We start from the raw sequence: 115,343 nt of genomic DNA, 5'->3' as shown, positions 1-115,343 counted from the left end.
AACACAGACAAAGAAGTAAAACCAGAACTCATCAAAGGAATAAATGACCTTAAAAAAAGAGTGGGTCTTGATAAAAGCCTTAAAGATTTTGGTGTTGATGAATCTGACCTGGATGAACTTGCAGATGTAGCTATGCTTGATCCATGTATCGTTACAAACCCACGGAAACCATATAAGGATGAAGTTGTGGAGGTATTTAGAGATGCCCTTTAACGATGCTGAATTGAAAACCCTGCGTGAGAAGATCATTGGCCTTGGAGAATCATCCATAAGGAAGAGTTACTATCCCGAGCTTCGAAAAAGACTTGATGAGCTTGAAAGGTTTAAATCATTGTTAGATGAGAGTAACGATGCCATTTTTCTCATTGAAATCCCTTCAGGACGTTTTGTAGATATCAACAAAGCTGCTTCCAGGCACCTTGGATACTCAACAAAACATCTTCTAAACATGTCAATGGGGGATCTGGTGGTTTCATGTGACAGAAATCGTCTCAAACAATTGTTTAAGGACCTGGTGGATGGTGGAACATCTAAGGGAAAACAGAACATAGTCACACACCTGAGGGATGTTTCAGGTTGGGAGATACCCTTTGAAATAAGCGTCACTGTGGTTAAGTTCAGTTATGAAGTTTACATGGTAATGGTTGCCCGTGACATAACCGAACGTAAGGAAGCAGAGGATAAAATAAAAGCGTCCCTTGAAGAAAAGAACATCCTCCTCATGGAAATTCATCACCGTGTTAAAAACAACATGCAGATAATTTCAAGCCTTCTAAGTCTTCAATCAAGGTACATAACCGATGAAGATGCCCTTGACGTGTTCAAGGACAGTCAGAACCGTGTGAAATCCATGGCAATGATACATGAAAAGCTTTACATGTCAAGAAACTTCACCAAGATAAACTTCGGTGAGTACATCAAGAACCTGACAACCTACCTCTTCCATTCTTACGTTGTGGATCCAGATACTGTAAAACTGGTTGTGGATGTTGAGGATGTTAATCTAGGAATAGACACAGCAATACCCTGCGGGCTCATAATCAACGAAGTTGTGACCAATTCCATTAAGTATGCCTTCCCAGGGGATAGATGTGGTGAGATAAGTATCAAACTCTGGGCTGAAGATGAAAACATTATTCTTGAGATTTCAGATGATGGAGTTGGAGTTCCGAATGATTTCAACATCCTTGAAACCAAAACACTGGGATTACAACTCATATATACTCTCGTAAAACAGCTTGACGGAACCATAGAACTCATACCTCATGATGGAGCCAAATTCATAATATCCTTTAAGGAACTTAAATATAAACAAAGGATATAGGTTTAAATGAGTATGGGCTTTAAGAGGGTGTGACTTTAGAAGGATTATAGAACTTTATAAGAAGTATGGGACTTAGAAGGACCATAAGACTTTAAAAGGACCATAAAGCTTTAGAAGGAATATACAAATTTAAAAGAAAATTAACTTGAAAATAAACCTTTAAAATAAATATTTTACACTTCAAGAAAATATTTTTTATTAAGAACTCATTAAGAACCTAATTTTTTTATTAAAACTCATTTAAAACCTATTTTTTTAAGAAAAAATCATTAAGATATTATTTTTTTTTACTAAGAACTCATTAATGATACTGAATGAATTTTGTCATATGATCGGGGAAATCATTATAAGTGATAAGTTACGTCTTCTATAAGTATGGTAAAATTCACAGCCCATGAAGTCAGGGATATAATCATTTCAATGACGGTTATTGCAGCAATATTCGCCTACCTCTTCAGCATGGGAAGCAGTAACATTCTTGAAAGTGTGATGTACCTCATTCCGGCCACTTTCATTGCAGTAGGGCTTGGATTCGTACTCCATGAACTCGCACATAAGTTCGTTGCAATTCACTACGGATTTCAGGCAGAGTTCAGGATGTGGATCCAGGGACTGCTGCTTGCAATTATAACAGCTGCATTCGGATTTGTTTTTGCAGCTCCAGGAGCTGTTTACATTCAGGGAGAATACATCTCAAAGGAAGAAAACGGTAAAATATCCATTGCAGGTCCCCTCACAAACATCTGCCTTGCAATCCTATTCATGACACTCCTGCCAATGGTTTCAACATCACCAACGGATATTTTAAGTTACGAGATCTCAACCATCATCATTCTGGGATTTGCAATCAACAGTTTCCTGGCATTCTTCAACCTCGTACCAGTAGCTATACTGGACGGTGCGAAGGTGATAAAATGGAATCCTGTCATATGGGGAATAGTGACTGTTGTTGCCCTAATTTTAACTGTAAAAGCATTTTTAACCCTTCAAGGTATGGGAATTTAATGGAGATTAATTTCAACCTTAGAATACCCTTAAATTTCCTTTAATATTTCCAAAGAAATGATGGGGTAATTCATGTCCATAGGGAAGGTATCCCTTTGGGAAGGTATCCTTGAATTTTGTCCTATCCTCTGCTTCCCAATGAAGGATCGGTGCGCTACCAAAAAACCTACCAAAAAATTTTAAGACATGAATACTAAAGCTAATCCAAAGGATAGATCCCATAAACGATATTTGCTTTAGAGAATTTATTAAAGATAAACAGGTTTTACGTGATTAAATGTTTCAAGAGGTTCCAATAAAATATTTTGGATGCACACACAGGTCCGTCGCCCCTGAAGACACTATAAAAAATGTTGAAGGAAAATTGAAGACTGCAGGTGTTAAAAGAGTTGCAGATATAACTCACCTGGACCGTTTGGGGGTGCCTGTCTACTCTGCAATACGGCCAATGGCTGCAGATGGTGCTGTGAGCATATATGCCGGTAAAGGCGCTACAAAAACACAGGCAAAGGCATCTGCAATGATGGAATCATTTGAAAGGTACTCTGCTGAGATTCAGGACTCAGACAGGGATAAGATGGTTTCAGGACTTTTTGAAGAGATTGACGCTGCAGTGGATCCAAGGTCCCTCATACTCCCAAACCAACAGTTCAACCCGGAATCCAGGATAGAATGGGTTAAAGCTATGGATTTAAAGGATGAGACTGAGCACATGGTCCCTGCAAATGCTGTTTATCACCCCTACAATCTCAAAGACAGTTTGAAGCTCTTCAAATCCAACACCAATGGTCTGGCATCTGGAAACAGGATTGAGGAAGCAGTTTTCCACGGCATGATGGAGGTTGTTGAAAGGGATGCATGGAGCATATTCGAGGCCCACCGTAGTTTGAAACCTGAAATAGATTGCAGTGAAGCTGAAAATCCACTTATAAATGGTTTGATCCAGAAGTTCAGTGATGCAGGCATCAACGTGAAACTCATGGATCTGACTGCAGATATAAAGATATCCACCATAGCTGCGGTTTCAGATGATCCTGTTCTCAAAGACCCTGCACTCTTAACGTTAGGTGTTGGAACCCATCTAGACCCTGAAATAGCAGCTATTAGGGCTTTAACTGAAGTTGCACAGAGCAGGGCAACCCAGATACACGGAACAAGGGAAGATACCGTCAGAGCGGTTTTCATGAGAAAGGCAGGATACGAACGCATGAAACGTATCAACAAGCACTGGTTTGGGGATTCAAAGGAGATCATAGGTCTTTCTGAAATTAAAAACAGGTCAGGATCTTCCTTCAGGGAAGATATAAACACGGCTTTGAAGATGCTTGGAAACTGCGGATTCAAAAATGTTCTTTATTCTAATTTAACCCGTTCCAACATAGGAATACCTGTTGTAAGGGTTATAATTCCAGGCTTAGAGGTTTACTCCGTTGATACTGAACGGGCAGGAAAAAGACTGGTTTAAGAAGAAAGAGGGGTTTAACAATCTATTCAATCTTGGGTCAGTTCTGGATAAAAGATTCCCTTTAAGCTTCACATCTCCAATTCTAATTCAATTCAAAATTTATTCAAACTTACACGTAGTATTAACAGTGTCTGCAAGGAGGATATGAAATGAAATGGTATACAGTCTTATTCCTAATTGTTTTGGTCGTTTTATCAAGTTTATCAGTTTACAAGGCATTAACACCCCAAACTTACAGTGATAATGGGGTTTCCTTCAATTATCCAGGTACATGGAACCAGCTTTCTGCAAAGGACTGGAACATAAACTCCACTTCATCAAGTCCAACCATAGCAGTTGTTGGAGATTCCAACAACGCCCAGAACAGCAGTTACGTAACTATGGTAACGGTACAGAAGACCAATCAGTCTGGGACACTGGACGAGATAGTTGCAGCAAGCAAGGCGGATCTTCAGAAGGATAAGAAAGCCGTAATGATCTCGGATAAAAACATCACAGTCAACGGAGTGAAGGCCCATGATGTGCTTTACAACGTTACAATGGGTGGTGTTAAGAAAGAGGTACGTTTAGTTGTTTTAGCTAAAAACAACACAGTTTACTCGTTAACGTTAAGTGCACCTGATTCAGAATTTGCCAACCAGAAGGAAAACTTTGACATGGTAGTTAAAAGCTTCAATGTCACTGGAAAACAGGAAAATAATTCTTTAAATGATCTGTTCAATAATCTAATTTGAAATTCTTCTACAATTTATTGAAATACCCTTTTTATCAACTTTTTTTTAATTTTGAATCATCAAAGGTTTTTGAATCATCAAATGGGAACTACTTTGTGATCTAACCACCTGTTATTATGGTTATTTTTTGTTTTAGTTAATTGTAAATCCTTACGTGGCCTTTAATATTTAAAAAGGATTTAACTTGTTGCGTGAAGTGCTATCAATAACTATTTTCCCAGATTGTCTAACATTAATCATTGAACAGCTAAACAACTGAATTATTTAACATTTTTTAATCAATGCTTAATATTATGAAATAATTACAGCTTAAATCCATTTTATCTTCAATTCTTTTAATAACTTTTAGATAAATTTATTAATTCTGATTTTCAGAAATAATAATGACATTAGGGATTACTATGGGGAGGATCAGCATGAAGCGATATATTTTTTTAGTTTTGGCAATTTTAGCAGTTGTGGTTTTTGCATCGGGATGTACAACATCAACCAATCAAACCTACAATGAAAGTGGTGTTTCCTTTGATTATCCAATGGGCTGGACCAAGTTATCTGCAAGTCAGATGAGCACAGAGGTTGAGGGAGCTGCACCAATGGTTGCAGCAGTGGCAGATGAGGACAGCATTTCAAACAACACCTACCAGACACTTGTAGCCGTCCAAAAAACCAACAGCACAGGAACTTTAGACGAAGGAGTTTCAGCAAGTAAATCTGCACTTCTAGGTGCTGGTGCTGTGGTGGTATCAGAATCAAACCTCACGGTTGACGGATCCACTGCCAGGGAATTCACGTACACCATGAAAATAGGTTCAGTGGACAAGAAGGAGAGCATAATCATCTTTGAGAAAAATAACTACATCTATGCAATAACACTGAGTGCAAAGGCTTCAGACTTTGACGGTCAGAAGGAAAACTTCGACATGATAGTTAAAAGCTTCAAGGTAACCTAGACGGGGGTGGACGTTCAGAATTCATTCAAGGAGAAAATTAACCTTTCTCCTATTTTTTTTACTTTTTTTAAGGGCTTTACATGTTTTTGTATTGGATTGCACAGTTAAAAATTCAAGATAAATTCAACAGTGGATTTAAAATAAATTTAAATAAATTCAAAATAAATTCAAAACTTAAATTTATAAAGGATACACAGGGATAGTAAAATAAAAGGTTTTTTATAATTCATCATTGAAAGAGATTGAATCATGAGAATTTAAATAATATCTCTTTTAAAAAATATCCACGAGATTTAATGATACTATTTGATTTTGGATATGCTTATCTGGATTCAAATTTTAAAACTTAATTCTGATTTTTATACGCGGTGTAATAAAATGAAACAGGTAATAGTTATGAGGGCTGATCTCAAGATGAGCCGGGGTAAAATCGCTGCACAGGCATGTCATGGCAGTTTAGGGGCCTACAAAAGGGCCAGTGAAAATTCCATAAAGAAATGGGAAAGGGAAGGCGAAAAAAAGGTTGTTGTAAAGGTCGAAAGCTTGGAGGAGCTTTTCGAGGTTCATGAGCTTGTTAAAGCAGCAGGAATAGCAAGCTGTCTTGTAAGGGATGCAGGGCACACTGAAATACCCGAATCAACCATAACTTGCCTTGGAATAGGTCCTGATGAGGATGAAAAGATAGACAAGATAACCCAGGAGCTGAAACTCCTGAAATAATAATGATATTATTGAGAGTTGAAACTTTAGGGAGTTGAAACTCCTTACAAATGATGATCCATTATAAATTGTGTTAAAAAGACTAAATTTAAGGGTTTATATTAAAAGAATTATATTAAAAGAATCTAACGAAGGTATTCATCATGGACTGGCTTGTGAAGGTTGGAGGCAGTTTGTTTCCTGAGGATGCTGCAGAGCTCTGCAGGGCCCTTGTTGGCACGTCTTCAATGGTTGTGTGTGGTGGAGGTGTTCTTGCAAACACGCTCCGAAACTACGATGCTAAGTTTCACTTCTCAGACACTGCAAACCATAAGAGTGCCATAATGTGTATGGACATCCTGGGAACCCTTGTTGCAGACAGGGTTGAGGGTGCAGAGGCAGTTCAATCCCTCGAAGATGCTAAAAAACTGGTTGATGTGGGTAAACTCCCTGTTTTGTTGCCTTCAAAGCTTCTTGAGTATCTGGACCCCCTTGAGCACTCCTGGAGGGTTACATCAGATTCCATATCATTTTATATATCAGATCTTCTAAAAGCCAAACTATTAATAGCAACAGATGTAGATGGTATATACACGCGTGAACCATCCATGGATGGTGCGAAACTTATAAAAAATATAAGTGCTAAAAAACTACTGAATTTTGGTGAAACATCAGTTGATGAATTTTTACCCGAGCTTTTACTTCAACACAAATCACAGTGCTATATTGTAAATGGTAAACACCCTGAGAGGGTTCTATCTTTAATTGAAGGTAAAAGCGTTTTACATACACTCATTGGAGGTTATTAAATGGAGAAAATAGAATGTACATCTTGTAAACAGGAAATATCCCCTGTGGAAAACTACGTGAAATTCCAGTGCCCTGAATGCGACAGGATACTGTACAGGTGCCAGAAATGTAGGACATTCGGACACTTATACAAATGTGAATGCGGTTTCAAAGGCCCATAAGTTTGTACATATTACAAATTTAATTTTTACTGGAGGAATCTAAGATGGGAGAAGTTGTAGCAACAATAAAATTAATGCCTGAAAGTCCTGATGTTGATCTTGAAAGTATCAAAGCAGAGATAGGAAAATCAATACCAGAAAACACCGAACTTCACAAGATCGAGGAAGAACCAATAGCTTTCGGTCTTGTAGCCCTCAACGTAATGGTTGTAGTGGAAGATGAAGAAGGCGGTACAGAACAAGCTGAGGAAAACTTTTCCAAGCTCCCAGGTATAGCAAGCATAGAAGTTGTTGACGTAAGAAGGTTGATGTAAAACCTTTTTGGGGTATTCATCTGAATATCCACAACAAAACTTTTTTTTGAAGATATAAACGATTTTTAACATTTATTTTAGCATAGAATCCTCTTTTTCCTGATATTTAAATTTAAAAACTAGTTTTTAAAACTTATTTTAATTAAAACTTATTTTAACATCAAATCACCCCAATCCTAAAAATCAATTTTTAGTGAAACCCCAGGTTCTAACTGCAACAAATAAATAATACTATTTTAAATATTAATATTATATATAATATTACTAATTAAGTGAATAATTAATATAACTTCTCCAGCGCCACGATTCAAAACTTCAAGCTGGACTCTTGTTGAATGATTTGGGTGTTAAAATTGTGGGAAATCATACTTGTATGTTTTTTAGGGGTGATTTGTGGAACTGTCACAGGTTTAATCCCTGGAATCCATGTAAACACAGTAGGTGCATTTCTCTTCACGTCCTCTGCATTTTTATTAACCTTCATGTCCCCAGAAGTTCTTGCAGTGTTCTTGCTTTCCATGTCCATATCCCATGCCCTTCTTGAGTTCATCCCCTCCATGTTCCTTGGTGTACCTGATGAGGGAACTGTGCTGTCCATCATGCCCGGTCACTACTTCCTGCTCCAGGGAAAGGGTAAAGAAGCTATAAGGCTTGTTGCAGTTGGAGGATTCGGATCCATACTGGTCACCATCCTCCTTCTGCCCCTTTTCATGATTATACTGCCTCCCCTTTACACCTGGCTTAAGCCCTACATCTGGATCATCCTTTCAGGGGTTGTGATCTACATGTTCATACGCCTCAGCAGTGACATGATATCACTTCTATGGGCTGTGCTTCTTTTTTTGTTATCTGGTGTTATGGGATGGGTTATGTTCAGCACACCCATTTCTTCAAACGTTTCACTTCTCTGTATGTTCACGGGCCTTTTCGGTGTGAGCACCCTCCTCTACAGCATGTCCCAGAGTTCGGTTGTTCCAGAACAGAACAGTTTCCACAACTTCCAGTTCAATGGAACGGTTCTCAGGGGAGTTTTTGCAGGGGGAATTGCAGGAACCATCCTTGGATTTTTACCGGGAATGGGGCCGGCCCAGGGAAGCATACTCGCCCAGGAACTCAGTGGAGGAGGGGATTCAGGTGAAAATAGGGATGGATTTCTCGTTGCAATGAGCGGGGTCAATGTTTCAGATGCACTCTTCTCACTCATAGCCATCTACCTCATTGGAAATCCAAGAAGTGGTATTGCAGTTTACATAGACAAACTCATCCAGGTATTCGACTTCAACCATCTTCTGCTCTTCATATTCGCATCACTCACTGCAGTTTCCCTCTCCCTGATCCTATGCCTGAAGTGCGGAGATCTTGCAGCAGAATCCATAGAACGCATAGACTACACAAGGCTTTCCTGGGCAGTGATCGTACTTATGACATTCATTGTGGTTCTTTTTGCAGTTATGGAACATTCCAACGTTCCCTTCATACTCATGGTCTATGCTACTGCAGTTGCACTGGGGCTGCTTCCCCACTACATTGGTGTGAACAAATCAAATCTGATGGGGGTTTTAATAGTTCCTGCAATCATCATCTACATGGGAATGGGCTAGAACCCTTTGGAGCTTGGTAACTTAAAAAAACTAATGAATAAATTTAATTTAAACTGATTAAAGTAATTCAATTTTTCATAAAATTTAGGTATAACAAAAGATTTAACTGGAATTGTTTTAAAGATGATTTTTCAAATAAAATTCTAAATGACCACGATATCACTGCACATGTCCCTCACTGCATCCTCAAGATCGGCGGTTTCCACACCTGGAAATGCATCGATGATGCAGATATCAAATCTTTCATCCAGAATGTTTTTAAGCTCCCTGAGATCTGCAGAGTAAACCTCGAAGTTATCACCAAGTGCAACCGGGGTTTCAGGGGAACTCCAACTTATTCCCTCCAGTTCCTCCAGGTTCTCAGGGATTTTCACTGGGAATCCATTGACCTCCAGGTTCATGGCTGCTGTTCTTGCTGCAGGGTACCAGAGATCGTTGAAAACAACTTTACTTGCCCCTGCCTTTAAACATGCAATACCAAGGGTTCCAGGGCCACAGGTGCAGTCGAGAACACTTGCATTAGGGTATCTGTCAAGGTACTTCATGAGAATGCTCACCTTAGGAGATGTAGGTCTTGGAAATTCCACATGTATCTCGCCCTGGGCCTTGTAGATAGTCAAGGCCCCGTAAGGTGTTTGAACCACGTCGCATCGCATGTCACAGCCTGCAATGAGCTGGTAAATTTGGGGATCTGAACTGGAATCCTTCAAACCCACAGTTTGAGTTATACTACCTTTTAAAACTCCTTTAACTTCTGGAACTTCCTTCAGAATCTTCTCTGCAACTTCTTGAGGAATATCGTCCACCAGTATCACCAGAGAATCCTCAGGGAGGTGAGGTGCTGTTACTGTGGGATATGCTGGGGTTATCAGGGGAACACATGCATTTCTGAGGGTTGTTTTGCTGTCCCTAACATCTGCTTCCATCATGATCTTGAGGACGTGGGCCATGACCACGTCAAGATGTCTCCTACCGCATATGCAGCTTCCAAAATCAGCATCAAGGTTGTCCAGATCCACCTGCTCTGCCAGTGGTTTGAACTTCTTCAGGTTCCAGTTTTGGCAAGTATCACATGGACTGTAAAGTGTTCCAATGGCTTCCAGAACATGCTTTGAAGGTGTTATACAGTCAGCTCTGCAGCGACAGCCAATGTACATATGCTTAAATATTGGATACTTTATATAAATAGATGAGTCTTATGAAAGATAAACGTAAAGAGATACTCAGGGATCTTCTCGGGGAATTTGCTGCAGATGATGATGAGCCTAGAGAAGAAAAAGAGGAGATTCCTAAGAGAGTAAAGGAAAAAGAGGAATCAGCGGATGACAATCTTGAAGAAAAACTTTTAAACCTGACTAAAGTCTCTAAATCGGCTAAGAAGCCGAAGAAGATCAAGAAGGTTTCCAATGTCTTCAAGGCAGAGATAGTTGAGGAAGGTTTGATACCCACCTACAACGTCAGTGTTCCTAAGTTCTCAGAAAAAGAAAAAGCACTCTTCAACGAGGTCAGGGAAAAACTCGTTGAGGTTGCAGTTTCACAGGGTGAGGAGTTCAGGCTGGATGAGGATTCATTCACAGGGGAAGTGAAGGAATTCCTCAGAATGAAGGGAGCAAGGGATGTTGACAGACTTGCTGCTCAAATATCCCAGGAAATGCTTGGTTATGGTAAGCTGGACCCCATGATAAAGGACGATGACCTTGAGGAGATCATGGTCATAGGATCAGGGAAAAACGTCTTTGTTTATCACAGAAAATTGGGAATGATGATGACCAACGTCGTCTTTGAGGATGATGACGAGATAAAGGGCATAATCGATGTTATAGCCAGGCAGGTCAGCAGAAGAATAGACCAGCAGACACCAATCATGGATGCAAGGCTCCAGGATGGTTCAAGGGTGAACGCAACCATACCTCCTGTGTCTGCTGACGGTTCAACCCTCACCATAAGGAAGTTCAGAAAGGATCCATTAACCGTCATCGATCTCATAAACTTCAAAACCATGTCCTCACACCTTGCAGCGTTCCTTTGGGTGTGCACAGATGGAATGGGTGTAAAGCCATGCAACGCAATAATAGCTGGAGGTACAGGTTCAGGTAAAACAACCACCCTGAACACTGTGGCTGCATTCGTACCTCCCCGTGAAAGGATAATAACCATAGAGGATACACTGGAGATTCAGATTCCACACAGCCACGTTCTCCGTATGGAAACCCGCCCACCAAACATTGAGGGTAAGGGAGAACTCACAATGGACACACTGGTTAAGAACTCCCTGCGTCAGAGGCCTGACAGGGTGATCGTTGGAGAGGTCAGGGGTAGCGAAGCAGTAACCCTCTTCACAGCTTTGAACACAGGACACTCTGGTATGGGTACACTTCACTCAAACACGGCCAGGGAAACTATAACAAGGCTTGTTAACCCTCCAATGAACGTTCCAAACATTATGATACCTGCCCTTGACTTCATAATAATGCAGAACAGGATGTACAGGCCTGAAGGTGGTTCAATAAGGAGGATCACCGAGGTTGCAGAGATTGTTGGTATGGAAGAAGGAAACGTACAGCTCAACCGTGTTTTCGAATGGAACAACGTTGCTGATAAAGTTGAATACGTTGGAATTGCAAGTCAAACCCTCAGGGACATAGCTGAACTCCGTGGAATAGGAATAACAGAGATTGAGGAAGAAATAGAGAAGAGAAGACTTGTACTTGAGTACATGGCAGACAACGATGTTCGTTCAATAGAGGATGTTGGATCCTTCATAAACAACTACTACAAGGATCCAGATGGAGTACTGGACATGGTGCTTTAGGATATCCCATTGAAGGTATCCTACCCTATTATGGCTACATTAATATTGAATGAGCCATAATATATTATGGAAGAAGTTGAGGGAATAATAAATTCAAAGCCTTGAGATTTATAAGTGACTGGTGATAAGATGGTTTTTGATGGGTTCAAAAAATTTTTCAACAGAATTGGTGGAGTAACTGTAGATTCAAGTAGGAAAGTTGGTGAAGGAGTTTCTGCACCAGTGGACAGGTTGAACAGCAGACGATCTGAGGGAAGGATTCCCCATGATGAAAGCTCCTCTGAAAGATCTTCTGAGGCTGAATCCCCAAAGAAACTATCCATGAAAACCTCAAGTATTACTGAGGGCTTGAGAAGAAGTTCAAAACCAAGACGTTCTCAAAGAACCATAGAACGCAGGCGAATGGACAAGGATGAGATAGAAATATTCAAGGAACTCGTTGATAAGAAGTACCAGCGTGGAACTAAGGAGAAGGAAGTCCAGGAAGACCAGGCTAAAAAAGCAGCTTACACCAAAGCTTCACTGGAAGAACTTCTCAAGGATGAGGAAAAGGAGGGAGTGGATCCCAAACTGATAATGGTTATGGGTGGAGTTTCCTTTGCACTTGTAGTTGTTATAATGGTTGTACTGGGCTTTGGAATAGAGATCGGCCTAGTGTTCGGTCTTGCAATCTTCATGATGTCCGTGGTGATCATCTTCCTTCCAAACCTGCAGAAGGGTAAACGGTCCAACGAGGCTTCAAGGGAACTTCCATATGCATTGAGGCAGATGGCAACGGAGTTAAAGGCAGGGCTGGGTCTTCACGACAGTATGAGGTCAGTTGCAATGTCCGGCTATGGTGCACTTTCTGAGGAATTTGCAAGGACACTCGAGGAAATAAAATACGGTGAAACAACAGAAAAAGCTCTGGTTGACATGAGTGAAAGGATACAGTCTGAAGGACTTAGTAGGGCAGTTCATCAGATAACAAGAACCCTTTCAAGCGGTGGAGATCTATCAAAAACCCTTAACGTTATAGCTGAGGACACATCCTACGAAATGAGGATGAAACTTAAGGACTACGCTCAGAAACTCAACTCATTCACCATGATATACATGTTCATAGCCATATTAGGGCCTGTTGTATGTTTGATCATGATAATTGCAGCTTCAACAGTCATGGGACCGTTCATACCACCTATACTTCTCCTGATCATGTACCTCTTCATGTTCCCAATGGTGGTGGCATTCATGGCCTTCATGATAAAGAGGCTGGAACCGCAGATTTAAACGGTTCCTGAAGTATTTTAATTCTTATTTAGTTATTTTAATTCTTATTTCTATTTAATTCTTATTTCTATTTAATTCTTATTTCTATTTAATTCATATTTCTATTTAATTCATATTTCTGCTGTTATTTTTAATTGGTTTAATCTTAAACTCTTTTTTATCTTCAAACTCTTTATCTTCAAACTTCCTATTTTTAGGAAGTTCTTATCCGGATTTTATTCATAGGTCTGATAATAAAAACATAAAAAATCTTTCTAAAACTTTTCTAAAACTTTTCTAAAAGTTTCTAAAATCTTTTATTCTAAAATCTTTTAAATAATTCAACAATTCCCTTTTAATCTTCACTATGCCTCAATAATTAAAATAAAGATCTTAGTTAAAATCATATCCTGTAGGGGCTTTATCCATGGTGGGTTTATCCTATGAGATCTGGACTTTATGTTATGGTGTGTGTTGTGTCAATTGGTGCCCATTTGGTCTGTACTGTGTACTGCCCTAGAACTGAAACAGTGATGGACTGAGGAACAGGGAGGGGGTGTGGTTGTGGATAAATCTTTAAAAATTAGTGGCCAGATTGAATATTAAAAGAAGGATTAATTTAATGGAAGATCAGATTACTCCAATGTATTTAATGAACTCAAGGCAGATGATAAGTGCAAGTGTTGTTGATACGAAGGTGAAGTCCGTCATTCCAACTTTATTCTTTGCAGTGTAAATATCTGATTCCTCGCTGTAACCACGGCTCAGCATGCTGAAGTAAACAGTTTCGCCCTTTTCAAAGGCTCTGAGGAACATCATGGCTATTGTGTAGGCAACCTGCTTCAGCCTCCACATGTAGGCTGTTTTTTTGCTGAAGATGTCGAAGTTCCTGCTTGCCTGGGCATGTCTTATCCTCTGAAGCTCATCGTAGAACATGAAGAGGTACCTTATGAAGAGGCTGAATATCATCGCCAGGTCCCTGGGCATTCCAAGCTTCTTGAATGAGTCAACAACCTCTTGCATAGGGCTCAGGGATGATAAAAGAACGATGCTGGTTAAACATACAATCAGTCTGGATATAAGGAGTAATCCGAAGGCCAGTCCCTGGGCTGTTACGTGTATGCCCAGTGGCAGTGTGTAGATAACTGTACCTGCATGTACGAAGGGTTGGAATATGGCTATGGCCCCACCAAATGGGAGAATTAAGAGTATCTTTATGAATGAATCCTTGAAGGAGAGTTTTGAAACGTAGATAAGGACCATGAGGTAAATCTCCATGAGCACCAGTATGAAGATGTCTGTGGTGTAAACTGCGTAGACTATTATGGCCAGTAACATCACCAGTTTGACCCTGCCGTCCAGATTGTGGAGGGGGCTGTTTTGCATTGTTATACGTTCGAGTTCACTGATGGATTCAAGGCCGCTCATGTTTTTTCATCTCGTACATCTTCTTTTTTGTTGGTTTTCTCTTAGTGGAGGATTTTTGTATATTTTATACCTTTTTAAAAAAATTTTAAAAAATTTAAGGTATCCCAAAAAGGGATACGTAGATTTATTCAGATGCTTCTGGAGGGTTTCTTCTCTTAAGAATTTCGGCTATAACGTAACCAAGTCCAAGGGTGATGAGAACACCCACGATCAAAGCAACTATTCCCGAGAATTGATTTTCACCGAATGCAGGAATTATGTAATCTGGAAATGGGGACTCATATATTCCTGATTCATCTGCTGTGCCAACTTGTTCCGCGGATTTTTCAAGCCCATCTGGGTTGGATGAAGCTATGAATGGTGCAAGAATAGCTATGATAACACAGATAACCAAACCCACCATCACGAGTTTTTTGTCGTTAGGATTCATTTTGATTCCACCTCGCTTGACTCTGCCTTGAGATCTCCTGTTTTTTTCCTGTTCCAGGCAAGGAGATCAGGTCTGAGTTTTTCAAGGGCTAGTATAACAACCACGGTTAAAATGGCTTCTATAACACCTATTACAGAGTGGTATAATCCCATGAACATGAGTCCTGCTCCCAGTGGGAATGTTCCTGCAAGCCACATCTCCACTGCAACTGCTTCAGCTGCTATGAATATGGACAGCCATGATGCTACTGCTATTGCTGCTATTTTGGCTTTGTTTTCTGAAAGCACTTTGCCCAAAGGTTTTCTCAGGGCTTTGAATGAGTAAAGGCCCACGCATCCTCCTATGATCCCCATGTTTAAGACGTTTGCACCCAGTGCCGTCAGTCCTCCGTCTCCAAAGAACAGTCCCTGTACAATCAATACAAGGGTGAATACTATGACCGCTGCCTCAGGGGCCATGAATATAAGGGCAACAAGGGCTCCACCCACCATGTGTCCGCTGGTTCCCCATGGTATAGGGACGTTCATGGACATTATGGCGAATATACCTGCTGCTAAGACTGCCAGTAATGGTACCCTCTTCTCGTCAAGGTCTCTTCTGGCCCATCGAAGTGAGATAATCAATGCTACTGCTAATATGACAAAGTAAATAGCGCATTGCCATAAAGGTATAAATCCGTCAGGTATGTGCATTTTTTTGATCCTCCTTTCAATTTTCTATACAAGTTTCGTATTTATATAGTTTCATATGGTATTACTAAACCCTTTTTTTGAAGGTAAATCGTAATACTGGCTTCAAATCTGTTTTAAAGCTCTATTTCTTAGTGAAACTGAAACTATCATATAAATGTTTTTGTCAGTATTACTAATTCTGCGCTTTAAAGATTAAAATTAATACATAATGTATTACTAAACTCGATTTTTTCCGCCGAGAAGTAGTAACCCTTCACCTAAAATACCTAAAATAGTGACTTTTTAAGTTTAAACCCTTTTATAATGTGTTGATTTCTCTCTTCTGAGATTAAATTTGCCTTTGGAGTTAAAAATTTGCATTTTTTCATAAAATTAAAGGGGAATATGGATCCCCCTTATTTTCCTATCTCTGCAACTTGGAATTCATCCATGTCCACGCGGCCTATGGTCCACATGCACCCTTCAACATCAAGCTTTTTGAAGTTCTCTGAATTTATGGCGTGGATCTTTTTAAGGCCCCTTATGTAGTACCTGAAGTCCGGACCGAGTTCCTCCTTTATATGGGCTCCACGACCTATGTAGATGAGATCCTTCAGATCCTCTGGATTGAATTGTTCTGTTAGGTTGTGGATCCTCTTTTTCAGAGCAGGGCTGGGATGTTTGTGGGATCCAAGTTCCAGTGCAGTCACGATTTCTTTGGGCACATGGAGTTCCTCTGCAAGTTCTTTTTGGGTTTTGTTTCCATGTTTCCTGTACTTCAGTTCATCATCCACATCAACACATCCTACTTATATAAATAGAAGTAGTACAAACCTTTATAAATAATTTTCTAATAAAAAGTATTACTAATTGCCCTCTGAGACAGATAAAATAATAGGGGGATTTGTTTTGTTATTCGTATCCTGGGATGAACGATTTCAAACTAAAGGAAGCGGTTATTACTTTTAACCCTTGAAAATTCGCAATTTATATTAAAAAATCATTAATTTTTAGGATAAAAATATTATTATTCTTATAAGTATTACTATGTCCTTGTTTTCCTACCCATAATTAATAACACAAATACTATATATAGTATTACTCTTACCTACATTTGCACATTAAAAAATAAAAAGGAGGTGAAATGTATTAATCAAAAACTCAGTTCATTGCTGATATGCTTCATACTCATGATGAGCTCCATGGGACCGGTTACAGCAGCAGGGATGGATGATTCTGGAGTCGAACCGGTGGAAACAGAGAATTGTACTGTTCAAAATCTTAATTTTACAGGATCCGCCCCTTCAAACTCCTCAAACTCTCCAGTTAACTCAGAGATTTCAAATGATTCAAGGACATCAACCTTTCCGGATCTAAAGACCAAAGGTTCCAAGGAGGGACTGGTTGACCCAAAGGTCTTCGTTATAAGTTCAGATGCCAACATAAAATCCATAAACGATGCTGCATACAAGGTCATGGAACTCTTCAATCCAGTGGGAAACTACGATGCACCAGTTTCATTTGAGGTGCGTTCCTACAAGCAGATAGAAGCAATGAACGACAGTGATTTGAAGGCCCTGATCGAGAGCTCCCAGATAGTGATAGGTGAATGGATATCCGAAACAGTGAACAAAAAACTCTGGAACCTCGTATCAACCAACAAAGGACTCCTGAATGATAAGGACTTCCTCATGGTGGATGATCAGGGCACAACCAGCAACCTGACCCGAATGAACCAGGTTAACGGTAAAAAAATATTCAGTGGATTATCAGACTCAGAACTGAGTTCCCTGCGATTGGCAGTTAAAAACAGCAACACAACAGCACTTGAAACCTACAGATCAACGTGGTCTAACTCTTCAAGCCCCCAGTACAACCCCGGGGGTGTGGAGTGGATAGACGTGGCACTCTGTTACACCCAGAAGGGAACCCAGAACTTTGAAAACCAGTTTAAATACTCCATAAAAGGTTATGAAATTTCACATGGAGGTTCATGGGACTCCTCATGGGATCCAGAGCCCTGTATTTTAACCAAAAAGGAGATGCTTTACAGGGATGGTAAAACCTTCAACAGCCTTGAGGACTACCTGAAAATCTACTCAAAAAACAGCAGCGCACCCACAGTTGGAATCGTGGATGATGTGAGCTACGTTACAAACGGAAACATGGACCACTACCAGAGCCTCATAGATACCCTGGTTGCCAGGGGATTCAACGTGATACCCATCGTTGGATCATCAGGTGCCAGTGTACAGACTGCAATGGCCACGTTCTTCACAGACCCCCAGAACAAGGTGAACGCAGTTGTGAGCTTCTTTGACTTCACACTGGGAAACAACAACACCAGTACCCTGCTTGAAAGCCTCAACGTACCTGTTTTCAAGGCCATGAGAACCGATAAAAGAACAGAGGGGGACTGGCTTGTTTCACAGGAGGGTCTGCCCTGGAACGAGGTTTACTACAAGATAGCCAATGCAGAGACTCAGGGAATAATAGAACCAACCTTTGTTGCAGCAAGCGAAACAACGATAGATCCAGTAACTGGAGCACAGATATCCAGGTTCAAACCAGTAACAGAGAGGATCAACACTCTTTCAGACAGGATAGCCAACTGGGTGAACCTTCAGACCATGGGTAACAGTGACAAAAAGATCGCAATGATCTACTACAACTACCCACCAGGCAAACAGAACATCGGTGCAAGTTACCTCAACGTCCCTGAAAGCATAATGAACATACTACAGACACTCAAAGCCCAAAATTACACCGTGGAAAACATTCCAAACAATTCAACCCAACTTGTGGATGAGATGATCAAGAGGGGAATCAACGTTGCAAACTGGGCACCAGGAGAACTTGAGAAACTTGCAGAAAACCCAAACACCATACTGTGGGAGGCAGACAAGTACAAAGCATGGCTTGCCAAACAGGACCCACTAGTCCAGAAGGAGGTGGTTGAGGGACCCACAGGTTACATAGAGGAACTCACCAAAATCGGAATCAGCAATGGATCAACCGACGCAACCTTAACAGCAATAGACAAATGGACCAACCAAACAAAAAGCCTGGCAGACACCTACACAAATAAATCAGCAAAGGCAGACGCACTCCTTGAAAGGATGAACACAGCATTAAAATCAATTGTAAATGGTGATTCCACCAAATGGAACGATTTCTACGCTGCAAAGGCAGAGTTCAGGGCACTGAACATGTCAGGCCTTTCAGGATGGGGTGAGGCACCGGGAAACATAATGACAGTGAAGAAAAACGGCACTGAATATGTCGTCATCCCTGGAATGTTCTTTGGAAACGTTTACATAGGTCCCGAACCCCAGAGGGGATGGGAGGCAGATGTGGAGAAACTCTACCACAACACAGCAGTTTCACCACCCCACCAGTACCTTGCATGGTACGCATGGGTGAATGAGGTGTTTGGAGCAGATGCACAGGTCCACCTTGGAAGACACGCAACCTACGAATGGCTGCCAAGGAAGGAAGTTGCACTGACAAGCTTTGATTATTCAGATTTGGTCTCTGGGAATGTTCCGTCCATATACATCTACAGTATGGACGGAGTTGCAGAGGGACTGCAGTCCAAGAGACGGGGAAACGCAGTGATAATAGACCATATGATTCCACCAATGAACTCAACAGCCCTCTATGGAAATTACACCGTCCTGAAAACATCCATGGACAACTACAAACTCCACAGTACAGATCCAGATGGAAGCCAGCTTAAGGAGCAGTACAAAACCGAGATAGGTAACAACGTGGTGAAACTCAACCTTGCAGGGGAACTTGGCATAACAAACCCTAAAAACCTCACAGATGCAGACATAACTAAGATCGATGACTTTCTGGATGAGATGGAGGGCACATTAACTCCATGTGGTCTTCACACCTTTGGAGGAAATTGGAGTAGTGAGGAAATTGATATGATGGCCAAAGCCATGGCAGAGGCCAACGGTGGAAACATGGAGGATTACAGGAAGCTTCTGAGTGAAAGTCCCACCTGTGAAATGAACTCACTTCTGGGTGCACTCAGTGGAAGCTACGTGTCCCCGGCAACAGGGAATGACCCAATAAACAACGTGAACGCCCTGCCAACTGGTAAGAACTTCTACTCAACCAACGACAACCAGCTTCCTAAGAAATCAGCATGGGAGCTTGGTAAGAAACTTGCAGACATGGCACTGGCACAGTTCGACCAGAAAGACCTTCCTGAGAAGATAGCAGCAGTTGTATGGTGCGTTGAAACCTCCCGTGATGACGGAACCATGGCATCCTTTGTACTCAGGATGCTTGGAGTGGAACCTGAAAAAACAGAGAAATGGCTCAACCAGGGAGGTACCGTGGGCAAAATGGTTGCAACACCAAGCTCAGAACTCACAGCCGACCTCAACAAAACCCGTGTTGAAATGGGACTCTCACCACTACCTGCAAACTACACACGCCCACGGATCGATGTTATAACAACCACCAGCGGACTCTTCAGGGACCTGTTCCCGAAACTACTGGTGAACATGGACAGATCCTACCGCGTTGCACTTGCAGCATCCTACAAAACCATATGCACCGATCCCAAGTACAGCAGCCTCAAGGACAGCCTTGACTATGCACTCCAGCCCCTTATAACAGCAGGTTATTCAACCAAAGCAACCTTCCCAACAGGCATCTATGGAAATGAATCACTTGAAACCAACTACGTTGCCAAACACTGGCTGCAAACAGTTCAAGACCTCAAAACAAAGGGTGTATCATCCAACGATGCAGGTGAACTTGCAATAACCAGGATCTTCTCCGCTGCTGTGGGTGAGTACGGTGCAGGTGTCAGCAAGGCAGTGGAACAGTCATGGACATGGAACAGCACAGACACCATAGCAGACATGTACCTTGAGAGAATGGGCCACTCCTACACCGAGAGGAACTGGGGCACACCCAACACCGAGCTCTTCAAGGACCTTCTCAAGGGGGTTGGCACAGCATACCACAGCAGAAGCTCCAATGTCTACGGTGTACTGGACAACGACGACTTCTTCGACTACTTCGGAGGACTTTCACTTGCCATAAAACGCACCAACGATGGAAGGGCACCTGATCTCAACGTTCTCTCATATGCAAACCGCAACAACGCAAAGGTAATGTCCCTTGAAAGTTACATGGGGATGGAACTACGAACCCGCTACCTGAACCCCCAGTGGATACAGGGAATGATGGGTGAAGGCTACAGCGGTGCAAGGGAGATGTCCAACAAGTTCATCTCCAATCTCTGGGGATGGCAGGTCACCAATCCGGAGCTTGTCAAGGGCTGGATGTGGGACGAGGCAGTGAACACATACCTGAAGGACCAGTACAACACAGGCGTTACCAAGTGGCTCTCCACTGGAAACAACGCCTACTCCATGATCAGCATGACAGGAACCATGCTCACAGCAGCCTACAAGGGCTACTGGAAACCTGACACTGCAACCATGAAACTGGTTGCAAACACATGGGCACAGATGGTTATCCAGAATGGCGTTGCATGCTGCGACTGCAGCTGCGGTAACATAGCCATGATGAAATGGGCAACCCAGTACATAAACCCTGATATGCTTGCACAGCTTAAGAGCAAACTTTACACTGCAACAGGAAGTGCTGCATTTGCAGCAAGTACGGGTACATCTAACCCTTCAAGCCCCCAGGGTTCTCAGGGATCCACTGCCAATGCAGGATCCCCAGCTGTGGGAACATCAAGTTCAGCTTCAACCGGTGCAGGGAAGAGCAGTTCCCAGTCAAACAGTCAGGGAAGCTCCTCTTCACAGGCAGGAGACAACGGACAGAAGTCCTACGAGATCACCAAGAACAACGGTTCAAGTTCCTCCCAGACAGGCATGCCAGTAGCTGCAATACTGGGTATAATAGTTCTTGTGGGTCTTGTTGGTGTGGGGTACTTCAAAGGAAGGAGGTGAAGCTTAAATTTTTCAGATGGGATAGTTTCAGTTAAAAGCAATGAATAAAATGACTTTGGGGGATATGAATCCCCATTTTCCTATTTTTTTTAAGACCCCATTTTTGCCTTTGGATTTGGAACCCTTTTTTTGTTGATCCCCCCTTATTCTGAAGCTAAAATAGGCTGAAGGCATACAAAACCTTTATTAATCAAATAATAAGAATTAATATATGATGAGTAACAAGGATAAGGAGGAATCTAGATGATGCGAATAAGCATGTCACTGCCTAAGAAACTAATGAATGAATTTGATGATGTTCTGAAGGACAGGGGATACAATTCCAGATCGAAGGGTATCCGTGATGCCCTCAAGGATTACATACTGCGCTACCAGTGGATGAATGAAATTGAAGGTGAACGCATAGGTGTTATAACCGTGATCTACGACCACCATGCAACAGGGGTCATGGAGGACATCACCGATGCCCAGCACGAGTACGGTGAATACGTGAATGCAGTCATGCACATCCACATGAACGAGAAGTACTGTCTTGAGGTTATAGTGATCCACGGGGATGTTAAATTCATCCGCAACCTGACTGAAAAGCTCATGAGGCTTAAGGGTGTTGAACACGTTAAGTTAACAAGCACAGCAGTCAAGGAATGATTAAACCACTATTAATCTTTAAGAGACATTATTAATCTTTAAGAGAATTGAAAAAGTTGTACTTCATTTTTTTTAAATCTTTTTTTATTTTCTCCTGAATAATAAAAGCTAGAATTTCCAATCTCAGGTTTTCAATCGAGTTTTTGGAGATTTTACACTATTTCTTCATTGTATCCATATCTGTACCTGGGAAAACATGTTGTTTCTTCAGGAACTCTTCCATTGAGGTTTATCAGTTCACTGTAGACCTTTTCATTAAATATCAACTTACCAATATAAGATTCCCGTGTTAACTTGGAAAAACGTCTTTTAAATTCAAAGAGGTTATCATTTTTTTTCTTACCTCCCCCCAGATTTAAATATTTAAAGTTTCGTTCCTTAGCCCATTTCATTGTCTCAAATAATGTTAGATGAGATGGGTGTACCTTTTTAGTATCTCTAACTGCTCCTGTAAGGTGGTAATGGATTGAATTATTCCCATAAATGAACATGGTCATTCCAATAATGTTGTTTCCATCTTCTACCGCTACAAACAGGGTGTTTAATAATTTGAAGTGGTCTTCAATGAACTCTGTAGAAAAATAATATTTTTGATTCGCATGGTTCCTGTCCATGGTACCGCAGTAAAGCTTTATAAAATCAGAAAAATCTTTGTCTGAAGGGTTTTCTATAAATCTTACTTTACATCCTTCCTTAATTGAAGTTTTTATATGACGTTTATGTCCCCTTCGAATATCACACCAAATATTGTCCAGTTCTTGTGATAGATCAACCAGTACAACATCGTTCACGTGTTCAATGTTGAAAATTCCTTCAAAAGGTTCCCAGTTCATTAAAATAGGGTCAAATCTTATTAATTCAGATATGTAATGATTTTTTAAAGCATACTCCCTGTAATCTTCAAAGAAGGCTCTGGTTGATTGGGATGCCCTTCTGGTGTTGGGGGTGTTCATGGTTATGAGGGGTCCACCGTAACCGTAGGGACTAGTTAGGTCGTAGCATGAAAAATCTTCACACCTCGTTAATTTGGACACGTCCCTGATGAGATGGGGCCAGAAAACCTTCATGTGTTCATCTTCCCAGAAGATACACTCTGGTTTCACGCCGTAATGATTCTCGTACAGGTTGTAGTACTCATACTTGAAGTACACATCAGGGTTATGGAAGTTTTCCTCCAGGGCTTTGTTCCAAATCTTTCCTTCAGTTATAACTTTCATTTAACTCCCTAAACATCTGTCAATACATTTACAGGGTAAATAACTTGCAGGTTTGACTGCCACGTTCTTCGATCCCCAAATTAGTTTTTGAATTCTATGTTAAACTAAAATCAAACCATCTCAGCCGAGTTCAATATATCCCTAACCTTCGACATTTCTCCAGGCCCATACCGCTGATCTATGGGCACCATCAAAATCCTTTTGCTTAAATGTCTCTCGTAACTGAACTCTTCAGGTATGTATGCCTTTAAATCCCATAGGACTGGTGGATACACATCATTTTCAATGAGCCTTTTTCTCGTAGAATCCCTTTCATTTTCATTTTTAAATTTTAAGGTTAATATGAATGGGCTTTTAATTTTATCCTGGTTAAAAAGAAGTAAATCCCTTTTGAGTATTTCTTTATGCATAAAATTAAGATTTTGCCATCTTCTGTCCGTGATATCTGTCATGGATATATTCTTCAGGATGTAACACGAAGTCAATGGGATGCTCTGGGGTTCAACAGTAGAATCATACTTGTAAGATTCGTATTCCTGATTGAGGTTTAAAAAATGTTCTTTAACCCATTTTGATTTCTCAGCCATATCTGTATCCGTCCCATGTGTATCAGTTTCATTGAGATACAGTTTCCTCAGTAGCATGGCTTCTAACTTTTTTTCATACTTTATTGGAGGAATGTCGCTTGATTTAAAGTTGGGATCGCTGTGATAAACTATCCCTCCATCTGGGATGGGAAATGTCTTCCTGAGGCTGGATATTAAATAAAAATTTTCATGGGTTAGGGAGAATCTTTTTTCATCAAGTATTGAATGGCTCACGTCCAGGATCACCATGTTGTTCCCATCCAATATCTCTCCAATCTCTTTTTCAGAGACTGGTTCTGTACCAAAGTAATCAATTAGATATACCAGAGAATCTTTGATTTTTCCATCCAAAACAGGTTTTAACAGTTCCCTGTGGGGGTAAAATTTAACATCCAGTTCCAGTTCCCTGAATGATTGTAAAATGGAGTCACATAGATAAGCAGGTAAATAACATGTTTTATTCAGGATATCTCCGGTATTTAACAGCACGGCTTTTATGGCCTGTCTGCCGTCTGCAAAGAAATTATAATTATCATAAAGATGAGTTAAGTAATAATAGGCCGATTCTTTTCTTTCAGTATCCTTTAACTCTGGAAATTCAAGAAAACCACCAATTTCCATATTGATCACCAACTTTTATTGAACCTACCTCAAAAACTCACTTCAAAAAATTTCCCTAACCTTCTGTTTCACTTTCTTTCCTTGTTTGATACGTCCATTGGATCTCAACAATCTCTACTGCAGTCCTCCCCTAGATCTTCCCTCACCAATTCAGACATCATAAATTCCATAGTATTTATGTTACACCCAAGTAATAAATTATGTGGAAGGGTATTGTTATGCCGGTCGGTGGCCGTGCACCCAGGAAGCCAGTGGTTGAATGTTCAATTTTTTTTTAATGATTCCAAGTGGATGAATCCCCTTTTCTAACCTTTTTTTCTAACAAACCTTTTTTCTCGTAAATTTCATTCCTTTTCCTGGTTTTTTTCGAGGTAATGGTTTCCAACGATCCTGTTTATGAATCCAATTCTTGCACCTGCTTCCTTCATCTGCCTCCACATCTTAAGGTCAACAGGTTCGATGTACTTCCAGCAGTTGATGTCGTATTTCATGAATTTTAACCTGGAACTGTAGAGCACGGCCATGTGGGAGATGCAGCTGCCTTCAAGTGGGTATGAACCCAGTTCATCCCATTTATCAGGTTCAGTTTCCATGCGGACCTTTCCATAGACCATATCGTAATCGTTGTCCGTGGCAAATTTCAGAAGGGTTTCAATGTGGTCATCAGAAAATTCATCATCGTCATCCAGGGGCGCCAGCCACTCACCAGAGGACAGTTCAATGGCTTTGTTTGCAGGGGCAGTGCCTGCAACCAGCCATCGTTTATGGGGATCCTCGGGATATTTACCCCTTTCAGGAAGGTTGAAGAACTTTATCCTTTCATCCTTGAACTTTTTCAACCTCTCCTCGGTGTCGTTGGTACAGTGGTCGCCAATGATTATCAGTTCGAAGTTCTGGTAAGTTTGTCTCAGTACTGAAGGCACTGCACGTTCTGTTAAAAGCTCAGGGCGATTATATGTTGCTATTAAAACTGAAACAAGAGGATTCTCTGTATTTTTATATTTCAACCGATTTTCTTCCAGAATCTTTTTATTTCTTCTACTCTCCAGATGATTCTTGATTGGATACATGTACCTGATTCTTCGAGCGTACATCTCGGAGTAGAACTTAACATCATCCCAGCTCATCATTTTAATTCTCCATTTACCATCTTTTAAGCATCTCAGTGAATTTTAAACAAAACTGTGGTGTTAAACAAGTAATTATGGTGGTTAAACAAAGTACCGTGGGAATTTGCATTCAAACCTTCTTTTAAGGGGGTTTTGCAGTTCACAGCTAAGCTCATCATGAATATTTTTGTTCTTCGTCAGATAAATGGGTTGTTAAATATCATTTCTGATCATTTATCACATCTTCTAAGATTTTTATTCGCGGAGCTATCTGGTTTTCATAGCTGTAAATCTCTTTTATTCTTAAACATCCTGCTTCACCAATTTCCTGCAGTTTCCCAGGATGTTGATAGTAGTTTTCGATGATCTTCACGATCTCCTGGGCATCGTGGGGGATGATCACCATCTCCTTCCCATCTTCATATTTTCCTGGATGCTCATGCATCTCATCGGTGCAGAAGATTGAAACCTTATGCAAACCTGCATCTGTACAACAACCCGTTGGAAATCCATCAAACGCTCCATCCATCAATTTAAAAGGGATATTTGGGGATAGGATAATGTCCTTGTCCTGGTAAAACTCATGGAACCAGTCAGATAACTGGGGCCCATAAAAATGGATCCTGTCCCTTATCCTGGTAACATCAATCTCTTCTTCATCAAAACCACCAACAACATGGAAATTGATATTAGGGTACTTCGCTGCCAGTTCATGGGCAACCTCTATAAAAACATCGTATCCCTTATCCACACCCCTTTTGGTGTACTTGTGGGACACGAAACATATGTCCAGAACAGTTTTGTCCCTACCAAAGTACTTCTTGTCACGGTATTCCTTCTCCAGCATCTTTAAAGGGGTTACAACACCAAAGATATGCTGGATCTGCTCTGCCTCACATAGGTTGTTGTCCACAAGGTAGTCGTAGGTGACCTGTTGATTCACGATGACCTTCCTGAAGTAAGGTGAAGAAAGGACTTTTTTTAGCTTGTTATCTGAAATTTTGTCATTCAAATAAAAACCTCCGCCTGGATACAGTGTGAACACGAAGGGTATTTTGTACCTCTCTATGATGTCTATGTATGCGTAGATGTTGTTTAAAAACAGTGTGTAAGCTGCCTTTGATTGTGAAATCCTTTCAGGACCTAACATAGTTTTTGGATGTAAAATCGTTTTTGGAACGTAGCTTTCAACTTTACCTTTGAATTGAGGAAATTCTTCCTCGTAGTCTTTGATCACAGTTTCAAGGGGTTTTCCTTCTTTTATATATTCGAGGGCGGATCCTGTGGAGTAAATCTTTATCCTCTCGAAGTGTTCAAGGTAGGAACTGTACTCCTGAAACCTGAAGGCAGATACTGGGTGGGGAAAGAGATCGTCGAAGATGATGATGTCCTGCAAAGTGTTCTCATCATGTTCATTGTTTTCTGATAATTTCCGTACCCTCGACGCCATCTTTTCGATGGTGTTGATGATGATCCTGTCACCATCTTCTATTGCTTTGTAAATTGCTTCGTGGGCTAATTTAATTCTTCCAATTTCCTTAACATACATGTCCGTACCTCAATTCGCACTATTTATTGATAATATTTTTAACGATGGCAATATCTTCCTTGTCGAATCCGTTGACGAGGCACACTACTATGAAATATATCACTGTTCCCAGTAGAATGAGAACGAATAAATTCAGGTCCCTGAAGTAAACAAGGAATACTCCCATGATCATGCTTGCAAAAACTGTTTTAGCCAGATAAGATCTCTCTTTTCTGGTTAATCCATATCCCCTCTCAGAAACCGCCTTCAGGGATAATAAAAAGGCAGAAAGCTGTGTTGCAACGGTAACAACACTAGACCCCACGTAACTGAAGTAGGGTATCAAAATTAAGTTGAGAACAACGTTTAAAACCACGTTGATGGAGGTTATCTTTGTTATAACCATCTGTTTATTGGATGTTTGCAGTAGAAGTGTGAATGCACCGCTCAAGAAACTGATTACAAGTGCCCAGATGAGTATCTGCAGGGCAATTATGGATGGTGCGTAGGCGCCTCCAAAGATGAGGAGGATGATCTTATCTGCCAGCAGGGTTGTCCCAACACCTATTGGAATCCCGATCATCACCATGTACTTGAAATACTTTTCATAAACCAGCCGGAAGTAGTCTTTGGATGTTACGTAGAACTGGGACATCACTGGAAAGAGCACAGTATTGAGAAGGATTGGAATGAATAACATAACTGCTATTATTCTGTAGGACGCGTTGTACCAGCCCACCACTTCTGTGCTGACCATAACAGACAGTATCACTGAATCTGCGAAGTAGTAAATGTTAGAAAGGGCTGTGCTCACTCCAAAGGGCCAGGCTTCATTGAGCGTAGGCTTCCAGAAACTTAAATCAATCTCCAGTTTGGGTAGGGAAAACTTCCAGAGGTAGATGATGATGGCAAGGATCAGAACCAGAAGAGTTGAAACAACGTAAACTGAAGCGAAGTAAACCACATCTAAAGCGTAATATATGCCAACGGCAGTACCAACGGCCATTAAAGCACTGTTTAAAACGTAGTTAACTGATATGTACTCCATTTTTTCGTTTGCCTGAAAAACAGAATTTAAAACCAGGGTAAAGGCGTTAAGCACAGTTGATAATGTGATGAGGTAGATAACCGTGCTCACGAGTTCTGAATATCCTATAATCGTAACTGTTGCAGCAACAAGTCCGAAGGTCAGGATACTCAGAAGAACCTTCAGAATTGAAAGGTTCACCACGTATTTATCTGTAAGGAACTTTTCCCGTGCAACTTCCCTTACCATGAGGGTGCTCAGACCAAGGTCACTGAAAACACCGAATATACCAGTTATGGAAAGTGCAAGGGATATTATACCGAACCCTCCAGCTCCCAGGTACCGGGCAGTGTACATGGTTATGAAGAAGCCCAGTGTGTACGTTATGATCTGGGCTATGAACAAAACACCTACGTTCTTCGCTATCCTCTGAATCGCGGCCATTTCACCCTCCATTATTGGACTTAAGATACAGTATTATTAATGAGTAATATTTATTTATCATTCAAACTTTATATCTTTAACCTAAACCGGTACGTGTCATGGTTTGAACTCCCGGTTAAACTGAAGCACCGGTACTACTGCGCACTGGGAATGGTCCAACTGTGGGTTATTTTACTGTAGGTGGTCTTTACCCATGAACTGCAGAAAATGCTAAACTAATTATAATATTAAATAAATACTATCCTTTAACACCAGTGTCTTTCAGGGAAAACATGGCTGCCTCTGGTTAAAAAATTACAACTTTCATGGATTGTACAGGTTTTCAATGTTTGTATGGATGTCCAAGGTTGTGTAGATTTTCTATGGATTGTGTGGATTTTTAATGGTTGTGTAGGGTTTCCATGGATTGTGTGGAGTTCCAATGATTTGTGCAGGGTGGAAATATGAATCATCCCAGGGTTTCAATAATAATTCTTAACTGGAACGGTTGGAAGGATACTGTTGAAGCTTTGGAATCACTGTATCAGATAGAATATCCAAATTACCAGGTGGTGGTCGTTGACAACCACTCTGAAGATGATTCAATTGAAAGGATACTGGAGTACTGTGATGGCAGTTTAAAGGTTGAATCACCATTTTTTGGGTATGATCCCAATAACAAACCAGTAAATGTACTGGAAATAGAAGAGGAAGAACTTAAAAATTCTGATAAGGGTGAAACGAGTTTTTCGTCCAGTTTAGAGTCTGAAAACAATTTTGGACATGTAAAAAACCATCTCGTGCTGATAAAAAATCGTGAAAATCATGGATTTGCAGGGGGAAACAACGTAGGGATGAGATACGCTTTAAAAAATTTAAACCCTGATTTTTTACTACTTCTGAACAACGACACCGTTGTTGACCCCTCTTTTTTAGATGAACTTTTGAATCAGGTGGGGAATGCAGGTATTGCAGGTTCCAAGATTTACTTCTACCATGACAGGGATTTGATACAGTCTCTGGGCTTTAAAATTAAATGGTCACGTGGAGAAATGGTTTCAGTGGGTTATATGGGCCGGGACGAATCTAAAAGCAGAGACGGATCTAAAGATTATGGTAATGATCTGGATGCTGTTTCAGGATGTTCCATGCTTATCAGAAGGGAGGTTCTGGATGAAATCGGGCTCTTCAATGAAAAATGTTTTCTCTACTATGAAGACACGGATATCTGTCTCAGAGCAAAGAGGGCTGGTTTTAAAATCGTCTGTGCAGATAGATCAAAGCTCTGGCACAAGGATTCAGCAAGCTCCAAAAAAATAAGTGGAACCCGTGAGTACTACTCAGCACGGAACCTATTCCTCTTCATGAGAAAATACGCAGGGAAAAAAGAGTTCTACACATTTTTAATCTACTTCTTCTTCCTCAAATTCTGGTTTACAGCTGCACTTATCCTACTGTACCACAGGGAAACATCTGCCTTTGGTTCTTATGTTAAAGGGATTTCAGATGGTTTAAATGGAAGGTACTGAGGGATGGAAGTCGCTTAATTTTTAATTACTTAACCTTCTAATCAATTATTTTTAACCAATTATACCCAGTCACACATTTTCCAATCCGATTATTTTAAGTAATTAAATCAGCAACGTTTTTCCAGTCACTTGTAGATGGTGGCCTTTCCATTGTCGTAGATCCTGTTCTTGCTGCCGATCCATGGATTCAAGCTCACATACTCTCCGCCTGAAAATCGTCCGCCGTTGATGAGTGCAGTTCCTGTGTCAGTGTTCACGGTACCAAGGTAAATGTAGTTTCCACCGATCCAGGTCACGTTCTTTGGGAAATCATCAACCTTGTCCCAGTCAAAGGCACCCATTATAGGCATGCGGTACATGTCCCCAAAGCTCTGTAAACCAGCCAGCTTGTGGGAAGCCAGCCACCTGGCACCTACAAGTTCCCCCTGATTTGCCCGTGGGAAATCAGCCACACTGCTGTCCAGGCCCATGGATGTTTCCTCACCGATGATGGATCCAACCATACCCACGTTGAACACGTAAAAAACAACAAGACACACTGATAAAAGTTTCAGGGCCTTGGTTTTTCCTATCCTGAAGAGGCCGAAGAATTTAACACCTCCAATAATCACGAAGGGAGATAGTATCAGGAGTGTTATATGGTACAGACGATTCGCGGTTAAAATGGAGCTGAAGTAGGGGACAACAATTGCCAGTATCCACAGAACAAAGTTTATTATTGATAGAATTAGATATTCTGGAATAAAATGTACTGATTTTCCTTTTTTGCCCATGTACAATGAGTAGAATAAACCCAGGGAAATGAAAAAGGTTGCAAGGAGGTTAAAGGCAGTGACGATTTTGAGTGTGATGTAGGTTTGTGAGCCTGTCAGTGCAATGTTCATTGCCTCTGAACCGCCAATATCCAAAAATTCAGAGACGAGGTTGTTGTATATGCTGGCAGCTACAGCAACCAGGTCGATGTAGGTTGTTCCCCTGGAAACGAAGATGTACCATGAGAGTATGAAAACCACAACCAGCACAACGTATGAAATGTTTATGGACACATGGGATGGAGTTTCCAGTTTTGGCAGGGCTAGAACACTGCCCACTTTTTTAAGTCCCACATCTTTAAGTTTTTGATGGAAAGCCCTTATTTTACCGGTTTTAATCAGTTTGTGGAAGATGGCTGTACAGAGAATAATAAATGCAAAGTAGTAAGCCATTGAATAATGGGAAAAGGTTATTCCAACCAGGAAAAGTACTAAAAGGAAATATTTTCGTGTTTCATCTAATTTAGAGTCCATTAGTAACAGTATGGATAGTACAAAAAAGATCTCCCCGATTTCCTGTCTCAGGAGCTGGGGCATTTCAGCGTAGAAGGATATTATGGATACCATGAAGAAACATGCAAGAAATGAATTCTTTGAACACACGTATTTCCTGAAGAGCTCGTAGAGGGTCAGGGGTACCAGTGCAAAGAGGAATGGGTAAATGGCCTTGAAAACGTAGGCCAGGCTCACGTTACAGAACTTCTGATAGATGGTTGGCAGGATGGTGATGCTCATTAAAGCGTTGAGTTCGTAGCTCAGATTGGGGGTCCAGTACAGGTTTTTCAGGGTTATGGTTGAAACGTAGTACTCGTAAAAAGCATCCCTACCATAGATGAAGTTTGAAATCAGGGATATGTGGAAGAGTAGAGACAGTGAAACAACGAAAACTGCCAGGGGGTAAGATTTTTCCGACATCTTATCAAAGGCTGCCAGGAGTGGCACAACTGCAATGAGGGAAAGGGTTAGAAATATCAGGGTGTTGTTCCCGTAAACGTTGATCATGTAGGTTCCCAGGATCGTGAGAAATGGGAGGGCAACCAGAATGATGTTGGTCAGGTTGAGGTACTCCTTCAGATCCACAGAGTAAAAATTATCAGGGTCCCCCCTAACGTAGGCCAGTGCCGATAAGATCGCAACCAGGATGGTCATGACCGTGAGGATGTATATCACTGAAAGGGGCTTTGAAATTCCAATTAAAAGAAGGAAATAATTGGTTACCAGACCAACGCTCATAACAACGACTAAACTGCTTCCAACGGAGTAGATCAGCCTTTCAACCCCATTCAAATTATCGAATCTCAGTACCCTCAGTAGAAGAACGCCCGGTACAAAGGTCAGGTAGATGAAGGGTAAGATTTGGCTTAAAAATGGCACGTTAAATCCGGATAATGATTGAATGCCGTAGAGTCCCCAGATGGAAACTTGCAGGCACATTATAATAAAGAGCAACCTTCTGATGTTCCAGGAGATGACCAGGGACTCGCCTGTGGTCTTAGATCCATCTGCCACAGGATCTCTGCTCAGGTTCATTGGGACTCACCCACAGTAGAGTTACTCATATTCATTGTTACTCACCCACCCTAGAATCAATCAGGTTCATTGGGACTCACCACAACTCTGTATTCTCTTTCATACTTTTTAACTATTTCGTCCCAAGTCTGTATCTTCTGGGTCAGTGGGCCAACCTCAACACCATCCTCATGGATCTGCAGTACAAGGTCTGCAACTTCTCCAGGGTTCGGCGGGTAGTTAACTCCAAAACATCCAGGTTCATCCAAAAATTCATTCAAAGCTGTTCTTTTAGTTACTATAACCGGGGTTTTACTGGCAAGAGCTTCTGAAACAACGATTCCATAGTTTTCAGATTGTGAGAGCAGTAAAAGTACGTCTGAACTTTGGTAGATTTCTCTCAACCTTTCAGACTGTGAAGCTGGAACGAATCCCTCCCAACGGATGAACTGGCTCACCTTCAAGGTTTGTGCAAGCTTTTTAAGCTCACCCTCGTAGGGCCCTTCACCAACGATGGTCAGGAAGGCGTCAACCTTCTTCATGTAAACCAGATCATGGAGGGCTTCAATGATCCACTGGATCCCCTTCAACTCAAGGAGGTAACCAACGTAGAGCAGGTTTATATTTCCATTTTTTTCCTTAACCTTCTCAGTGTTTATGTAATCAACACCGTGGGGAATGACCTTTATATTCTTTTCAGCTACCTTGAAGAGCTTCATCAAGTTATCGGACTCGAATCTGGAAGCTGTGATGATAATTTCACTGTTTTCCACCACGTTCTTACCAAGGGATCTGTTGTAGATTCCCCAGAGGTGTTTGCCTGCAAAACTGCTTCTGCTGAACACTCCAAAATGAGGTGAAAAAACTATTGGAACTTGAGGGTTCAGCTTCTTAATAAGGTAAGCTACCTCTGGGGAAAATAAGGTATGGTATCCATGAACATGAATCACATCAGGGTTCAATTCACTGAAATGCTTCTTGAGGTAGGAGTAGATCTCCGGGCTGAATCCGTAGAGGTGATCAGCCACCCTGGACTTGATGCGTATTATACGAAATCCTTCATAGGTTTCTTTATGAGAAAGTCCATTGGGATTCCCCTGGAGCACTGTTACATCATGGTCCATCTTAGAAAGGTTTTTGGCCATTTCCACTACTGTCCTGTGGACTCCTCCAGGGGAGGTTATCTCTGAGTAATGGATCATTAAAATCTTCATAGTTGATTCCCTTTAGTCTAAGCCAATTCCTTTCAATCTAAGTAAGCCAATTCATTTTAATCTAAGTAATCCAATTCCTTTCAATCTAAGTAATCTTCTTTAGTTGAGTAAATTCCTTTTGCCTAGTCAATCCTTCAGTCGTACCAATCCATTTCTAATCCAATCCAGTTAACTCCCTTCAATCTACGCCACGTTCTTGGTCTTGGTTGTGAACTTGTAGTAAACAACTCCAGTGGCTGTAGATGTGTAAACTGCAAACAGGTAAACCATCAAACCAAAAAATAGTGCTAAATTATCTTTAAAAGCAGTTTCAAAGGCTTTTATCAGGTAGGTTCTGCCTGCAGGTGAGAACTGGTTTTTTTTCTCCTTCTGATTCTCTAAAAACTGCATGAGGGCCGTGCCGTACCTGAAGTTCTTCCGGATTATGTCTTTAATCCTTTTTGGTTCTCCAAGATGTTTTTCCCTGGATTTTATGAGGGCGAAGTGGAAATCACTCTCTGCGAGTTTGTTGTAGAGGGCGTAGTCTTCCCCTGCAGTGGATATGTCTTCATCAAATCCTCCAACAGTGTCAAGAACGTCCTTCCTCAGGAATCGGGCCCCCAGAACATTTTTATCGTACTTGATGGATCCAACACAGTTGGGGTTTTCCACGTAGCTCTCCTTTTCGATTCTCCTGACCTTGGCCCAGAAGCTTATGGATTCATCTGGAAGCCAAAAAACACATGCACCGTCGTATCCTTCAAATTCACACTTTTCAACGCACTCCCCAACTATGTCCTGTGGGAGTATGACATCTGAATCTATTCTGTAGATGTACTTGCCCCTAGAATTTGAAATGCCCACGTTGGTCTGCTTGGTCATACTTGCAACATTTGCATCAATGACCTTCGCCCCCATATCCTCGGATATTTCAACGGTTTTATCATGAGACCCACCATCCACAACTGTTACTTCGATGTTCCCATAGTTCTGATTCATGACACTCTTCAAACATTTTTTCAAGGTTTTTTCAGAGTTCAGCACAGGTACAACAATTGAAACCAGGGGTTTTTCCATTTTAAGCACTCCTTTTCATTCCAGCAATTCCCATGAAGTTCATTCCAACGGGGTTCATTCTAACGGGGTTCATTTTAACACTCCTAAGATGTCCATTTCAGCACACAAAATCTATTTCAAACAAATCCTTACAGGGTTCATTTAATCACTTTCCAGTTCATACGCTTCTTATGAGGGTTTCGTAGTCTTCAACAATACCTTCCCAGGAGTAATCATTCAGAATTCTTTCACGGGCCTTATCCCTCAGGTCGAAGAAGTCTTCACGGTCTGCATCAACCATCTCCATTTTACTGGCCAGATCCTCTGAATCGTTGAAGTAGAGTGCAGAGTCCCTGCAGACCTCCCTGTTGAATTCGTTGTTGTGGGCTATGATCACGGTTTTCATCTTCATTATCTCCACCAGTGAGGGGTTGGTTCCTCCCACACTGTGTCCGTGGAGGTAAGCAAAGCAGTTGCACCTTAACATGTTCAGAAGTTCCCTGTTGTAGATTCCACCAGTGAATATCACCTTCTTATCAGGGCCTTCATCTAGGATCCTCTTGACGTATGCCTCGTACACAGGGGATGCGAAGTTTCCAACAACAACCAGGGGCATATCAATGCTGCTCTGGAGGTAGCCCCGGATTATGGTGTGTATGTTGTTTTCAGGTTCCAGCCGTGCAACCATAAGCCAGTAATGGGGATTGAGGGTTATCTTACCCCTCAGGTCTCCTGTGAATTTGTCATCGTCCCAGGCTATTGGTTTAACATCAAGAGCTCCGTAGGGGATGAATTCAGATTCAATTCCGTACTTGGAGTCCAGGTACTTCTTGATCTCGTTTGAATCCACCACCATCCTGTCGGCCCAGAACACAGCCAGTTTCTCGGACACCTTGAGAAGCCCCCTTATTGCAGGGTTGAATTTTGGTCGTTTCCATTCCATGCCGTCAGGATTGACCCACAACTGTTTTCTGAAGAGTTTTGGTATAAAAAAGAACATCGCAGCGCTGTAGCCCAGCATGTAAACTATGTCCGCAGATCTTGCGGCCTTGAAAAGAGAGTAAATATCGTACAAAAATTCATAAACTATGCGTGCAAGAAAAAAATTTGGAGGTCTCAACGGACAGTAGAATAGTTCAACACCCTTGAAGGACGGTGGAAAATTGTCATCGCATGGTCTTTCACAGCTCACACAAACTTCATACCCCTTGGAAACAAGAAAAGTGCTCAGAATCTCTGCAAATTTCTCAAACCCGCCATAGTTATTTGGAATTCCTCTACTACCAATTATAGCTATCTTTTTGCCTACCATACCAATCACCAAACCATGCTTATTGAAAGGATCATTCTCATCGTTACTCCACACAAATCGATACTTCCTGGTTCAGTGTTCCAATTATCACAGATCATATAAAGTAACGACAAAGTGTGGTGACTCTTGTCACATCACAATTATATTTTAGTACATCATCCCATATAAATAATATCATGAAGGTTTTAAAACCAGGAAATGGAACAAATTCTCGTTGATTCTTGGGGGTAGATAATGATGGTTAGAAAGGAGGCGGTTAAATGGACAATAAACAGTACTTGGATATAATATTCATGGGATTATTAACGATTTTAACGGTTGTATTCATTGAAATGCCCGTTTTCATAATTCATAACATTCTGGGATTTATCCTCGTGACATTCATACCTGGGTACTGTCTGTTGTCTGCCCTCTTCCCTGGGAAAAATAAGCTTGGAGGTGTTGAACGCGCATCTTTGAGCATTGCTTTGAGCCTGATTGTCGCAGCCCTCACAGTCCTTGCACTGAAGTACACATCAGGGGTCAGCTGGACGTCCACGCTCCTGGCACTTTCAGGGATTTCAATGGTCCTGGTTGTGCTGGCATTCCTGAGGCGATGGGAAACAGATGAAAGCGAGATCTTCTACCCAAAATTCTCCATTAAGCCTTTTTCAGACTATTTGAAGGGCAGGTCCTCCGAATACAAAACCTTGGTGGCTGTCACGGCTGCCGTTCTGGTTATCGTAGTTTCAGCAACGGTTTACGTTGCCCTGGTTCCCCAGGATGAAGAGGGGTTCACGGAGTTCTACATCACCGGACCCCAGGCCATGGCAGCAGACTACCCGAGCAACCTGACGGTTGGTGAAAATGGTAACGTTACTTTGGGTATCGTGAACCACGAGCATGGGAGTGTGAACTACGAGGTGGTTGTTAAGTCCAACAACAGAACCCTGGACCAGTGGAACGTGACCGTGGCCAAGGGTGCCAAACTGGAGATACCCTACCAGTTCACAGGGACATCTGCAGGTAAAAAAGAGATAAGGTTCCTCCTCTACAGGCTGCCTGATGAGGAGAAGGTTTACAGGTCACTGTACCTCAACGTGGGCTTTGAATGAAGGTAATTTCTTGGCTTGCAGATGGAAAAGCCCACTTAAACTTGGAAGGTTCGATTGAAAACCTTAATGTAAGCATGTGGAGATGTAATGGGAAGGAGGGTGATCTTTAAGGGTTGGAACTACCTTCGAGTAAATCCCATGATCCCTGCAGATTTCATTGTGTGCAAGGTGTCACATACCATTATATAATGGCAACAATAGAAGATATTGTATGATAAATCCAGTGACTGTGTTCCCAAAGGGGATCAGCACGGTCCAGGTCATGGACTTCACAACCTTCTGCATGGGACTTTTGATAGTCCTGCTCATGTTCGTTGTGGTGTGCTCAAAGATTGAAAACCAGCATGTTCAGTACATGGTTAAGGGGTCCTACATTGCCATACTCCCGTTCCTGCTCATGTTCCTGGTTCTGGCGGCTTACCAGGCGATGATAGCACCTGTTTAATGAGATCATGAAAAAATGAGTTTTATTTAATTGATTAAACTTTATTTAATTGATATAATCTTCTTTTAATTTATATAAGCTTTTTTAAGTTATATAAACCAGTTTTAAGTGTAAAAATACTTTTTAAGTTATATAATCAACTTTTTAATTGTCTGATCAGTTTTTTAACTATACCATCATCTTTTTTTTGAGATATAATCAGTTTTTTCATGATAGTTGGTTTTTTTAAAATAGGATCAACAAGAATAGATCAACTTTAAGGGCAGGTCAACCTTTTTTTGGATCAGCCATTCATCCCAGAAGGAACGGCAGTATCAGGAGCAGGAAGGTGTTTGCAATTCCGTGGGAGAAGATCACACCGTATATACTCCGGGTTTTCTGGAATGCGTAACCGTAGAACAGGGCAACTGCGAAGATAAATATCATGTCTGGGATGGATTTCCAGATAAGGTGCATGGCGGTGAATACAATGGATGCAAAGAGCAGCCCGTAGGCATTTCCAAAGACTTTCTCAGCATTTCCCTGGATTATTCCCCTGAAGAGAAGTTCCTCTGCAATTCCTGTGGATATGATGAGTATTGAACCTCCTATGAGAACCCATTTCAGTGTGAAGTGGGGTATGAGAGGGTCTGGTTTGAGTATCATGTACTCCAACCCTCCCAGGAGAACCCCGCTCAGGGCTATCAGGATCTGGACCTTGGGGTCTCCCAGCTTTAGCCCAATGTCTTCAGGTTTCAGTTCCTGAACCTTTATTATGGCGTAGGATGCCCCGAGGATGAAAACAGCCACTGCCAGGAACCACGTAAGGGACCCCACAACTTTGATGGGCATGGAGAGTCCCACCATCCCCAGTATGGGCAGTGCCATCATGGACATGAGGAGGTATGCGAACTTCTCATCCTGGAGGGATGCCGAGTGGAAGAGCATTACCAGGAATATGCCTGTGTACATGACGAATCCAAGTTCCAGGTTGTGGCTGGCAGTTACCACCTGTGCAACCACCAGTGCCAAGAGGTAGATCAGCACAATGACCATGTTGTCACCGAAGGAGGGGAAACTGGATCTTTCCATTTGGATGGTCTGAATGTGCTTACCAGCTCTAGATTCAGTTTTAAATCTTTGAAAAATAGTTTCTGCTTTTTTGTATGAAGTTTTTTTTGTTTCAAGCAGTTTGGATGCTTCAGGTTCTTCCATGGATTCACCTTGAAGTTTTTATTAATACCAATTATTATGTAGTTATATCTTGGGAGGAAATAATAAATCTTGCTATTTGTGTTCTACTGGTGATGAATGATAGGATCATGATCCAATCTACTTGGAAGTTTGTTATCATGAACTTAGAATGAATAATTTAAGTTTCGTTTTTTGGATTTTAAGGATTAATCTTTCAAATTCCTTAAAACTGGATTTATAGCATATAAGATTATTTTCATGGTCATGGATCATTCCCTTAATCTTAATTATTCTCTCACATCAAAATAGCAAATGCAACTCTAAATGCTGCGCTATGAACAAAACCTGAACCAATAAAATACATTGGGTACAAATATGAATATTTGCTCAATGTGGCAATAATGATATATAAAGACGATTTTGTTCATGAAGAACAATTTTGAGGGATGAAGGTAGAATTTTCAGCTGGAGTTAATGTTGTAAACTGATTTTTAAGTTTATTTTATTTCTGAAATCGGAGTATCATTCAAAATGTTTATATGGCGATAAAATAAAGTTTTGATGTAGATAAATAAATAACAACTATTTAAACATCGCGCTTTTGTGTTATTACTTTGTTTTAAAAGCTTTTTGCACTGATTACTATGAGTAAGCTAAAGATTCCCTTCAAGAGTTTGATAAGAAACGCTGCAGGCGATGACAGGGAAAGTTTGAAGGGAAAGCTTATTTATGGTATTTTCTGGAACTTGATCAGTGCCTTGGCTTCTCAGGGTTTTCCAATGATCGCAGCCATAATAGCTGCTCGCCTTTTGGGTAAATTTGGCTACGGTCAACTGGGAATGATAAACAGTACTGTGATCTTATTTTCAACGTTTGCAGGTTTGGGTCTGGGAATAACAGCCACGAAGTACATAGCACAGCTACACCAGACAGACCCAGAACGAACTGGACGCATCATGGGCCTCACAAATCTCTTCGGGCTAGCATCTGGAGTTGTGATGTGCATCATACTTTTCGTTATGGCACCCTGGCTTGCAGCAAACACGCTAGCCGCACCAGATCTGGCACCTGCACTAAGAATTGCATCCTTACTTCTTATCTTCAACACGTTGGTGGGAATCCAGTCTGGGTCCATTGCGGGTTTTGGGGCCTTCAAGGACCTTGCAAGGATAGCCATATTCCAGGGAATAATATCTGCATCACTAACAATCACGGGAGTTTATTTCTTCGGATTAACAGGTGCAGTAACTGCAATGGTCATAAACAGCATAATAAATTTCATTCTTTACAAAAGAACCATCAACAACCTTGTTAAAAGGTTTAAAATCAGTATTAATTACATGAAATCATGGAGAGAAAGAGATGTTATCTGGAAGTTATCATTGCCTTCCATGCTATCTAGTGTGATGGTGGGGCCAGTTGTATGGATTGCAAATGTAATCATAATAAACACTCCTGGTGGTTATGGGCAGTTAGGGTTGTTCAATGCTGCAGACCAATGGAGAACTGCACTCGCATTTTTACCTGGAGTAATCGGAACAGTTTTACTTCCGATGCTGGCTGCAAATAACGAAGAAAATGAGAACATTGAAAAACTTAATGTCTTAATCAGTTGGATTGTAGTAATTATTATAGCTTTACCTTTAATATCATTTCCAGAAATAATAAGTGTATTATATGGTAATAATTACTATTCAACAGGTTTTATTGAAGTTCTTGCACTTATGATATTTGTAAGTTGTATAACTTCTTATAGGGAAGGCATATCACGTAAATTAGTTGTTAAAAACTTGATGTGGTGGGGCGTTTTAGATAACGTATTATGGGCATTTTTTTTAATAGGATCTGTGATGTTACTTAAAAATTTAGGGGCTTTAGGCTTATCTTTAAGTTATATAATAGCTTACGCCCTTAACACCTTGCTTTTCGTACCGTTTTACCTTTGGAAAGAAGTTGTACCTAGAGATATGATAATTTCAAAAGAAATTTTTTTATTGTGGGCAATTTTAGTAGTTCAAACCATTTTAACACTATTAAACATATCTAATCTTATTAAATTTATTTCATTGACAGTTTCATTTATTGTTATTATATTAATTTTCCAATACAAATGGAATTTTGGAAATTTTAATTAAAGAAAACTTGATATGGTTTATATTACAGGATTGAAAGTTTATAAGAAAATACTGAAAAAAAGAGTTATTATGTTGTCAAACTAAAAATAATAATTATGTGAGAGATATGGTTGAAAAAATATTATATTTAATGCATGTGGACTGGGACTGGATCAAACAACGCCCACATTTTATAGCGGAGAGTTTATCCCATTTTTATGAATTAGAAGTGGTATGTCAAAGGTCATTGCGCAGATCTAAAGATTTAACTAAAAAGGACAATGTTGTGCATGTAACGCCTATGTTTAATATACCTTTCTACAACACAAAACTTCTTTATCCAGTGAATAAATTCTACGGAAAAATTTATATTAATTATTTGTTGAAAAAATATGATCCTGATTATATATGGATTACATTTCCGTTATTATATGATTATGTACCTTCAAATAGTAAGTATAAAATAATTTATGATTGTATGGATAATGCTGCAGCTTTTGATTTAAATGAAAATTTAAAATTAAAAGTTTTAGAACTTGAAAAAAGTTTAATAAAAGAAGCATATCTGATTTTTGTATCTGCTAACAACTTGGCTACAAATTTGAATAAAATTCATGAGTGTAAAAATAAAATGTTCTTAATTAGAAACGCCTTTGGAGGTCAAATATTAGAAACAAAAGAGTATGATGGTATTGTAAATAAAAAAACTTATAAAATAGGTTATATTGGAGGAGTACATTCTTGGTTTGACTTTGAAACAGTGGAATATACATTAAAAAAAATCAAAAATATAGAATACCACATAATTGGGCCGGTTAGTGAAGATATAATAAAATCCCATCATCATAAAAGAATAAAATTCTATGGATCAATTAAGCATTGTGATTTGTATTCCTATGTCCATGATTTTGATTGTATGATTATGCCTTTTAAGATAACTGATTTGATTTTATCTGTAGATCCCGTAAAAATTTATGAATACATAAATTACAACAAACCTATAATTTCAGTATTTTACGATGAACTTAATCGTTTTTCACCGTACGTCTACTTTTATTCAACAAAAGAAGAAGTAACACAAATTTTACAGACAATGGTTAAAAATGGATTTGAAAAAAAATATTCAAACACTCAAAGGATTAAATTTCTAAAAGATAACTCCTGGAATACGAGAATATCAGAAATCAATGAGCATTTAAATATTATGCGCTCGAAATAATCGTTTTTTAATAATATCATTAATTTAAACATTTTAGTTAAAATATGAGTGTAATAAAAAATTTATTTGTATTAACTTTTTAATCCAAACGAAGATTTCAAAGTAAATTTATGATTGGTAATATACTCCTAGAAACTTCCAACAATTGCCTGATAATTAAAGAAGTGTTATCGGAAAATTTGCTCAAAATATTCCTTAGAGGATACAGTGTTACAAAATATCCTTTTGGAGAATTTATTAAACGTATTCTTAAATTTTGGGCATAAGGAGACATACTCATGGAAATGATGTTGGATAAGTGTTAATATAATTATTTTGCCACGAGTTCAAATTGGGACGGAGCAGTAATTGGCCATGTTGGTTGTTAAAAGAATGTCAGTGATTATTAGATAGTATGTAGGAAATCATGCAAACACATTAAATATTTACTGAAGACCAAATCATGTCCTTGAAAGAATAAGGTGGTGGAATTGTCCATTGAAAAGTAAGTTTGTAAAACATTTACAGTCCCCTAATATTGAATAATTTGTAAATTTTTGATACACAAAGGAGGCAACCTATGATTAAAATTAGATTAGATCAATATGTAAAAGAAAATCAGGATACTAATGTTTCAAATTTCATCATTTTTAGTTATACTCTTTTAAATGGATTATTCTTATTTTTAGCGACTTTAAATGGTTACATTCCTTCTCATGTAATAAGACATGTGTTTTATCGTCGTTTATTTAAGGTTAAAATACCTTCTGATTCTATAATCTACTGGAGATGTAGGTTTTTTAGCCCTCAAAGAGTTAAAATAGGTCATAACTCCATTATAGGAAATGATGCTTTTTTAGATGGTCGAGAATCTATTTATATTGGAGATAATGTTAATATTGGGGGAGATGTGCGAATTTATACTCAGCAACATGATATAGAAAGTTCGAATTTTGGAATAAAAGGTGCCCCCGTGCATATTGGACATTGGGCTTATATTGGTGCTAGGGTAATTATATTACCTGGAGTTAAAATAGGTGAAGGAGCAGTTGTTGCTTCTGGTGCAGTTGTTACTAAAGATGTTGAACCTTGGACTATGGTTGGAGGCGTACCTGCTAAATTCATAAGAAATAGGCCTTTGGTAAAATATAACTTAGATACGAATCATAGACTTTTTTTTCAGTGATATAACTCATTGTTAAAAACTTTATCTAAAATTAGGAAAATATAGTGAATTAAAATGAAACCCCATGTAACAATCATAATTCTCAACTGGAACGGCTGGGAAGATACAATAGAATGCTTAGACTCTTTGAATAAGATAAATTATCCAAATTATGATGTAATAATTGTGGATAACCACTCTGAAGATGATTCAGTTAGAAAGATAAGAGAATACTGTAATGGAAAATTAAAAGTCAAATCTTCTTTTTTTGATCATGATTCTGTCTCTAAACCCCTAAGGATGTTTGAAATAAACGAAGAAAAATTAAAAAAGTTAAATGGAAATAAAATAGATTATTTACACCATTCAAAATCTAAAAATAATCTTATATTAATAAAAAATAATGAAAATCGTGGCTTTGCAGAAGGAAACAATATAGGGATCAATTATGCCTTAAACAACTTGAATTCTGATTGTATTTTGCTATTGAATAATGATACAGTAGTTGAGCCTTATTTTTTAAATAAACTTGTAAATCACGCAGAAAGTGCAAGTATTGTTGGTTCTAAACTTTATTTTTATGATGATAAAGATTTAATTCAATCTACAGGAGTTAAAATTAAATGGTCCTATGGAGAGATGATTTCATTAGGATATGGGCATAAAAATAACTTTGAAGAGTATGAAATGGATTTAGATGCTGTTTCTGGATGTTCTATGCTTATTAAGAAAGAAGTTATAGATAAAATTGGATTTTTAAACACTAAATGTTTTTTATATTACGAAGACACGGATTTCTGTGTTAGAGCAAAAAGAGCTGGTTTTAAAATAATATGTGCAAATGACTCAAAAGTATGGCACAAAACTTCGGTTAGTTCAAAAAGAGTCAGTGGAACTCGTGAATATTACTCTGCAAGGAATTTATTCTTATTCATGCGAAAATATGCTAACAAAAAACAATTTTATACGTTTTTAATGTATTTTATTGGTTTTAAATTCTGGTTTAATAGTGGACTCATCATTTTTTATCATAGAGAACCTCGTGCTTTCGTTCCTTTTGTTAAAGGTGTTTTAGATGGTTTTAAAACGATTTACTGATAAAGAATCCAACCACTTCCGCTATCTTGAATTTTAGACATATTCCTCATTAAATTTGGATTTCTAAAATAAGAAATTTTGTTACTTTTCTCAATGATAAAAAGTTTATCATTCTTTATATTAAAATCGCTCAAAAATATATAAGATCTCTGTAACGTTCGCGTATTGTTAAAGTTTTGGAAAGATAAAGTTTCGCCCTGCCCTATTATACTGAGTATAATTGCAGATTTGTAAAAATCTCCGTAAATTCTGTATTTAGGATCATTATATTCATTTAACCAGTTTATAGAATATAACTCTGGGTTGTTCACCCAATAAAAATCTGCATTTTTATCCACTGCGAATTTTCCAGTTTTATCTTGATTAGTAATTTCATATAAAAAAGCAGAACTTAATAATGAAAATACCAACAAGAATAAAGCTATTAAATATAATGCTCTTTTCATTTGTTTTTTATTAAACTTTCTTCCAATTAAATTCATCAAAAATTGTGTTGAACAAATAAATCCTAAAACAAAGAAAGGAGCTAAGAAAAATAAAGTTATGTGATAAATTCTATCAGTGTTTAAAGTACTTGCAAAGTTAGGAACTACAATGCATGCTCCTAACATTAAAAAGCTTGCAATAGAAAATGATTTGTACTCTTTGTTAATATTTTCAAACTTATTCCTCAAAAGGAAAAAGATACCAATCATTATAAAAAATTGGGCGCATAAATGGAAATAACGTTCAATAGATTGTAAAAGGGGTAACGTGCCACTTATTATAACTAAACTCTGAGATTTTGAAGGATCTAACATATCAGTCATGGAACTCAAAATATTGTTTCCAATATTTACTCCGATGTTGAAAATAGACGAATCAGAAACATACATGAACCACACTAAAGTGAAAACTATGAATAAAACTGCATAATTCTTGTTAATAACTTTGTAAATTGATTTTTCATTGTTTAATTTATCTAAAATATAACTTATCAGCCCTGCTAAAATAATTAAAAATATGAATATGTATGTTATACCGTAGTGGGACACTACCATTGAGCTACCAAAGATCAAAAGCAGAATTGCTCTATTTATAGGTTTTATTTCTTTGTTTAAAATCAGAAGTATTATTAAAACAAAGAATAATTCTGCAATTTCTTGTCTTGCTAAAGCGGGCATTATCGTGTAAAATATGTGCATTGAAATAAAGAAAAATGATGCTAAAAATGCTATTTCTGTGTTAGTTTGTTTATAAAACACTTTGTACAATCCAACAGGTACCAAAGCAAAAATCATTGGATAAATTATTTTGAATATCCATATAACCTTCATTTTTAGCATAATAGCCATTATAGGAGCTAATACAACTAAACTTAACATTGCATTGCAGTTATCTTGGATACTCATATTCCAATATGAATTTGTCAAAACAAAATTGGACAGGTACAACTCATGCTGAATATCAGCACCCCAAATATAATTAGATATCAAAGAAGTGTGTAATAACAAACATAAGGATGTTATAAATATTACAAATGGATAAAATTCTTTAGAACCAAATTTTAACATTAATAATGGTACTAAAGCAATTATAAAAAGAATGAACATTTGCAAAATATTTGATCCATTTAAATTGAAAATGTATGTGGCAAAAACTGTTAAAAAAGGGAGGATACAAAAAAATAATACTGTAGGGTTTGTTAGGTATCCTGAATCTATTGATACATTTGAAGAAAAGTCACGATCCCTTAAATAAGCGATAAATGAAAGAAACAATACTAAAACGCTTATTGTTACTATCAAGTATTTCATGGATATTGGTTTTAAAAATCCTATAACTGGATACAAGTAGTTTATAAAAAATCCAATAAACATTAAGCTTGCAATACTTAAACCAACTGCATATACGGTTGTTTCAATATTTCCTAGATCATGCTGCTTTAAAATCCTTAAGATTAACATTCCTGGAACAAAAGTTAGATATAGGAAACATATTAACTGCCTTAATATAGGTATATGAATATTGATAGAATCCAATCCAATTAAACCCCAAATAGCAAATTGAATGGATAAAATTACCATTAAAAACTTCTTAATGTTCCAATCATTCATTTGGAGGGGATTACTTATTTGCATTTTGTTTCCTTTTATAAACTTGAATAAACTCTTTCATAATCTTCAGCGACTTTATCCCAAGTCCTTATCTTTTTACTAAAAGAACCTACGTGTATATCGCTTTCATAAATTTTTATAATTAAATCAGCAACTTCTTTTGGATTTGGAGGATAATTAACTCCAAAACATCCAGGTTCATTTAAAAATTCAGTTAGAGCAGTCCTTTTTGTTACTATGCATGGAGTTCCTAAGGCTAAAGATTCTGCGACAGTTATACCATATGCTTCAGATCTAGAAAGCAACATAAAAATATCTGCTTTTTTTATTTCATTTATTAAATCTTCTCTAGATAAAAAAGGTTTCCAAATAATATATTCTTCTAAGTTTAATTCCTTAGACAAATTTAATAATTTTTTTCTTTCAGGACCTTCCCCTATTATTGTTAAAGAAACATCTTTAACATTAAAATCATATATAAGGCTATTAAGAGATTTTAATATGAAATCTACACCTTTTCTGTTTATTAAATATCCTGAGTAAACTAAATTAATCCCATCTTGTGTTTTATTTTTATTTATATTAATTAAGTCCACTCCATGTGGAATTAGTGATAGTTTGGAGTTATCCATAAAAAATGTGCTAATTATTTTGGATGTTTCGAACTTTGAAAAAGAAATTATTTTAGAACTCTTTTTAAAAGCGTATTTTCCAATTAGATTATAAAACTTCCATAAATGTTTACCTGCAAAAGTACTGTTTACTACATCTAAATGGGGTGAAAAGACTATTGGAAAATTCAAATTAAGTTTTGACTTAAGATTTTTGATAATTGTTATAACTTCAACGGATAATAATGTGTGGTAACCATGAACATGAACAACATCTGGATTTATGTCTTTTAAATGTTTTTTCAAATAGCTGTACATTGCAGGACTTAACCCGTAAAAATGTTTTTCAAATTTTGAGGATACACGGATAATTTTGAATCCTTCATAAAATTCTTCTTCAGGAAGATCTAAGGGATTAGCTTGGAGTACAGTCACTTCATGGTTACATTTTGAGAGATTTTTAGCTATTTCTCGGACAGTTTTGTTAATACCTCCCGGAGCTGATGTTTCCATATAATTTATAAAAAGAATTTTCATACTCTTTATCTCCCCTGTTCTAAAATTAAAGATTCATACTTCTCAACAACCAAAGCCCAAGAATAATTCTTTAAAGCTCGCTCATAGGCATGATCCCTCATTTCAAAGAAGTTTTCACGTCCATTATTAATCATTTCCATTTTACGGCTCAGATCTTCCGCATTGTTGAAGTAGAGTGCGGAGTTTCTGCAGACTTCCCTGTTGAATTCGTTGTTGTGGGCAAGGATCACTGTTTTCATTTTCATTATCTCTAGAAGGGATGGATTGGTTCCTCCAACAGTGTGGCCGTGGATATAGGCAAAGCAGTTCTGCCTTAACATGTTCAGGCTTTCTTTATCATAGATTCCGCCCGCAAATACAATCTTTTTATCCCGGTTTTTATCTGCAATCGCCTTCACGTCCTCCTCATAAGCAGGGGATCCAAAGTTTCCAACAACTACCAAAGGCATATCAACGCTGCTCTGGCTGTATCCCTCAACAATCGTGTGGATGTTGTTTTCAGGTTCCAACCTAGCAACCATAAGCCAGTAGTGGGGGTTAAGGGTAACTTTACCCCTTAAATCTTCAGGGAGTTTGTTATCTTCCCAGGGGATTGGTTGCACATCAAGAGCCCCATAGGGGATGAATTCAGATTCAATTCCGTACTTGGAGTCTAAGTACTTTTTGATCTCCATTGAATCTGCGATCATTTTGTCAGCCCAGAATACGGCAAGTTTCTCACATACCTTTAGAAGCCATCTGATCACAGGAGGGAATTTGGTTCTCTTCCATTCCATACCATCAGGATTAACCCAAAGCTTTTTTCCAAAGAGTTTTGGTATGAAAAAGAACATCGCTGCGCTGTATCCTAACATGTAAACAATATCTGCATTTCGAGCTGCTTTAAACAGTGAATAAACATCGTATAAAAATTCATAGACTATACGTGCAGCAGGAAACTCTGGGGCTTTTAATGGAAAATAAAATAGTTCAACACCTTTATATGGTGATTGAAAACGGTTATTAGATGGCCTTTCGCAACTGACAATAACTTCATGGCCTTTAGAGACGAGTAAAGTGCTTAAAATTTCAGTGAATTTTTCAAAACCACCGTAATTGTTTGGAATTCCTCTGCTACCAATTATAGCTATTTTTCTCTTTAACATTAACGTCAATACTCCGTCCCATGAGAGTATTATGATTTCACATAAAAGTGATACTTATGCAACAAAATCATTCAATTTTTAAGCTTTGCTTAAATAAAATCAAATACTAATACCCCAATTGTATTAGGATTTAAGTTTTATATAAACTTATCTAATAATTTATGTACTGATCCAATTACAACATATACAAAAGAAATAATTTAATTAAGAGTTAATACGTAATATTGAATAATGTGACTATTGTCACTTATTAAAGTACATTATGATATCATCCCTTATAAACAATATCATTTTTAAATGAAAATAACAGATCACATAGGTTTACTTATTTAAGTGAAGAGTGCAAATGAGTCTTATAGAAGGAGTAAGTTAAATGGCCAAGCGACAGTATTCAGATATATTACTTATCATATTTTTAACAATTCTGGCGATTGTATTCATTAAAACGCCGGGTCTCAGGAAGACATTTGTCTGGAACATTCTGGGAATTCTTCTCATAGTTATCATTCCAGGTTACAGTTTGATAGCTGCACTTTTTCCCAAAAAGACGAGTTTAGATGGCATCGAACGTGCAGCACTGAGCTTCGGTTTGAGCGTGGCAATTGCACCTCTTTTCTTCTTTGTCATGAAATACGCTCATTGGAATGTACGTTTAACACACTTATTCTGGGTACCTCCAAGCTTCACACTTTACATGGCACTCTCAGCCTTCACCCTCATCATGGTATTCATAGCCCTCATCCGAAGGTGGAGAACAGATGAAGAAAACAGGTTCTCAGTCAACTTCTCCCTCAAACCAGTAAGGGAACACTTCAGGGGAGAATCCAGAACCAGCAAGATCCTCTCAATCATATTGATCATCTCCATCATCCTGGCAGTTGGAACAACGGTCTACATCATAGTCAAGCCCCACCAGGGAGAGAAGTTCACAGAGTTCTACATACTAGGTGAAAACGGCAAGGCATCTGACTACCCAACCAACATGACTGTTGGGGAAACAGGAAACGTTACAATAGGGATCGTGAACCACGAGTACAGGACAGTGGACTACACCCTGGTTGTGGAGTCAAACAACACAACCCTGATGCAACAAAACGTAACCCTCGACAGTGGTGCCAAGGTTGAGATCCCCTACAACTTCACAGTTGGATCTGCAGGTCAGAAGGAGATACGGTTCCTACTCTACAAGCTACCCGATAACGAGACCTCCTACAGGGATCTGCACCTCTGGGTGACGGTTTCATAAAAAAAGGTTTAAATTCTAAGGGAATTGATATTTGTACAAACTTTGATATTAATGTACATAAATTGTTCATTTCTCCAGAATGGATTTATTTTTTTAAGTGATCTAAATCCTGAAAAATTGGATTTATTCCTAAAACTACCTCAATAATTTAAAAAAAATGGATCATACATTATTGAAGTGTTTATTAAAAATTAACGCACAGATTTAGGTGATACTGCTCTTTTATAGAACAATAAAGCTGTAGAAATAACTGATAAAGAAATATTTAATGACTCTTTTTAGATTAGAAAAGAAAAATGAGTTTATAATGGTTCCGGAAAATTATGGCCTAATTTGTATTTTACAACATCTGCTGATTTTAAAATCCCAAATGCCCATTTAGCCCACCAATGGGATTATATTTCCAAAGATTATTCGGAATATTATTCCAATTATCACAGCTGTGGTTAAACTTAAAAATGTTCCCAAGAGATAATACTCGGCAATACTCCTATTATCCAGCTCTTTAAATCTTGCAATAGATTTAGCGGCAAATACAATGGATATTGCAGCATATTGGTCAACTAAAACAAGAGAAAAAATAAGTATTCGTTCTAACATGCCTATTAATGCACCAACACCTTCTATTCCCTGCCTCATATCATTTTTATCTTCTGATGAACCAATAGAACGTTTTAGTATTATTTTGATAAAATATCCTGCTAATACCATTATAAGATATCCCAAAATTAAGATGAGTAACTTATACAACATTTAATGACTCCTATTGAACTAAATATGGTTCATTTTATATATTGAACTAAATATGGTTCATTTTATATATTGAACTAAATATGGTTCATTTTATATATTGAACTAAATGCAGTTCATCTGTCTGTCAAATTCTTCTTTTAAGATTTCTTCAGCATATTTTATTAAATTGTAGTTACTTACTTCTAAAATCTTATAAATGTTCCTAATCCCAGTTTCAAATTTGATCGAAGTTTTTTCTATAATATGATGTGTTTCCTTATTTTTTCTGTAAAATATGAGGATTTCTTTTCTTCTAGGAGTCCAGCTCCACATGGTTTCAAATACGAAGTTTAAAATACATTCAATTAAATGATAATTTTCAAGATTACCCTTAATTATAATCCATTTTTTCTTTTTTTTAGCTAATTCCAATGATTCTGAAGAATAATGAAATGAAGGTCCATCAATTTCTTGAACATCGTAACTTAAATTAGTTGAAATATCCCCAATGCCCATACCTAAATAAAAGGGATGATCAATTTTTTCAAAAAGTATGAAGTAAATATCCATAAGAATGTCCATTCTCTTGATCATTCCTTGAAAACCATCGCCACCAACGATCTTAAAATCTGCAATTATATTATCATAAAAAGTTTCATTTATTTCAACCAATGCATTTTTTAAGTTTTCCTGGCAATTAAGCCTATCTTCCATTTTTCTTGAGGATTTCAAATCACCAGTTACAACAATTCTCATGTATTCACCTAGCATATTGTAATAACATAATATGTTATACAAAGAAAGCAATTAAACGTTTTTGTTCATTAAACAAAACTACCTTTAAAAAGGTCTTAAACCTCAATACGATTTAAACAAACAATCTCCTTGAATTTAATGATGAACTTAAAACTCCAATAGTTTAAGTTGGTAAGTTCCCAGTTCATGTGACTATATTCACCCAGGGCATATGGATCCACGAAACATGTCAAGGGACAGCCTTCACTGTCCACCTTGATCGCATACTTTATATATTGGTAGTACTAAACTATGTTTCATGATAACCACAGCAACGACAGTCACCACTGCAGCAGCAACAACGGTGACTACCGCGGATGTCATGACCTACAGTATGGTAGCTGTGGTCGCCCTGATACTATTCTTAGCACTCAAGGAGATCATGAGCTCAGAGACTGAGAACAGAAGCGTTAGAAACTTCATGAAAGGAGTTAACGTTGCAATTGTTCCTCTTCTCCTAGTATTCGTAGCGATAGTGGCTTACAAGGTAGTTACAGTTATTTAAGGGAGTCTTATTTATGAAAAAATGGACGGTAACATTATTAGCAGTGGTAATAGTAGCAGTTTTGGGTATCGCAGCATTTTCACTCACAGGCAACAACAGTCAGACCAGTGCCTCCAATGGACAGGGAACCAACATGGCCTTTTACAACCAGGCAAACTGTTGGGTACACGCAGTAGTTGTCATATCAAACGTGACGGTTGAAAACCAGACCAAACCCGACACATACTTCGCAGACGTCTGGATGAAACCTTCTTCAGGTACAACCCAGATAAGCCTAAGCAACATGCTTGGATACGGAGACAAAGCTCTTCCTGCAGGTACAACAATGCGTGTTAAGGTTTTAAGGGACCTTGCAAGCAACGATTACGCAGGACAGAACCAGACATCCAATTCAACCATAAAAGTATGGTCCAACGCACAGACAGCACCAGATAACAGTGCAGTTCTTCAGAACATTCAGTTATCCCAGCTGGTTTACGCAATGTCATCAAATGTGACTGACAACTCAATAAACGTTACAAGTGACGCAACACAGGGAGCAACATTCCTTCAGGGAGTTCACTGTGCCCAGTACGAGTTCCTCTTAACAGTTAACGCCGATGGAAGTGCAAGTTTAACTCTCACTCAGCCGGTTGTTTTCTGCGACCACATGGCAACAAGTGCATAAGCGATACATTTAATACATCTCTTTTTTTCTTTTTATTTTAGAACAAGATCAAGACGTTTTTATTTTACAGGAGCAAAATCAATATGGACAAACGCATCATTCTAATCTTTGCAGTCGTAGTCCTGGGATTGATAGCAGCAGGAACAGCATCAGGGGTCTTAATAAACCTTGTTTTCCCGGAAATACCCTACAACTACACATCATACGTAACCCTACCAGCACACTCCCAGAACGAAGAATCATTCGTAGGTTACTACAAGATAAACGGTACCGGCAATGACTTCAAGTTCAAGATAGTTCTCCCTGGAGCTGAGAACAATGAGGATCCACTCTGCTACACTGCAAGCGGACTCAACGGAACAGGCAAACTGGACTACATAAACATAAACTACAACACTGTAGCAGCAGTTGCAAACAAGAACCTCACACGTGCAGTGTTTGCAACACCTATGAACGGAACCTTCAACATCCAGTGCGCTGCATGGACAGGCTACGGAAACTTCTCAAACAACGGAACCTACTTCGCAGGGAAGTTCAAGATAGACGGACCTGTGACAGACTTCAAGGGCAGTTTCCAGTTCGTACCAGACGGTAAGAGGATAAAGATACTCACAGACTACGTTTACTACCCTCACCTGCAGGACCAGCTTGCAAAGAATGTTACGAACACGTTTTACATGTAGTACAAGCGAAAATAGATTTATTTTCATTTTTTAGCGCCAACATAACCTGGAAAAACTTTTTTATTTTATAAAATAATAAATAAAACTATTTAAGTATGATCACTTTAAAAATAAGTTTGACCAAGATGAGTAGGGGATGAATTTTTTTGAGTGAAGACGGGGATATATACGAAATTTTAAGTTTTCTAAAAGATATCCCAGAAAATAAAATTGTTTTCACAGGCCATGTCAAAGAAAAAATAAAAGATCGTGAGATACCCTATGATCTTATAGTTAACTCTATTCTAAATGAAACTCCTTTAGCTATTTCAAAACAAGATTTCAGCAAATTCAAAGTTAAATATCCTTTTAAATACGATAAATCAAGGTATGATTTGGTTATTATTATATTGGTAGAACCTGTAACCAAAACATTAAAGGTAATCACAACATATAAGGAAAATGTTAAAAAAAGGGTGCGAGAAGATGGTAGTTAAAGAATTTGAGATTAAAGAACATTACGATCCAATTGCAGATTCTCTTTACATTCGAATCATCGATGATTATGAATACCTAGAATCAATAGACCTCGGAGAGAATGTGATACTGGATTTTGATAAGAATCATGTTCCAGTGGCCCTGGAGATAGTTGATGCTTCCAGAAAACTTAACGTAAACCCATTTTCTTTGAAAAGAATAGTTGAGGTTACCATGCAGATAAGGATCAAGGAAGAGACCATTAAACTGCACGCTAACTTATCAGTACCGGTACACAACAAACAACTGAAAAAACCTGTTGATATCACTGCAGTAAACGATGTGGACATTCCTCAGATACAGACCAACTTCGCAACGGCATAAATTTTTTTAGTGTATCATCATTATGGACATTGCCAAAAAACGTGGGGATCTGAATTATGGGGTGTTAAGTTCCAGGAATATGCTTCATCTAACTGTAACAACTCTTTTTTGTCTATTTTCAAAAAATATATTCTAAAGAAGACATTATCTGAAACTTCAACTATTAGGAATTTCCTAATAGTTTAAAAAGAAGGTAATAAAAATGTTTCTAGAAAATTTAATTTTTATAATCCCGATATTATCATTGCTGTAGGTTAATATAAATAAAAAACTTCTTCAATTCCTTTTAAAAATCAAAATATCTATTTTTTTAGTAAACTTCCAGAAAATCAGAATTTCAGGGAGGAAAGATGGGATCCGCACCTGCAGATCCCTTTACCCTTTTTATCTAACACGATTAAGAATGGACCCTTATCGTTGTTAACGTTGTAATATGTGTTGCCACATTACATATTAGACCCTAACTAGTATATAAAATTTACTTTATTTATTTTCAACCAAAATGGATTTTATTAAAGTAAAATGGAAAGATATATAAATCAATTTTACTTAATTTTTTATCAAGCATATTTGAATAATTCTTTATGCTTATCAAAACTTAAAAAGGAGGTGAAAATGTGAAAAAACAGATACTTATGCTTTTTATAGGTCTATTTATGGGAATAACAGTTTTTGGCTCGGCAGTTTCAGCTGCAGGCCCTGTCAATGATACCCATCTTCAGACCGTTGATTCTTCAGGTGCTTTGAACGACTCTGAAAACATCACCTACGTCAAGGCCTCAAATCCCACTTCAGATCCGGCCTTAAATACTGCTTCGAATCAGGCTTCAAATAAAACTTCAACTCAAGCCTCAAAGGATGTTGATCCTGAGATCACCCTTAACATCACCCTGGAACATCCAGAGGCCCTTTCAAACAAGCTACCAACTGTGACAGTTAAGGATGCAGCTGGAAACACTGTAAAGGGTGTGACTGTAACCAGGATAGGAAGTGGAAAGTACAAGGTTAACTTCACAAGCGATAAAAAGAACTTCAACTTAACGGTGGGTGCAGGTGGACATGTGTCCCAAACAGTGAACGTATCAGTCTCACAGAGGAACGCCACTGATCCCACACTATACGGTGAAGCAAATGTGAAGTTGAGGGCATACAACCTGCTTGTAATAAGCGGATGTCCCAACTACGCCAAGCCATTCGTTGACTCAAACAAGAAACTCAGGGAGAGGGGATACTACTTCAACCTGAACTTCTTCACCAACGAGGATCTCACATCTGCAGACACCAAAGCGAAGATAAAACAGTTGGCAAATAAGGCAGACCTCATCATCGTGGAGATGATAAGTGAATCAGGCACCCTCTCAAATTTAATGCCGCTCATATCCGATTCAAATGCCAAGATAATGGCTTTAAGGTGCGGTGTTGCATTTTTAAACAACACAAAAATAGATTCCAACGACACAGAACTCAGGGCCTACTGGGATGGGACCGGTGCAGACAACATGGAGAGGTTCCAGCTCAGGGCACTTCAAAGGATTGGAATGCCTGTGGAAGCTGCTGAAAACCTCAGCGTGGTCACATATCCAACAGAGTTCATATACCATCCAGATTCAACCACACCCCAGTTCGCAACCTGGGCTGACTACCTGAAATGGTACAAAAACAGCGGCCACTACAAACCAGGCAAGGCATGGGTGGGTGTAATGATGTATTCCTCCATGTTCTTCAATGGAAACAGCGACATGGCAATGAGCATACTCAGAAGCCTTGAAGCCAAGGGTTTGAACGTGGTTCTGGCTGTAACAGCATCAAGCGACACTGCCAGGGCAAATGCCATAACCAAGTACTTCCTGGATGGCAGCACATCCAGGATAGGTGCCCTAGTGGCCTGTGTTGGCTACAACATCATATACAACAACCCCCAGAACAGTACCAATCTCCTCAAGAGGATGAACATACCAATATTCGCCCCTATTTACGCTTCAGACCTTGAAACCTGGAAGAACAGTTCTTCAGGACTGTCCAGTGAACTTTACTGGCAGGTGGCCTGGCCTGAGATGGAGGGAAGGATAGAACCCATAATCATGGGAGGTGTTGAATCAGCAGAAACAGATCCCTACACAGGCATCGTTGTGAAGAACTACACACCACTATCCGACAGGATAGAGAGAATAACCAACAGGGTCTACAACTGGATAGCACTCCAAACACTCCCTAACAGTGCAAAGAAAATAGCAATTATCTACTACAACAGTGCAGGGGGTAAGGATGGAGTTGGTGCTTCCTACCTCAACGTTCCTGAGAGCATATCAGCAATACTCAAGGCTCTCAAGGCAGCAGGTTACGATGTATCCGACAACGTATCAACTGAATCCATAATCAAACTCTTCACCACGGCTGGAAACAACGTGGGTTCCTGGGCTCCAGGAGAACTTAAGAAGGTGGTTGATGCAGGTGCAATAACCATACCCCTCAGCGAGTACATGGAATGGTTCAACACACTGCCAGAAGAACTCAGAAAGGAGGTCACTGCCAAGTGGGGTGCTGCTCCAGGCAGCGTCATGGTCTACAACGGTAACATAGTTTTACCCGGTATAATGCTGGGCAACATATTCGTTGGTGCTCAACCCATGCGCGGATGGGGAGAGAACTCCACAGACATCGCCCACTCATCAACACTGCCACCAACCCACCAGTACATTGCATTCTACATGTGGCTCCAGAAGAACATGGGTGCCAACGCAGTCATACACCTGGGAACACACGGAACCCTTGAATGGCTCCCTGGAAAAAGCGTGGGACTCAGTGGTGATGACTGGCCGGATGTTCTACTGGGAAACATGCCCAACATCTACCCCTACATAGTTGACAACACTGGAGAGGGAACCCAGGCCAAGAGAAGGGGCTACGCAGTGATAATAGATCATCTCACAGCTCCAATAATAACCTCAGGCCTCTACGGAGATCTTTCAACCCTCCAGGACGTGATAAACAGCTACGACAACACACAGGACAGCCAGCGTAAAGCAGCTCTTGAAAAACAGATCAGGGCAATGGTAACCAAGATGCATATTGATCAGGACATCGGTCTCAACATGAAGACTGCAGCCTTCAGCGACATCAAGAACCAGGTTGAACACCACCTCGAGGATATTGCAGCAACACTGATCCCCTATGGACTCCACACCTTTGGAGTTGCCCTCAACGGCACCATCCTGGATCAGATGGTTGAATCCATTGTGAGCTTCGACCCTGCAAACAGGAACAACACAGAGTTCAGGGAAAAGATACGTGCTGAACTCTCTCAAAACTATGAGATGGAAGCCCTGCTTGCAGCACTGAGTGGAGAATACGTGGCACCGTCCATTGGTGGTGATCCTGTTCGAAACCCAGACGTGCTTCCAACCGGTGCAAACTTCTACTCCTTCGACCCGAGGTCTGCTCCAGATTCAACTGCCTGGTTGATAGGCAAGCAGATGGCCGACGACATGCTCATTGATTACTACAAGAAGAACGGGCACTTCCCTGAAACAGTGGGTGTTGTTCTATGGTCAACTGAAACCATGCGTACCAACGGTCAGACCATAGCCATGATACTCAGGTACATGGGTCTGGAACCCCAGTGGAAATCAGGAAGGTTCGTAGGTGTTACTGTAACACCACTGAGCAAGCTCACACTGAACATCAACGGAAAAACCGTGAACAGGCCGCGTGTTGACGTGCTTGTGACCATAAGCGGTCTCTTCAGGGACACCTTCTCCTACACCATGGATATTCTTGACAAGGCCTTCCGCCAGGTTGCAGCTCTACCTGAAAGTACAGATAACAACTACGTTAAGAAGCACTACCAGAACAACTACAACAAGTACACCAAGGGCGGTATGAGCTCTAAAGATGCAGATGCCCTTGCAGGGGCCAGAATATTCGGACCTGCGCCTGAGGGTTATGGAACCGGGGTCGCAGCCCAGGTACCAAACACATCCAAGTGGACTGATCAGTCAGATCTCGTTGATACGTACCTCTCAAGGATGTCCTACATCTACGGGGTAGGTTCTTACGGTGTTCAGGGACTTCAGGCCTTTAAAGATCAGCTGAAAACTGTTCAGGCAACTGTTCAAGTGAGGGACAACAACTACGGAGTTCTTGACAACGACGATGTTTACCAGTACCTCGGAGGTCTTACAATGGCTGCGAAGAGTCTCTCTGGTTACGATGTGAGTGTTTACATTGCAAACACACGTTCAAATCCAAGGATAGAAACTCTGGGTCAGTTCATGTCCGATGAAATCAGGACACGGCTTTTGAATCCCAAGTGGCAGCAGGGTATGCTCAACCAGGGATACTCCGGTGCCAACGAGATTTCAAAGGAGATAGGTTACATGTTCGCATGGAAGGCTGTTACACCAGATGCTGTGAAGGACTGGCAATGGAATGAAATTGCCCAGAACTATGCATTCAATTCCGCGGTCAGAAACCAAATGCTTCAGGCAAACCCCTACGCATACACATCCATGCTGGGCTGGATGCTTGAGGCGAACATGAGGAACATGTGGAGCACTGACAAGGCAACCCTAACGGATCTTGCAAACCAGTACGTCAGCTACACAACCAAGTACGGTGTAACATGCTGTCACCACACCTGTGGAAACATCCAGTTCAACCAGATGGTTGTTCAGATGTCCTCCCTGAGTGCTGACACCTTGAAGCAGTTTGCAGGTGTTGTGGCTGCTGCAACAGGAAAAAATCTAAACGTTCCAAACAGTCAGTCAAACGCTGGTCAGAGTCAGGCAAATGCAGGTCAGAGTCAGTCCAACGCTGGCCAGTCTCAGTCTAAAAGCTCCAAGAGCAGTAGCAGTGCAGGTTCATCTGCATCCAGTCAGAGTGCGGATTCATCCAATGCAGGTTCATCAAACAATGGAAAGGCAAGTGAAATATCAGTTAAAAGCAGTAGCAGTGCATCCCAATCTTCAGGAGTACCATTTGCTGCTATTGCAGGTGTTCTCGCACTTCTAGGACTTTTAGGTGTTGGATACTTCAAGGGAAGGAATTAAACCAGTCAAAGGAAGAATTTAAAACATTTGGGGTTAAACCCTCTTTTTATTTTTTTATTTGGAGGAAGGATAATACAAATCTTAAATTGAAGACCTAATTAGTATTAATTCATTAAATATTATTACGGATCAGGGGAAAATCCCAGTGAAAGTAATAATAAAAATCAAATAGAAATTATTATATATTCAAAAGATCCAGAACATGGAATGATTAAAATGATCGAGTTACTATGGAAATTAGGAGTTTTATCGGCAGTTCTTGTATTCGGTGTGAAAATAGGGCTGGCAATGGGATTTGCAGGACTATCAAAGAAAACAGCAGCCCTCATCACCATTGGATACGGTGGGGGAATACTCCTCCTGTCAAAACTTGCAGAGGGATACACGGATGTTCTTTATAAAGTAATCTACGACTACAATTTTGCAATATTTCTTGTAATGGCCGTTGTTATTGCCTATGCAGGTTTTCACACCATCAAGGAGTGGAAGAGGAACAAGAAAAACCATGCCAAGGCATCGTGCATGGCAATGATCGCACCGTGCCCGTGCTGCTTTGGAGCAGTCATCGCAGCAATAATACTGGTTTCGCCGGTTATAGGTGCATCATCCTTCGTGATAGGAAAGTACGCAGCACTGTTCCTTGCAGTTACAATAGGAATATTCTACCTGGCTTCAGGTGCAATCGTCAGGATCAGCAAGAAGCCCTACCCAGTTCTCCTGGGCAATTTCATGCTCTTTGTTGGACTCTACTTCCTTGCATCTGCAATAGTGATCCCAAATATCAGCACTGCCATGACATCCAAGGCCAGTCCCCTGACGATTCCATCACTCAACGTGGTTGCAGGGGTTCTTGTTGCACTTGCACTCCTAATTGGACTGGGCATTTTTATGACTAAAAAAAGGAGTATTCTGGTTAAAGGTTAATTTCAATGATATATTAGTTGTTAGAGGTGTTTACAATGGTTGCAGTTCCAGGTAGTGAATTTTTAAGCAGTATTCTGCACGTGGTATCCCAGAGCCTCCTCATCCCTGTGATAGTGGGACTTTTAGCCTTCATGATCTATGCAATAGTTGCATTTGGAGGACTGCTCTCGGAATACTCAAGCAGAATCCGTTTAAGTACAGAGGAAATAGAAACGATAATCAACGATCTATCACGATCCAGAAGCTCAGAGGAGCTTATTAAAACTGTTCAAAGTAGCACACTTTCAGATCCTCAGAAGGAGATCGTGGTTAAAATAGCTTCCAACCCTGACATGGGTTCCAAGTCAAGGGAGGCCTTTGCAAGGAAGCTGCTGGAAGCAGAGGAATTGAAGGCTGCACGCAGCCTTGAGAAAACTGATATGGTAACGCGTTTAGGCCCAACCCTGGGTTTGATGGGCACACTCATACCCATGGGCCCGGGACTTGCAGCCCTGGGTGCAGGGGATGTGAACACCCTTGCACAGGCCATAATAATAGCCTTCGACACAACAGTTGTTGGTATAGGTGCTGGTGGTGTTGCATACGTCATATCCAAGGTTAGGAGGAGATGGTACGAGGAGTACCTGTCCAACCTTGAAGCAGTGGCAGAATCTGTACTGGAGGTTTTGGAGAGTGTTAAGACGAAAACGCCGTATCCTAGTGGACAATGATGAGGATCCACTTGCAGGGACAACGAACCTTGTTGATGCAATGCTGGTCCTTGCAGTGGGATTCCTGATATTCCTGGTTGTATCCTGGAACATGCAGAGCGTTGTCTTCAGCAGTGCCTCTCCAGAAGAAAAGAAACAGACCATGCAGGCAATGCAAAAAGCTGCAGAGGTCCAGATGGGCCAACAGCTCAACAGCACACCCCAGACACAGTCTGGACAGGGTTCAGGTTATGCAGAGCTTGGAAAGGTTTACAAGGATCCCAAGACAGGTAAGCTCATCATGGTTGAGGGAAGTTCGTGACAGATGGAACAAAAGATTCCATCAGCTCAGGATGCTAACACCTATAAAGGGTTGTTCACCCATCCAACCTCCACTCCATGATACTCCAACATTCATCCCATTATTTTCCCCCAGTTTTCTTTTTTACAGATTTCCAAGGTTTTCTTTTCCCCTTTAACAGGTTCTTCCAGACTTTGATACCTGTAATGGTTGATGTTTCAGTTTTCAGGCCTTTTTTTGATTAAGGTTTTAATCCAAAACCCATTTTTTATTCTATGTTTCAGTTCTTGCCCCATTTTTTTATCAAATGTTCAAATTAATCTTAAAGATACTTTTTTCAAATAAAAATCCATTTTTAGGATTTATCGACGACTTAAAAGATTTTCAGTTAATATTAAAAGTTGAATAAGATTTTTTAAGATTTAAAAACATTTTTAACATTTTTTTAATCTTTAAACTGGATATACTTCCTTTTCACAACCTTCTACAATGCCCTGTCATACACAAACTTTATATTAGATTTGAATCTAAAAGAAAAACATCATTATAAATCATTACTAATTCGAGGATAAAAATCAGGTGATAAATGTGGCACCTAAACCAAAGGAATTCAATGGCAATTTTTGGAAAACAAAGGATTTCAAGGTCTCAATAGGTGAGATAGTTGAAAAAAAGAGGTCTGAGGAGGTCCCAATGGGTCCGACTCCAAAACCAAGTGTAACGGACCTCAGATCATGGGACATGAAGCTTTTAAATAGATACGAGCCATTCTACGCTCCGTTCTGTGACATGTGCTGCCTCTGCACCTACGGTAAGTGCGACCTCCTTGGCAAACAAGGAGCATGCGGAATCGATGCAAAGGCACAGCAGGGAAGAATGGTCCTTATAGCATCATGCATAGGAACTGCAGCCCACGGAGGACATGCAAGACACCTCCTTGAATACCTGATTGAGAAGAAGGGTGAGGACTTCCCAGTAGACCTGGGCGGCAGTATAGACGTAGAAGCACCCATAATGCGAACGGTCATAGGTAAAAAACCTGAAACACTGGCAGACCTCAGGGAAGCAATTGAATACGTTGAGGAACAGACACTACAGCTTTTATCAGCAACCCACACAGGACAGGAAGGAAACTACATGGACTTCGAGTCCAAGGTACTCCACGCAGGACTCATGGACCACGTTGGAATGGAGGTGGGTGACATAGCCCAGATAGTGGCCCTGAACCTTCCAAAGGGCTCTGAGGACACAGAACTTGTTGAACTGGGCCTTGGAACCATAGACCAAGAAAAACCTGTGATCCTGTGCATAGGACACAACGTTGCACCTGGAGCAGGGATCATAGACTACATGGAAGATCAGGGATTGGAAGACGACCTCGAAGTCTGTGGAATATGCTGTGCAGCCATAGACATCACACGCTACAACAACCAGGCCAAGGTGGTGGGTCCAATCTCAAAACAGCTGAAATTCGTGAGAAGCGGAGTTGCAGACGTTGTTGTTGTGGACGAACAGTGTGTACGTACCGACGTGCTACAGGAGGCCAGAAAGAACAAGGCCGTTGTCATAGCAACCACAGACAAGATCTGCATAGGCCTGCCTGACAAAACCAAGGAAGACCCTGATAAAATCGTTTCAGAACTTTTAAACGACGAGATCGAAGGTGCGCTCATCCTGGACCCTGCCAAGGTTGGAGAAGTGGCTGTTAAAGCTGCAAAAAAACTTTCAGGGGAAAGGGAGAACCTCAAGATGCTTCCTGACATGGACGAAGTTGTTGAGTACGCAAAGGAATGCACAGAATGCGGATGGTGCGACAGGGTCTGTCCAAACAGCCTTCCAATGATGGACGCAGTCATGGCCATAACAGAGGGCGACTTCTCCAAGATGGAAAAACTCCACCAGTACGACCTCTGCTACTCATGCGGACGATGTGAACAGGAATGTCCAAGGGACATACCAACTGTATCACTCGTTACAAAGGTTGGAGAACGCTCAGTTAAGGATGAGAGGTTCAACATACGGGCTGGACGCGGACCAGTACAGGACGTTGAGATCAGGAAGGTTGGAGCACCAATCGTACTTGGAGACATACCGGGGGTTGTTGCACTCATAGGATGCACCAACTACCCTGAAGGAGGAATCGAAGTTGCAAAGATGGCAGAGGAGTTCCTTGAGAGAAACTACATAGTGGTTACCACAGGATGCAGTGCCATGTCCATAGGGGAGTACAGGGACGAGGAGGGAAAAACCCTCTACGAGAAGTACAGTGGAAACTTCGATGCCAAAGGACTGGTTAACCTGGGCTCATGCGTATCAAACTCCCACGTCTCAGGGGCCGTCATAAAGATAGCTAGCATATTCGCCAAGAAACCACTTGAGGGCAACTTCGAGGAAATTGCAGACTACATACTCAACAGGGTTGGAGCTTGTGGAGTTGCATGGGGTGCATACTCCCAGAAGGCAGCAGCCATAGCAGCAGGTGTTAACCGTTGGGGGGTGCCAGCAGTTGTGGGACCACAGGCATCCAAGTACAGAAGGTTGTACCTTGGAAGACCAGACCAGAAAGAGAAGTGGAAGGTCAACGACCTCCGGCAGAACAGGGTCATGGACGGCGAACCCGCACCAGAACACCTCCTCTACTCTGCAGAGAACAGGGGAGAGGCAACAGTCATGGTAGCAAAGCTCTGCATAAGGCCAACAGACACACCAAAGGGAAGGCAGATGAAGCTCACCCACTACATAGACCTCAGCAAGAAGTACTTCGGAAAGATACCCGACGATGTGCACCTATTCGTGAGAACAGACAAGGACGTTCCAATAACCTACAAAAAGGACGTCATGAAGATATTGGAGGAAAGGGGATGGGAGCCAAGGGAGGTACCACTGGAACCTTCCCTCATGGACTTTAAAGAGTAAGGATTAGATTACATGGATTAGATGTAAGGTGATTGTATGAGCAAAGAAAGAGTAATTCCATGGCAGCCAACCGTGATTGCAGGACCCAAACAGGCACTTCTTGTAACCCCGGAAACAGCCAAGATGATGATCAAAAAATCAAAGAGACCCCTCATGGTTGTGGGTCCCCTTGTAAAGGAGGAACCCCTCACAGACTACGCCGCAGACATTGCAGCCAAATGGGGGCTTCCAATGGTTTCCACAGGAGATGCCTACAAGGCCTTCAATGAGAAGGGTGTTAAAACCAAGTCCTACGGACTGGTTGAAATCACCAACCTCCTCCAGGACCCGAACTGGAAGGGAGTCCAGGGTGAGGGACAGCACGACCTGGTGATCTTCATGGGATGCATTTACTACATGGCTTCACAGGGCCTTTCAACCCTGAAGCACTTCGCACCCCACCTGAAAACCCTTACCATCTGCAAATTCTTCCATTCAAATGCAGACGCATCCTTCCCAAACATGGATGATGATGAATGGTTCAGGTACCTGGAGAAGATGAAGCAGGATTAAAAACAAACGGATTTAAAGGGGAATTTTAACAAAAAAATCTCAATGAAGCAATGATTGAAGATCAACTTCACAGATCACTGTTGGAGAGTACTGAACATTAAAAGATAATTCAAAAAACTGAAAGAAATATTGAAACTGATCAAAAAACTTTTTAAATTCTTTAAAAGTTTTAAAAATTATAAAAAAATCATGAAAAGTTTTTAAAATAGATTTAATCAGAGATTTTAATTTGGTTTAAACGCATAATCATTACATGGATAAATTTCAGTGAAATAAATCAGATCCCCTATGTTTAATAAAGATGTTAGGATCATGTGATCGAGTTATAAAAGACTAGATTGGAGGAATTCAATGTTTGAGGATATACCTGTTGATGTCAGCCCCATGTACGAGGGGGAAAGAATAAGGGCAGCGAATATGTTCTGTGAACTTGCAGGCCCCAAATCCATTGGAGCAGAACTTGTCCAAGTGGCAGAGGATGTTGAAGATGGAAGCGTGTTGGTCGTAGGTCCAAATATCGATGAGATGACAGAGGGGGAGAGGTATCCCTTCGGAATTCTCGCAGAGATAAAGGGTGAAAAGCTTGAAAAGGAACTTGAAGGTGTTATTGAGAGGAAAATGCATGAACTGTGCAACTACGTAAACGGATTCATGCACCTGAACCAGCGCGACCAGATATGGTGCCGTGTAAGCAAAGAGGCCCGTGACAAGGGATTCAAACTGGAACACCTTGGAGAGGCAGTTGCAGCCCTTTACAAAGAGGAATTTCCAATAATAGAGGCAATATCCATAAGGATATTCACGGACGAGGCAGAGGTTGAATCCTTCCTTGAAAGGGCCAGGGCCCAGTATGAAGAGAGGGATGCAAGGGCCAGGGAACTCACAGACGAGGATGTGGATGTCTTCTACGGCTGTGTTATGTGCCAGTCCTTTGCACCGACCCATGTCTGTGTTGTAACTCCAGACAGAACAGCACTCTGCGGTGCCATAAACTGGTTCGACTGCAGGGCAGCAGCCAAGATGGACCCGGACGGCCCAATATTTGAGATTGAAAAGGGAGAAGTTCTGGATGAAATCAAGGGTGAATATGCAAATGTCAACGCTGCAGTGGCCGACAGATCACAGGGAACTTTTGACAGGGTTTACCTCCACAGTGTCTTCGGATACCCTCACACATCCTGTGGATGCTTCGAGGCAGTGGCCTTCTACATACCTGAACTCGATGGAATAGGCATAGTTGACCGTGACTTCAAGGGAGAAACACCCCTGGGAATTCCATTCTCAGCAATGGCAGGACAGTGCTCAGGTGGAAAACAGGTTGAAGGATTTGCAGGACTCAGCCTTGAGTACATGAGGTCACCTAAGTTCCTCCAGGCAGACGGCGGCTATGAAAGGATCATCTGGCTTCCAAAGGAGATAAAAGACTCCTTAACGGACTTCATACCAGCAGATCTTGTGGATAAGATCCCAACCGAGGAGGATGCCAGCAGCATAAAAGAGATAAGAAGGTTCCTCAGGGAACATGAACACCCAATAATCCAGAGGCTCAAGGAAGCCAGGAAGGAAAGGCGTGAGGAAAGAAAAGCTCTAGAAGAGGCAGAAGCTCCGGAAGAAGTTCCAACAGAAATGGAGGAAACGCCAGTTGCATACGCACCTGAACTCACAATACCTGCTTCAGGCGGGGTGAAAATAATCCTCAAAAACGCCAAGGTCTACGCTGAAAAGGTGATCATCAAGAAGAAATGAAATCCCTGGATTAATTTCAAAAAAACTGTAAAATTGGGATATATTTTTTTGATTGATAAAAAAACATTGGAGATGTGTGTTTGATAATAGCGGTGAGTGGAAAGGGAGGAACTGGAAAAACCATGGTTTCATCCCTTCTTATAAAGGCCCTTTCAAAGACTGGAAAGGATATTCTGGCAATAGATGCTGATCCTGATTCCAACCTTCCAGAGGCACTTGGTGTTGAGGTTGAAAAGACAGTTGGTGATGTTAGGGAGGAACTCAAGAGGGACACGGCAGCACGGAAGATCCCTGAGGGTGTGAACAAGTGGGACATCCTAGACTACAAGATCATGGAATCAGTTGTTGAAACACCAAAATTTGACCTTCTGGTCATGGGAAGACCTGAAGGAAGCGGATGCTACTGTGCAGTTAACAACATGCTCAGAAAGATAATAGAAACACTCTCCAACAACTACGATATTATCGTAATTGATACGGAGGCAGGACTGGAACACCTGAGCCGGAGAACAACCCAGAACGTTGACACCATGCTGGTGGTCACAGACACCTCAAAGAGGGGAATGCTGACAGCCCAGAGAATAGGTGAACTCTCAAAGGAACTGGACATAAACTTCAAAGAAATGTTCCTTATCCTGAACCGTGTTAAACTAGATCGAGAAAATGAAGTCATGAAAAAAGTTGATGAACTTGGAATGAAACTCATAGGGCGAATCTACGAAGATGAGGAAGTATCAAGGTACGATATTGAGGGAAAACCTCTTCTAGACCTTCCAGATGACTCCCTCCCAGCTTCTGAAGTTTCAAATATAGTATCTAGAATTTTAAAGGATGTGGGTTAATGGATAAAATGACGCAGCTTCTTAAACTACTTGAAAGTACAGACTCCATAGAAATAAATGAGTTCAGAATGGATTTTGAAGAACTGGAACTCCAGATCATGCCTGCAGTCCAAAAAATGGTGCAGAACGTTGCCCAGAAACAGGCAGCAGTTGCAGAGAGCATGGGCATAACTCTGCCACCAGCAGAGCCCTTCTCACCACCCATAATGGACTACCCAGGTGAAGTGGCAGAGGTTCAGCTTGGAATGGGAACAAGAAAACCAGTCTTCCTCGGGGGACAGAAGGCACTCTACAGGTTTGAACATCCCCAGCCAAACCCCCCAGTTGTGACCTTCGATGTCTTTGACATACCCATGCCTGGACTTCCCAAGCCAATAAGGGAACACTTCCAGGATGTTATGGAAAGCCCTGGTGAATGGGCTAAAAAGGCAGTTAAAGAGTACGGTGCCAACATGGTAACCATGCACCTCATAGGAACAGGTCCAAAGGTCATGGACAGAACACCACGTGAGGGAGCACAGGCAGTGGAAGAGGTTCTACAGGCCGTCAAGGTACCACTCGTTATCGGTGGATCAGGAGATCCGAAAAAGGACCCCCTTGTTCTTGAAGCAGCAGCTGCAGCAGCAGAGGGAGAAAGATGTCTTTTGGCATCTGCAAACCTAGACCTGGACTACAAGAAGGTTGCAAAGGCAGCTCTTGACTACAACCATGCGGTGCTCTCATGGGCAATAACCGATATAAACATGCAGAAAACCCTCAACAAGTACCTCATGAAGGAGGGACTCACCCAGCAGGACATAGTCATGGACCCAACAACCTGTGCCCTTGGTTACGGTATAGAGTTCTCAATAGATGTTATAACCAGAACCAGACTGGCAGCCCTCAAGGGAGACACTGACCTTCAAATGCCAATGTCCTCAGGTACAACCAATGCATGGGGTTCACGTGAAGCATGGATGAAGAAGGATGAATGGGGACCAACAGCCTACCGTGGCCCAATATGGGAGATAATAACCGGTTTAACAATGATGCTCTGCGGTGTTGATATATTCATGATGCTCCACCCATCATCTGTCAGTATGCTCAAGGAAATAGGAAACACCTTCACAAAGGAACACATGTCCTCAGATGTGCCTGACATTTCAGGATGGATAACGGAGCTTGGATAGGCTCATAAAAAACTTTTGAAACTAAAGAAATGTAATTTAAAGATATTTTAGTAAGGAGGTTTACAAATTGCAACTAACTGCAATGGATATATACAGACTGCTTCCCAAGACCAACTGCGCAAAGTGCGGTGAAGCATCTTGCATGGCATTCGCCACAAAACTCTCTGAAAAGGAGACAGACCTGGAATTATGCACCCAGATGGCTGCAAATGAACTTGAAAAACTTGAAAATTTACTGGCACCAGCTGTACGGGAAATAACAATTGGTAAAGGGGCCAAAACAGTAACCTTCGGTGGGGATGAGGTACTCTACAGGTACGAACTCACCTACTACAACCCAACACCAATAGTCATCGATGTGGCAGACAACATGGAAGAATCTGCCTTTGATGAGAGGGTTAAAACCATAGAGGAAACTGAATTTGAAAGAACAGGTGAAGTTCTCACCCTGAATGCAATAGCACTGAGAAACGCATCTGGAGACAAGGAAACATTTGCTAAGGCAGCTTCAAAGCTTAAAAGCTCAAAATTTCCCCTTGTGCTCTGCTCACTTGACCCTGAAGCCATGAAAGCAGCCCTTGAAGAGGTTGGGGATGAAAGACCCCTGATCTATGCTGCAACAGAGAACAACATCGAGGAAATGGCAGCACTGGCAATTGAGTACGACTGTCCTGTAACCCTTTTCGTCCAGAACGACCTTGAGAAGATGAAAGAACTCTCAAGAACCCTCAGGGCAAAGGGAATCAAGGACATAGTTCTGGACCCTGGAACCTTCGTTGGAGAGGGAATAGGGGACACCCTTGACAACTTCGTCATGACCAGAAGACTGGCCATAAAAGAGAAGGATGAAGACTTCAGATTCCCAATCATGGGGGTTCCGGCCATAACCTGGCTCTTCGAGGAGGACGAGGTTGAAGGTGGAATCAAGGAGGCAACCATAGCAGCAACCCTCATGAACAAGTACTCAGATATAATGATAATCCATGGAACCAACATATGGGAACTCATACCAGTTCTCACATTGAGGCAGAGTGTTTACACGGATCCAAGGAAACCACAGGCAGTTGACCCGGGAATCTACACATTCGGAGACGTGGACGAGAATTCGCCGGTGCTCATGACAACCAACTTTTCCCTGACCTACTACACAGTTGAGGGTGACCTGAAATCTGGAAAAGCCACATGTTACCTCCTTGTACTTGACACCGAGGGAAGGGCTGTGGATGTTTCACTTGCAGGCGGACAGCTCAATGGTTCAGCAGTTGCAGATCTCATAAAGGATTCAGGAATAGAGGACAGGGTCAAAACAAGGAATCTCATAATACCTGGACTTGCAGCCCCAGCAAGCGGTGAAATTGAGGATGAAACCGGATGGGAAGTAAAGGTGGGACCAAGGGATTCATCAGCAATTGCAGACCTCCTCCTGAAACTCAAGGGTGAAGCTTAAGGGGATGATCCCGGGATCGTAACCCTTAACAGTTTCCCCATAACTTATAAGTTCTAATTGAACACTCCACAGTTCAATCATTTGATAACTGGAAGAGTTTTAATTAGATATAAAAAAAGCTTCAATTAAATATTAGAAAAAATAATTCAAAGGTATCAAAAGTAAATTCTAAAATAAATCCTAAAACATTAAAAAGGTGAATCAATGAAGACTTTGATGGTTGTAGACCCTCAGATGTGTACTGAGTGCAAGGACTGTATCACAGCATGCCAGAAGGAACACGGAGTGGCCAGGGTAAAGAAAACAAGTACTGTACCAATTTTCTGCCTGCAGTGCCATCCTGATAAAGCCCCGTGCAGGCGTATATGTCCGACCAATGCAATAAAAGAGGAAAACGGTGCCCTGATCATTGATGAGGATGCATGCATACTCTGCAGACTCTGCATGATAGCGTGTCCAGTTGGAATGATCGTTGTGGACCAGGACAAAAAAGCAGCACAGAAATGCACACTCTGCATGGAAACAGACAACATACTCCCTGCATGTGTTGAAGCCTGCAAGGACAACGTCCTGAAGATATTCTCAATCGAGGACCTTGAAGATCTCAAGAAGGATATGTCCTATGCCGAGGTACTCAAGGAAGCAATGAAGGCATATAATGAGAAGGTTTAGACGAATTCCTTAATTCCTTCACTCCCTTTTTCTTTTTGATTTTAATTTTTAACGATTATTAAGATTTTTAAACTTTTATAAGGTTTAACTGTTTTTAAACTTTAATAACAATGTTTTTTACCTTTATTTTAAGATTCAACAACAAATTTAAAGATTATAAAAAGATAAAAATTATAAAAAGAATTATGAAATCATGAAAATTGTGAATTTTAAATGATAATCCTATCATCCCTGATTTCAATTCCCTCATTTTTCAGGATTTCCCTCTTCATCCTGACTCCTCCACGGTAGTTTCCAATGTGCCCATCCGATTTCACAACCCTGTGGCAGGGTATTATTATTGGGAATGGATTTTTACCGATTGCAGTACCAACAGCCCTGTAACCCCTGGTACCAAGGGATTCTGAAATCTTCTTGTAGGTTGTAACCTCTCCGAAGGGTATCTTCGAAACTTCAAGGAGCACCCTTCTCTCAAAGGACGATGTAACAGGTAAACATTCAGATGTGGAGTCTTCAACTTCTGATGAAAAGCCAAGTTCCAAGGCATTCAAGTTGAATTTAACTTTCTTACCATGGTAGGCATCTGAAACAGTTTTTGCAAGGTCCACATGGTCATCTGTGACTTCAAAATCAGGGTGTTCCCTTGAAATTTCTGCAAGCACCTCTTCCTCAGTCTCACATGGCAGTGTGATCCTGACGATCTTACCACTATCTGAAACCCCAACTGCGAAGTGAAGCATGCCGGATTGGTATGTGGAAACTTCAATGGGATCTTCACGTTTTTTTACCATTTAAACACCCTTAAATTACCTTTTAAACAATATTCAATTCCTTTTTTTAGTTTAAAAACATCAAAATCTTTAATCTGGTTTTTAAATCTTAATTTTACTTCTACATCTTCTAATCTTACTTCTACATCTTCTAATCTTACTTCTACATCTTCTAATCTTACTTCTACAGAAGAATTTAAATTTCATATTTCATGCTGCCACACACAAAACCCTCCACAGAATCCATCCATTATCTACAAAAATCCCCTCTTCATTCACGTGAGATAAGTGGTAGAACAAATTAAATTGATGGAATCTCCAAAATTTCAGGCTTCTTCAAAGAAAAATAAGTGAAGTTTCATGTTTTATGTATCTGGAAGCTCTCAAGTATGAGATCCATGTCCTCCTCAAGGAGGTCGAAGATTTCAGGTTCTCCTGCAAACCAGAGGTAATAGAGAACATCCTCCTTCTTGAATGCGCATATGAGTATCCTAGTCATGGACACGCTGTGTGGATTCTCACCCATGAGGAGGTAGGCATCCATATCACGGACCTTGAAGGACAGTTTTGAGAGTATCTTACTGTTCTGTATGAGAAAAACGTTCCGCAGTATCTCTGCAAACTCAGTGGCTGTGATATCACCCATGTTGGCGTGCTTGTTAATGGAGAAGTTCACTGCACTGTTTGCACAGTTCCCCTTTATGATCTTCTTCTCATCGTAGTTCTCCATGACTTCCCAGCTTGCAGGGTAATCAAAGGATATCTCCCCATTGTCATAGTGAACTATCCAGTAAGCCTTTCCAGCTGATCTGATTCTTTCAAGAGCATCCTCTGCCCTGAGCCTTACGTAAATATTTTTATCCTCAAGGGCCTTGATGAGGGGTTGCACAGCCCTCTCATCCCCAATCAATCCCAGAGCTTCAGCAGCCTTACCCCTGATGTACTTGTTCCTGTCGTTCTTCCTTTTACCCTCCAGAGCGTGTATGAGAGGTTGTACGGCCCTTTCATCCCCTATCTTTCCCAGGGCTTCAGCTGCCCTGCCGCGTATGTGCCAGTCCCCATTTTTGAATATATCTATGAGTGGTTCTACAGATGCTTCGCCAATATTTTCAAGGGCCACTATTGCCTTCCAGCTCACATCGGCATCGTTGTCATTTAAGACCTTGAGAAGGAGGGTTATGGCTCTTTCTCCACCAGTCTTTCCAAGGGCAGTGGCAGCGTACTTCCTGACGTGCCAGTCATCATCATTGAGCACCTCCGCAAGGGCATCGAAGGCTGTTTCATCCCCTATTCTTCCAAGGGCATGGGCTGCATGACCGCGAACAGTCCATGATCCATCTTTAAGAGCTTCTATTAATGCGTGTACTCCATCGGGGTCTCCTAGTTTCCCCAGGGCCCTTGCAGATTTCCAGCGCACATCATCATCAGGGTCCATGATTAATGACTGTACAAGGGGCTGAAGAGCTCTTACATCACCTATGTTTCCAAGGGCTTCTGCTGAATTTTCCCTCACAGCAGTTAAAACAGGGTAATCATCCTGCCAGTCCTCATATTTAATGGCTTCAATGAGTCCTTCAACCGCCCCTTCATCACCCATACGTTTGAGTGCAATGGAAGCTTCCTTTCGAATGATCGGGTCCTCATCCTTAAGTGCATAAACTAAACCTTCAATATCCCCTATTTCTTCCATATACTCAATATCCGGTTCATATTCATCATATGAGTTCATAGTTATGGCTCCCTTTCAGCTCCTTGTACATCTGAAAAGCATATCATTAATATTAACTGTTTTATTTTTAATTAACTTTACTGATTTAAACCTGGACTCTGAAACCTGGATGGATTCCCTTAAAATTGGTTCCATGGTGTTCTGAACCTGAAATTCCCATTAAGAACATCAATCATCTCTAAATGTTTTAAGGAATTTTAATACTCACTTGTACTTATAAAAACTTTTTGCAGACCTGAAACCTCATGAAACTCAAAGAATTTCCTTTAAAAGCTTCAGGAGGTTTGGATGTTTACCCATGAACTTGAGGGCTGCGATCCTGGATATGGACTCGAAGTCTTGGGTTTCAAGAAACTCCACTATAGTATTGATGTCTTTATCAGTGAGTTTGTCCATTATCCGCCTGTACTTCAGGGATGTTTCCAGGTTTCCCCCAATTTCATTTCTCCACCTATCTTCATACCTCTTCAGGAACTTTGAGGATGTATCACAGGCTTCAACTGCTTCGGCTGCAACTTCTCCAGCTATCCTTCCGCAGGACGCTGCAAGGTGAATACCACCACCTGTTATTGGATCAACCTGTCCTGCTGCATCTCCAACAACCATGAGGCCGTCTTTAAAGGTTTTTGAAATAACACCTGAAACTGGAACCCCTCCAACCTTCAGCTCAACCGGTGTTGCATGAAACCTTGCCATGAACTTCTGGAGGTAGCTGTAGGCAGTTTCCCTTGTACCCCTAACTCCAAGACCCACATTTGCACGGTCTTCACCCTTTGGAAATATCCATGCGTATCCACCAGGAGCTGTTTCCTCACCGAAGTAGAACTTCAACCAGTTGGATGGGATGTCAAGCCCAACAACCTCGTACTGGGCACAGGAGCAAATGTCAAAGGGCTTCTTCCTTGTGTTGAGACCTGCTCTCTGTGCCACCATGGATTCAACACCATCTGCAGCCACCACAACATCCGCATGGATCTCCATCCTCTCACCCATGTGCTCTGCAACAACCCCGCACACCTTACCGTCACGTATCAAAAGATCCTTAACGGTTGTTTTGACCATAACATCTGTTCCAGCTTTGGCTGACTCCACTGCAAGGTGTTTGTCGAATATCTTCCTCTCAAGGATGTATCCCTTGGTGTTTTCACCTGCAACCTGGAACTTTCTACCGCTGGGTGCGTGAACATCTGCACCATCTATTTTGGATGCAACAAATCTTTTTGATGGTTCCATCTGGAGGGTTTCGAAGGTTGAAGTTGTTGTTCCTTCGGCACATTGAACAGGGGTTCCTATCTCCTGCCTCTTCTCTATCATGAGAACATCTGCACCTCCCCTGGATGCAAAAAGGGATGAAACAGAACCTGCTATACGCCCCCCAACAACCACAACATCGTACTTCATTCTAGTCATTTAAAGCCTCTCCTGGAGTGATGGCTCCCAGCGGACAAACTTCAAGGCACTTGCCGCACTCCTCACATCCCTCACCCACATCTATTCTATTTTCATCAAGTTCCAGTATGTTCCTTGGGCAGACCACAACACAGGCACCACAAAGTCCGCATTTCACAGGGATGTACTCCATTTTAACACCTTGATCAAATTTTAATCATTGAAGGTTCATCTAATCTGGTCAGATTCTCATTTTGATTCATTGAACTTTCAGTCCAGATATTATGATCCTAAATTTTATATATGCTTCTTTCCAAACACTATTTATAGTATCGTTTACTTTAAATAAATGAAATGGCAGTAAAATTCACTATGTTCCTAATTCATTGTAACCATTTTTCATTCACATGAATTGAAGAATTAATTTAAAACCTTTGTTCCAGGATTTAAACCATTTAACGATACGGATATCCGGATGGTATTTGTTAATAATTATCTATGGATTTTAATGTGTTAAAATCTTTTTAAATTTATTGCTGGATAAAATTATCCTAAAACCGTTAACTTAATATAGGATATTAACCAACTTCGATGTATGCGTCATATGCAGGGGTGCCCGAGCGGCCAAAGGGGGTGGACTTAAGATCCTCTGGCGTAGGCCTTCGTGGGTTCGAATCCCATCCCCTGCACTTGAATATAAACGGAAAATCCAAAAACTGTAGGTTCTCTGGGTTTTAATTACAATCTCATAATGCCTTAGTGGCTCAGCCGGTAGAGCGATACCTTGGTAAGGTATAGGCCGGGGGTTCGAATCCCCCCTAAGGCTTTTAACTTTTATACATTTAACCTTTGTACTCGTTTTTTAAAACTCTTTTTAAAGTTTTAATTTTGTTTTTGTTAAACTTCAACCCTTAAAAATCTCAGTAAAGGGATATCAAAAAATTTCCACAAAAACTTTATAATCTTGTTCAACCAATTGATTCAAGTACTGAATAAGTTCAACCAAACGATTCAAATACTGAATAATGGTCAATAAAATCCATAACACCATCAACAATGTGTTGCTGGTCAGATCCAAGTAACGAACTTGATGGGATTAAAGAGCCACATGTTAATATTCAGAGCTAAACTGCATATTCAGAGTTAAAATACATACTCAAAGCTAAAAATGAATCCCCGGTGATATCATGCAGAAGAAGATAATCCAAATATCAGATATACATTTCGGTGAGAAAACATTCTCCCAGGACCTTAAACACAATTTGTTAAAACAGATAACAGATGAAAACCCTGATCTCATAGTTGTTTCAGGAGACCTTACAACTGAAGGATACGTACATGAATATGAAGATGCAGCAACCTTTGTTGATGAATTGAGGGATATCACCGAGGCCCACATCATCCCTGGAAATCACGATGCCAGGAATGTGGGGTTGATGCACTTTGAAAAGCTCATAGGTGAAAGAAAGTTCCTTCACATGGATAAAAAGGGAGGATTTGCAATACTGGGTCTGGATTCATCTGAACCCGATATAAACGATGGTCAGATAGGCTACGACCAGCTTGAATGGTTGAAAACTGAACTTGGGAAGATACCAAGTGACATGTGTAAGATAGTCACATTCCACCACCACCTTTTACCCATCCCCCAAACAGGACGTGAAAGAAACATACTGCTGGACTCAGGTGACCTTTTAAGGGTCTTTGCAGATTACGGTGTTGACTTCATACTCAACGGCCACAAACACGTTCCAAATGTGTGGATGATCGAGAAGATGGTGACCCTGAACTCTGGAACAGCAACAACAAGGAAATTGAGGGGTCAAACATACCCCTCCTACAACGAACTTCTCATCAACGATGAGGGAATACACGTGAACCTGGTAAACACATCCACAGGCTACAAGAAGGAGCTTGCAGAGTACACGGTTAAGGTTGAGGGTGACGAGTACATGATATGTTCCTACACCCACAACTCATTTTACAAGCCTTGAAACCATTTCACGGCATTAATCCATCATTTTTTTCATATTTTAATTTAAAAACACCGATGCATTTCATTTTAAACTCCGAGCACATCCAAAGGATTTACAACTGTGCCAGTGAATTGATCACTCCCCTGATAATGTTTACAGGGCATAAATTTCTAAATATGTGCAGTTGGGAGTAATTATGTTTTCATGAGTAGTTTCTTATTAGATAGGCCCTTATGAGTCAGGTTTTTAGTAGTCATGTTTTTTCATGATAACTTTCATGAATTGGTTTTCATGAGTTCAACTGGATATTCAACATGAAAACCCCTAGACCCAAAACCCTATTTATCCCATCCAACAAAACTAAATATTCTAAAAAAACAGGTAACTAAACACGGTTACCCATCTAAAAAATGGGTGTCTGGCTAAAAAATATCCAGAATCCCATAAAAAGAAGATGAAAAAATTAATATAAATAGAAGAATCAGAAAAAGAAGAATCAGAAATAGAATATGAACAAATAAAAACCTAAGTAAAAGAATTAGAAATAAAAAAACCAGAAATAGAATACAAATATAAAAAAAGAACCATAAAAAGAAGAATTTGGAAACCAATCTTGAAACTATCTCAATTAGTTGAAGATGGATGATGCCTAGAAATAGAAGAATACTCTTTTTGAAGTGATAAAATGACAAAAACTTTGGATATAGTGATGGCAGGAGTTATATCTGGTCTGGTTGCATACACAACCACACAGCTTGGAATAGGAGGTACCGTTATAGGTGCTGTTTTAGGGTCCATGCTCTACCAGTTGATGACCCACCTGTTTAAGGAACCCCTTGAAGGGGTTGAAGCCCCAACCATAAGTAAAAAAATCGTTTACATATTCCCATTAATCGTTATAGTGCTGGTTGAACTGATCTACATGCTTTCAACCATATCTGTACGGGAACATCACCTGTTCTACATGCTTGAGAACATGGCAGGAGGTAACCTCTTCAGATCAATTGGATTTGGACTCCTCATAATGGGAATCTATCCATTCATACAACCCAAAGAAATAAAGAAGGAGTATGGATATATTATAATTGCAGTTGCTCTCATAAAACTCTGGAACGGATTTTCCGATTTGAACACTCCAATAACAGATCTTTACTCACTGCTTTACTCAGAACTGGGAATATTAATATCTTTGATGGTCATCCTGGCACTTTCATATGTTATACTGGCCATAGCAAAGGAATCAATAGATATAGTTCATGAAAATGAAAGAGAAAAGGAAATAGGACGGTACAATGAATAGCAAGTCAAACAGCACCCTTAAGGCCGTGCTCGATGTTATACTCCACGAAAACCCTGCCACACAGGATGAAATTGCGGAGAAATTGGGTTTATCCCGTAGATACGTTACAAAACTCCTCCAGCCAATGGTGAAACGTGGGGTTGTGAGAAGGGCTTACATACTGGATCTCAAGAAGTTCGATGAATTCTCAGACATGTTCCATGAGAAGAGTTCAAGGGAACATGCAGGCAGCTACCTCATAAAGGAGATGCTCAGCAACATGGCGGAACACGTAACCAAACAACTGGACGCGTCCTTCCAATCCTTTGAGATCTACGACAAGGAACTTGCTAATAAGGCTCTTGAAATGGATTACATTTCAAACAACATGCACGAGAAGGTGCGATCATCAGTGGATACTGTTATATCAATCAATCCCTACTCTGAGTTCAGCAAAACCATGGTCTTCAGTGAGGTGGCCTACGACCTTGAAAGGATAGCAGACCATACATGCCACATTGCAAACTTCGTTGTGAAGGGCTGCTACGAGGTTGAGGAGGAAATGATGGATATTTTAAGGTCCATGTTCAAAACCTCCAAGAAGATGTTGAACTATTCAATGAAGGCATTCCTAGATGAAGAACTGGACCTCAAGGACAAGGTCATGGACTACGAGGAGAAGATACACGACCTGCAGAGGAAAGCCCTCAACAAGATGGCAATTCTCATGGCAGAGGATGACATAGTGGACAAGGACCGTTCAACCTACTACCTGTCCCTATCAAAGGTTGTTAAGGCATTTGAAAGGATTGGAGATATCTCAGTTGAAATAGTGGATGCTGCAGGGGAATTCTACAGGAACATTCCACGTACAACAACCCCGGAACATTTCAGAAGACTGGCAAGGTAAGTTTACCCTTGCAAGGTAATTTTTTTCTGACGATCGTTTCAAAGTGATCCCCATTGCAAACATCTTGCAAAGTTTTTTATGAAAAATTCCGGGATCACCCTCATTTTTTCATTAACATCTCCCATTTTTTTCGTGAAGATCGTGCTTTAAGTGAACTAAAGATCATGTTTGGTAGGATTCATGTACGTTGAAACGCAGCTCAAACCAATTCTTAAAACCAATTATTAAAATGGATTGAACTCACTTAAAATCATATAAAAACTTTTTAAAATCTTTTATTTTTAGTTTTATTGGTGAAAGTTGTATATTTAAAAGAGATTATACCTTCAAATTTGGTATATTTAAATTAAAACTAATTATTTTAATTACAGCTAATCATTTTAAAATAGAACTTACCCTGATTAAACGGATGGATCAATGAATAAAAAGTTGGTTTTAAACTTTTTTTGTTTTCAATTTAGTTCTTCAGCCCTTTTTATCCTTCTCCATTATCTCCCTTATCTTCCGTTCTTCCCAGTCTTCATCCAGAATGCCACGTTTCACGAACACACTGGCACCGTGCATTAAAAGCCCGATGCCCCAGAATACACTCACCCAGTAGAACCACCAGACCCATGGGGTTGTAACGAAGTTTATGATTGCAAGAACTGTGTTTACTATGATGTAAGCTGTTAAGTGGTTGTAAAAGTCTCTCAACTCCTCAACCCTTCGTTTGGCCTGTTGGTACCTTTCATTTTCATCCACCATTAAGATCACCTGATCCTCAGTTGGGACTTACTTCTACTCTAAACTAAAACTCCTTACCTTAAACTAAAAACTCATTACCTAAATGTGATTCCCCCTTTTCATAATATTCTTCATATTATAATCTGTATCTTCAATTTCAATAACTTTGCTGTGGACACATCTTCGTGAAAACCCAATTCATGAAAATGTGCTTTTTACCATAAATCAATCAATAAATGGTTTTAAAAAAAGATTTTAGAGATATTGGGCTTATAAAATTGGATCTAGGTTCATAGTGGATTCAGATATAATTATAGATTTGTTTCAGGTACGAAAGACCACAAGTAAACATGTTATCTAAACGGTATCAAGTTCTGTGATCTTCCTGAATGGTTCTTCACTGGACATCTCCTCGTTGACATGGGCAAGCAGCCCGGGGAGTCTTCCTATTGCAAAGATCCCACATCCAAACCTCCAGTTGAATCCAAGATCAGAAAGTATGGATGCATTTGCACCATCTATATTCATCTTAATACCCTTCTCCCTTCCAAGGATCTCCTCGATTTCAAGGGCGAGTTCAACATGTTTTCCACTGCAACCATACTCTTTGCCAAGTTTTAAGAGTTTTCTAGCCCTTGGGTCCTCGGTGTGGTAGCGGTGTCCGAATCCAGGTACCTTCTGGTCCTTGGTTTTCAGCTCTTCAACCATGAACCTAGCAGTTTCAGACGCAGATCTTCCATAGGCCTCTGCTAATTTAACTCCTTCCTGAAGATTTTTCATGGCCTTTTCGATTGCACCTGCGTGGTTCTCTCCAAAAGCGAGTATTCCTCCTGCAAGGCATGCGTTAACAGTGGATCCTGCTGATGCCATGAGCCTTGCAGCCTGTGTGCTTGGCGGGGTGACCCCATGGTCGCAGAAGGAAACAAGAACTGCTTCAAACATTTTTTTAGGGTTATCCGATGGAAGATCTCCCTTCAAAAGCAGGTAAACCATCTCTGAGAAGGATATATTGCCCATCAAATCTTCCTGCAGGCGACCTCTTGTTGTCAACCGGTTTGGTTCAACTTTGGTTATTGAGGTTCTCCAGTGTGCCTGCCGGGGTTTGAACATTTCCTCCATTACTTTCTCAGTTATCATGCTGTTTTCTGTAGGTGGCTCAATACTTAAATTTTTGCTTTTAGTCCACGGTACATCACAAAATGTGATCTTTCGTCCACATGGATAAAAAAGAGCATTCTAAAACCTGATTTGGTTCACTTAATGTGTTATTTAAAGCACAAATAGGAACCTTTATATGTGGTGGAATTAAGGGTTGAAATGAGGTCGGTAAAAATGGATTTGAAGTATATAATAGGAATAATAGTAGTGTTAATCGTAGCAGCTGGGGCTTACATGGCTTTAGGTGGAGGCGGTCAACAAAAAATAACGATAGCAGGTTCAACATCAGTTCAACCTGTGGCAGAAAAATTAGCAGCAGCATACATGAAGGAACACCCAAACGTTAAGATAAATGTTCAGGGTGGAGGTTCTGGTGTGGGTATAAAAAATGTTGCACAAGGTGTTATAAACATTGGTACAAGCTCAAAATCATTATCAGCCAATGAATCTTCAGGATTGAAACAGTACACCATAGGACACGATGGTATAGTGATAGCTGTTAACAAGAACAACACTGTAACTAACCTTAACTATAGCCAGCTTAAGGGCATATTCTCAGGTAACATCACCAACTGGAACGCAGTTGGAGGTTCAAGCGCAACAATAGATGTTATAACCCGAGAAGAGGGTTCAGGTACAAGAACTTCCTTTGAAGATCTGGTTATGAACAAAACAAAGATAAAATCCAGTGCAATAGTTCAGAGTTCAACAGAAGCAGTCAAACAATCAATAGTGGGAGACCCAAATGCAGTAGGTTTCATATCCCTTGCAAACCTTGATTCAACTGTTAAAGCAGTGAAGGTTAATGGAGTTTCTCCATCAGAGGCCACAGTTGCAGATGGTTCCTACCAGCTTCAGAGACCCTTCATATTCCTAACCAAGGGCGAACCAACAGGCACAGTTAAGGACTTCATTGACTGGGTCATGGGACCTGAAGGTCAGGCAATAGTAAAGGCAGAGAAGGTTGTACCAGCAAGCTCCTAAAAAGGATAGTATTGAGTTGGTTTAAACCACTCAAACCTTTTATTTTTATTGAAGATAAAAGTTTATTGAAGATAGAAGGAGATGCAATTAAATAACTCTAAAAGTTTAAGGTAGATGTTCCGAGTTTCATCACCATATTTTTAAATACTCTGATGTAAGAGAGTATTTATAAGGTGATGATATGGACTCGAAATACATAATTCTTATAGTAGCTGTTCTCGTTATAGGCAGCGCTTATATGATGTTTACACCAAAAACTCACTACGAAACCCTACAAATTGCAGGTTCAACATCTGTTCAACCGGTTGTAGAAAAATTAGCACAGGCATACATGAAGGAACACCCAAACGTTCGTATAAATGTTCAGGGTGGAGGTTCAGGTCTTGGAATAAGGACCACTGAACAGGGAATAGTGCAGATAGGGATGAGTTCTGAGGAACTTAAATCTGATGAAAAAACTCAATTAAACAGTTACACACTGGGAGAAGATGGTATAGTTGTTGCAGTGAACAACGCCAACAACGTAACTAGCCTGACAAAGGAACAGGTCAGGGACATCTTCAGTGGAAAGATCACCAACTGGAAACAGTTGGGAGGTCAGGATGTACAGGTTCATGTCATCGTTAGAGAAGCAGGTTCAGGTACCATGGATGCATTTAAAAACCTTGTAATGGGAACAACCAAAGTAAGGGAAGATGCCATTGTTCAAAGCTCAACAGAGGCAGTTAAACAGGCAGTTAAACAGGATCCTGGTGCAATTGGATTTGTATCCATGGCGCACATGAGCAGTGATGTTAAGGCACTGAAGATAGATGGTGTTTCACCATCGGATGAAACTGTTTCAAATGGTTCTTATGAACTTCAAAGGCCATTCCTTCTCCTTTTCAAAGGTCAGCCCACAGGGGTTGCTAAGGAATTCCTGGAATGGGTTAAGGGACCTGAAGCTCAGGCAATAATCAAAGAGGAGAAGGTAGTTCCTGTATCCAATAGTACAGGTTAAATTCGTTGCGAGACTCCTCAAACTCCAGATTTAATTTCTGTTTCAGGGATTTCCCTGTTTACAGATTTAGTCAGATGTAATTGTTGTAGTGTGGTGTACTTCCTTACTTAGATGCAATTTACAAATAAATTCAAAGGAAATAAGATGTAACTTGAAGATAACACTCCAATAAAAGACATACTTCAATAATTTCAAATAATAATCACATCCAGAAATTTAATCTGGAAATATCAAACTCATAATCACGTAACAAATTAACAAGGGTTTATTGAGGTGCCTAAATGAAGGATAAAATAGAAGAATTTCTAATAGAAAAGGGCCTTTTTATAACGGCAATTTCATCGGTCGTTATAATACTACTCATAATAATATTCATCTTCAGCGAAGGTCTACCCTCCATGGAGAGTTACGGGTTCCTGAACTTCATATTCGGAAGCACATGGGATCCAGAATCTGGCCAATACGGTGTTCTCCCCATGATAGCAGGATCACTGGGAATAACAGCCCTTGCACTCATTATGTCAGTACCACTGTCGTTACTGTGTGCAATTTTCATGGCTGAAGTTGCACCTCAAAGAATGAGGAAGCTACTGAAGCCAGTTATAGAGACGCTTGCAGGAATACCTTCGGTTGTTTATGGATTCTTTGGACTGATAGTGCTGGTACCGTTCATGAGGGTGCACTTCGGAGGTACAGGTTTCAGCATGCTTACAGCATCCATAATATTAACGGTGATGATCCTGCCAACAATAGTGAGTGTATCAGAGGATGCACTGAGATCCGTACCCTCAGAGTACAAGGAAGCTTCACTCGCACTGGGTGCAACCCACTGGCAGACCATAAAGAACGTGCTTTTCCCTGCAGCAGTACCTGGAGTTATAACAGCAATAATTCTTGGTATGGGAAGGGCTATAGGTGAAACATTAGCGGTTATAATGGTTGCAGGAAACGTTGCACAGTTCCCAACTTCACTCATGGATCCTGTAAGGGCTTTAACATCAAACATAGCCCTTGAAATGGGTTACGCAACTGGAATCCATTACAGTGCACTCTTTGGAACAGCCATAGTCCTGTTCATCATAATCATGCTCCTCCTTGTGCTTGCCAACTACTTCCACTACAAGAAGAGGATCACAGTTGGGGGTGGGTACCTGTGAATAACCTAACACGTTTTAAAAAATGTTTCACAGATTACAAAGGAGGTATGAACCTTGAATAGAATAATATCTCCAAAAAATGCTCAAAAAATAATGAAAGGAGTTTTCTGGGCCTCAGGTATTTTAACCATTGTAATAATGCTTGTTATAATAGGTTACATCCTTTTAAAGGGTCTTCCAGTGGTCAACCTGAACTTCCTCATCAGCGACCCTGTGGATTCAGGTGCATCTGGAGGAATAGCCCCTATGATAGTGTCAACCATATACGTGACACTCATAGCTGTGATAGTGGCAACACCAATAGGTGTTGGAGCAGCAGTTTACCTCACGGAGTACACAGAGGAAAACAACGTTGTAAAACTCATAAGGTTCGGTTCAGAGACACTGGCATCAGTACCTTCAATAGTATTCGGTCTCTTTGGACTGTCATTCTTCGTGATATTCCTTAAAATGGGATGGTCACTGCTCTCAGGAGGTCTTGTACTGGCGCTAATGGCCCTTCCAACCATATTCCAGGTTGCAGAGGTAACAATACGATCCGTACCAAGATCCTACAGTGAGGGAAGCCTTGCACTGGGTGCGACTAAATGGCAGACAGTTTACAGGGTTGTTCTACCAGCTTCAGTTCCAGGAATAACCACAGGGATTATCTTGGGAATGGCAAGGGCAATATCCGAGGCTGCAGCCATAATGTTTGCTGTTGGTTCAGCACTGGCAATGCCACTTTCCATATTTGACCCAGGACGGCCTTTACCACTCCACCTGTACATACTGGCAACCGAGGGAATATCCCTTGACAATGCATACGGTACAGCAGCTGTACTCGTACTCATAGTACTTGCAATAACAGTTTTAACCAACACACTGGTTGAAAGATACTCAAAAAGGATGATGGGGCGATAGAATGGATTACAGAATAGAAGTTGAAGATTTAAATGTTTACTTTGATGACGCACATATATTAAAGGATGTGAACCTTAAAATTCGTAAGAACAGGGTCACATCATTCATAGGACCTTCAGGATGTGGTAAATCCACTTTCATAAGAACCCTCAACAGGATGAACGACCTCATACCAACCTTCAAGAAGGAGGGAACCGTGCTCCTGGATGGTGAGGACATATACAATCCCAAGGTGGATGTTGTTGAACTGCGTAAAAAAATTGGAATGGTATTCCAGAAGGCAAATCCATTCCCAAAATCAATATTTGACAACGTTGCCTATGGACTCAGAATCCATGGAATCACTGATAAGGACTGGATCGAACAGAGGGTTGAAGAGAGTCTTAAGGAAGCGGCGCTTTGGAAGGAGGTTAAGGATAAACTGGATAAGTCTGCAATGGGACTTTCAGGTGGACAGCAGCAGCGACTTTGCATTGCAAGGACAATAGCAGTTGAACCTGAGGTCATACTCATGGATGAGCCATGTTCTGCTCTGGACCCAATATCAACCACCAAGATCGAGGACCTCATACACAAGCTCAAGAAGGATTTCACCATCATAATCGTGACCCACAACATGCAGCAGGCAACAAGGGTTTCAAAGTACACAGCATTCTTCCTAAACGGTGAGATAGTTGAAAGCGGACTTACAGAGAAGCTTTTCATAGAACCTGAGGACAAACGTACTGAAGATTACATAACAGGCAGATTCGGTTGATGGATCGTAGGGGTTGATTTGAAACATGTTTGAACTCATACTTGAAAGCAAACTGAACTCAATCCAGGATGACCTATTGATCTACAGTGAAGAAACTGTTGAAAGAATAAATGACTCTGTTAACGGATTCATAAACAATGATGTGGGTGTATCCAGGAGTATAATAGAATCTACAGATGAAATTAACAGAAAAAGCTATAAAATCGAGCAGGAATGTCTTAAAATTCTTGGGCTGCACCAGCCCCTTGCAAAGGATCTGAGACTTGGGGCTGCAGTTTTAAGGGTCTCAATAGAACTTGAGAGGATAAACGATTTATCAGCTTACATATCCAGATATGCGATAGACTCAAATGAAAATGCTTTAAATTATCATAAACCTCCCCACATAATTTTCATGTCTGAAACAGTCCAGAAAATGCTTCAGGATGGGGTGGGGGCCTTGTTGAATGAAGATTTACAGCTTCTCAAACGGTGCACCAAGAATTACGTTGTTGTCCAAGATTTTTACAACCAGATGTTTGAGGAGTACAACGACGTCACAAATTCAAGTTCCCATACATATCTGATACTTGTGGGAAGGAACCTTCTGAGTATGGGAAACCACGTAATGGGAATGGCAGATAGGGTAGCATATTCCATTGTTGGAAAGCGCGTCATGCATCATAAATTATTCCACAACGTTTTAATGAGGTGAAAAGAGATAATGTGGCTTCCTTCAGATGAAGAACCCAAATATGTTTTAAATGGGAGTCTGGTTGAATCTAAAATACCTGAAACTGGGTATATACGGATTTTAAGCAGATGGGATGAATCAATTCTCTTCATCAGGGAGAGAATGATTGTTGGAGCTTGGAATTTGAATACAGACTCATTAAAAGAAACTTATGAGGGCCGGGCGATGAAACTTGTGGATGTGAACTCAGAATCCACGGTAGAAATATACGAAATGGGCAAAAAACTTTTTGAGACGATTATGGAGTTAAATGAAGAAATTAAATTAGCTTCAGAGGTTGGAATAGGCTTTGTTCTTGACAGGGTTCAGGTTCCTGAATCTTCAAGGGACGATCTCCTGTTCAGGTACAGGATACAGCAGCCCTCTGAAAATGATGTTGAAAGTTTAATCAATGACTATAAAATGGGTGGAGGATAAAAATGGAGAGAAGATATCCAAGAATAAGATTCCAGAAAAGATTGGACGATCTAAAGAAAGATGTGGAAGATCTAGGCGAAACAAGCCTTTCGTCCTACAAGAAGGCTCTGGATGCATTTATAACTTACGATGAAGAACTGGTTGATGCTGTGATGAAAAGCACGGATAAACTGGATGAAATGAACTACCGTCTCGAACACAGGGCAATGAGTATAATAGCCTCTGAACAGCCAGTTGCAAAGGATTTAAGATTCATAGAAGCATGTATCAAGGTTGGAAGTCATCTCAAACGTATGGGATACCTTGCTTCAAACATAGCAGAGGTTGCAAAGCACATCAAGGAGGAGGATGTTCCAGAAAAGCCAATGACCGACATAAGGCACATGGGGGACATAGTCGAGGGAATGGTCAGCAAGAGCATATACGCGTTCCTGAACAAGGACATGAACCTTGTCAGGGAGATACGCCGGGATGACGACAAGGTGGACGATCTATTTGACAAGGCACTTGAGGATATATCCAAGAGCATGTTCCAGGAGAAGGATGCAATATCCTACCTCATATATGTGCTATTCGTTGCAAGGTTCCTTGAGAGGATAGCAGACCGTGCCGAGAACATAGGCGACAGAACCATCTTCATGATAACATGCGAAAAACGTGAAGACAAAGAGGATTAATCCTTTTTTTATTTTAAGCGTTTATTTTTTATTTTCCTCCTATTTTTTTTATTTTTCACTTTGTTATCTTATTTTCTTCAGTTTTTTATATTATTTTTCCCTTTTTTGAATTTTAACAGGTTAAAACAGTTTTGAATTTGATTCATGATGTTTCAATCGATTAAATATGCATGGAATCAACAGAATTAATTAACAAGATTTATTATGTACTTCAATGTACTTTTTTATACAACAATGTTTCTTATAATACATTAAATCTGATCTAAATATGCTATTGAAAATAATTTAGAGCTATATGAATTCAAGGAGATGTTAAATGTCAGTTAAATACGAATCCATCGTACCATGGGGTAGATCCTTTCAAGAATACGTAAACATGTTTAATTTAACCTTTGATGATCTGGATAAGTCCATATTGAGTTGTGGTGATGGACCTGCCAGTTTCAACAGTACAATGAAGAAGAGTGGAAAAACTGTAGTTTCCATTGATCCACTGTACAATTTAAATCGTAGAACAATTGAAAAGAAGATTGAAGAAACATATGAAACAGTTATGGGCCAAACTAAATATAATGAAGACAAATTCGTCTGGTCAACGGTTAAGGATGTTGAAGAATTGGGAAACATCCGTATGACCTCAATGAGGGAGTTTTTATCTGATTATGAAACTGGAAAAATTGAAAACAGGTATATTACTGCAGAGTTACCCTATTTACCCTTTGAAAATAATCAGTTTGAATTAGCACTGTCTTCACATTTTTTATTTTTATACACTGAAAATTTATCACTGGATTTTCATATGAACTCCATAGATGAAATGTTAAGGGTGTCTGAAGAAGTGAGAATATTCCCTTTACTGGATATGAATGCTGTTCCATCAATTCATCTCCCCTATGTGGTTGAGAGTTTGACTAAAAAAGGTTGTAAAGTAGAAAAAATAGGGGTTAATTATGAATTCCAGAAAGGTGGGAATTCCATGCTGAAAATAACCAAGTAAGAATAAATTTACTAAATTTAAACCTACTCCTCTCTCATAACTTCATTCATCCATTAAAACAATGCTGCTGTGCCTTGCAGCCCAGCACTGGATGCAGATCCCTATTGGAAGCCCTGCTGTGTGGGTGTCAACCATCTCAACCTTAACGTCAAGGGCAGTTGTTTTACCACCGAGCCCCATTGGGCCGATGCCAGTGGCGTTAACAGCTTCAAGGAGCTCCTCTTCAAGCTTTGAAAGTCTTTCATCGGAATTTTTATCCTGAACATCCCTGAGAAGGGCTTTTTTTGCAAGTTTCAGTGCCATGTCTGAGGATCCTCCGATTCCAACCCCAATACGTGTTGGTGGGCATGGTTTGCCCCCTGCAGCCTTCACAGTCTCAACCACGAAGTTTTTGATGCCCTCTACACCCTCACCTGGAAGTCCCATCTTCAGTGCGTTGTTGTTCTCAGAGCCGAACCCCTTTGGAAAAACAGTTAACTCAAGGTAATCACCATCAACAAGCTCCACATCCACCTGGGGAATGCCCTTTCCAGTGTTGGTGCCTGTGTTCTTACGTGTCAGAGGATCCACAACGTTTGGGCGCAGTGGCACCTCCATGGTTGCCCTCTCAACACCGTTCCTTATGCCCTGGTAGAGGTTTTCCACCCGAACCCTGCCGAGTTTCACAAAAACTATTGGGAGACCTGTATCCTGGCACATTGGAATCCCATCTGTGTTAGCAGCTTCAATATTCTTCAAGACAGTCCCAAGATTTAAGCGTGCAGTCTTATTATCTTCATTTTCGTGTGCCCTTCTTAAGGCCAGAGTCACATCCTCTGGAAGTTCGATCACAGCATCCCTGTAGATCCGGCACACAGCATCTTCAACCTGTTTTTGTGTAATCATGATAGTTCGCCTCTATGGATGTTGACTTTTCATCCTTTACATAACATTTACTATAAACATTAAGGATGACTCCATTATTATAGATTTTCTCGATAGTAAAGAGTCAGAGAACAAACAAAACTAACTTAAATCAAAAGATTAAGACAATACTGCTAATTTACAGGTAAAATATCTACTGAACTCCTTGAAGAGGTGGAATAAGAAAAGAACGAATAATGAGGAGAAACAGAAAAAAAATCAAAGGATATTTAATAGATTTTATTAAATACATGAAATCGGAAGGCAACAGCCCTAATTACATCCGTTCTACATTTATTATAGTTCGATCATTTTATTCTAGTATGAAGGTTAATTTCATATTCAAATTACTTTAATTTAGAAATAACTCTTAATTTATCATTTAAACGTCATATAAGCTGTAAATTTTTATCTTTGACTACCTAATCTATTCTTTTATAATTGGATCTCCAATTTTTCATGTATACATAAATATATAACTCCTTATAAAGTTTTATATACAAAAATATATAACTATTTATAAATAGTTATATACAAAAATATATAAGTCTGGAAAATAGAAATTGAATAAAGGTGAAAATCCCATGAATTCTGAAGAGTTGTCAAGCTATGTTTTTGCAAAATTGGCAGAGGCACAAAAGTTATCAGAGGATAATATTAGAACTGCTGATACTCCACTTGAACATAGAAAAACATATCATCGAATTGAGAAATATGTAGATGAGTTTTTAGATGGTTATATTGAAAATAGATTTATTATTATGCCTGGTTTAAGGGGAATTGGGAAGACAACGATTTTATTTCAGATATATGAATATTTAAGAAAAGAAAAAGGTATAACAGATGATAGAATCCTTTATATTTCAGTTGATGAATTAAGTACATATTTAGGGGCTAAACTATTTGAAGCGATAGATGTTTTTGTTAAAGAAGTTCATGAGACCTCACAGGTAAACCTAGAAAAAGAGTTGTTTATTCTGGTTGATGAAGCCCATTACGATAAAGAATGGTCTCAAACTGGTAAGATAATATATGACAAAAGCAAAAAAATATTTCTTATATTTACTGGTTCTTCTGCATTAAGTTTTGAAATGAACGTTGATGCTGCAAGGAGAATAAAAAAAGAACCAGTATTTCCAATGAATTTCTCAGAATACAACATATTAAAGAATAAAATTTTCCCCCCCGAGGATATGGCCAGTAGTTTAAGAGATTTGATTTTTAAGGGTGATGAAAGCTCATTGGAATATGCATCCAAAAAAGAAAATGAAATGAGAAGAAATCTGATAAAATTAGAGCGGCCAGTTGAGAAAGAGTGGGAAGATTTTTTATTTTGCAGAGATTTTCCTTTTGGATTGAATATGGATAGAATAGAAGTCTATGAAAGAGTATTTAGCATGGTTAACAGGGTGATAGAAAAAGATGTATTTTCTTTGCAGTCTTTTAATACAGATACAAGAAATACTATTTCAAGAATTATCACATTTTTGGCGCTTCAAGATCCCGGTGGAACCTCTGATGTAAAACTTGGAACTATATTGGAAAAATCACCGAAATTAATCAGAGAAATACTAAACATATTAGAAAAAACACACTTAATCATTAGTGTAAAGCCTTATGGCGCTGCAGGGAAGGTTATAAGAAAACCGTGGAAATATTATTTCTTATCTCCAACAATAAATGCTGCAATAAGGTTCAAATTAGGTAAATATGATACAAGAGATAGGAAACTACTGGGAATTCTAGCTGAAAGTTTAGTTGTATCCTATTTTTTCAGACTGAAAGAAACATCCCATATGCCTTTAGGAATATTCTATGATTCAGGAAAAAACGGCGTTGATTTTTTACTCCAAGGTTTAAATGGCATAATACCTGTTGAAGTGGGTGTTGGAAAAAAGGACAAAAGCCAAATTAAAAAAGCCATTAATAAATATAAATCTGAATATGGAATTGTAATCTCAAATAGAACAAGTAAAATAACAAAAGATGGTAAGATAATCTTTATTCCCTTAATAACGTTTTCTTTTATTTAAGAAGATTAATACACATTATTTTTCCTATTTTTTTTATTTATACAAATTCTAGGCGGATTAATTTCTAAAATGTATTATTTAAAATTTGTTTTTACTTTTCAAATTTTCTTACTCAAAGACCTATGGTGATCATAAGATTTTTAGGCAATAGATTCTTTGAAATATTTAACAATATACAAATAGTTGCAATGAATTTTTTTAATAAAATGTTTAATCTATTTTATAAAATCAAATGATAAACGTGGCTTAAAAATTAGAATAAATCCTACAATCTGATGAAAAAAATGATTGATGAAAAAAATGGTTAGTAAGGGAATAAAAAAATAAAGCTTTCCCTTCAGTACTTCATTATCATCTTAACCCTTTCAAGCTCTTTTGCAAGTTTTTCCCGTTTTTCGGATATGACATCCTCAGAACATGCTTTAAGAGCTTCAGTTGGGCAGACTGAAACACACAGTGGTACTTCCCTTTCAATGCAGAGGTTGCACTTCTTGGCTATTCCAGCTTCATCTATGTGGATTGCTCCAACAGGACAGGCATCCCTGCAGAGTCCGCAGCCGATACAGTCGTCCTCGTTGATGATGATGGCACCGTCAACCTCAGAGATGGCATCTTCAGGACAAACAGTCATGCAAGGTGCTCTGTCCTCTGCACAGTGGAGGCAGTGGAGTGGAACACTGTCCACAACGCGTATGGCATTTTTTGGACAGATACGTTCGCATCTACCGCAGTCTTCACAGAGTTCAGGTCTGGATACAAGTTCCTTCATCATTCAACCTCCTTGTGCAGGACCTTGTTGGTTCTTGCATTGGCTGTGAGCACACTGATAAAATCAGTGCTTTTCCTTTTCTTTTTACCCAATCCTGTGACCTTTGCAAGGTGTTCATTTTGTTTTTTGAGTTTCATGCGTTCTGTGTCGATCTTGGCAATGGCTCTTTTGGAGCAGGCTGTAACACATGCAGGGGTGTCCTTATCAGGGCACTGGTTGCATTTGTGGGCCTTGCGGTCGTGCATGCTGATGGCTCCGAAGGGACATACCATCATGCACAGTCCGCATCCTATGCACTTCTCAGGGCTGACCTCATTGGTCATGGCCTCTGTTGGACAGATCATAACACAGGGGGCATCCTCGCACTGCTGGCAGACTATTGGATAGTGAGAATCATCGATCTCCCTTACAGTGATTCTTGATGTTCCGTGAAGACGTGCGCATGCCTCTTCACAGTCCCCACAGCCGTCACAGATGTCCGGCTGAATCATTATCTTTTCCAAGGTCTTACCCCCTTATATTTTAAGCTCACTGCAGATTGCATCCACATGGCTTTGAATCCTCTGTTTCTCCTCTTCTTGCAGGTGTCTGAACCTCTTCTGAGCATTGAGATACTCAGCAACAGGTTTTCTCTCCATTGGCCTGTAGGTGACCTTGAACTCACCATCCTCTATCTCGTAGAGGATCCATGAACCTGTCTCAACAGCCAGCCTGCCCATGTCTATGGTTTTAGATGGTTTGTAACCCCATCCAGTGGTACATGGCTGGTGGAGGTGTATGTATGCAGGTCCATCAACTTCTGAAGCTTTTTTAACCTTCTTCATGAAGTCTTCAGGGTATGATATTGATGCTGTTGCAACGTATGGCACACCGTGGGCTGCCATTATCATTGGAATGTTCTTTTTGAATTTATCCTCACCGAAGCTTTCCTTACCTGCAGGGGAGGTTGTTGTTGATGCACCGTATGGTGTTGCTCCACTTCTCTGTATACCTGTGTTCATGTAGGCTTCGTTATCGTAACAGATGTAAATTATGTTATGTCCTCTTTCCATGGCTCCGGATAAAGCCTGTAGACCTATATCTGCTGTACCTCCATCTCCAGCGAAGGCAACGATGTTGGCTTTTTTGCCCATTGCCTTGAATGCAGATTCAACACCTGATGCAACTGCTGCGGCGTTTTCAAATGCAACGTGGATCCATGGAATTTCCCATGCAGTTTCAGGATAAGGAGTTGTTATAACCTCTAAACATCCTGTTGCAGATACTGCCACGGTGTTTTCACCTAAGACTTTCAGTGCTAACCTGACTCCTATTGTGGCACCGCATCCTGCGCATGCTCTGTGTCCGGGTGCAAGAAATTCTTTATCAGATATTTCCATTTAAAGCTCCTCCTCTTTGATTCCTATCCACTGTACGTCACTTTGTGGGTTTTTGGTTTTTTCAATAACGTCAATTATGCTTGATGGTTTTATGTCACGTCCACCAAGGCCTATTATGAATCCGTAGGCATCGGCATCTGTTTTTGCTTTGATGTTGCTGTATAAAACTCCTCCAATACCGAAGGATATGTTTTTATCGATAACTGCAACCTTTGAAGCACCCTTGAGAGCTTCACGGATCTCATCAACTGGGAATGGTCTGAAGACCCTTATACGTAGAAGACCTACCTTCTCTCCCTTGGCCCTGAGGTCATCTATAACATCCTTTATTGTACTGCATATGGATCCCATTGCAACCATAATGATCTCTGCGTCTTCGCAGCGGTACTTCTCAACCAGGTCATATTTTCGTCCGAATTTTGCTTCGAACTCTTCACTGACCTTTTTGAAGACTTTTTTGGATCTTTCCATTGCAAGTTCCATTGAGTACCTTGCTTCCATGTAGTAATCTGGATCTGTGAAGGATCCTATTGACATTGGATTTGCAGGGTCCAGAAATGCATGTTCTGGTTTGTATGGTGGTAAAAATTCATCCACTTCTTCCTGTGAAGGCACGTCCACTGGATCAACTGTGTGGGTCAGTATGAAACCATCCACACACACCATACTTGGAAGCAGAACCTCAGGGTTCTCAGATATTTTGTATGCCATGAGTACAGAATCAAGGGCTTCCTGTCCATTTTCGGCGTATACTTGAAGCCATCCTGCATCCCTCTGGGATATTGAGTCCTGCTGGTCGTTCCAGATACTTAATGGTGCAGATAATGCTCTGTTAGCATCTGCAAGTACTATTGGTGCTCTTAAACCTGCGGCTGCAAAGAGTATCTCGTGCATGAGTGCAAGTCCCTGTGATGATGTTGCTGTGAACACCCTGACACCTGCACCTGATGCTCCAACAGATGCACTTATTGCACTGTGCTCAGATTCAACCCTTATGTACTCTGCGTCTATGTCTCCGTCTGCAACGAACTTTGCAAGGTACTCTGATATGGTTGTCTGTGGTGTTATTGGATAAACAGGGATTACTTGGGGTTTTGCAAGTTTCACTGCCTCAGCAATGGCCTGGTTTGAAGAAATCACTTTAAGAACCATTTATTCCCTCTCCATTTTAATAGCTTTTACAGGGCATTCCTCGGCGCATATGCCGCACCCTTTACAGAAATCGTAGTCTATATCATATTCCTTGTTTACGCAGCCTTCCGGACAGAAAAGAATGCAGTTCTCACATTTTATACAAGTTTCCTTGTCTAAAATTGGTTTGAAAGTCCTCCAGCTACCTGTTTTATTCTGGCGGGTACTTCCTGGTTCCTTAACAGCTGCTCCTATTGATACCATGAAATCACCTTTTACATTAATCAGTTGTACATGAGCTTAAAACAAATTTTAATGAAGATTCACTTAACAATTTATCCAATCCCTTCACAGATGTTTTTTTAGTTTCTTGAAGGGACAATCAATGTTTACTCATCAGAATCCAGTTTTTTTTATTTTATCATTTAAACACTGTTTTTTTTATTGATCCTGAGAGAAACCTTGATCTTTCAGTAACTGATTATAATTCAATATAAATTAAGTTATACCTCTTTAACTTTTTCGTATGCTATTTTAGCTGCTTTAGCGTTCTTTTCAGCTACTTCTCCACGGAAGGTTTCCTTTATGATCTTTATTATGGAGTCTAGCGATACCTGGCCAGTTACACCAGCAAAAGCACCTAGCATAACGGTGTTAACGATTGGAACACCTAATATATCCAGTGCTATACCTGTAGCATCTATTTTGTGTATTTTAACCCCGTCTACAGGTTTAATGTCTTTATTTGTATTTATAATAACTTCTCCGCCTTCTTTAATTCCGGAGAAAACATCTACGACCTCTAAAAGTCCATCATCAAGTACTATAACGTAATCTGGATTGTAAACCTGATACCTTCTTCTTATGGGTTGGTCGTCTATTCTTGAAAACGCCATTACAGGAGCGCCTCTTCTTTCAACACCGAAAAATGGAAATGCCTGACAATATTTACCATCTTCAAATGCGGATTTTGCCATTATTTCAGCGGCTGTTACGGCTCCCTGTCCACCGCGTCCGTGAAAGCGAATTTCAATCATCTACTCTACCTCCATTCCTCATAGTTAATCATTATAGATTTGTAATATATATACATGTTGGTGGCTGATCCATATATTATATCCAATGAGAAATAATAGCAGAGGCAGGCTTATGAAGATCCTGATAGTAACTGGAAAACTGGCAGAAAACCTTGTGAAAAATCAATCATCAAAATCAGAGCATGAAGTACACGTCCACGTGGTGGACACACCAATAGCAGCATTCTTAACCCCACAGAGAATCGTGAATGAACTTGAAGGGGGTGGTGCTCAGGGTGGCTACGATCTTGGATCCTTCGACACCATACTGACCCCTGGACTTCTGAGAAAGGACGTAGCTGAAGTTCAGGAAAAAACAGGCATAGCAACTTACAAGGGGCCTAAGGATGCTGCAGATCTTGGAATAGTTCTTGAAATGATGGAAAAACTTGAATTATCCTCAAAAACACCTGCAGATAAACTCATAGAAGATGAACTTATGAAACGTGCCCTCCAGTTCATAGAGGACTTTGAAAACAACGAAGAAACCAGGACAGAACTCCTTGAAAAACCTGAAAACATAACAGTTGGAAGGTTAGCTGTTGGAGAAGATTTCCCAATGAGGGTGCTTGCAGAAATAGCCAACGCACCACTTATGAGTCATGAAGAACTCCTGAAAAGGGCGGAGTACTTCGTGAAATCAGGTGCGGACATGGTTGACATAGGTATGGTTGCAGGTGAAACCCTTGCAGACAGGATACCTGGTATGGTCAAACTCCTCAAGGAAAATCTGGACGTTGCAGTGAGCATAGACAGTTTGAACCCTGTTGAAATAAGGGCAGCGGTTGAAGCCGGTGTTGACATGGTGCTGAGCCTCGATCACGGCAACTACGAGGAAGTTCTACCCCTTTTACAGGAGAAGAACATCCCTGCTGTTATACTGCCAACTGACTACAGTAAAAACTGGGTTCCAAAGACAATTGATGAACGCGTTGAATCATTGGAAAAACTCCGAAAGAAGTGCAGGGGCATAGATGTCATAGCAGATCTCGTACTTGATCCAATAAACAGTACGAGCATTGTTGATTCAATAATCGCCTGTCGCAGGTTCAAAGAGAGAAACCCTGAACCACTGTTCTTTGGTATAGGAAACGTAACCGAACTCCTTGATACGGACTCAGTTGGTGTCAACGCTCTCCTTGCAGGCATAGCAATGGAACTCGGGGCAAGTGTGCTTTTCACACCCGAAGAAAGTGGTAAAACCATTGGAAGTGTTAAGGAACTTGCAGTGTCCTCCAAGATGATGTTCCTCTCCAAGAGCAGGGGTTCCATACCTAAGGATCTTGGAATAAACCTTGTTGTCTTCAAGGACAAGCGCAGGGGAGATGGTATCACTGAAGAAGCTGATGTGCCATCATACGAGGGGAAGATCGAGGAAAGATTTGTAAGAGACCCCTCTGGAAGCTTCAAGATAACCATTGAGGAATCGGAGGGTGAGAAAAAGATAAAGGTGGTTCACTACATTAAAATGGAACCTCAAATTGCCATATCTGGTTTCACAGCCAAGGAGATCTACGATGAGATCCTGCGAAGGGGCCTGATCTCAAGGATGGAACATGCAGCATACTTGGGATCTGAACTTCAAAAGGCAGAAATAGCCCTTAAAACTGGTAAAAATTATGTTCAGGACTTTCCATTGTTTAAGAAGTTTTTGTAGTCTAAACTACTGTAATTTATCCTCTGGTAAAAATTAATTCATCAAAAATTTTTTAAAAATAATTTTTAAAATCAAAATTTTATCACCACAAATTTTACAATAAATTTCATCATTTTTTTTGATTCATTGAAAAATTATCTAATAATCTAAAATAAATAAAGGAAAATAAATAAAATAAATAGAGATCTACAACGATTCGGATCAAAATACTAATTAAATAAACTGATTAAATAAATTAAGTTATAAACGGAGCATTAAAATGGATTCATGCAGTAAATGCGGAAACCCACAGGTAATAATAAAGGTGAAGCGTTCAGGCCAGACACTGTGCCGGGAATGTTTCATAGAAGCCACAAGAGAGAAGGTCCTCCATGACATACGCAAGTACAAACTAGTGGAAAAGGGAGACAAGGTTCTTCTGGGTCTTTCAGGTGGAAAGGATAGTGTAATGGCATTGGAAATTCTGAACAACCTCAGAGAGAGGCACATAATAGATCTGGTTGCTGTGACCATTGATGAGGGAATTGCAGGCTACAGGCAGGAAGGTGTGGAAATAGCAACCCGAAACGCAGAGAGATTGGGGGTTGAACACAGGATCGTTTCCTTCAAGGAGTGCTTTGGATTCACACTGGATGAGATCATGAAAAACGATGCAGAAAACGATCGTTCAAGACATGCATGTACCTACTGTGGTGTTTTCAGGAGATGGATCTTCAACAGGGTTGCAAAGGAGGAAAGAGCCAACAAAATAGCCACAGGCCACAACCTGGATGATGAAACCCAGTCCATACTTATGAACTACCTTGAGGGCAACATCCAGAACCTCACAAGGATAGGTCCAAAATCAGAATCCAAGAATCCCAACTTCACAGTGAAGATAAAACCCCTGAGAGAAATACCTGAAAAGGATATAGGGCTCTATGTTGTTGCCAATGATATGGAGGTCCACTTCGCAGGCTGTCCATACGCAGGGGAATCCTTCAGGGCAGAAATCAGGGACTTCATAAGTGAACTGTCGGTGAACCATCCAACCATAATGTATTCAACCCTCAGGGGCTTTGACAAGATAAAACCAGTTATAAAAAGGGAATTTGCAGGAGAAGCACCTACAGGAACATGTGTACAGTGTGGAGAACCAGCATCTGGAGATCTCTGCAGGGCATGCAGCTTCTTGAAACTGTGGAGTGACGATTGATCTGAGGTTGATCTCATAAGAATAAAAAAATTTAAAAAAATAATAGGAATAAAAATTATTTACCTAACTTATTTACCCCGGGTAACTAATCATCTAATTAAAAAATTATTCTAACATGTACTACAAGCACTAAAATGTACTACAAAAATTTTAAAAGAAGTGCTTGGATGATGAATGATTCAATATTCAATCGATCCTAATACGTTTGGAGACTTCAAATGGAAATAAAAGTAACTATCGGTGAAAAAAAGGAATTAAAAGAATTTCCTCCTAATTTAACAGTTAAAGAAATGCTTAACCTTATGGAAGTGCCCTCTGAAACAGTGGTTGTTAAGAAAAACAACTGCATAGTCATAGATGAGGAAGTACTTGAAGATGGTGATGAACTAGAGGTTATACAGGTAATATATGGTGGATAAGGAGTTAAAATGATTAATTTAAATTTTGTCATTCAAATTTTGTCCATATTTTAAGAATAATTTCATGCTATTAATTTCACTTACCCTAAGAAACTGGACGTGTGGACGTGGAGAACTTTGATATCATAGAGGATTACATATCAAAACACTTTCAGATTCATGGATTCCATTCTACTGAAGAAGGATCGTTTTTTACTGTTTTGAGCTACGATAAAAAAATATTTACTCAGTTAGTCCATGAAATGGATGAAATTGGGTACATACCATTCATAGAACCATACAACGGTTTTTACAGGATAGGAATAGCTCAAAAACCAGAGAGGGGTGAATCCAGGGTGTGGATCAACCTCCTGCTTTTTCTTGCAACCATTGCAACAACACTCTACGCAGGCTACACCTTCGGTGGAGGAAAGATCTGGGATGCTGTGGCATTTTCCATAGCTATAATTGCAGTTCTGGGCACACATGAAACAGCACACTTCGCTGCAGCAAGAAAACATGGTGTTGATGCAACACTACCATACTTCGTACCTGCACCCACCCTCATCGGAACTTTTGGGGCAGTCATAAACGTAAAATCACCAATACCCACAAAAAACGCCCTTTTTGACCTTGGTTTCAGTGGACCCCTTGCAGGAATTATCGTAGCGATCCCAGTACTCATCATAGGAATCCTTCTCTCCTCTGTGGAACCTGTGAGTGCAGGGGTGCTCACCTTCAACCCACCCCTCCTGATGAGTATCCTGACGTATTTTCTGCTGCCTCCAGTACCGTCAGGCTATGCTTTGAACCTTCACCCTGTGGCCTTTGCAGGATGGGTTGGAATCATCGTAACCATGCTGAACCTCATGCCTGTGGCCTTCCTTGATGGAGGTCACATATCCCGATCCCTTTTCAGTGAAGGCGTCCACAAAGTAGTATCAATGATTGGAATAACTGTAACAGTGGTTCTGGGATGGATACCCATGGCAGTACTCATGTTCATAATTCTCTTTGCAACCAAAAGGCATCCCGGAGCCCTTGATAACGTTTCAGGGATCACAAAATGGCGGAAAGCCATGGCAGTGGTCATGCTTCTGGTTTTCATACTCTGTCTATCTCCAGTTCCAGGATCTCCATTTTGATTGTTGTCTTAGAAAAGGACGATAAAAAAGTGCTAAATAAACTTACGTGTAAATTATTTTTAAGTACAATTTTTTGTAAGTATAAGTTCACTCGATATATAATAGTCACGTGAAGAAAAAAAATTGAGCTTAAGAGAAACTTACCAATATAATTAAAGAATTATTAAAGGATTATTTTCATAATATTAAAAATTTCAGAGGTTTAAAATGAAAGTTCACTATGAATGCGCACCATGTTTCCTCAGACAGGCCAGGGAGGCCCTGGATCTTGCAACGGATGATGAGGAACTGAAGATGTATGTTACAGAGAAGATAATGAAAACACTGTCTGAAGATTTCCATGAAGGAGCAGTATCAAACGTCCTTGGAACAGATATGCACAGAACAATAAAAAGTGAAACCGAAAACAGAGATCCTTACAGTCGTGAAAGAGTTTTATGCAATGAAATTGCACTTAAATTTCTTCCTGAAGTTGAGAGGATAGTTAAGGAAAACGATGGCCTTGAGAGTTACCTGAAAGCTGCAATCACAGGTAACATCATAGATTTCGGGGCACTGGGCCTGAACACCAACATGGAATCCCTCATAACCGAAACAATGAAGAAGGATTTTGCAGTTGATGACTCAGAAAAACTGGAAGAGGCACTTAAAACTTCAAGCACAGTTCTGTACCTTGCAGACAACGTTGGAGAAATAGTCTTCGACAAACTCCTCATAAAAAAGCTTAATGAGTATGATGTTAGAGTCACAGTTGCACTGAAGGAAAATCCAATTCTGAACGATGCATGCATACCAGATGCACTGAGCATTGGTCTGGATGAAGTTGCAGAACTTGTATCAACAGGTACTGATTCCATTGGAGTTGTTTACGGTGATGTTTCAGATGAGTTCAAGGAACTATTCGATGCATCTGACATGGTGATAGCCAAGGGCCTTGGAAACTACGAAGGCCTTACAGAAATGGATCTTGGGGATAAACTAGTTTTCTCCCTCCTGAATGCTAAATGCAAACCTGTTGCACGCAGCATAGGTGTTGAGGTAGGGGACAACGTGATTTTAAGGCTGTAAACGCCTATTTATTTATTCACTTATTTATTCATTTTTTGAAAAGCCTGACCTCCTATCACGAACCATCATATCACATATTCTAGAATCAGTAAATATCCTAGAATCAGTGAACAGTTAAATCCTAAAATCAGTAATCTACTTATTTTATTGTGATGATTTATGATCCATGAAGAAGTTGTTCATTGCAGCAATTGGACTCGTAGTTTTAACAGCTGCATTATACGGATTTTCAAGTTTTAAAGGAGAAACAACAAATACAAGCTCTGAATCTTTGAAGTGGGGCACGGATCTTAACTCTGCACTTCAGGAATCCAGGAACACAGATAAAAATGTTTTTATTGATTTTTATGCTGACTGGTGTCCCTACTGCAAGGAACTGGATGAAAAAACCTTTAAGGATACTCGGGTTCAGGATAAACTAAGTCAAAACTACGTTGCAGTTAAGATCAACACAGATGATAATCCAGAACTGGCATCCAAGTACAAGGTGTACAGTCTTCCAACACTGGTCATTCTAAATTCAGATGGACAGGAAGTAAAACGGTACAATGGATACATAAGTGCAGACGACCTTTTGAGCATGCTTTAACTAATTAAAAGTTATTCAATAAAATCATTCAATAATTCATGGAGTAATACCTTATGAACATTGGTTTTTTGGTTTCATTTTCTGCAGGGGTGGTTTCAGTGCTTTCACCATGTGTTCTACCACTCATACCAATAGTTGTAGGTCAGTCACTGATGAAAAGGGAATTATCCCAAATATTATCCTTTATAACAGGATTTTTCATGGTTTTTGCAGTTGTGACGGCGCTGACGGTTGTTTTCACAGCTGCAGTGAACCATTACCTCCTGTACTTCAGGATGGTTGCAGCATCACTCTTAACTCTCCTGGGAGTTCTTCTGATCTTCAACAAAAATATTTTTAAATTCTACACGCCCAGACATGGTGAAAAAGGTTTGGGTCCATTTCTTATGGGATTTTTAACCTGTCTTGCATGGTCACCCTGCTACGGCCCATATGTAGTTGCAGTTGCAGCTTACAGTGCATCAACAGGAAACACCTTCCTCACTGCAGTTAACATGGCTTTGTTTGCTGGAGGATTCTCCCTGACACTATTCTTAATTGCATTCACTGCATCCAAAATCAAATTCAATGGAATGATCAAATATTATGATGATGTAAGGATATTTTCAGGGATCATAATAACCATTGCAGGAGTGTACATGTTAGCAGGGCTTATATAATGTTCATACTTCTGTAATTGTATAATGTGGGTGCTGCTGATGGTTGAGTGAGATAACTCCTCTAGATTACCTTTGGGGGTTAAACTTGCAAAAATGATAAAAACATACATGATACGTTATCACATTAGTTATCACATTATAACAACATTGGGTTTGCTACCCTGGCCTTTGTTACCATTGGATTTGCTTAAAAAGGGATAATAGGAGAGATCATATGAAAATTGGCTTTATAGGATTTGGAGAGGTTGCATCAAACCTATCCAAGGGACTTAGGGATCATGGAGCTGAGGTTTGCGCCTGTGTTGAGGGGAGAAGCTCCAGAACACGTAAAAACGCAGAGAAGATTGGTGTCACCCTCTGCAGTACAAACATGGAAGTTGCAGAGATATCAGACGTAACCCTATCTGCAGTTGTACCTTCAAAGGCCATTGAAGTTGCAGAAGAAGTTTCAAACCACTGCAAGGGTATCTACGTGGACATGAACAACGTGTCCCCAGAAACTGTGAACCAGGCACTGGGCCTTGTGAAGAATGGAATGGTTGTGGATGCATCGTTAATGGGATCGGTACTCAAACATGGTATCAACACTCCAGTAATAGCATCTGGGCCTTGTGCACATGAATTTGCCAAACTCAAAACTTATGGCTTGAATATAGATGTTGTGGGCACAAAAACAGGTCAGGCATCCGCCCTGAAGATGCTGAGAAGCACTTACACCAAGGGAGTTTCAGCACTACTTTTTGAGACCTTTTCTGCAGCCTACAAAATGGGTTTGGATGAAGAATTGATGAAATACCTCCAGAAAACTGAATGCCCAGGTTTCAAGGATGCTGCAGCTTCGAGGATCATAAACAGTGCTTACCATGCCCAGAGAAAATCAGATGAAATGGAGGAGGTGCTAAAGTTTTTAGGGAAGTACATGGAACCTGCAATGGCCCATAAAACCGCTGATTTCTTCAGGATCATTGCAGAAAAGGTGGATTTAGATGAAAAACCTGGTGATTACAGGACTATTTTCCAAAATTTAGATGTCAAATGAGGCATGTTTCATTAAATTTATAGTAAATAGAGAACAAATAAAAGAACAGCTGATATTACTGATATTCATGTTAAAGGGTGCATCTTATGAGGGATGAACATATCAAAGAGTGCAGAGAATCTCTGATGAAACTCATAGGTCGTAAAATAATTGACATCAAACTTAAAAGCCGTGACCGTGGATGCTGGCGCTTTTACGTCGATACTGATGATGGTGAATTCATATTAACCTTCTGCAAGGAATGGGACTGTCCTGCAGTTGAACACTGGGAAGAACATGGGCACGATGGAGATTAAATGATTCCATTTAAAACATTTAAAATCATTTTTAACCATCCTTAACCTTTATAATCCTCTGTAACTATTTTTAACCCATATCTATTCTTTTAATCATCTATTTTTAACCAGTGAACCCTTTTTAACCAGTAAACCCCTATTCAGTTTACTAATTCTTAATTTCAGATGGATTTCGTCAGCCTTACCCTCATCCTTTCATTTGAATTTTCAATGAAATGTGGTGTAAATGGGCATAATTTGGGTACGATGTGGGAAAAACTATTTTTAATGTTCTTTTAAGATAAAGGCCCATGAAATACAGGAATTTAATCTTAAAAAACATATTTAGAAACAAATCAAGGAGTGTATTGGCTATATTTGGTATCGCCATAGGCATAGCTGCAGTGGTGGGATTGGGCCTTGTTACAGACGGACTCACAACATCCACCCAAAAGGCCCTTACAGCAGGGGCTGCTGATTTAACAGTAGTATCAGTGAACTCAATGGGGGCTGGTGGTGCGGGTGGTCAGGGTCCTGGAGGCGATCAAAGTTCAGCAACCATCTCTACAAACAGTTCTACAAGTACTGGAACCATCAATGAAACAATGGTTGATAATATTCTGGACATAGGTGGTGTTAAAGATGCAACTGGTGTTTTAGAAACCCGTTTCACAGTCAGTGGTTCGCAGATGCCGCTAACGGTAATGGGAATGGATGGTAGTAAGATATCCCTTGCTGATGCTGTGATCACCAATGGTTCAACATACTCCAGTGCAAATGAAGTGATAATAGGTACCACAGCTGCAAAAACCATGAACAAAACCATAGGAGATACCATCACACTATCCAACGAAACATTCAAGGTAGTCGGTATTTACCAGACAGGTGATGTTATGGAAGATGGTGGTGTTTTCATGTCACTGAGTGCCCTCCAGAGTCTTACAAACAGTACGGGTACAGTGTCATCCATAATGGTTAAGGCGGACAACAGTAACAACACCGACAGTTTGACCAAGACAATAGAATCCACATATTCAAACTTAACAACAACAGATTCCATGGCATCAATGGGCAGAATGAACAACGGACTCTCGGTTATAGAAACCGGGTCTTGGGCTGTTTCCCTCCTTGCAGTGCTTATAAGTGCTGTGATAGTTGTTTTAACCATGGTAAAATCTGTGGTTGAGAGAACAAGGGAAATAGGAGTTCTTAAAGCTGTTGGATGGACAAGTAAAAGGGTGCTCCTCATGATAATTGGAGAATCCATAGTACTTGCAGTAATGGCGTCCATTCTAGGGGTTGGTTTTGGAATAGTATTTGCAGAGATTCTGAGTGCTTCCAACTTCTTACCTGGAATTCAGCTGGCATTTTCAGCAGGTTTATTCCTCAAAGCTATTGGAGTTGCAGCAGTTCTTGGAATTTTATGCGGCCTGTATCCCGCATACAGAGCTTCCAGATTATCACCAACGGAGGCACTGCGCTATGAATGATGTCAAAAAAGATGGAACAATGGATAAATACGTGAATGCCAAAATTGAGGAAACCTCTAGGAACGAAACCCTCACTAAAAACTCAAAAACCATAGAAAACATGGTTGAAATGGATTCAGTTTGTAAAACATACGAAGATGGTAGAATAATGGCTCTGGATGGAGTTGACCTTAAGGTGAGGAGGGGTGAATTTGTCTCGGTTATGGGGCCTTCAGGCTCTGGAAAATCAACCCTCCTAAACCTTATGGGTGCACTTGACACTGCAGATGAAGGCAGGATAACCGTGGCAGGTCATGACCTCACCCAGAGAGAGGACTTCAGCACTATCAGATCAGCAGAGATAGGCTTCATATTCCAGTTCCACAACCTTATACCCAACCTCACAGCGAGTGAAAACGTGCAGATACCCATGCTTGAAACACCACTCTCAGACGAGAAAATGGTTCAAAGGGCAGAAGATCTTCTAAAATCATTGAACATGGAGAATAAACTGGATCAAATTCCAACCAAATTATCTGGAGGTGAAAGGCAGAGAGTGGCCATTGCAAGGGCACTTGCCAACCATCCCTCTTTGATACTTGCAGATGAACCCACAGGATCCCTAGATTCAAAGACAGGGAAGATCATACTGGACATTTTAAGGGACATCCACAGAAGGGATGGTGTGACCATCGTGATGGTGACCCATGATGAAAGGGTTGCAGAGGCTGCAGATAGAATAATACAAGTCAGCGCTGGAAGAATTGAAGTTTAGAGTTCTCCTAAAACCTATAACTTCATCTTTTTCCATATTTCCATTTTAATCAAGCACATTTCCATTTCAATGAAACACCTTGCCACAAACACTTGCCATTCCAATCAAAAAAATTCAATTAATAAATAAATACCATTGAATAACTCAATGAATTCATAGAATCGACGTAAATCATTAAAAAATCTATCAAATCAAATATAAATTCATATAATTAAATCAAAATAATTAAATCAATGAATTGATGGAGATCATGATGTTTTTAATAAAATTGAGAATTTACTTTAAGAATTATTTGATTTAATTAAAAATTAATTAAAAGGATTAAAAATTAACTCCCATACCCAAGAGGTAACTTTTTTGTTGATGGGGGGATGATGATGAAAATTGGTGGAAATTGGTAATTGATTACGTCTCCAAATCTTTTGGCACAAAACCGTCGCTTTAGTCAATAACCAATCAGTTTCCATTACCAACGAGTATTCGGACCCTCCATCCTTCTTTTTTCTCAAGTATTCTTGCAGTTAAGGGTATGAACTGTGAATCAACCAGCAGCCTCAGGTAGGTTGCATAGAGTGCAGGCAGTTTCAGTGGACTTTTTATCTTACGATCAGATGCACGGATCTCTGTGCAGAGCCTGTCCCGGTTGTCAACGAAGATCTCTGCCTCCATACTATCCTCAAGGGACTCCAGCTCAAAGCTTCGAAGGTGCATACCTCCTTCAAAGGAATAAGGTGATTTTTCACGTATTCTATCCCCCTTTCTGAACATCTGATGCGCCTCTGAAGATGGAACTCCCTCCCGGGCCTTTGATGCCACGAACCATGCCCTTTCAATCACTTTCTCAACTGTTTGATCAGGGGGTATGATTCCATCCTTCTGGTAACGCTTTATAAGGCTGTAAACTTCACCACGGGTCACATCCTCCTCAACGGCACTTATTGCAAGTCTTGTGAGAACAGGACCGTAGCCTGCCATACGCAGTGAAGCCCAGATCTGATCCTCGTACTTGTAGCTTCGCCCCTTAACAACTGCATTAACTGCATCAGCACTCATATGGGCAATGTTGGTGAGTTTGGGTCTGGAGTAGGTGTTGAACCTCTTTGTGATAACCTTAAGGTTTCTTTCTCCAGGAATGCTTCCCTTACTTATCTCTTCCTCAAGTATCTGGATGGTTGTGTCTGGAAGGAACTTTGCAGCACTTTCAGGTATCTTCATGTTGTTTTCAAGTATCTCACGCCTTATAACCCTTCCAGATATCTTCTCCCCACCAACGGTTTCCTCGGGTATGATGTGGAACTTCAACTTCCTGTGGTACTTCTTGTAGAGAAACTCGTTAACAGCGAACCAGCGTATAACATTCCTGTTAGGAAGACTTCGAGGTATTCCGCTGAATATCCCCTTTTTGGCGAATTTAGCTGCGTAGCGCTGTATGGATTTAGGTGATACATTGGCAGCATCCACGTAATCCACAACACCATCCTCTAGCATCATAGCTATCCTTATGGGTACGGTGTAGGCCATCGTAAGACGATGATGCAGTCCCTCTATGGGCACGATCCTGTCTGCACCTGCTTCAAGTGCCATACGGCTTCTGGCTTCGTAGGATGCGAAGAATGGTGCGTGGTTAGCACTGTAACCTTTGTTCAAATATATAACAAGTTCTTCACCTTTTTTATCCGCAAGGCGGCGGCCCTTTTGTATCAATTTAACGTGTCCCTTATGAACAGGGTCAAAATCAGCGCTGATTCCTATCAGGTTAATACCTCCTAAAAAATGCTTCATGGATGGTAATATCCATGTATTGAGCATAAAAAGTTATTTTAATCGTTTTTTAAATCTATTTTTTTTAAATAAACATTTTCATAATGATTTAAATTATCATAATGAGTTAACATTTGAGTTACAGATAATTGATCTGCATAACTTATATCCTACTCATATTTTTTATAGCTTGGTTTTAAATCTATTTCCATGAAATTTGAAGAACCAAGTTCATCACAGATATTTTTAATGGTTGTGATGGCCAATGGAATTGGCAGTTTTTTCTACAGGAACTACGTAAAAAACCTTAATTTGAAGGGGAATGAAAGAATTTTGGAGTACGGCTCAGGATCAGGAGCTATTTCAAGACATTTAGCCCCAATTCTTCTGGAAAATGGTGGACACTTAACCTGTTGTGACATATCCCAAAGATGGATGGCCACAATTAAAAAGAGGATAGATAAGTATCCCAACGTGGATTTTAAACTTGGAAAAATTGACAAGGTTGATATTCCTGATGGTTCCTACGATGCCGTTGTGATCCATTACGTACTGCACGATATAGAACCTGAATTAAGGGAAGATATATTACAAAATCTTGCTAAAAAGTTGAAAATCACAGGAAAGATCTACATCCGAGAGCCAATTGGAGATCATGGAATGCCTGCAGCTGAAATCCAGCACTTAATGCAAGGTATTGGATTGAATGAAATTGACTTTAAAATAAACAAGATGATGTTAATGGGTCAGATCACGGAGGCCACGTACGTTAAATGAATTTGAAGTTTATTTGGATTGGTTTTAAATTTAAACCATAACTACACTATCTTTTTATTTTTCAAGGGTTCCATAACCACGGCACCCACTAGGAGGCCAAGGGATATTGAAACTATGGTCAAAATCATGAGAAGACCACTTGTAACTGATGCAGAGAAGTTCTGACCTGCCAGGGTTGCGAGGCTGATGAAACCAAGGGAACCGGGCACCAAAACCCAAAACGCAGGTAAAATTGAGACGAAGCTGGGTGTTTTATGTTCGCTCTTCTCTATGATGGTACCGCTGACTGCCATGAGGAATGAACCAAGGAATCCTCCAAAAAATCCTCCCACCAAGTAGTTACCAATTTGTTCTCCAATGAAGGCTACGTAAAGTATCAGCATGACCCATGGCAGATCCTTGTTGCGTATGGACATGAAGAGGTACATTCCAATTCCGAATATTAAAATTCCAAGGTAAGGAGCCCACCAGCCCAGTGTTGCAGAGTTGAAGACAATGAGCTCCTGGTTGGGTAATCCCATTATCTGTAGTCCGAGCAGGACACCGAAGAGCAGGAGCAAAAGGATTGCAGCACCATAGATAACTCTGCTTGCACCGGAAACGATCTCATCAGATGCAAGTTCGAACATGCCGGTTGTGAGGGTTGCACCAGGCAGAAAATAGGCAAGGGAAGGAATCAGCATTACAAAGGATCCTGCTACCAGTCCAGCTTTAACTCCCCAGAAGAAAAGACATGAAACAAGTAAAGCAGCAATAACCGGGAGTATCACTGAAAATTTGGTTCTTTTTTCTCCAAAAAGGATCAGGGTACCCACCAGTGCACCTAAAATTCCTGAAGCTATGAGCTGCTCTAATGAAGGCTGCATTAACAATCCAATACCCACTGAAAACAGAATGTAACCCACAATCATTCCAGTGGGTCCAAAAAGATGCTTTTCAGAAAGTATCCTTTTTATACATTTGACCCCCTCTACAGGATCTATTGCAGCATCCTCCGCCCTGTAAATGAGTTCGTACAACTCAGAAACCTGATTCAAAGGTATGAGTCCAGGTTTTGGGTTTGCTGCAGTTATTGGTGCTGTTTCATGTTCACCAAGTTTTATAAGGATCATGGTGGGAAAAACCAGTATTTCAGATTCCACATGGTATGCAGATGCAATTCTCTTCAATATGGATGTTATGTCCACAACTGATATTCCTGCAGATGCCAGAGCCTTTCCCAATTTTGTTAAAAATTCGAGAAGACCCATTGGTACTTCAGTTACTTCCATTAAATCATCTTTTAGCATTGATCTTCACTTGTTTCTCATCATTGAAACATTTTGTTTTTTTATAGTTTTGAAATAAGTTTAAAAATGAACAATCATATCACTATAAACTTATTTCAACTTAAATTGACTAATGAAATAGTGGTTAATAAAAAAGAGAAGATTTATGAATAAAAAGCTAAAAGGATAAACTTGAGTAAATAGAGATCATTATTATCAATTTATAAATGGTCATGATAATGAACTACAACTACATACCCTATGCAATGGTTCTTGCAATATCCTCTTTGATTGCGATTTTTCTCACTTTTTACACGTGGAAACGGAAAAAGGTTCCAGGTGCAAGGTACATATCACTTGCACTTCTTGGAGTTGCATTCTGGTCATTTTCAGCCATACTTGTTGTTTTATCCTCAAAAATATCCTCAAGCATATTCTGGTCCCAGGTAAGTTACATCGGTGTTGTTAGTATAGCGCCCCTATGGTTGCTTTTTGCTGCAACTTATACCCAGAACGATGCTTGGTTCACAAAGTCCAGATGGCTGCTTTTATGGGTTGTACCAGCATTTGTACTGGTATTGGTGTTCACGAACCAGTGGCATGGTTTGATATGGCCCCATGTAGTTCCAGTACACACTGGATCTGGAACAGTCTTTGTTTACGATCATGGGGTTGGTGCTTGGATCAACGTGATATATTCCTACATCCTTATGGTAGTGGGAATGATCCTGTTATCCCAGACTGTGATAAACTCGCCGGGTCTCTATAGGTATCAGGCAGGATTACTGTTGGTGGGAGCACTGGTTCCAATGTTACTGAATGCTGTTTATCTTGCAGATATCTACCCTGATCCTGGAATGGATCCAACACCATTTGCATTTCTTGTAACAGGATTTGTATCTGCGTGGAGCCTTTTAAGATTCAAATTTTTGAATGTAATGCCAGTTGCACACACAACGCTGTTCAAAAGTATTGAAGGAGGGGTTGTTGTTTTAGATGCTCAAAATAGAGTTGTGGAAGTTAATCCTGCAGCAAAACAACTTTTAGGTTTGGATGGGGAAGTACTGGGTGAAACTGCAAAATCTGTTATGATCTCCTTCCAAGATTTTAAAGAACCCCATGATGGTCTTTCTATGCACTATGAAGCACTGCTGAAAAGCTCCAAACCATGCTGGGTGGATGTGAATGTTAAACCTCTTTGCCAGGGTAATGAATCACTTTTAGGTTATCTAATTTCTTTGAACAACATAACGCAGATTAAAACTGCAGAGGAACGTTCTAAAAAGGCACTTGAAGAGAATGAACTTCTCATGAAGGAAATACATCATCGTGTTAAAAACAATTTAACCGTTATATCCAGCCTTTTGAGCATGCAGTCCAGGTACGTAAAAGATAAAGATGACCTTGAAATGTTCATTGAAAGTCAAAACAGGGCAAAATCAATGGCGATGATCCATGAAATGCTTTACAATTCAATGGGGGAATTTAAACGTATAAACTTTGGATTGTACATAGAAAAATTGAGCAGAATCATATTCAACGCTTATACAATGGATCCTAGTAGAATAAAACTTGAAACAGATCTTGAAAATATCCAGTTGGATGTGGACACAGCTGTACCTCTAGGGTTAATACTGAACGAACTCATATCTAACGCTCTAAAATATGCATTTCCTGAGGGAAGAAAAGGTACCTTAAGGGTAACATTCAAAAAAGAAGAAGATACAAACTTACTGTTAAGAGTTGAAGACGATGGTGTTGGTGTTCCTGAAAAAAACGGTGTAAATGGAACTAGTTTAGGTTTAATACTAATAAAAAGTCTTGTTGAACAAATTAATGGAAATATAACTGTTGATAATAAGAATGGACTTAAAATCAACATTCGATTCCATGAAATGGATTATAAAAAACTTTAAAAATTAAATTATTGGACGAGTACATAAGAATGAGTACAACTAAAATGTTTTAAAATGAAACGAATTAGAAGTATCAAAAAAAGTTGTTAGAATTATTTTCTTAGAAAATAATCCTTTAAAAACTAATAGAACTCACTGGATCCAAAAAAAATGAAATTTGAATGAAATGAATGGGATCACTACTTCATCCGGCTTAAATTGGTTGTTGAATGTGTGAGGTCTGAAAACTCCACATCTGCAGCCCATTTAACCTTACAGTCACATTCAAATTCTTCCAGTTCACTTGGAATATTCTGTTGAAGGTTGGATTGTATTATCAGCTTTTTAAGGCGAGAATTACATTTTTTACAGTTGTAAGGACCTCTCCGGGTTCCAAATGCTGCAGTGTCCATTATAACAGGGATCTTAACAGAACTCCTCACCTGCTTCAGTATCTCAACAACGCTCCATATCCATGGGGGTTGGTAGGCTCCCTGCTTCCAGAGGGTTTCCATGAGTGTGCCCTTATGGATGGTTGCAGGACAGAACGAAACTCTGCTTGCACCGATGCCTTCAGCGTACCGTGCAGATTCAACAGCTTCATCAATTGCGTCCCTCTCAGATGTTAATATCGGTTTTACAAAGAGGTATGCCTTGGCATGGACGTTGTGTTTCGGCTGCATACTCTTGATGGTTGCAACTGCAGCTTCGAAGTCTTCACACGTGAATCCCTTGTTTATCTTGTACTTCCTTGTGTGGTTGTTTGAGGTTTCAAGTCCCATTCCAATCTCAAAGAGCTTGTTTCCCAGGGCTTCACTGCAGTCACGGAGCACTTCCTCTGTCACGTACTCTGGTCTTGATTCAACAACAACCTCTTTAACATTTTCTTCATCCCTTAAAATTCCTAAAATAGTATCCCTGGCCTCTTTAGGAACTTCATCTTCGTTCAGGAAGCTTCCAGATACGAAGATCTTCACAGTTGTGTTTTCCCTTATTTCATGCCGGGCCATGCGTTTTTTGAAGATGTCAACGAGTTCATCTGCCCCAACATCTACAAGGGGTGAATCTGCAACGTAACTGCACATGGTACAACCTCCAGATCCTGAAAGTGCCCAGGCACAACCTGAAGTGGGAAGCACCACAAAAATAGCGTTTCCAATTCCTGAGTAAAGCAAGTCCTCACCGGACCAGCTTGCTGCCAGGTCTTCTGGAGACTTTTTTTCCATCTTTTCAATGGCGTTCTCTCTAATTTCATGCATTAACTTTTGTATTTCCATTTTAAATCTTGTCCCTTATTTTAAAGCAATTATATCGTTACATTAAAATTTTAAACTATAATTATACGGTATATTAAAATTATTTTAAACTAATCATTGTTGTACTAAAATCCTTAAGGTTACATCTTTTTTAGGCTTCCAATGGTTTTATCATGAAACATCATTTTATTATATAACAGTATAATTTATGGTGATTATACATTAAAGTACTTGAAATTTTTTGAAATTTTTAGGGTCCCGATGTAACTACATAAAGGCTCCCCTTTGTGTGATCTGATGAATGAGGTGTGGAATTGGTGCGTGAAATCAAGGTTAAATCCCTTCTGAACAAACACAAAAAACGTGACAGCTGTTTTCTGGATGATTACACACTTAATCCCTATGCTGGATGTTCCATGGGTTGTATCTACTGTTACACCCGTGGCAGCAAGTACGGTGCTCGTCAAACCCCTGAGAATGTTACAAATATGGATGTGGCCTTGAAGGCTGATGCAGCCTCTATCCTTAAACGCCAGCTTAAAAACAGACTTCGGAGGGGTGAACGTGGATTCATAGTCCTTGGATCTGCAGCTGAAGCTTATCCTAATGTAGAAAATGATCTTAAGGTTACAAGAGAAATCTTAGGTTTGATCAAACGCTTCAAATTTCCTGTTCATGTCTGCACCAGATCAAAACTGGTGCTTAGGGATCTGGATCTTTTAAGGGCTGTGAATGAAACTGCAGTTCTCCCAGATGACCTGGATTACCTGGAACATGGGGTGTTCATATCATTCTCATTTTCAACCCTGGATGAAGGATTAGCTCGGTTACTTGAACCTGGAGCTCCAAGTCCTCAGGAGCGACTTGAAACCATGAAAAAATGCAGTGTGGCTGGTTTCAAGGTGGGTGTAATCAACATGCCGGTTCTCCCATTTTTATCAGATTCAGATGAATCATTGGAAGCCATGGTAAAAAGTGCTAAGGAACACGGGGCAAGTTATGTTATGTTCGCTGCATTAACACTCTTTGGTAACGGGCCAGAAGACTGCAGAACCCTTTACTACAAATTTCTTGAGGATAATTATCCTGAACTCATACCAGAGTATCAGAAACTTTTCAGAAATTCTTCCTACCCCTCAAACACATATCAAAAGGATTTATCAAGAAGAGCGAAGAAGGTTTCAGATAAATATAATATAAAAACAAGGATATTATGATTTTAATATAATTTAAATCGTAATTTTTATTGAAGTTTATTAAAGAAGTTAAAAAAAATACCTTAAAAAAAATCTTCTATTAAATTTATTTAAAATAAGTTTTTTTAATTCAATGTGCTGAAAAATGAGTTATTCTTAGTTTAAAATATAAAAAAAAGAAGATAAGTAAGCTTAGAAGCTTGCTATAACTTCTCCGAGTAATTTTATGGATGATTCTTTGTCTGGTCCTATTGGGGAACCTGCGACGTACTGGGTAACGCCCATGTTGCCGAGAGCTTCGATTTTTGGAACGAACTCTTTTGGAGTTCCAACAACTGAGAATGCGTCCATTAATTCTGGTGTAACAGCTCCAATTGCTCCTCCGAAGTCACCTTTACCTAAGAATGCTCCGAATTTTGCACCGGTGTCTGTTGGTAGTCCGTGTCTTTCGAATACTGGTGGTGGTGATCCTGCTGCTATAAATGCAACAACTATTTTTGCTGCGTTTAATGCTTTGTCAGCGTCTTCTGCTATGGAACAGCATGTGTATGCTGCAACATCAACATCAGATATGGATTTACCTTCTGCTTCTGCTCCTTCTTTTATCATTGGAACAGCTGCTTCAAAGTCTTTTGGGTTTGATGCGTTGATCAATGCACCGTCTGAGAATCCTCCGGCGGTTTTGAGCATCATTGGTCCCTGAGCTCCCATGTAAATTGGGACTTTTTCCTGAACTGCTTTTGCACCCATAAGGCTTGCACCGCTTTCTGTTTTTTCTCCAGCTAGGAGTGTGCTCATGGTTGCGATTGCGTTTTTGATTGTGCTGACAGGCTTTGTCCATTCGATTCCTAATGCATCGAAGGTTGCTTTGTCACCAGGTCCAATACCTAGGGTTGCCCTTCCGTTTGATAATTCGTCGAGGGTTGCAATAGCAGATGCTGTTATTGCTGGGCTTCTTACGTAGGGGTTGGTTACACCAGGACCCATTTTTATGGTTTCGGTTCCTGCTGCAATTAATGCAAGGGTTTCATATACGTTCTTGTTGTTGTAGTGGTCTGTAATCCATGCGTATTCAAATCCTACGTCTTCTGCGAGTTTGACAAGCTTTACAATCTTGTCTATAGGTTCATTTGGAACAAATTCGATACCAAACTTCATGATTTATCACCATCTCTAGATTTATCAGGAGTATAAAAATATTTTGCCATTTAATCGTAAACGAAAGATTTAAATAGTAGTCTCATGGGGATGGGGGAGTTCCCTTATACAGTTATAATTATACAGTCCTATTCAACTCTACTTAACTCATTTTAAGCCATTTTTGGGGTTTAAAAATTATGGGAAATATTCGGATATTTTTACTAATTTCATAACGTTTGGATCCCTTGAGATGTGATCAAAAAAGTATCTTCAAAAAAAAGTATCTTCGAATTACAAGAATTTC

Annotated in this window: 103 protein-coding genes and 2 tRNA genes (1 of these 105 only partly in view); 68 read left to right on the top strand and 37 right to left on the bottom strand. The window is 40.1% G+C overall.

The annotated features are described in order from the left end of the window. From ercA to MCBB_RS09175, 11 genes are all read left to right on the top strand, one after another. A protein-coding gene (gene ercA, locus MCBB_RS09225; protein ID WP_071907488.1) for an alcohol dehydrogenase-like regulatory protein ErcA crosses the window boundary here: on the top strand, positions 1 to 213 show its end. The gene continues 954 nt to the left of window position 1, outside the view; 213 of the gene's 1,167 nt are visible here — the last part of the coding sequence; its start codon lies beyond the left edge, outside the window; it ends in the stop codon at positions 211 to 213. Beyond that, positions 203 to 1,324 carry a sensor histidine kinase gene (locus tag MCBB_RS09220; protein ID WP_071907487.1) on the top strand — a complete coding sequence of 374 codons (1,122 nt, stop codon included), beginning with the start codon at positions 203 to 205 and terminating at the stop codon, positions 1,322 to 1,324. Before ercA ends, MCBB_RS09220 begins: the two co-directional genes overlap by 11 nt. Before the next feature lie 375 nt (positions 1,325 to 1,699). Beyond that, positions 1,700 to 2,329 carry a site-2 protease family protein gene (locus MCBB_RS09215; protein ID WP_071907486.1) on the top strand — a complete coding sequence of 210 codons (630 nt, stop codon included), beginning with the start codon at positions 1,700 to 1,702 and terminating at the stop codon, positions 2,327 to 2,329. Between the two features lie 277 nt (positions 2,330 to 2,606). Then, positions 2,607 to 3,794 carry a YcaO-related McrA-glycine thioamidation protein gene (locus MCBB_RS09210; RefSeq protein WP_071907485.1) on the top strand — a complete coding sequence of 396 codons (1,188 nt, stop codon included), beginning with the start codon at positions 2,607 to 2,609 and terminating at the stop codon, positions 3,792 to 3,794. Between the two features lie 149 nt (positions 3,795 to 3,943). Further along, on the top strand, positions 3,944 to 4,528 hold the full coding sequence (locus MCBB_RS09205) for a PsbP-related protein (protein WP_071907484.1): 585 nt from the start codon (positions 3,944 to 3,946) through the stop codon (positions 4,526 to 4,528). Positions 4,529 to 4,944: 416 nt separating this feature from the next. Then, positions 4,945 to 5,478, top strand: a complete 534-nt coding sequence (locus MCBB_RS09200) for a PsbP-related protein (RefSeq protein ID WP_071907483.1) — start codon at positions 4,945 to 4,947, stop codon at positions 5,476 to 5,478. Positions 5,479 to 5,856: 378 nt separating this feature from the next. Next, a complete protein-coding gene (pth2, locus tag MCBB_RS09195) occupies positions 5,857 to 6,198 on the top strand; it encodes a peptidyl-tRNA hydrolase Pth2 (protein WP_071907482.1) in 342 nt (113 codons plus the stop codon). A gap of 143 nt (positions 6,199 to 6,341) precedes the next feature. Then, positions 6,342 to 6,986 (top strand): amino acid kinase family protein, encoded by a 645-nt coding sequence (locus MCBB_RS09190; protein ID WP_071907481.1) that lies wholly within the window; start codon positions 6,342 to 6,344, stop codon positions 6,984 to 6,986. Then, positions 6,987 to 7,148, top strand: a complete 162-nt coding sequence (locus MCBB_RS09185) for a zinc finger domain-containing protein (RefSeq protein WP_071907480.1) — start codon at positions 6,987 to 6,989, stop codon at positions 7,146 to 7,148. It begins immediately after the preceding gene. Positions 7,149 to 7,192: 44 nt separating this feature from the next. After that, positions 7,193 to 7,462 carry an elongation factor 1-beta gene (locus MCBB_RS09180; protein WP_071907479.1) on the top strand — a complete coding sequence of 90 codons (270 nt, stop codon included), beginning with the start codon at positions 7,193 to 7,195 and terminating at the stop codon, positions 7,460 to 7,462. A 353-nt stretch (positions 7,463 to 7,815) separates the two neighbouring features. Next, positions 7,816 to 9,063: a tripartite tricarboxylate transporter permease gene (locus tag MCBB_RS09175; RefSeq protein ID WP_071907478.1), complete on the top strand. Its 1,248-nt coding sequence runs from the start codon at positions 7,816 to 7,818 to the stop codon at positions 9,061 to 9,063. Positions 9,064 to 9,206: 143 nt separating this feature from the next. Here the strand turns inward: MCBB_RS09175 and MCBB_RS09170 are convergent, their stop codons facing one another. Beyond that, positions 9,207 to 10,220 (bottom strand): 50S ribosomal protein L11 methyltransferase, encoded by a 1,014-nt coding sequence (locus tag MCBB_RS09170; protein ID WP_071907477.1) that lies wholly within the window; start codon positions 10,218 to 10,220, stop codon positions 9,207 to 9,209. Between the two features lie 41 nt (positions 10,221 to 10,261). Here MCBB_RS09170 and MCBB_RS09165 point away from each other — a divergent pair, with 41 nt between their 5' ends. Both MCBB_RS09165 and MCBB_RS09160 read left to right on the top strand, forming a co-directional pair. Continuing rightward, positions 10,262 to 11,875: a CpaF family protein gene (locus tag MCBB_RS09165; RefSeq protein WP_084789940.1), complete on the top strand. Its 1,614-nt coding sequence runs from the start codon at positions 10,262 to 10,264 to the stop codon at positions 11,873 to 11,875. Positions 11,876 to 12,004: 129 nt separating this feature from the next. After that, complete coding sequence (locus tag MCBB_RS09160) at positions 12,005 to 13,144, top strand: type II secretion system F family protein (RefSeq protein WP_071907476.1); 1,140 nt, start codon at positions 12,005 to 12,007, stop codon at positions 13,142 to 13,144. A 609-nt stretch (positions 13,145 to 13,753) separates the two neighbouring features. Here MCBB_RS09160 and cbiQ read toward each other — a convergent pair. The 4 genes from cbiQ to MCBB_RS09140 all read right to left on the bottom strand — a co-directional run bounded on the left by cbiQ (position 13,754) and on the right by MCBB_RS09140 (position 16,446). Beyond that, positions 13,754 to 14,551, bottom strand: a complete 798-nt coding sequence (gene cbiQ, locus MCBB_RS09155) for a cobalt ECF transporter T component CbiQ (protein WP_071907475.1) — start codon at positions 14,549 to 14,551, stop codon at positions 13,754 to 13,756. A 124-nt stretch (positions 14,552 to 14,675) separates the two neighbouring features. Continuing rightward, a complete protein-coding gene (locus MCBB_RS09150) occupies positions 14,676 to 14,981 on the bottom strand; it encodes a PDGLE domain-containing protein (RefSeq protein ID WP_084789938.1) in 306 nt (101 codons plus the stop codon). Beyond that, entirely contained in the window at positions 14,978 to 15,673 is a 696-nt protein-coding gene (cbiM, locus tag MCBB_RS09145) for a cobalt transporter CbiM (RefSeq protein ID WP_071907473.1), read from the bottom strand. Before cbiM ends, MCBB_RS09150 begins: the two co-directional genes overlap by 4 nt. A 395-nt stretch (positions 15,674 to 16,068) precedes the next feature. After that, positions 16,069 to 16,446: a helix-turn-helix domain-containing protein gene (locus tag MCBB_RS09140; protein WP_071907472.1), complete on the bottom strand. Its 378-nt coding sequence runs from the start codon at positions 16,444 to 16,446 to the stop codon at positions 16,069 to 16,071. 375 nt (positions 16,447 to 16,821) lie between these two features. On the opposite strand from MCBB_RS09140, the gene MCBB_RS09135 reads away from it, so the two are divergent. Both MCBB_RS09135 and nikR read left to right on the top strand, forming a co-directional pair. Next, entirely contained in the window at positions 16,822 to 21,603 is a 4,782-nt protein-coding gene (locus MCBB_RS09135) for a cobaltochelatase subunit CobN (protein ID WP_071907471.1), read from the top strand. A gap of 246 nt (positions 21,604 to 21,849) precedes the next feature. After that, positions 21,850 to 22,251: a nickel-responsive transcriptional regulator NikR gene (nikR, locus tag MCBB_RS09130; protein WP_171899148.1), complete on the top strand. Its 402-nt coding sequence runs from the start codon at positions 21,850 to 21,852 to the stop codon at positions 22,249 to 22,251. A gap of 152 nt (positions 22,252 to 22,403) precedes the next feature. Here nikR and MCBB_RS09125 read toward each other — a convergent pair whose 3' ends face one another. From MCBB_RS09125 to MCBB_RS09105, 5 genes are all read right to left on the bottom strand, one after another. After that, a complete protein-coding gene (locus MCBB_RS09125; RefSeq protein ID WP_071907469.1) occupies positions 22,404 to 23,468 on the bottom strand; it encodes a GNAT family N-acetyltransferase in 1,065 nt (354 codons plus the stop codon). A gap of 110 nt (positions 23,469 to 23,578) precedes the next feature. Further along, positions 23,579 to 24,676, bottom strand: coding sequence for a hypothetical protein (locus tag MCBB_RS09120; protein ID WP_071907468.1), 1,098 nt, complete (start codon positions 24,674 to 24,676; stop codon positions 23,579 to 23,581). Between the two features lie 344 nt (positions 24,677 to 25,020). Next, entirely contained in the window at positions 25,021 to 25,806 is a 786-nt protein-coding gene (locus MCBB_RS09115; protein ID WP_071907467.1) for a glycosyltransferase family 2 protein, read from the bottom strand. 199 nt (positions 25,807 to 26,005) lie between these two features. Then, a complete protein-coding gene (locus MCBB_RS09110) occupies positions 26,006 to 27,334 on the bottom strand; it encodes a glycosyltransferase (RefSeq protein WP_084789936.1) in 1,329 nt (442 codons plus the stop codon). 19 nt (positions 27,335 to 27,353) lie between these two features. Further along, on the bottom strand, positions 27,354 to 28,784 hold the full coding sequence (locus MCBB_RS09105) for a flippase (RefSeq protein ID WP_071907466.1): 1,431 nt from the start codon (positions 28,782 to 28,784) through the stop codon (positions 27,354 to 27,356). Positions 28,785 to 29,227: 443 nt separating this feature from the next. Between MCBB_RS09105 and MCBB_RS09100 the strand changes: the two genes are divergently transcribed. Further along, a complete protein-coding gene (locus tag MCBB_RS09100) occupies positions 29,228 to 30,292 on the top strand; it encodes a glycosyltransferase family 2 protein (protein WP_071907465.1) in 1,065 nt (354 codons plus the stop codon). A 125-nt stretch (positions 30,293 to 30,417) separates the two neighbouring features. Here the strand turns inward: MCBB_RS09100 and MCBB_RS09095 are convergent, their stop codons facing one another. The 4 genes from MCBB_RS09095 to MCBB_RS09080 form a co-directional block, all read right to left on the bottom strand. Beyond that, complete coding sequence (locus MCBB_RS09095) at positions 30,418 to 32,634, bottom strand: DUF2206 domain-containing protein (protein ID WP_071907464.1); 2,217 nt, start codon at positions 32,632 to 32,634, stop codon at positions 30,418 to 30,420. Between the two features lie 56 nt (positions 32,635 to 32,690). Then, a complete protein-coding gene (locus MCBB_RS09090; protein WP_084789934.1) occupies positions 32,691 to 33,827 on the bottom strand; it encodes a glycosyltransferase family 4 protein in 1,137 nt (378 codons plus the stop codon). 183 nt (positions 33,828 to 34,010) lie between these two features. Beyond that, the gene (locus MCBB_RS09085; protein ID WP_071907462.1) at positions 34,011 to 34,883 is read right to left on the bottom strand and encodes a glycosyltransferase; all 873 of its coding nucleotides are present in this window, start codon (positions 34,881 to 34,883) and stop codon (positions 34,011 to 34,013) included. 157 nt (positions 34,884 to 35,040) lie between these two features. Continuing rightward, a complete protein-coding gene (locus tag MCBB_RS09080) occupies positions 35,041 to 36,174 on the bottom strand; it encodes a DUF1972 domain-containing protein (protein ID WP_071907461.1) in 1,134 nt (377 codons plus the stop codon). 260 nt (positions 36,175 to 36,434) lie between these two features. Between MCBB_RS09080 and MCBB_RS09075 the strand changes: the two genes are divergently transcribed. Further along, on the top strand, positions 36,435 to 37,268 hold the full coding sequence (locus tag MCBB_RS09075; RefSeq protein ID WP_071907460.1) for a DUF1616 domain-containing protein: 834 nt from the start codon (positions 36,435 to 36,437) through the stop codon (positions 37,266 to 37,268). Positions 37,269 to 37,479: 211 nt separating this feature from the next. Continuing rightward, entirely contained in the window at positions 37,480 to 37,713 is a 234-nt protein-coding gene (locus tag MCBB_RS09070; RefSeq protein WP_071907459.1) for a hypothetical protein, read from the top strand. A 291-nt stretch (positions 37,714 to 38,004) separates the two neighbouring features. On the opposite strand, the gene MCBB_RS09065 is transcribed toward MCBB_RS09070, so the two are convergent. Then, on the bottom strand, positions 38,005 to 38,907 hold the full coding sequence (locus MCBB_RS09065) for a CPBP family intramembrane glutamic endopeptidase (RefSeq protein WP_084789931.1): 903 nt from the start codon (positions 38,905 to 38,907) through the stop codon (positions 38,005 to 38,007). Between the two features lie 623 nt (positions 38,908 to 39,530). Here MCBB_RS09065 and MCBB_RS09060 point away from each other — a divergent pair. The 4 genes from MCBB_RS09060 to MCBB_RS09045 all read left to right on the top strand — a co-directional run bounded on the left by MCBB_RS09060 (position 39,531) and on the right by MCBB_RS09045 (position 44,461). Next, positions 39,531 to 41,021, top strand: a complete 1,491-nt coding sequence (locus MCBB_RS09060) for an oligosaccharide flippase family protein (RefSeq protein WP_071907458.1) — start codon at positions 39,531 to 39,533, stop codon at positions 41,019 to 41,021. Between the two features lie 106 nt (positions 41,022 to 41,127). Then, positions 41,128 to 42,219: a glycosyltransferase family protein gene (locus MCBB_RS09055; protein ID WP_071907457.1), complete on the top strand. Its 1,092-nt coding sequence runs from the start codon at positions 41,128 to 41,130 to the stop codon at positions 42,217 to 42,219. 559 nt (positions 42,220 to 42,778) lie between these two features. Continuing rightward, positions 42,779 to 43,384 (top strand): acyltransferase, encoded by a 606-nt coding sequence (locus tag MCBB_RS09050; protein ID WP_084789929.1) that lies wholly within the window; start codon positions 42,779 to 42,781, stop codon positions 43,382 to 43,384. A 54-nt stretch (positions 43,385 to 43,438) separates the two neighbouring features. Continuing rightward, positions 43,439 to 44,461 (top strand): glycosyltransferase family 2 protein, encoded by a 1,023-nt coding sequence (locus tag MCBB_RS09045; protein WP_071907456.1) that lies wholly within the window; start codon positions 43,439 to 43,441, stop codon positions 44,459 to 44,461. On the opposite strand, the gene MCBB_RS09040 is transcribed toward MCBB_RS09045, so the two are convergent. Genes MCBB_RS09040 through MCBB_RS09030 form a run of 3 tightly spaced genes read right to left on the bottom strand, consistent with a single transcriptional unit; the run spans position 44,455 to position 48,850 of the window. After that, positions 44,455 to 46,557: a DUF2206 domain-containing protein gene (locus MCBB_RS09040; RefSeq protein WP_171899122.1), complete on the bottom strand. Its 2,103-nt coding sequence runs from the start codon at positions 46,555 to 46,557 to the stop codon at positions 44,455 to 44,457. The genes MCBB_RS09045 and MCBB_RS09040 overlap by 7 nt on opposite strands. A 35-nt stretch (positions 46,558 to 46,592) precedes the next feature. Then, positions 46,593 to 47,681: a glycosyltransferase family 4 protein gene (locus MCBB_RS09035; protein ID WP_171899121.1), complete on the bottom strand. Its 1,089-nt coding sequence runs from the start codon at positions 47,679 to 47,681 to the stop codon at positions 46,593 to 46,595. A 29-nt stretch (positions 47,682 to 47,710) separates the two neighbouring features. Further along, the gene (locus MCBB_RS09030; RefSeq protein ID WP_071907453.1) at positions 47,711 to 48,850 is read right to left on the bottom strand and encodes a DUF1972 domain-containing protein; all 1,140 of its coding nucleotides are present in this window, start codon (positions 48,848 to 48,850) and stop codon (positions 47,711 to 47,713) included. A 373-nt stretch (positions 48,851 to 49,223) separates the two neighbouring features. Here MCBB_RS09030 and MCBB_RS09025 point away from each other — a divergent pair, with 373 nt between their 5' ends. Further along, on the top strand, positions 49,224 to 50,096 hold the full coding sequence (locus tag MCBB_RS09025; protein WP_071907452.1) for a DUF1616 domain-containing protein: 873 nt from the start codon (positions 49,224 to 49,226) through the stop codon (positions 50,094 to 50,096). A 378-nt stretch (positions 50,097 to 50,474) separates the two neighbouring features. Here MCBB_RS09025 and MCBB_RS09020 read toward each other — a convergent pair whose 3' ends face one another. Next, positions 50,475 to 50,807: a hypothetical protein gene (locus tag MCBB_RS09020; RefSeq protein ID WP_084790032.1), complete on the bottom strand. Its 333-nt coding sequence runs from the start codon at positions 50,805 to 50,807 to the stop codon at positions 50,475 to 50,477. A 144-nt stretch (positions 50,808 to 50,951) separates the two neighbouring features. Next, entirely contained in the window at positions 50,952 to 51,584 is a 633-nt protein-coding gene (locus tag MCBB_RS09015) for a SatD family protein (RefSeq protein WP_071907450.1), read from the bottom strand. 361 nt (positions 51,585 to 51,945) lie between these two features. Here MCBB_RS09015 and MCBB_RS09010 point away from each other — a divergent pair, with 361 nt between their 5' ends. From MCBB_RS09010 to MCBB_RS08935, 16 genes are all read left to right on the top strand, one after another. Then, a complete protein-coding gene (locus MCBB_RS09010) occupies positions 51,946 to 52,128 on the top strand; it encodes a hypothetical protein (protein WP_231916347.1) in 183 nt (60 codons plus the stop codon). A gap of 13 nt (positions 52,129 to 52,141) precedes the next feature. After that, a complete protein-coding gene (locus MCBB_RS09005) occupies positions 52,142 to 52,795 on the top strand; it encodes a hypothetical protein (protein WP_071907448.1) in 654 nt (217 codons plus the stop codon). Positions 52,796 to 52,878: 83 nt separating this feature from the next. Next, positions 52,879 to 53,478: a hypothetical protein gene (locus tag MCBB_RS09000; RefSeq protein ID WP_071907447.1), complete on the top strand. Its 600-nt coding sequence runs from the start codon at positions 52,879 to 52,881 to the stop codon at positions 53,476 to 53,478. 146 nt (positions 53,479 to 53,624) lie between these two features. After that, positions 53,625 to 53,954, top strand: a complete 330-nt coding sequence (locus MCBB_RS08995) for a hypothetical protein (RefSeq protein WP_071907446.1) — start codon at positions 53,625 to 53,627, stop codon at positions 53,952 to 53,954. Then, positions 53,944 to 54,318, top strand: coding sequence for a DUF2283 domain-containing protein (locus MCBB_RS08990; protein ID WP_071907445.1), 375 nt, complete (start codon positions 53,944 to 53,946; stop codon positions 54,316 to 54,318). The genes MCBB_RS08995 and MCBB_RS08990 overlap by 11 nt, the downstream gene beginning before the upstream one ends. 617 nt (positions 54,319 to 54,935) lie before the next feature. Further along, the gene (locus tag MCBB_RS08985) at positions 54,936 to 59,366 is read left to right on the top strand and encodes a cobaltochelatase subunit CobN (RefSeq protein WP_071907444.1); all 4,431 of its coding nucleotides are present in this window, start codon (positions 54,936 to 54,938) and stop codon (positions 59,364 to 59,366) included. 216 nt (positions 59,367 to 59,582) lie between these two features. After that, complete coding sequence (locus MCBB_RS08980) at positions 59,583 to 60,290, top strand: DUF2162 domain-containing protein (RefSeq protein ID WP_071907443.1); 708 nt, start codon at positions 59,583 to 59,585, stop codon at positions 60,288 to 60,290. 35 nt (positions 60,291 to 60,325) lie between these two features. Beyond that, a complete protein-coding gene (locus tag MCBB_RS08975; RefSeq protein WP_071907442.1) occupies positions 60,326 to 61,000 on the top strand; it encodes a MotA/TolQ/ExbB proton channel family protein in 675 nt (224 codons plus the stop codon). After that, on the top strand, positions 60,963 to 61,301 hold the full coding sequence (locus tag MCBB_RS08970; RefSeq protein WP_071907441.1) for a DUF2149 domain-containing protein: 339 nt from the start codon (positions 60,963 to 60,965) through the stop codon (positions 61,299 to 61,301). The genes MCBB_RS08975 and MCBB_RS08970 overlap by 38 nt, the downstream gene beginning before the upstream one ends. 567 nt (positions 61,302 to 61,868) lie before the next feature. After that, positions 61,869 to 64,196, top strand: a complete 2,328-nt coding sequence (gene cdhA / locus MCBB_RS08965) for a CO dehydrogenase/acetyl-CoA synthase complex subunit alpha (RefSeq protein ID WP_071907440.1) — start codon at positions 61,869 to 61,871, stop codon at positions 64,194 to 64,196. A gap of 36 nt (positions 64,197 to 64,232) precedes the next feature. Next, positions 64,233 to 64,748 carry a CO dehydrogenase/acetyl-CoA synthase complex subunit epsilon gene (gene cdhB / locus MCBB_RS08960; protein WP_071907439.1) on the top strand — a complete coding sequence of 172 codons (516 nt, stop codon included), beginning with the start codon at positions 64,233 to 64,235 and terminating at the stop codon, positions 64,746 to 64,748. A gap of 351 nt (positions 64,749 to 65,099) precedes the next feature. Beyond that, positions 65,100 to 66,494: a CO dehydrogenase/CO-methylating acetyl-CoA synthase complex subunit beta gene (gene cdhC, locus MCBB_RS08955; RefSeq protein ID WP_071907438.1), complete on the top strand. Its 1,395-nt coding sequence runs from the start codon at positions 65,100 to 65,102 to the stop codon at positions 66,492 to 66,494. Between the two features lie 80 nt (positions 66,495 to 66,574). Further along, on the top strand, positions 66,575 to 67,336 hold the full coding sequence (locus MCBB_RS08950) for an ATP-binding protein (protein ID WP_071907437.1): 762 nt from the start codon (positions 66,575 to 66,577) through the stop codon (positions 67,334 to 67,336). Further along, a complete protein-coding gene (gene cdhD / locus MCBB_RS08945; protein ID WP_071907436.1) occupies positions 67,336 to 68,505 on the top strand; it encodes a CO dehydrogenase/acetyl-CoA synthase subunit delta in 1,170 nt (389 codons plus the stop codon). The genes MCBB_RS08950 and cdhD overlap by 1 nt, the downstream gene beginning before the upstream one ends. A gap of 67 nt (positions 68,506 to 68,572) precedes the next feature. Continuing rightward, complete coding sequence (gene acsC / locus MCBB_RS08940; RefSeq protein WP_071907435.1) at positions 68,573 to 69,952, top strand: acetyl-CoA decarbonylase/synthase complex subunit gamma; 1,380 nt, start codon at positions 68,573 to 68,575, stop codon at positions 69,950 to 69,952. A 204-nt stretch (positions 69,953 to 70,156) separates the two neighbouring features. After that, a complete protein-coding gene (locus MCBB_RS08935; RefSeq protein ID WP_071907434.1) occupies positions 70,157 to 70,624 on the top strand; it encodes a 4Fe-4S dicluster domain-containing protein in 468 nt (155 codons plus the stop codon). Positions 70,625 to 70,833: 209 nt separating this feature from the next. Here the strand turns inward: MCBB_RS08935 and MCBB_RS11885 are convergent, their stop codons facing one another. From MCBB_RS11885 to MCBB_RS08915, 4 genes are all read right to left on the bottom strand, one after another. Then, positions 70,834 to 71,415: a methylated-DNA--[protein]-cysteine S-methyltransferase gene (locus tag MCBB_RS11885; protein ID WP_197668939.1), complete on the bottom strand. Its 582-nt coding sequence runs from the start codon at positions 71,413 to 71,415 to the stop codon at positions 70,834 to 70,836. 337 nt (positions 71,416 to 71,752) lie between these two features. Next, on the bottom strand, positions 71,753 to 73,123 hold the full coding sequence (locus tag MCBB_RS08925; RefSeq protein WP_071907433.1) for a HEAT repeat domain-containing protein: 1,371 nt from the start codon (positions 73,121 to 73,123) through the stop codon (positions 71,753 to 71,755). 252 nt (positions 73,124 to 73,375) lie between these two features. Then, a complete protein-coding gene (locus tag MCBB_RS08920) occupies positions 73,376 to 74,533 on the bottom strand; it encodes an NAD(P)/FAD-dependent oxidoreductase (protein ID WP_071907432.1) in 1,158 nt (385 codons plus the stop codon). Further along, positions 74,526 to 74,705 carry a 4Fe-4S dicluster domain-containing protein gene (locus MCBB_RS08915; RefSeq protein ID WP_071907431.1) on the bottom strand — a complete coding sequence of 60 codons (180 nt, stop codon included), beginning with the start codon at positions 74,703 to 74,705 and terminating at the stop codon, positions 74,526 to 74,528. Before MCBB_RS08915 ends, MCBB_RS08920 begins: the two co-directional genes overlap by 8 nt. Positions 74,706 to 75,118: 413 nt before the next feature. On the opposite strand from MCBB_RS08915, the gene MCBB_RS08910 reads away from it, so the two are divergent. The 5 genes from MCBB_RS08910 (at position 75,119) to MCBB_RS08890 (ending at position 78,677) form a co-directional block, all read left to right on the top strand. Then, positions 75,119 to 75,201, top strand: a tRNA-Leu gene (locus tag MCBB_RS08910). Between the two features lie 64 nt (positions 75,202 to 75,265). Further along, positions 75,266 to 75,338 (top strand) — tRNA-Thr (locus tag MCBB_RS08905). Positions 75,339 to 75,699: 361 nt separating this feature from the next. Continuing rightward, a complete protein-coding gene (locus MCBB_RS08900) occupies positions 75,700 to 76,506 on the top strand; it encodes a metallophosphoesterase family protein (RefSeq protein ID WP_071907430.1) in 807 nt (268 codons plus the stop codon). A gap of 667 nt (positions 76,507 to 77,173) precedes the next feature. After that, complete coding sequence (locus MCBB_RS08895; RefSeq protein ID WP_071907429.1) at positions 77,174 to 77,788, top strand: hypothetical protein; 615 nt, start codon at positions 77,174 to 77,176, stop codon at positions 77,786 to 77,788. Further along, positions 77,781 to 78,677 carry a phosphate signaling complex PhoU family protein gene (locus tag MCBB_RS08890; protein ID WP_071907428.1) on the top strand — a complete coding sequence of 299 codons (897 nt, stop codon included), beginning with the start codon at positions 77,781 to 77,783 and terminating at the stop codon, positions 78,675 to 78,677. The genes MCBB_RS08895 and MCBB_RS08890 overlap by 8 nt, the downstream gene beginning before the upstream one ends. A gap of 465 nt (positions 78,678 to 79,142) precedes the next feature. On the opposite strand, the gene MCBB_RS08885 is transcribed toward MCBB_RS08890, so the two are convergent. Continuing rightward, positions 79,143 to 79,424 (bottom strand): 2TM domain-containing protein, encoded by a 282-nt coding sequence (locus MCBB_RS08885; RefSeq protein ID WP_071907427.1) that lies wholly within the window; start codon positions 79,422 to 79,424, stop codon positions 79,143 to 79,145. A 336-nt stretch (positions 79,425 to 79,760) separates the two neighbouring features. Next, the gene (locus tag MCBB_RS08880) at positions 79,761 to 80,540 is read right to left on the bottom strand and encodes a citryl-CoA lyase (protein ID WP_071907426.1); all 780 of its coding nucleotides are present in this window, start codon (positions 80,538 to 80,540) and stop codon (positions 79,761 to 79,763) included. A gap of 195 nt (positions 80,541 to 80,735) precedes the next feature. On the opposite strand from MCBB_RS08880, the gene MCBB_RS08875 reads away from it, so the two are divergent. From MCBB_RS08875 to MCBB_RS08835, 9 genes are all read left to right on the top strand, one after another. After that, on the top strand, positions 80,736 to 81,545 hold the full coding sequence (locus tag MCBB_RS08875; protein WP_071907425.1) for a phosphate ABC transporter substrate-binding protein: 810 nt from the start codon (positions 80,736 to 80,738) through the stop codon (positions 81,543 to 81,545). 181 nt (positions 81,546 to 81,726) lie between these two features. Beyond that, positions 81,727 to 82,545 (top strand): phosphate ABC transporter substrate-binding protein, encoded by an 819-nt coding sequence (locus MCBB_RS08870; protein ID WP_071907424.1) that lies wholly within the window; start codon positions 81,727 to 81,729, stop codon positions 82,543 to 82,545. A 281-nt stretch (positions 82,546 to 82,826) separates the two neighbouring features. Beyond that, positions 82,827 to 83,702, top strand: a complete 876-nt coding sequence (pstC, locus tag MCBB_RS08865; RefSeq protein ID WP_071907423.1) for a phosphate ABC transporter permease subunit PstC — start codon at positions 82,827 to 82,829, stop codon at positions 83,700 to 83,702. A gap of 93 nt (positions 83,703 to 83,795) precedes the next feature. Then, positions 83,796 to 84,605, top strand: coding sequence for a phosphate ABC transporter permease PstA (gene pstA / locus MCBB_RS08860; RefSeq protein WP_071908058.1), 810 nt, complete (start codon positions 83,796 to 83,798; stop codon positions 84,603 to 84,605). 1 nt (position 84,606) lies between these two features. Next, positions 84,607 to 85,362 carry a phosphate ABC transporter ATP-binding protein PstB gene (pstB, locus tag MCBB_RS08855; protein WP_071907422.1) on the top strand — a complete coding sequence of 252 codons (756 nt, stop codon included), beginning with the start codon at positions 84,607 to 84,609 and terminating at the stop codon, positions 85,360 to 85,362. A 25-nt stretch (positions 85,363 to 85,387) separates the two neighbouring features. Next, entirely contained in the window at positions 85,388 to 86,056 is a 669-nt protein-coding gene (locus MCBB_RS08850; RefSeq protein ID WP_071907421.1) for a phosphate signaling complex PhoU family protein, read from the top strand. Positions 86,057 to 86,065: 9 nt separating this feature from the next. Then, positions 86,066 to 86,512: a hypothetical protein gene (locus MCBB_RS08845; RefSeq protein ID WP_071907420.1), complete on the top strand. Its 447-nt coding sequence runs from the start codon at positions 86,066 to 86,068 to the stop codon at positions 86,510 to 86,512. 2 nt (positions 86,513 to 86,514) lie between these two features. Further along, a complete protein-coding gene (gene phoU / locus MCBB_RS08840; RefSeq protein ID WP_071907419.1) occupies positions 86,515 to 87,189 on the top strand; it encodes a phosphate signaling complex protein PhoU in 675 nt (224 codons plus the stop codon). Between the two features lie 316 nt (positions 87,190 to 87,505). Then, a complete protein-coding gene (locus MCBB_RS08835; protein WP_071907418.1) occupies positions 87,506 to 88,186 on the top strand; it encodes an SAM-dependent methyltransferase in 681 nt (226 codons plus the stop codon). Between the two features lie 42 nt (positions 88,187 to 88,228). Here the strand turns inward: MCBB_RS08835 and MCBB_RS08830 are convergent, their stop codons facing one another. Further along, complete coding sequence (locus MCBB_RS08830; RefSeq protein WP_071907417.1) at positions 88,229 to 89,071, bottom strand: fumarate hydratase; 843 nt, start codon at positions 89,069 to 89,071, stop codon at positions 88,229 to 88,231. Positions 89,072 to 89,673: 602 nt separating this feature from the next. Between MCBB_RS08830 and MCBB_RS08825 the strand changes: the two genes are divergently transcribed. Then, positions 89,674 to 91,122: an ATP-binding protein gene (locus MCBB_RS08825; protein WP_071907416.1), complete on the top strand. Its 1,449-nt coding sequence runs from the start codon at positions 89,674 to 89,676 to the stop codon at positions 91,120 to 91,122. Positions 91,123 to 91,459: 337 nt separating this feature from the next. On the opposite strand, the gene MCBB_RS08820 is transcribed toward MCBB_RS08825, so the two are convergent. The 6 genes from MCBB_RS08820 to porC all read right to left on the bottom strand — a co-directional run bounded on the left by MCBB_RS08820 (position 91,460) and on the right by porC (position 95,438). Continuing rightward, entirely contained in the window at positions 91,460 to 91,891 is a 432-nt protein-coding gene (locus MCBB_RS08820; RefSeq protein ID WP_071908057.1) for a 4Fe-4S dicluster domain-containing protein, read from the bottom strand. Next, positions 91,891 to 92,394, bottom strand: coding sequence for a 4Fe-4S dicluster domain-containing protein (locus tag MCBB_RS08815; protein WP_071907415.1), 504 nt, complete (start codon positions 92,392 to 92,394; stop codon positions 91,891 to 91,893). The genes MCBB_RS08820 and MCBB_RS08815 overlap by 1 nt, the downstream gene beginning before the upstream one ends. A 12-nt stretch (positions 92,395 to 92,406) precedes the next feature. After that, the gene (porB, locus tag MCBB_RS08810; protein ID WP_071907414.1) at positions 92,407 to 93,270 is read right to left on the bottom strand and encodes a pyruvate synthase subunit PorB; all 864 of its coding nucleotides are present in this window, start codon (positions 93,268 to 93,270) and stop codon (positions 92,407 to 92,409) included. Continuing rightward, complete coding sequence (gene porA, locus MCBB_RS08805; RefSeq protein WP_071907413.1) at positions 93,271 to 94,422, bottom strand: pyruvate synthase subunit PorA; 1,152 nt, start codon at positions 94,420 to 94,422, stop codon at positions 93,271 to 93,273. Continuing rightward, positions 94,423 to 94,665, bottom strand: coding sequence for a pyruvate synthase subunit PorD (gene porD / locus MCBB_RS08800; protein WP_071907412.1), 243 nt, complete (start codon positions 94,663 to 94,665; stop codon positions 94,423 to 94,425). A 239-nt stretch (positions 94,666 to 94,904) separates the two neighbouring features. Further along, on the bottom strand, positions 94,905 to 95,438 hold the full coding sequence (porC, locus tag MCBB_RS08795) for a pyruvate synthase subunit PorC (protein WP_071907411.1): 534 nt from the start codon (positions 95,436 to 95,438) through the stop codon (positions 94,905 to 94,907). 112 nt (positions 95,439 to 95,550) lie between these two features. Between porC and MCBB_RS08790 the strand changes: the two genes are divergently transcribed. From MCBB_RS08790 to MCBB_RS08740, 11 genes are all read left to right on the top strand, one after another. Then, on the top strand, positions 95,551 to 97,134 hold the full coding sequence (locus MCBB_RS08790) for a dihydropteroate synthase-like protein (RefSeq protein WP_071907410.1): 1,584 nt from the start codon (positions 95,551 to 95,553) through the stop codon (positions 97,132 to 97,134). 259 nt (positions 97,135 to 97,393) lie between these two features. Further along, positions 97,394 to 98,329, top strand: a complete 936-nt coding sequence (locus MCBB_RS08785; RefSeq protein ID WP_071907409.1) for a TIGR00269 family protein — start codon at positions 97,394 to 97,396, stop codon at positions 98,327 to 98,329. A gap of 218 nt (positions 98,330 to 98,547) precedes the next feature. Further along, entirely contained in the window at positions 98,548 to 98,748 is a 201-nt protein-coding gene (locus MCBB_RS08780) for a MoaD/ThiS family protein (protein WP_071907408.1), read from the top strand. Positions 98,749 to 98,849: 101 nt separating this feature from the next. Then, positions 98,850 to 99,872, top strand: a complete 1,023-nt coding sequence (locus tag MCBB_RS08775) for a site-2 protease family protein (protein WP_231916346.1) — start codon at positions 98,850 to 98,852, stop codon at positions 99,870 to 99,872. Positions 99,873 to 100,079: 207 nt separating this feature from the next. Then, a complete protein-coding gene (locus tag MCBB_RS08770) occupies positions 100,080 to 100,940 on the top strand; it encodes a damage-control phosphatase ARMT1 family protein (protein ID WP_071907406.1) in 861 nt (286 codons plus the stop codon). A gap of 166 nt (positions 100,941 to 101,106) precedes the next feature. Further along, a complete protein-coding gene (locus tag MCBB_RS08765) occupies positions 101,107 to 101,529 on the top strand; it encodes a thioredoxin family protein (RefSeq protein WP_071907405.1) in 423 nt (140 codons plus the stop codon). Between the two features lie 53 nt (positions 101,530 to 101,582). Continuing rightward, on the top strand, positions 101,583 to 102,188 hold the full coding sequence (locus MCBB_RS08760) for a cytochrome c biogenesis CcdA family protein (RefSeq protein WP_071907404.1): 606 nt from the start codon (positions 101,583 to 101,585) through the stop codon (positions 102,186 to 102,188). 214 nt (positions 102,189 to 102,402) lie between these two features. Continuing rightward, positions 102,403 to 103,227, top strand: a complete 825-nt coding sequence (locus tag MCBB_RS08755; protein WP_071907403.1) for an NAD(P)-dependent oxidoreductase — start codon at positions 102,403 to 102,405, stop codon at positions 103,225 to 103,227. Positions 103,228 to 103,313: 86 nt separating this feature from the next. After that, a complete protein-coding gene (locus tag MCBB_RS08750) occupies positions 103,314 to 103,523 on the top strand; it encodes a hypothetical protein (protein WP_071907402.1) in 210 nt (69 codons plus the stop codon). A gap of 347 nt (positions 103,524 to 103,870) precedes the next feature. Beyond that, a complete protein-coding gene (locus MCBB_RS08745) occupies positions 103,871 to 104,992 on the top strand; it encodes an ABC transporter permease (protein ID WP_331709791.1) in 1,122 nt (373 codons plus the stop codon). Positions 104,993 to 105,092: 100 nt separating this feature from the next. Further along, the gene (locus MCBB_RS08740) at positions 105,093 to 105,746 is read left to right on the top strand and encodes an ABC transporter ATP-binding protein (protein ID WP_071908056.1); all 654 of its coding nucleotides are present in this window, start codon (positions 105,093 to 105,095) and stop codon (positions 105,744 to 105,746) included. A gap of 456 nt (positions 105,747 to 106,202) precedes the next feature. Here MCBB_RS08740 and MCBB_RS08735 read toward each other — a convergent pair whose 3' ends face one another. Next, complete coding sequence (locus tag MCBB_RS08735; protein ID WP_071907400.1) at positions 106,203 to 107,528, bottom strand: cytidyltransferase; 1,326 nt, start codon at positions 107,526 to 107,528, stop codon at positions 106,203 to 106,205. Between the two features lie 189 nt (positions 107,529 to 107,717). Here MCBB_RS08735 and MCBB_RS08730 point away from each other — a divergent pair, with 189 nt between their 5' ends. Continuing rightward, entirely contained in the window at positions 107,718 to 108,284 is a 567-nt protein-coding gene (locus MCBB_RS08730) for a class I SAM-dependent methyltransferase (protein ID WP_071907399.1), read from the top strand. A gap of 41 nt (positions 108,285 to 108,325) precedes the next feature. Here MCBB_RS08730 and MCBB_RS08725 read toward each other — a convergent pair whose 3' ends face one another. After that, positions 108,326 to 109,555, bottom strand: a complete 1,230-nt coding sequence (locus MCBB_RS08725) for a threonine/serine exporter family protein (RefSeq protein WP_231916345.1) — start codon at positions 109,553 to 109,555, stop codon at positions 108,326 to 108,328. Between the two features lie 224 nt (positions 109,556 to 109,779). Between MCBB_RS08725 and MCBB_RS08720 the strand changes: the two genes are divergently transcribed. Further along, positions 109,780 to 111,468: a histidine kinase N-terminal 7TM domain-containing protein gene (locus tag MCBB_RS08720; protein WP_071907397.1), complete on the top strand. Its 1,689-nt coding sequence runs from the start codon at positions 109,780 to 109,782 to the stop codon at positions 111,466 to 111,468. 179 nt (positions 111,469 to 111,647) lie between these two features. On the opposite strand, the gene MCBB_RS08715 is transcribed toward MCBB_RS08720, so the two are convergent. Next, positions 111,648 to 112,724 carry an archaeosine biosynthesis radical SAM protein RaSEA gene (locus MCBB_RS08715; protein WP_071907396.1) on the bottom strand — a complete coding sequence of 359 codons (1,077 nt, stop codon included), beginning with the start codon at positions 112,722 to 112,724 and terminating at the stop codon, positions 111,648 to 111,650. 296 nt (positions 112,725 to 113,020) lie between these two features. On the opposite strand from MCBB_RS08715, the gene MCBB_RS08710 reads away from it, so the two are divergent. Next, on the top strand, positions 113,021 to 113,920 hold the full coding sequence (locus MCBB_RS08710; RefSeq protein ID WP_231916439.1) for an SPL family radical SAM protein: 900 nt from the start codon (positions 113,021 to 113,023) through the stop codon (positions 113,918 to 113,920). Between the two features lie 171 nt (positions 113,921 to 114,091). On the opposite strand, the gene mer is transcribed toward MCBB_RS08710, so the two are convergent. After that, a complete protein-coding gene (mer, locus tag MCBB_RS08705; protein ID WP_071907394.1) occupies positions 114,092 to 115,057 on the bottom strand; it encodes a 5,10-methylenetetrahydromethanopterin reductase in 966 nt (321 codons plus the stop codon). Between the last annotated feature and the right edge of the window lie 286 nt (positions 115,058 to 115,343).

Source organism: Methanobacterium congolense, from assembly GCF_900095295.1.
GTDB classification, from domain to species: Archaea; Methanobacteriota; Methanobacteria; order Methanobacteriales; family Methanobacteriaceae; genus Methanobacterium_C; species Methanobacterium_C congolense.
The sequence above is the reverse complement of the archived record's forward strand: the minus strand, read 5'-3'. Positions and strand labels throughout refer to the sequence as shown.

Coding starts and splice junctions, on each gene's coding strand:
- MCBB_RS09070 (WP_071907459.1), top strand. CDS start 37,480: ATGATAAATCCAGTGACTGTGTTCCCAAAGGGGATCAGCACGGTCCAG.
- MCBB_RS08850 (WP_071907421.1), top strand. CDS start 85,388: ATGTTTGAACTCATACTTGAAAGCAAACTGAACTCAATCCAGGATGAC.
- MCBB_RS08755 (WP_071907403.1), top strand. CDS start 102,403: ATGAAAATTGGCTTTATAGGATTTGGAGAGGTTGCATCAAACCTATCC.
- MCBB_RS09035 (WP_171899121.1), bottom strand. CDS start 47,681: ATGGAAACATCAGCTCCGGGAGGTATTAACAAAACTGTCCGAGAAATA.
- MCBB_RS09120 (WP_071907468.1), bottom strand. CDS start 24,676: ATGGAAATTGGTGGTTTTCTTGAATTTCCAGAGTTAAAGGATACTGAA.
- cbiQ (WP_071907475.1), bottom strand. CDS start 14,551: ATGAGCGGCCTTGAATCCATCAGTGAACTCGAACGTATAACAATGCAA.
- cbiM (WP_071907473.1), bottom strand. CDS start 15,673: ATGCACATACCTGACGGATTTATACCTTTATGGCAATGCGCTATTTAC.
- MCBB_RS08820 (WP_071908057.1), bottom strand. CDS start 91,891: ATGAAGGAACTTGTATCCAGACCTGAACTCTGTGAAGACTGCGGTAGA.
- MCBB_RS09080 (WP_071907461.1), bottom strand. CDS start 36,174: ATGGTAGGCAAAAAGATAGCTATAATTGGTAGTAGAGGAATTCCAAAT.
- MCBB_RS09055 (WP_071907457.1), top strand. CDS start 41,128: ATGGTTGAAAAAATATTATATTTAATGCATGTGGACTGGGACTGGATC.
- MCBB_RS08875 (WP_071907425.1), top strand. CDS start 80,736: ATGGATTTGAAGTATATAATAGGAATAATAGTAGTGTTAATCGTAGCA.
- MCBB_RS08975 (WP_071907442.1), top strand. CDS start 60,326: ATGGTTGCAGTTCCAGGTAGTGAATTTTTAAGCAGTATTCTGCACGTG.
- MCBB_RS08870 (WP_071907424.1), top strand. CDS start 81,727: ATGGACTCGAAATACATAATTCTTATAGTAGCTGTTCTCGTTATAGGC.
- MCBB_RS09030 (WP_071907453.1), bottom strand. CDS start 48,850: ATGTTAAAGAGAAAAATAGCTATAATTGGTAGCAGAGGAATTCCAAAC.
- MCBB_RS08720 (WP_071907397.1), top strand. CDS start 109,780: ATGGTCATGATAATGAACTACAACTACATACCCTATGCAATGGTTCTT.
- MCBB_RS08730 (WP_071907399.1), top strand. CDS start 107,718: ATGAAATTTGAAGAACCAAGTTCATCACAGATATTTTTAATGGTTGTG.
- MCBB_RS08790 (WP_071907410.1), top strand. CDS start 95,551: ATGAAGATCCTGATAGTAACTGGAAAACTGGCAGAAAACCTTGTGAAA.
- MCBB_RS09060 (WP_071907458.1), top strand. CDS start 39,531: ATGAGTAAGCTAAAGATTCCCTTCAAGAGTTTGATAAGAAACGCTGCA.
- MCBB_RS09065 (WP_084789931.1), bottom strand. CDS start 38,907: ATGGAAGAACCTGAAGCATCCAAACTGCTTGAAACAAAAAAAACTTCA.
- MCBB_RS09210 (WP_071907485.1), top strand. CDS start 2,607: ATGTTTCAAGAGGTTCCAATAAAATATTTTGGATGCACACACAGGTCC.
- MCBB_RS08920 (WP_071907432.1), bottom strand. CDS start 74,533: ATGACTAGAATGAAGTACGATGTTGTGGTTGTTGGGGGGCGTATAGCA.
- MCBB_RS09020 (WP_084790032.1), bottom strand. CDS start 50,807: ATGGTATTAGCAGGATATTTTATCAAAATAATACTAAAACGTTCTATT.
- MCBB_RS09010 (WP_231916347.1), top strand. CDS start 51,946: ATGACCTACAGTATGGTAGCTGTGGTCGCCCTGATACTATTCTTAGCA.
- MCBB_RS08735 (WP_071907400.1), bottom strand. CDS start 107,528: ATGAAGCATTTTTTAGGAGGTATTAACCTGATAGGAATCAGCGCTGAT.
- MCBB_RS08935 (WP_071907434.1), top strand. CDS start 70,157: ATGAAGACTTTGATGGTTGTAGACCCTCAGATGTGTACTGAGTGCAAG.
- MCBB_RS09045 (WP_071907456.1), top strand. CDS start 43,439: ATGAAACCCCATGTAACAATCATAATTCTCAACTGGAACGGCTGGGAA.
- cdhB (WP_071907439.1), top strand. CDS start 64,233: ATGAGCAAAGAAAGAGTAATTCCATGGCAGCCAACCGTGATTGCAGGA.
- MCBB_RS08845 (WP_071907420.1), top strand. CDS start 86,066: ATGTGGCTTCCTTCAGATGAAGAACCCAAATATGTTTTAAATGGGAGT.
- MCBB_RS08825 (WP_071907416.1), top strand. CDS start 89,674: ATGAATTCTGAAGAGTTGTCAAGCTATGTTTTTGCAAAATTGGCAGAG.
- MCBB_RS09125 (WP_071907469.1), bottom strand. CDS start 23,468: ATGAAAGTTATAACTGAAGGAAAGATTTGGAACAAAGCCCTGGAGGAA.
- MCBB_RS09115 (WP_071907467.1), bottom strand. CDS start 25,806: ATGATGAGCTGGGATGATGTTAAGTTCTACTCCGAGATGTACGCTCGA.
- MCBB_RS08830 (WP_071907417.1), bottom strand. CDS start 89,071: ATGATTACACAAAAACAGGTTGAAGATGCTGTGTGCCGGATCTACAGG.
- MCBB_RS09160 (WP_071907476.1), top strand. CDS start 12,005: ATGGTTTTTGATGGGTTCAAAAAATTTTTCAACAGAATTGGTGGAGTA.
- MCBB_RS08900 (WP_071907430.1), top strand. CDS start 75,700: ATGCAGAAGAAGATAATCCAAATATCAGATATACATTTCGGTGAGAAA.
- MCBB_RS09170 (WP_071907477.1), bottom strand. CDS start 10,220: ATGTACATTGGCTGTCGCTGCAGAGCTGACTGTATAACACCTTCAAAG.
- porA (WP_071907413.1), bottom strand. CDS start 94,422: ATGGTTCTTAAAGTGATTTCTTCAAACCAGGCCATTGCTGAGGCAGTG.
- MCBB_RS09005 (WP_071907448.1), top strand. CDS start 52,142: ATGAAAAAATGGACGGTAACATTATTAGCAGTGGTAATAGTAGCAGTT.
- MCBB_RS09040 (WP_171899122.1), bottom strand. CDS start 46,557: ATGAATGATTGGAACATTAAGAAGTTTTTAATGGTAATTTTATCCATT.
- MCBB_RS09105 (WP_071907466.1), bottom strand. CDS start 28,784: ATGGCCGCGATTCAGAGGATAGCGAAGAACGTAGGTGTTTTGTTCATA.
- pstB (WP_071907422.1), top strand. CDS start 84,607: ATGGATTACAGAATAGAAGTTGAAGATTTAAATGTTTACTTTGATGAC.
- MCBB_RS09190 (WP_071907481.1), top strand. CDS start 6,342: ATGGACTGGCTTGTGAAGGTTGGAGGCAGTTTGTTTCCTGAGGATGCT.
- MCBB_RS08760 (WP_071907404.1), top strand. CDS start 101,583: ATGAACATTGGTTTTTTGGTTTCATTTTCTGCAGGGGTGGTTTCAGTG.
- MCBB_RS09000 (WP_071907447.1), top strand. CDS start 52,879: ATGGACAAACGCATCATTCTAATCTTTGCAGTCGTAGTCCTGGGATTG.
- MCBB_RS09180 (WP_071907479.1), top strand. CDS start 7,193: ATGGGAGAAGTTGTAGCAACAATAAAATTAATGCCTGAAAGTCCTGAT.
- mer (WP_071907394.1), bottom strand. CDS start 115,057: ATGAAGTTTGGTATCGAATTTGTTCCAAATGAACCTATAGACAAGATT.
- MCBB_RS08780 (WP_071907408.1), top strand. CDS start 98,548: ATGGAAATAAAAGTAACTATCGGTGAAAAAAAGGAATTAAAAGAATTT.
- MCBB_RS09100 (WP_071907465.1), top strand. CDS start 29,228: ATGAATCATCCCAGGGTTTCAATAATAATTCTTAACTGGAACGGTTGG.
- porC (WP_071907411.1), bottom strand. CDS start 95,438: ATGATTGAAATTCGCTTTCACGGACGCGGTGGACAGGGAGCCGTAACA.
- pstC (WP_071907423.1), top strand. CDS start 82,827: ATGAAGGATAAAATAGAAGAATTTCTAATAGAAAAGGGCCTTTTTATA.
- MCBB_RS09200 (WP_071907483.1), top strand. CDS start 4,945: ATGAAGCGATATATTTTTTTAGTTTTGGCAATTTTAGCAGTTGTGGTT.
- MCBB_RS09205 (WP_071907484.1), top strand. CDS start 3,944: ATGAAATGGTATACAGTCTTATTCCTAATTGTTTTGGTCGTTTTATCA.
- MCBB_RS08990 (WP_071907445.1), top strand. CDS start 53,944: ATGGTAGTTAAAGAATTTGAGATTAAAGAACATTACGATCCAATTGCA.
- MCBB_RS09015 (WP_071907450.1), bottom strand. CDS start 51,584: ATGAGAATTGTTGTAACTGGTGATTTGAAATCCTCAAGAAAAATGGAA.
- MCBB_RS08765 (WP_071907405.1), top strand. CDS start 101,107: ATGAAGAAGTTGTTCATTGCAGCAATTGGACTCGTAGTTTTAACAGCT.
- MCBB_RS09090 (WP_084789934.1), bottom strand. CDS start 33,827: ATGAAGATTTTAATGATCCATTACTCAGAGATAACCTCCCCTGGAGGA.
- MCBB_RS08715 (WP_071907396.1), bottom strand. CDS start 112,724: ATGGAAATACAAAAGTTAATGCATGAAATTAGAGAGAACGCCATTGAA.
- MCBB_RS08925 (WP_071907433.1), bottom strand. CDS start 73,123: ATGAACTCATATGATGAATATGAACCGGATATTGAGTATATGGAAGAA.
- MCBB_RS08770 (WP_071907406.1), top strand. CDS start 100,080: ATGAAAGTTCACTATGAATGCGCACCATGTTTCCTCAGACAGGCCAGG.
- MCBB_RS09220 (WP_071907487.1), top strand. CDS start 203: ATGCCCTTTAACGATGCTGAATTGAAAACCCTGCGTGAGAAGATCATT.
- MCBB_RS09110 (WP_084789936.1), bottom strand. CDS start 27,334: ATGTATGTTAAGGAAATTGGAAGAATTAAATTAGCCCACGAAGCAATT.
- MCBB_RS09085 (WP_071907462.1), bottom strand. CDS start 34,883: ATGGAAAAACCCCTGGTTTCAATTGTTGTACCTGTGCTGAACTCTGAA.
- MCBB_RS11885 (WP_197668939.1), bottom strand. CDS start 71,415: ATGGTAAAAAAACGTGAAGATCCCATTGAAGTTTCCACATACCAATCC.
- MCBB_RS08880 (WP_071907426.1), bottom strand. CDS start 80,540: ATGATAACTGAGAAAGTAATGGAGGAAATGTTCAAACCCCGGCAGGCA.
- cdhD (WP_071907436.1), top strand. CDS start 67,336: ATGGATAAAATGACGCAGCTTCTTAAACTACTTGAAAGTACAGACTCC.
- porD (WP_071907412.1), bottom strand. CDS start 94,665: ATGGTATCAATAGGAGCAGCTGTTAAGGAACCAGGAAGTACCCGCCAG.
- MCBB_RS08785 (WP_071907409.1), top strand. CDS start 97,394: ATGGATTCATGCAGTAAATGCGGAAACCCACAGGTAATAATAAAGGTG.
- MCBB_RS09150 (WP_084789938.1), bottom strand. CDS start 14,981: ATGAATCCTAACGACAAAAAACTCGTGATGGTGGGTTTGGTTATCTGT.
- MCBB_RS08835 (WP_071907418.1), top strand. CDS start 87,506: ATGTCAGTTAAATACGAATCCATCGTACCATGGGGTAGATCCTTTCAA.
- MCBB_RS09050 (WP_084789929.1), top strand. CDS start 42,779: ATGATTAAAATTAGATTAGATCAATATGTAAAAGAAAATCAGGATACT.
- MCBB_RS09215 (WP_071907486.1), top strand. CDS start 1,700: ATGGTAAAATTCACAGCCCATGAAGTCAGGGATATAATCATTTCAATG.
- porB (WP_071907414.1), bottom strand. CDS start 93,270: ATGGAAATATCTGATAAAGAATTTCTTGCACCCGGACACAGAGCATGC.
- MCBB_RS09075 (WP_071907460.1), top strand. CDS start 36,435: ATGGACAATAAACAGTACTTGGATATAATATTCATGGGATTATTAACG.
- MCBB_RS08740 (WP_071908056.1), top strand. CDS start 105,093: ATGGTTGAAATGGATTCAGTTTGTAAAACATACGAAGATGGTAGAATA.
- pstA (WP_071908058.1), top strand. CDS start 83,796: ATGAAAGGAGTTTTCTGGGCCTCAGGTATTTTAACCATTGTAATAATG.
- MCBB_RS09165 (WP_084789940.1), top strand. CDS start 10,262: ATGAAAGATAAACGTAAAGAGATACTCAGGGATCTTCTCGGGGAATTT.
- pth2 (WP_071907482.1), top strand. CDS start 5,857: ATGAAACAGGTAATAGTTATGAGGGCTGATCTCAAGATGAGCCGGGGT.
- MCBB_RS08980 (WP_071907443.1), top strand. CDS start 59,583: ATGATCGAGTTACTATGGAAATTAGGAGTTTTATCGGCAGTTCTTGTA.
- MCBB_RS08915 (WP_071907431.1), bottom strand. CDS start 74,705: ATGGAGTACATCCCTGTGAAATGCGGACTTTGTGGTGCCTGTGTTGTG.
- MCBB_RS08750 (WP_071907402.1), top strand. CDS start 103,314: ATGAGGGATGAACATATCAAAGAGTGCAGAGAATCTCTGATGAAACTC.
- MCBB_RS08725 (WP_231916345.1), bottom strand. CDS start 109,555: ATGGAAGTAACTGAAGTACCAATGGGTCTTCTCGAATTTTTAACAAAA.
- cdhC (WP_071907438.1), top strand. CDS start 65,100: ATGTTTGAGGATATACCTGTTGATGTCAGCCCCATGTACGAGGGGGAA.
- MCBB_RS08890 (WP_071907428.1), top strand. CDS start 77,781: ATGAATAGCAAGTCAAACAGCACCCTTAAGGCCGTGCTCGATGTTATA.
- MCBB_RS09095 (WP_071907464.1), bottom strand. CDS start 32,634: ATGAACCTGAGCAGAGATCCTGTGGCAGATGGATCTAAGACCACAGGC.
- phoU (WP_071907419.1), top strand. CDS start 86,515: ATGGAGAGAAGATATCCAAGAATAAGATTCCAGAAAAGATTGGACGAT.
- MCBB_RS09025 (WP_071907452.1), top strand. CDS start 49,224: ATGGCCAAGCGACAGTATTCAGATATATTACTTATCATATTTTTAACA.
- MCBB_RS09185 (WP_071907480.1), top strand. CDS start 6,987: ATGGAGAAAATAGAATGTACATCTTGTAAACAGGAAATATCCCCTGTG.
- nikR (WP_171899148.1), top strand. CDS start 21,850: ATGCGAATAAGCATGTCACTGCCTAAGAAACTAATGAATGAATTTGAT.
- MCBB_RS08885 (WP_071907427.1), bottom strand. CDS start 79,424: ATGGTGGATGAAAATGAAAGGTACCAACAGGCCAAACGAAGGGTTGAG.
- MCBB_RS08895 (WP_071907429.1), top strand. CDS start 77,174: ATGACAAAAACTTTGGATATAGTGATGGCAGGAGTTATATCTGGTCTG.